This is a genomic window from Desulfobulbaceae bacterium DB1 (assembly GCA_001914235.1).
Lineage (GTDB): Bacteria > Desulfobacterota > Desulfobulbia > Desulfobulbales > SURF-16 > DB1.
Genome location: MQUF01000005.1, coordinates 115,344 through 230,686 on the forward strand (window position 1 = coordinate 115,344; position 115,343 = coordinate 230,686).

Sequence of the window (115,343 nt, forward strand, 5' to 3'; positions counted from 1 at the left end):
AGGACTCAATTGAAACGCTGCTTGGCAAATACCAGGATGGGAAATGCCTCAACGCCTTGCCACATCTCAAGCAGGAAAACATCAATATAGACGATTTGCATTCTTTTCTGGTGCGCATTCTGACGGACAACCCTTCAGTGCTGTCAACCGGAGGCCAACCACTCAAGACTGACTTGAAACGCGCCATTAGAATTTACGACTGGTTGAAATACCACCCGTAAAAAACAAAAGAGCCCCAGCTGCAAGCAAGCAGTAACTGCTTACCTCGCTGGGACCCTTTTAGGTACAACCGGCACTCATGTCGGTTGGCAAACAGTAACTGTTCACACCGGTCATGGCACCACATTCTTGTCTAAGAGAATGACATGAAAGAGACAGAAATTCAAGTTCTATGTTGCAATTTTGCTGTTGGAAAAATCTGTGTAGCCCACATTCCCCGCGATTGGTTCCTGCCCATGCTGGTGAACGGCCAGGTCGCGGTGCGGAAATTGCGGAAGGAATATGAGAAATATTGGCGGGGTAACAGCTAAAAATGCTGAAGCCGCCCCAAGGGACGGCTTCGTTACTCCTTCCACGCATGGTAGATGAGGTATTTGTAATATCGACTTGATATACCTAAAAGTCAAGAATTTTGTTTTCCAGGGTGAGGGAAGCTTGACAACGAACAACCTCCTGAGCCATATAGATAGGTTTTGTGCGGGGTGCAACGTGATTGCCGCGCCTCCGCTCCGATGACCAATAAACGTCAATCAAGCGGGCAGGGAAGCGTGTGCTGCGCGAGGGTTTTTCCGCGGTCTCCCTCCGTTGCTCCGCCGGGATGAGGAAAAGATGAAAAACAAAGGATTTGCAATATGCGCCTGTTGCTGCCTTCTTCTTTCGTGGGGCGGATTATGCCGTGCCATGGAGGTGTCGGAGAACGGGAAAAACGAAATTTCGGCAAAGCATCCTGCGGAAGAACCTGCCATGGCGGCCATTCCCTCCGCGGAAAAAGATCAGGCTGTGGCCGGCACGGAGGAGATTCCGGTCGTCATTCCCCCGACGGAACCGGAGATGGCGGCGATCCCGGGGAAATAAGGTGAAAACGCTTGATGGCCGGCGCAACAGCGCATGGTGCGCGCGTCTCACGGGTGCAAGCGGCTGGTGCGGTTCAGCCGGGGGGAGATTGTTTTCAGCCAAAAAAACAGTATGCCTTTCGTGACGTTTGGTTATTGCCCGCCGTTCAATTTGTTTGTCCAGGATTCCTGCAGGGCTGCAAGGGCGTCGTAGTTTGTCAGGTCAAGATGGATCGGGGTGACGGAGATGAAGCCGCGTTCCATTTCGTACGAATCGGTCCCCGGGCCTCTTTCCCGTGAAGGGCTGCCCCCGCCGATCCAGAAACAGGGCCGTCCCCATGGGTCGACAAGTTCCTGCACCGCGTTTTCGTACATCCGCCGTCCCTGGCGGGTGATTTTCATGGAGCTGATTTGCGCCGCTTCCAGGTTGGGCACGTTAATATTGAGGTAACAGTCTTCGGGGAGACGGCTGGCCAGAATCAGCCGCGTTATTCTCGCCGCGCACGTCACTGCCGTGGCGAAATGATAAGGAGGATCGCCGGAAATGGAGACGGCAATGGACGGCACGCCGCGGATGGTTCCCTCCTTTGCCGCGGATACGGTGCCGGAATAACTGATGTCATGGCCCAGGTTCGCCCCATCGTTGATGCCGGAGATGATCAGGTCCGGCTTGGCGGGCAGGATTTTTTCAACGGCAAGGGTGATGCAGTCCGCCGGGGTGCCGTTCACCGCAAAGATGTTCTGTTCCACTTCCTTCACCTTGAGCGGGCGGTGCAGGGAAAGGGAGTGACTGACCGCGCTGTTGTCCCGGTCCGGGGCGACAATGACCGCCCGGTAGAGTTCGCCCATGCCCTGATAGAGCAAGCGCAGTCCCGGCGCATGGACCCCGTCGTCGTTGGTGAGAAGAAGCAGGGGGCGGCTGTCAGCCGGCATAGCGTTCTTCCTCCCGGTAATAGTCGGTGAAGCCGACGATGTCTTTGAGCCCGGCAAAATCGATATGCGCGGGATAGTCGCCCTGCTTGAGGGTTTGCAATGCGTGCTGAATGGCCGAAATCGTCGAGCTGATCAGGGTGAGGGGGTAGGCGGCGATTTTGAATCCCATTGCCGCAAGTTCGACGGGGAAAAGCATGGGGGTTTTGCCGTGCTGGAGCATGTTGGCCATTTTGTGGCCGGGGATTTCCCGGCAGAAAAGCTTCATCTCCTCAACGGACTCCGGGGCCTCAAGAAAAATGATGTCTGCGCCCAGGTCGGCAAAACCCCGGCAGCGGGAGAGCGCTTCGTCCATGCCGTGGGTGGTGCGGGCATCGGTGCGGGCCATGATGAGGATGTCCGCCCCCTCTTCCCTGGCATCCACCGCAGCCCGGATTCGGGCAAAGGCCTCTTTTCTTTCCACCACCATTTTCCCCTTGGTGTGGCCACACCGTTTCGGCATCAGCTGGTCTTCGATCATGGCGCAGGCAAAGCCCGCCGCCGCATAGCCCGAGATGGTTCTCTTGACGTTCACGGCATTGCCATAGCCGGTGTCGGCGTCACCGATGACCGGGATGCTGACTCTGCCGCAGATGGTGCGGCCCGCATCGACCATCTCGCCGTAGGAGATGAGTCCGGTGTCCGGCAGTCCGAGACGCGCGGCGCTGACGGCAAAACCGCTCATGAAGGTAAGAGGGAAGCCGGCCTGTTCTATCAGCAGGGCGGAAAGGGCGTCATAGCAGCAGGGCATGAGGAGAAATTCGTCCCCGGCCAGCAGTTTCTCAAGTTTTTCCCGTGGCGACGACATGACACGCAACTCCTGTCTTCGGGTTTTTACTTACGGCAGGGCAATTCTTTTGTCCGGCCGGATATCCTTGTTCGCCTTGAAAAGCAGGACACTGCGGCCGATGACCTGCACCAGCGCGGCGCCTGTCTTGGCGGCAAGGGCTTCGGCCGCTTCGTGCCGCTCCAGGGAGGCGGTATTCTGAATTTTGACCTTGATCAGTTCATGGGAGGCAAGCACCGCCTTGACCGCGTCAAGGACCTCTTTGGTCATGCCGTGCTGACCCACCATGGCCACTGGAACCAGATGGTGGCCCAGGGAGCGGAGGTAGCGAATCTGTTTGCTGGAAAGCGTTTTTTGTTTGGTGGTCATGGTTTTGCCAGATTGGATAAAATTTCAACACCGGCGACCCATACGCCGATGACTGCGCCCAAGGTGGGCAGCGTAAAGGCCAGAAAAACCCTGAGCAGCTTGTTGCCCCACCACCTGCGGATTTTCGACATGTCTCCCAGCACGGTTTCGAACTCGTGCACTTGGGGCGGCTGCATCATGACCTGGACAAAGGCCGTGACATGGCCGACGCCGACAACCGGTGAGAGAGTGGTGATGGGCGCCGCGGCAAAGGCGGCAAGAATGGTAACGGGATGGCTCATGCAGATAAGGGCGCCCAGGGCGGCTGGCAGACCGGTGGCCAAAATCCAGTAGAGCATGTTTTCCCCGGCCACGGCCATTCCTTTGCTGTAGCCGATGAAACCGATGGCGCCGATGATGGTCGCCGGAATGAGCCAGCCCGACACTTTCCAGAGCGGCGAAACCGGTGGAATGGTGTTGATCTCCTCCATTTGGCGGCTGCGGTCTTCCAGCAGGGCCTTTTTGATCCCGCTGATGTGGCCGGCGCCGACCACGGCAACGATTCTGCCCCCCTTGGCCCGTTTGATCTTTTCGGCGAGAAAGGTATCCCGTTCGTCGATGAGTACGGTTTTCAGTTCCGGCAAGGCCCGGCCGAGCTCGGCCAGGAGCTCGGAGAGGACATCGGTTTCCTTCAGTTCGTTTAATTTTTCCTCGGTTATTTCCGTTTCTTCAAAAAGCGAGGCCGCAAGGCTTGCCACCAGATATCCCTTTTTGAAAAAAGAGGTGCATTTCCAGGCCCGGCGCATGGTGACTCGCACATCCCGGTCGCAGAGGGAAAGGGGAATATTGAGGGCCTGGGCGGTATTGGCCGCTTCCAGCAGTTCCGAGCCCGGCATGACGCCGAGCTGGTCTCCCAGTTTCTTTTGGTAGGAGGCCAGCACCAGATTGATCAGCAGGGTGCTGAGCTGCTTGTTCTTGATGATCTGTTTCAGGTCAAGGGACCGCCACCGTTTTTTTTCCGACAGGGATTCGTATCTTTTGGCGTCCAGTTCCACGCAGACGCAATCCGGCTTTTCCCGTTCGATGACCTGATGGACCAGGTCAACGGATTTACGCGAAACATGGGCGGTGCCGACCAGGATGAAGCGGCGGCCGTCATGGTCGACGATGTGAACGTCTCCGGAGTCTAAATGGGTTATGTCAGACATAAGGTCTATCGCGGAAGTAAAAAAGCAGAAACGGTAATGGACCGTTCCTGCTCCATGAATTAAAACAAAATTTTAATCATGCATCAAAAAACAATTTCAGAAAATAGTCAACCTAATTCCATCCGGGCACTAGAACTTGTAGCGGAACCCCATGGTCAGCACATGGGCGCCGCCGTCCTCAAAGGTGCCGTTGATTCGGGGATTGGCGTCTGCCGCGTCGATTTTTCTGCTTTTCTTGTAATCATAGAGATAGGCGCCGCCCACCTCCATGTCGGCATTGAGCTGATACCTGGCGCCCAGGGAGTAGATCAGGGCGTCGGAATCGGGCAGCTCAAAGCCCAGGGTGTCATCCGGCACCGGGGTTTCATCATAAGCGAATCCCACCATGGCGGTGAGCTGGTCGGAGCATTTATGGGTGACGCCGATGCGGTAGGCGTTGGAATTGTTCCAATCCTTGTCAATGGAATTGTCAAAGGCGCCCGTCAGAACCACATTGGCTATGGGGTTCGCGCTCAAGGTTCCGTCGTAGTCGAAATCAAGCTGGTCATATTTCGACCAGTAGGTTTTGTCCCAGGTTAGCTCCACCGTGGTGCGGTCAAAGGTATAGGCGGTGCTCAGCGTCAGCACCGCAGGCGTCACCACGTCCAGGGTGACGTCGCCGTTGTAGGTATTGTTGCCGGGAAAATTGGTGGAGAGATCGGCGTCGCCGCTCAGGCTCTGGACCACCTTGGAGCGATAGGTGGCGGCAATGGCCCACTGCGGTATCGGTTTCACCGTCATGGCCAGGTTGTAGCCGAGATCGGTGGAGTCGCCGTCCATGTCGCGGCGCAGGTCATAGCCGGAAAGTGTGTCGTTGCTTTTGACTTTGTTGTTGGTGGTGTGCAGGATGCGGGCGCCGGCCGCCAGGGAGAAACGATCGCAGAAGGTGTAGGAAATGGAGGGATTGGCCTCGAAAACGTTCAGGGTGAATTCCTCGGCAAATGTTTTCGGATATGCCTCATCCCACCGTTTTGACAGGCCGTAGGGCACGACAAAGGAGAAGCCGAAGCGGAAATTGTTTCTTTCCGGCGAGACCAGGTGGAACATGGGAACAAAAAGGTTCTCTGTTTTTGATGAACCATCCAGTGCGCTGTTGTTGGCGTCGTTATAGTCGATATGCGGCAGATTGATGTAGCTGACGCTGGCCTCAAGCTGCCAGCGGTCCTCCTGCCAGCCCATGTTGGCCGGATTGTAATAGGCGGTGTCTGCTCCCTCGGTATGGGCGATGTAGGCGTTGCTCAGGGCAACCGAGTTGATGGATTGCTCCGGAATGCGGTAGCCGGAAGCAGAGGCGCTGGCCGCGCTTGCAATCCCCAGGGCTGTCAGCAGTGCGATTTTCTTTTTCATTTCTTCGTCCTTTTCTCGTCTAATGTCCTTCGGTGTAAAGATAGCGTTTGATCTTGTGGGTCGCCGTCTTGATAAAAGGTTCCTGCCGTTCAATTATTTTGTGTATTTTTGAATAGGACGCCAGCTGGCTGTTGACGTTTTGCTGTATTTCCTTGAGCAGCTGCTCGATATATTCCCTTTTCTGCTGTTGGTTCTTGTTTTTCGTTTTCTGGTCGATCAGATCGTAATCCAGATAAACCCGTGCTTCCAGGTAGTCGTGATTTTCCACCACCAGGGACTCGATGACATGCATGAAGGAGTTTATTTTTTCTTCAATGGCCTCGGGATAAATATTTTCCCCGTTGCTGAGGACAATGACGCTCTTGGAGCGGCCCATGATGTGGACGTTGCCGAATTGGTCGAAGCGGCCGAGATCGCCGGTGGCAAGCCACCCTGAGGAGTCAATGGTCTGGGCGGTCAGTTCCGGATGATTGGCATAGCCCTGCATGACATTGGGGCCCCGGGCCATGATCTCGCCGATGCCGGTTGCCGGCTCCGGCTGTGCGATCCGGATTTCCACCCCCGGTACCGGTTTGCCGGTGCAACCGATCACCAGGGAGGGATCCTGGAAAGGGCCGGCGGCAAGAAGCGGCGAGGTTTCGGTGAGGCCGTAGCCGATCAGATAAGGGAATCGGGACTCTTTCAGGAAATTTTCCGTTTCGTGGTTGATGGCCGCTCCGCCGATGGCGATGAGCTGAAGATTGCCGCCGAAGAAATCGAGCAGCTTTCTGCCGATTTTTCGGTATATCTTCTGCCGCAGGGCGGGAATCTTCGTGGCGAGCTTGAGCAGGGGGCTTTGGTCGATTGCGCTCATTACCCTTTTTTTGTAAATTTTCTCCATGATCATCGGCACCATGCAGATGGCGGAAGGTTTTTCCTTCCGGCAGATGCGTTGCAGGGTTGTCGGCGTGGGGGCCTTGCCGGCGTAGACAATGCGGCAGCCGTTCAGCAGGGGCAGGAGAAACCCGATGGTGAATTCATAGGTGTGGGACATGGGCAGAATGGAAAGAAATGTCCAGTCGGGCATGATTTTGAGCAGTTGGTTGGCGGAATTGACATTGGCGTACAGGTTGCCGTGGCTGAGCATGACCGCTTTTGAATGGCCCGATGTGCCGGAAGTATAGATGACGGCGCAAATATCTTCGGAGGAAATTGTGGAAGGCTTGGCCGCATCCTCCAGTTTTTTCGGGGGCAACTGGGCCGCCTTGGCGATAAAGGAGGAAAATGTCTCTATCTGCCCCAGGTGTTTTTCCGGCGGACTGTCGTCCAGCATGATGATGGAGCTGATTTTGTGGCTGCCAAGTTCATAGATTTTTTCTATCTGTCGCTGGGTCGTGAAGAGGATTTTGGCCTTGGCGTCGGTGAGGATGTGGCGCACGTCCGACTCGGGAAAGTCAGGCAGGATGGGCACGGCGATTGCTCCGAGCCGGATAGTGCCGAGATAGGCGATAGCCCAGGCCGGTGAGTTTTCTCCGAGAATGGCCACCTTGTCCTTTTTGCGGATCCCGGCTTCTTTCAGTTGCGCGGCCACCCGGGTGATCCGGTCAAAAAGCTCGGCATAGGTGAGAGGTTGCTGAAAGGCGAGACTGAGAGCCGGCCGCCCGGCAAAAAGCGCGCAGCTCTTTTCAACGAGGGCATTCAAGGTCTTATCGGACAGTGCGTTGTTGTCGGACATATCGGTTTGCATATTTGCAGACAAACGTATTTTTTGTGATGTTGAATTTTTGTGTTTTTAACTAAAAATTCTGAAAAGAAACAAGCAATTTTGTCAGTCAGGGCTTTATTATTTCCCCGGTGCAAATAAAATGAACAAAATAGGTCTGCAGGTGTTCCATACAATGTGGTATAATGTCGGTTGTGTCGACGTGGGAAAAACTTTACAGGAGGCTCATATGAAAAGGTTGATGGTCAGTGCCGTGGTGCTGTTTGCGGGTTTTGCGATCGGCACGGCAACCGGTCATGCAGGCCAGCTGAAAAGATTGGATCAGACCACCCAGACCTGCCGTATTCTTGGGGCAGACAGCATGTGGTGGGGCAAGGGGGCGAAAATCTTTCAGAATAACTGCAAAACATGCCATGTCAGGGACAATGACAAGGGCGCGCCGTTTCTTCATTCCGAATCAAAAAGTCCGGAGGCCTGGAACCGGGTTTTTTACAAAAAATATCCGGCCTGCGCCAAGGATGGATCGTGGGGCAATCTGGCATTAAACGATCAGCTTTTACTCAACGACTATCTCTACCGTAACGGCGCCAATACCTACGACCCGAATAACGCCGCCTCGTGCGGCTGATAAGGCCTTTTTCCCCGGTCCGGGGAATTTTTAAAGCCTTTCAAAATGCCAGCTGACCGGTTGGCCGTGCCGATACGGCATCCAGCCGTGAAAAACGGTTGGATCGTCATCAAAAACCAGCGGCAGAAAGTAGCGGTCGCCGGGCCACATGGGCAGGGTGTGCAGCAGTTCGACAGGTTGCCAGCTCAGTGTGCCTTCCTTGTTGTCGGCAAAGGGTGTTCCGCTGAAGCGGTCGATGCGGAAGATAAATCCCAGCCAGTCCTCGCCGTTTTTGCCGAAGCTTGTCCAGCTGATGGTGCCCCGCAGGGTTATGGCGACGCATTCTATCCCCGCCTCCTCCCTGATTTCCCGACGCATGCAGCCGACCACATCTTCATCTGCCCGCATTTTGCCGCCAAGTCCGTTGTATTTGCCGAGATGCGGATCGTCTTTCCGGGCATTGCGATGGACCAGCAGGGTTTGCTTGCGGTCCGGGGAAAGGACAAAGCCCAGGGTGGCGACGATGGGGGAGTATGTTTTGCTCATTTTTTCGTGGTTTTTTGCCGGGGTTTTCGTTATCGGGTTGTTCGCAAGGATGGGCCTTGTTTAGCATTTGTTTGCGCTTGGTGCAAGGGAGCCCAAAAAAAAGACAAAAAAAGTTTACATCCGTGCGTGATGACAATATTCTGTGGTAGAATTAATAATGCTGCAATGAAGTTGCCGGCTCCTGCCGCGGATCGAATATGGAGCGGCTTTTTTTGAGTTTGCTCCCGAGGAGATTTGTCATATGGGCAAGGCGGAAGTTTTTGTCAATCAGGAAAACATGGCTCTTTTTCATTGTCCGCATTGCGGCAGGATGAAGCATGTTTCCGTGCTCCAGTTTAAAGATAAGAAACATTCCCTGCAGGTAAAATGTGCCTGCAAGGAAACTTTTAAGGTTGATCTTAATTTTCGTAAAAAATATCGAAAAACCACTGATCTTGACGGTACTTATTGTAAAGTGCCGGTTGATGAGGGCCTTTTTGCGGGCAAAAACAAACCAAACTGCAAGATTGTCAATATTTCCATGGGGGGCATCGGCTTGCGACTCGGCCACGTTCATTCCTTAAAGCTCGGGGATGAATTGCTGGTTGATTTTACCCTGGATGACAAGAAAGAATCGCATGTCCAGCGGAAAGTTCTTGTTCGCCATGTCGGGGAAAACGGCTACATCGGCTGCGAATTTTCCGATAGCGATCAGCCTGTTTACGAAAAAACCATTGGTTTTTATTTGATGCCGTAAGTGCGGACGGCGTCGCCGAAATTTTGATCGACTGCGCCGGTGTGAGTCTCTGGAACTCGGCGGACCTTTATGCTGTCGCGGCCTTGATCCTGATTCTTCCGTCAAGAGTACGCCATGTCCTCAACCGCCATACGCGCCGAACTCAAATCCGCCCGCAGCCGGGCAATTGTTTCCGTTGTTCTCAATATCTTCCTGATGGTGATCAAGGGAATTGCCGGTGTCAAGGCGGACAGCTCCGCCCTGCTTGGCGATGCCATTCATTCCGGTACCGATGTTTTTGCCGCCGCCGCCGCCTTTCTCGGTCTCTGGCTGGCCGGCCGGGAGCATCCTTCTTTCCCCTACGGACTTTATAAGGCGGAAACCATTGCCACTCTTGTTTCGGCCGTGGCGGTTCTTGTCGCGGGCTATGAGATCGCCAGACAGGCCCTGGTCGGTCCTGAACGACTGCCCGATGTGGCGATTGCCTTGCCGGTGACCGTTTTCTGCCTGGCTGCGGCCCTGATTTTCGGTTTTGTGCAGATGCGGGCCGGCGAAAGACTCAATTCTCCCGCCTTGAAGGCTGATGCCCGCGACTACCTGGCGGACAGTCTTTCCACCGCGGTTGTTCTGGTCGGCCTGGTGGCCACGAGCCTGGGATGGCCTCTTGACCGCTGGGCCGCCGCCGCTGTTTCTCTTTTCGTCTTCCGTTCCGGCGGAGGACTTCTGCTGATGGCGGTCAAGGATCTGCTCGACGGGGCGATCGACCGCGAAACGGAACGGGAAATCATTCAGATGGTGGAAGCCTATCCTCGGGTGACCAGGGTGAGGAAATGTCTCAGCCGCACTGCCGGCGGTCGTTTTATCGTCGATATGGACGTCATCATGCACACTCCTTCCCATAAGCTGGCGGGTCAGCTTGCCGACCGTTTGGAAGAGGATATCCCTGCCCGTTTTCCCCGGGTGATCATGGCGCGGGTCCGGCCTCATTACTCCAGTGGCGAGGTGGTGAAACGGGTTGTGCCGGTGACCGGTCCCGGCGGGGAGTTGTCCGGCCATCTCGGATCGGCGGCATGGTTTCTTCTGGAAACGATCGATAAAAAGTCGGGAAAGATCATCCGGGAATACGTGGAAAATCCCTATGCCAAAGAAAAGAAGAAAAAAGGACTGCTTGTCGGCAGGTGGCTGCTTTCCTTGAAGCCTGACCTGCTGGCCGTGCCCGAGAGTGCGGGAAAAGACGGGGTGGCGGTGGTTCTTTTGCGCGAGGCCGGGGTTGAAATCGTTCCGGCGACAAATGATAATTTCAAAACAGAAGAAGCATCCCTGTCCCGGCAGGGCGACTGAAAATCCCTGCCCTTTTGTCGGCCTGCAATAAAATACACGGTGAGACGGCAGGGGAAATATGCTAAATTGGCCTCATTGTCGTGGAAGAGTGACGGATTCATTTTTTTAGATTTGCAAGGATAGAGCTATCGTATGGTGAAGATCAGGGTGCCCTTTTTGTTGGCCGTGATGATGTTTGTTTTGTGGGTAGATGCCCGGTCAACGGTGTCTGCGGCAGCCGGCAATTCTTTTCCGGTCTATGACGCCATGAGGGCCAATGTCGCCTTTTGGAAAACAGTGTACGCCAAGTACCCTACCAGTAATGGGCTGATCCATGATAACCGTGACCTGTCCATCATTTATGAAGTGATTGATCTTGAACCGCGGGATCGCGGCGGCGCTGAAAAAAGAAATACGGCGCGGGTCGATGGCGCCAAGGCGAAATACAAGAAGATTCTGCTTTCCCTGGCCGCCGGGGGTGTCGCGCGAACAAGCGAGGAAAAGAGAGTGCTGGCTCTTTTTGGTGCAAAACCCTCCGCAAGCAGGCTGCGCGCAGCTGCGGATGCGGTTCGTTTTCAGCTTTGCCTGAAGGACCATTTTGCCGAGGGTGTGGTCCGTTCCGGGGCCTATCTTGACGAGATCAAGAAGATATTCAGAAGCTACGGCCTGCCCGAAGAGCTGGCCTATCTGCCCCATGTGGAATCTTCCTTTAATTACAAGGCCTATTCAAAATCCGGCGCCGCCGGAATCTGGCAGTTTACCCGGGATACGGGCAAGCGCTTCATGACCATTGATTACACGCTGGACGAAAGGCGTGATCCCATCCGGGCAACCCATGCCGCCGCCCGATTCCTGAAAGGTAATTATGAGCGGCTCGGCAGCTGGCCCCTGGCCCTCACCGCCTATAATCACGGTACTACCGGCATGGTGCGCGCCAAGAATGCCATGGGCAACTATGAAAACATATTCAGAAAATATGAAGGCAGCCGTTTCGGCTTTGCCTCCCGTAATTTTTATTCGGAATTTATCGCCGCGGTTGATGTGGCCAAAAATTATAAAAAACATTTCGGCAACATCAAGCTGGACGATCCGGTGTCCCATTATGAGGTGGCCCTGTCCAATTATGCCCCGGTGAAAGACCTTTCCCGGCACTTTAAGGTGGATCTGGCGACATTGCGTGAGCTGAATCCCGCCCTGCGGCCGCCTGTGTTCGAAGGACGGAAACATGTTCCCAAGGGCTACAGGCTGCGCCTGCCCGGTAAAAAAGATCCAGCCGTCCAGGTGGCCTCTGCCGTGCCCAGGGACATTCTGGTCGACCAGCAGAAGCCGAGCCGTTTTTATCGGGTACGCAAGGGTGACACCGTCGGCACGGTGGCGCGAAGGCACGGGGTGAAAATGGAGGATCTGGTTGCCGCCAATGACCTTGATTCCCGCAAGATGATTGTTGTCGGTCAGAATCTGCGTATTCCTTCCAGGGAAGAAAAGATAGTGCCCCTCGCCAAAACCGCGGCAACCGGCGGTCCGGCGGAGTTGACCGCCAGACCGTTGAAGATTGCGATGAAAGGGGCAAAAGAGCTACCCCGGCGTACCGCAAGTCAGGCACCCCCTGCGGCCGTTGCCCCGGCGGAGTTGACCGCGGGGCCTTTGAAGGTTGCGCTGAAAGGAGCAAAAGCAGAAGGGCCTCCCGCCGTTACTGCCTCTGTTCCGGCGGAAGCGGTGATCACTCCGCGGACCGCGCGGCAGATGGCGGACGATGAATTTCCGATTATTCAGGCGTCGGCCGTGAAAAAGGCGATTTCCGCGTCGAAGCGGGTGGCGGAAACCGAGGAGGACGGCGCGGCGAATGTTGCCTCTGATCCAGCCGCGGAAACGGTACTTGCCGAGGAAACCCGTCAGCTGGAACGGCAGGCGACCCTTGCCTTGCTGCCCCAGGGGGATCTTGACAGTGTCGCGGTGAACCCCAGGGTTGTCACCGGCAATCTGGAGGTCGAGGTCGGCAGCAGAAAAAACGGTCGCGCCATGACCGGCACCATCAAGGTTGAAGCGGGAGAAACCATCGGTCATTATGCGGGCTGGTTAAAGGTGCCGACCGGAAAAATTCTCCGCGCCAACGGTCTGCGATCAGCGAGTTCCATCAAGCTTGGCCAGCAGTTGAAAATTTCCTTTGACAAGGTTGCGGTGGAAGAGTTCGAACAAAATCGCTATGAATACCATAAGGAGATCGAAGAAGATTTCTTTGCCGTCTATAAGATTGAAGGCGCCCGGCTTTACCGGATCAAGGCTGGCGATAATATCTGGAAACTCTGCGCGGATGAATTCGACCTGCCCGCCTGGCTTGTGCGCAAATATAACACTGCCCATGATTTCAACAATCTCAAGCTTGATGACCAACTGGTCATCCCCGTGGTGAGTAAGGTTGAAGAGGGATGACGTTGAAACCACCTGAAATAAAATATCGAAAGGATTATTGTCCGCCGCCGTATCTGATTGACGAGGTGGATCTCTTTTTTGCCTTAGGAGACCAGCATACCCTTGTAACCTCGCGCCTGCATTGCCGACGCAACGTGGCGGACGGACGGCAAGATTCTCCCCTGGTCCTGGACGGGGAGGAGCTTGAGCTGATCTCCGTCTTCCTTGACAACAAACAGCTTGGGCCGGATGATTACCTGCTGGAAAAGGAATCGCTTACCATTTTGCAGCCGCCGGCAGCATTCATCCTGGAGATCACCACCCTGATTCGCCCCCCGGAGAACACCTCGCTGGAGGGGCTCTATCAGTCAAGCGGCAACTTCTGTACCCAGTGTGAAGCCCAGGGGTTCAGGAAAATCACCTATTTTCTCGACCGTCCGGATGTGATGAGCCGCTATACCACCACCATTGAGGCGGATCATGCCGTTCCGGTGCTGCTGGCCAACGGCAACCTGGTGGAAAAAGGCGAAGCCGGTCCGGGTCGCCACTATGCCAAATGGCATGACCCCTTTCCCAAGCCCTGTTACCTCTTTGCCCTGGTGGGGGGCAATCTCGTCCGCAAAGAAGACATCTTTACCACGGGCTCGGGCCGCGATGTTGCTTTGCATATCTACGTGCAAAGTCACAACAGCGATAAGTGCGACCATGCCATGCAGTCGCTCAAAAAGGCCATGCGGTGGGATGAGCAGGTTTTTGGCCTGGAATATGATCTTGATCTCTATATGATCGTGGCGGTGGATGATTTCAATATGGGCGCCATGGAAAACAAGGGGCTCAATGTCTTTAATTCCAAATATGTGCTGGCCCGACCGGACACCGCCACTGATGAGGATTACGCCGGCATCGAAGGAGTAATCGCCCATGAATATTTTCATAACTGGACCGGCAATCGGATCACCTGTCGCGACTGGTTTCAGCTCAGTTTGAAAGAAGGGCTGACCGTTTTCCGTGATCAGTTGTTTTCCGCCGACATGACCTCCGGCGCGGTGAAGCGACTGCACGACGTGACCATGCTGCGCAATTTCCAGTTCATCGAGGACGGCGGCCCCATGGCCCATCCGGTCCGGCCCGATTCCTATATCGAGATCAATAATTTCTATACGGTGACGGTCTATGAAAAAGGGGCCGAACTGATCCGCATGATGCACACCCTGCTGGGGGCTGAAGGGTTCCGGCGGGGCATGGATCTTTATTTCGCGCGGCATGACGGTCAGGCGGTGACCTGTGATGATTTTGTCCGCGCCATGGAGGATGGCGGACCCATTGATCTGGGTCTGTTTCGCAACTGGTACGGCCAGGCCGGCACGCCGGAGGTATGGGCTGCTTCATCCTATGATCCGCAAGGAAAAAAATACAGTATCCAGATGCGGCAGAGCTGTCCGCCCACCCCGGGTCAGCATGACAAACCTCCTTTTCATATTCCCGTGGCAGTGGGTTTGCTGGACGGCAAGGGAAACGACATCCCGCTTTTTTGTGGTGAGCGACGCGGTACTTCCCTGGTGCTTGATCTGACCGAAAAGGAGCAAACCTTTGTCTTTGAAAACGTTCCGGAAAAGCCGGTACCCTCCCTGCTGCGCGGCTTCAGTGCCCCGGTCAAGCTCCATTACGACTACTCCGAAGAAGAACTGGGTTTCCTGCTGGCCCACGATGCCGATTCATTCTGTCGTTGGGAGGCGGGACAGCGCTTGGCCTGCCATGTGCTGCTCGGCCTGATCGATGATATCGGAAAAGGAAAGAAACTCCGCCTTGCCGGCAATTTTATCACGGTGTTCAGCGACCTTCTCGCCCAGGCGGGGAAAGTCGATCCGGCCTTTCTTGCCCAGCTTCTCGTTCTGCCGTCGGAAAAATATCTGGGTGAACAGCTTGCGGTAATCGATGTGGATGCGATCCACCAGGCCCGGCTTTTTACCCGCCGCACCCTTGCCCGGCACCTGAAAGAACTTTTCAGCGATGTCTACCGGAACTTCAGCAGTACTTCCCCCTACCGTTATGACCAGCAGAGCGCCGGGCGGCGAAGCCTGAAAAATGTCGCCCTTGCCTATCTCATGCAGCTCGATGATCCGGAGGTGATGAATCAGTGCCTGCGCCAGTTCGAGCAGGCCGATAACATGACCGATGTGCTGGCCGCCCTGCAAAGCATTGTGCATAACCCGGATTGCCCGGAAAGAAAGAGTGTGCTCGTTTCTTTTTACGGTCAGTGGCAGAAGGACACCCTGGTGCTGGACAAGTGGTTTTCCCTGCAGGCCACCGCCCCTCTGCCTGAAACCTTGTCCGAGGTCATGTGGCTGATGCGCCATCCCGCCTTTTCCATGAAAAATCCAAACAAGGTGCGTTCGCTCATCGGCGCCTTCTGTTCGGCCAACCAGCTTTGTTTTCATGATAAAAGCGGCGCAGGATACATTTTTCTGACGGACCGGGTGCTGGAGTTAAACAGCGTCAATCCCCAGATCGCCGCCCGGCTGCTGAATCCGCTCAGTCGCTGGCGCCGCTTTGATGAAGCGCGGCAGGGGTTGATGCGGGCCGAGCTCGAGCGCATTCTGGCTGCCGGGAATTTGTCCAAGGATGTGTACGAGGTGGCTGCAAAGAGCCTGCATGCGGCCTGATGATCGACAACAAAGAGGAAAGCATGGATATTTCAAAAACAATAGCAGCAATGAAACGGAACCCTGAATTTGCCGAAAACGTCGGCATGGTTCTGGTCCATAACGGCGTGGTGCGCTCTTGGTCAAGGCGAGACAAACAAACTGTTTCGTATCTTGAGGTGACGCCCGATCAGGAAAAAATTGAGGAGATCAGGCGGGAATTTCTGGGCCGGCAGGGTATATTTGATATCGTCATCGAGGCCGGGTCAGGCCGCTTCCAGCCCGGCGATGATCTGCTTTTCATCGTGGTGGCCGGAGACCTGCGGGAAAACGTCAAGCCGGTGCTGGCCGATCTGCTCGATCGGATCAAGGCGGAGGCTATTTCCAAAAAAGAAGTTGTCTCTGCTTGAAAAAGTGCGGACATTAGGGTAGAAAGGTCCGTTGCCGATTGGCCGGGCGGTTTTTTTCCGCTGACTGCCGAAAGAACGGCTGAGTTTCGATGATAATCAATTTTTTTGTTCTGCTTGGAGTTGAATTATGTATACCGCATCTGATTTACGCAAGGGCCTGAAGGTTGAAATAGACGGTGAACCTTATATCGTCACGGATTTTCAGTTTTCCAAGCCCGGCAAGGGCCAGGCCCTGTATCGCACCCGCCTGAAAAACATGGTCACCGGCAATGCCTTTGAAAAAACCTTCCGTTCCAATGACAAGTTTCAGAAGGCGCCGCTGGAGGAGCGCACCATGCAGTATCTCTATTCCCAGGGTGATGAGTTTCACTTTATGGATAACAAGAGCTATGAACAGCTGGCCATCACCAGGGAGCAGCTGGGAGACAGCATCAATTTCATGATTGACAACATGGACGTCGACATTCTCCTGTTTAAGGAGCGACCCATCGGCGTCACGTTGCCGAACTTCGTCAATCTCAAGGTGGTGCGGGCCGACCCTTGGGCCAAGGGGGACACCAGCGGCACCGACACGAAGCCCGTTACCGTGGAAACGGGCTATACTCTGCAGGTTCCTCCCTTTGTTGAAGAAGGCGATGTGCTGCAGATCGATACCCGCACCGGGGAGTATATCACCAGGGTCAAGGACTAAGCAGCTGTCCGGCGGTGCGCTATCTCGCTGCAAGGGCCGCAATCCTGCGGGCCGTCCGTGCTTTTTTTGTCGAACAGGGGTATCTCGAAGTGGAGACCCCTGTTCGACTTCCCGCAATTATTCCTGAACGTTACATCGAACCTGAAGAGTCATCCGGCTGGTTTCTCCAGACGTCGCCCGAACTCTGCATGAAGCGGCTGCTTGCCGCCGGCCACGGAAAGATTTTCCAGATCTGTAAATGTTTTCGCCGCAGCGAACGCGGCAGCCTGCATCTGCCGGAATTCACCATGCTCGAATGGTACCGCGCAGGCGGTGATTACCGTGATCTGATGGCCGAATGCGCCGCCATGCTTTGTTTTGTTGCCGCTCATCTTGATTTCCCCCTGCCGCCGTCGACTCGTTTGCTCGTCAACGAAAGGGATTGGGAGCATCTGACCGTTGCCCGGGCTTTTGCTCTCCATGCGCCCGTTTCCCTGGAGGAAGCCCTGCGCCGCGATATTTTCGACGAGATTCTGGTCCAGTACATCGAACCTCATCTCGGCAGGGAAAAACCGACCTTTCTCCATGATTATCCGGCCCAACTGGGGGCCCTTGCCTGCCTGAAAAAAGACGACCCATCTCTGGCTGAACGTTTTGAATTGTATATTCATGGTATTGAACTGGCCAACGGCTTTTCCGAGTTGACCGACGCCGTCGAACAGCAGCAGCGCTTTGTCAAGGAGCAAGCTCTTATTGTTCTGCAAGGGCGTCATCCGGGACCGATGCCGGAGAAGTTTCTTGCCGATCTGCCGGCGATTGAATCGGCAGCGGGCATCGCCTTGGGCGTTGACCGCCTGGTCATGCTGCTGTGCGGTGCGACAAGCATTGATGAAGTTGTTTGTTTTTCGCCGGAAACCCTTTAGCGGTGCTGATTGTCCACCCCGTCCCTTCCCCTTGTCTTTTTGCTAATAGTAATTATATTGTAATCAAGCGTTGGTAAGTGAATCATTAAAAATGATGAGCAGGAGGTGGCTTATGCATAGCAATAAGGAATTGTGTGAAAAAATCAGAGAGGTTTTCCCGGAAATCGGGGCGTGCGGCATTGATCTGAATGTCGAATATGATTCTGAAAACAGGGCGTGGCTGGTTGATTTGAAAAAGGAGGATCATCACCTGAAGACGTTTCTGGAAATCCCCGATGCGGAAAAATGCATGGAGGGAAAGCAGTGCATCTCCCTTGGTCTGCAGATTGCCCAGTTACGAAATAATCTTGGTCTTATCCATTAGTTGCCTGGTGTTGCAATAATGTTGTGCAGAGGCAAACGCGTCGTCGTTTGCCTCTTGTTTTTTTGGTTCGGTCACGCCCGGTTTTCCGGCAAGGAAAAAGATGCAGCGGGAAAAAAGTTGACTCGTTTCATGATAACCTGGTTTATTTGCGCTATAATTCCCGGAGAATAAAACAGGCCGTTGGGGAAAAAGATCCGTTTGCCTGGCCGGAACGGCAAAAGACGGCGTGGCGGAAAAAGAAGAAAGAGCCGTCTTGTTGCGGAACGACTCCTGGGTAAATCCATTTGCAGGATGTGAAAATCATGATTGAGTTTGTGCAGCAGTTTCATCCCGTCATGCAGGCGCTGCTGGCGACGCTTTTCACCTGGCTGATGACCGGGGCGGGGGCGGCCCTTGTTTTTGTTGCCAAAAGGGTCAACGCCAAAATGCTGGATTCCATGCTTGGTTTTGCCGCCGGGGTTATGATCGCCGCAAGTTTCTGGTCCCTGCTGGCACCCGGCATCGAAATGGCGGAGAATCTGGGCAACATTGCCTGGCTGACCGCAGCTGTCGGGTTTCTCGGCGGCGGCATTTTCATGCGGCTTATCGACAAGTTCCTCCCCCATCTCCATCCCGGCCTTGCCATGTCGGAAAGTGAAGGCATCAAAACCTCCTGGCAGCGCAGCACCCTGCTGGTGCTGGCCATCACCCTGCACAATATCCCCGAGGGCATGGCAGTGGGCGTTGCATTCGGGGCCGCGGCCGCGGGGCTTCCCTCCGCCACCATCGGCGCGGCCATTGCCCTTGCCATCGGTATCGGCCTGCAGAATTTCCCAGAGGGCGCGGCGGTTTCACTTCCTTTGCGACGGGAGGGGATGGGCCGCTGGAAGAGCTTTCTCATGGGGCAGTATTCCGGCATGGTGGAGCCGGTGGCCGGTGTGCTGGGCGCCTATTTTGTCCTGCAGATGCAGTCCATCCTGCCCTATGCCCTTTGTTTTGCCGCCGGTGCCATGATTTTTGTCGTGGTGGAAGAACTGATCCCCGAATCACAAAGCAATCACAAGAATATTGATATCGTCACCATGGCCACCCTGACCGGCTTCACGGTCATGATGGTGCTTGATGTGGCGCTGGGGTAACCGGCGTTTGTTTGAAAATATCGGAGCCGTTGCCGCCAAATTCGCGAGTTGTCGGGCGGAACGGATTGCGGTAGCGTGAAAATACCCCTCAGCGGCTTTGCGGCAGGGAAAGCCGCGACTGGTCGCGCACGGTTGAGCTCCGGGAAATCGTGCGCGACCAGAGGCGAGAGGCGCGAACCCTTTGCCAAAGGATGATACATGAGAGATCAATATGATAAAAAAGAAGGGTATTGCCGCATGCTGGGGCATGTTCTTCCCTTCCATTATTGCCGAACCATGAATGAAGGACTGCCATGCGGCAAAATCCTTGACTGCTGGTTCGCGAGATTGCCCATCAGGGAATTTGTCGACACGCATTATTCCGATGAAGAGCGGGAGCGTATTTTTCAACCGCCGAAAGCAAAAATGGTGTCTCTCGTCGAGATAATAGAAAATGCGCGAAAACAAGCGGCAAAAGGCGAGCCGGAGAAGTAGCACGACTGCACGGGCTGGTTCTTGGCGCGGAAATTTCCCTGCCGGTTTTTTGTTTGTCAGGGCTGCCCGGTTCTTGCCGTTTCGTCGGCGCTGCCTTTTTTAATGGCGTCCAGTGTTTCTTCCATATTCATCCATTCCTCGACGGAGGAGGCGAAGCCGGGCACATCCCTGAAGGCCTGCAGCCGTTGCAGCAAAAATTTCTTTTCTTCAAAAGAGATCCGTGCTTCGGAGAATTTGAACAAGGAGAAATAAAGAAAATTTCCTTTCTCGTCAAAACGAAAAAAAGGTCCATGTCGTTTGACTGTTGCGGGAAGTTTCGGCAACCGGGAAAAAATCTTTGCCGCCTCCTTGAGGCTGCTTGGGGGAAATGATGCCTTTGCGATCAGAATCATGGTGCTTCTCTTTTTAGCCTGTTAAAAAAAAGACAAAAAGCAGTGATGGACCTGCTTGCATTGCATCGTCTTCCTATTCCACCTGGATAAGCTGGAAGGCCCCGGTCTGGGGGATGCCGCCCTGGGTCTGCCGCGCCCCTTCCACTACCGCCAGCACGTCGCCCTTTGCCAGAAATCCCTTTTGCATTGCTTCCTCCTGGGCCCGCATGACGGTTTGGTCCCGGCTGAGGTTTTCCCTGATAATGATCGGCGAGATGTTTTTGTAGATGCAGGAGTGACGCGCCACATGGACCGAATTCGTCACCAGCAGGGTGGGCTTTGAACGGTTCCATTTGGACAAATGGCGGTAGATTTCTCCTTTCAGGTCAAGCACCATGATAACCGAAGCGTCCCCGAGGCTTGCCGCCGCCACCAGGGCGGGATTGAATCCCTTGTGAGCGCGCAGCAGTTCACACTGTTCCTCGACAGGTTCCGTATACCGCTCCTCTTCGTTGACGATCGACGCCATGGTGCGCACCACGTTTACCGGATCGACGCCAACGGCTGTTTCCCCGGACAGCATCACCGCATCGGTCCCATCCCGCACGGCGACACTGACATCGGTCACTTCCGCCCGGGTGGGACGGTGATTCATGGTCATGCTGTCAAGCATCTGGGTTGCGGTGATCACCGGGATATTGGCCTGCCAGCAGCGTTTGATGATCTCTCGCTGGATTCTGGGAACCCGTGAGGCGGGCAGCTCGACGCCGAGGTCTCCCCTGGCAATCATGATGGCATCGCTGACCGCGATAATCTCCCCGATGTTTTCCACCGCTTCGGGCTTTTCGATCTTGGCAACCACTCGGATCTGTCGTTTGCCCCGGCTGATCAGCTCTTTTACTTCGAGGATCTCCCGGGCGGAACGGACAAAGGAAAGGGCGACAAAATCAACGGAGTGTTCCATGCCCCAGGAAAGATCCCGTTTGTCTTTTTCCGTGACGCTGGGCAAAGACAGGGGGGTGGCGGGCAGGTTGATTCCTTTGCTTGATTTCAGCATACCGCCGACAACCACCCGGCAGACAACCTCGCTTTTTCCTTCCTTTTCAACCGCAAGCTCGATGAGTCCGTCATCGAGCAATATCGGATCACCGGTTCGAAGATCATCAAGAATCTCCGGAACAATGGTGGAAAACCGCTGCGCAGTTCCTTGGACGGCTTCTGCCTGGATAATCACCGTTGATCCGCTTGCCAGTTTGACAGCGCCGTTTTCCATGGGACCGGTCCTTATTTTCGGGCCGCACAGATCCATGAGAACGGCAATGGGGCGCGACCATTCTTCTTCCGCGGCGCGCACCGCAAGCAACCGTCGTTCATGCTCCTCATGGGTGCCGTGGGAGAAGTTGAGGCGGGCAATGTCCATGCCGGCCAGTACCATTCTGCCCAGTGTGTCGGGCGACTCGGACGCCGGACCCAGGGTGCAGACGATGCGGGCCAGCTTGCGCACCTTTTCATTTGAGTGAATTTTCACCCTGTCGAGAAGCTCTTCGAGTTTGGCGGGCTTAACCGGCTTGGGGAGAAAGCCGATTACATTGGCAAAATTGCTCAGCCTTCCCCGTACCATCTTTTCTTCAAGGCTGGAAGAAATGACAATGATCGGACATTGGGGGGCGATAACCAGCATTGCCTCCATGAATTTGAAGCCGTCCCATTTCGGCATGACGACATCGGAAATAACCAGATCGTAATGGCGGAACGTTGCCTTGTGAAATCCCTGCTGGCCGTTTTCAACCGCCTCCACCGTGTGTCCCATCGTGGCGAGTTGGGCCGTCAGCAAGGTGCTGATGACCGGAGAGTCTTCCAGAAGTAATATGTGCATGACCTTATGACCTTATGACCTGTTCGGCATCCGTTAAAAAAAACGTGTTTCCCTACCTGGGATCATACAGGATAAAAGACGTCATGTGAAATGTAAAGAAGGGGCGCACCGACGAATCATCGCAACCGGTGCGGACCCCATTTATTTTTTGACAGGAAACAAGGGGATAAGTACAATCAAGTGCGGAATCAACGTTTTTATCACCCCTATCCCGTATTTTGCGAAAAGGGCTGTTGCGACGAGGGCGCGGCAACCTCTTCCCCTGCGGAACGAAAAGCACTCCTCATCCGGAGCTGGTAATGAAATTAACTCCTGTTGTTTCATGGTGTTGGATCTGTTTGCTGACCGTGCTCACGCTCTCCGCCTGCGGCGTTGAGGAAAAGGCGGTGCCGGTTCTGCGCATCGGTCACAGTCCCCAGGATCATCACGCCCCACTTTATATAGCTGCCGTGAATGGCGATTATTTCAGGGAGCATGGCGGCATCTGGCTGAAAGAAAAGGTCCATCGCCGGGAGTATGAGCTTTTTGACCAGGGCAGGCTGCTGGCAAAAATGGTGATTGATGCAAGTACCGGCGGCGAGGAGATGATTCGGCGGCTTGTCGAGGAACAGTATGATATGACCCTGGGCGGGGTGCCGGCCATGCTGCATTTTATTGATCAGGGAAGTCCCATCAGAATCGTGGCGCCGATCATGGCCGATGGGGCGGGACTCGTGCTTCGTCCGGATATGGAGGTGAGCGACTGGGATGAGTTCGTTGCTTTTGTTCGGAGCAGTGAGGCGCCGGTCAAAATAGGTTACAAAATTGCCGTATCGGTGCAGAGTCTGATCTTGGAGCAGGCCCTGCGGGAAGCGGGACTCGCCTTTACCCATGATGCGGGGGATACCGCGGCCGGGGTGTTGCTGGTGAATCTCTATGGGGAAGAAAATCTGCTGCCCGCCCTGAAAAACGGTCTGGTGGACGGCATTGTTGCCAATCAGCCGTTTCTTGCCCTGGCCGAGGAGCAGGGAATCGGCAAAGTGGCTGCCATGCAGGGTGATCTGCCGCCCATCGGCAAATGGCGGGGCATTCCCTGCTGCGCCCTGGCGGCGGCCGACAGTTATGCCGGCGAGCATCCGCGGGTAGTGGAGGCCATGATTACCCTCATGCTGCGCGCCACTCGGTTTATCAACGATTTTCCGGACAAAAGCGCCGTGCAGATCGCCCGCTGGATTGAAATCGACCCGGGGGTCGAAAAAAAATCCCTGTCCACCATCAGCTATCTCACCGAGTACAATGAGGAATGGGAACAGGGGATCAAATACTGGGTTGAGGCGATGATTGCCGGCGGTATCCTGAACGCGCGGGTGAAGGACGCGTACGACCAGGATCATCTTTCCGGCCTGATTTATGGACCTCTTTCCGAAAAGGCGGGCGACAAGAAGTGAAATTGCGCATAACCATATCCAAAAAAATATTTTTGCTTTTTGCCTCTTTTACGCTGCTGACCGTTGTACTGGCGGCCACGGTTTTCACCGGACTCAATGGTCTGCGCCGGACAGGCCGCGAGATGCGGTTGGTGCAGGATTTTAAACTGCAGATCACCGAACTTTCGTCATTTCAGATCGGCAAGAAAGAGGAGCTCAAATCTCCCGACCGCGCCCGTTTTGAGACGGAATTCTCCAGGGCAGGCGAACTGCTGGAGCAGATGCAAGGCCGGGAAAAGGATGCAAGCCCTTTGTCGAAGAAACAAATCAGTCGCGTCCGGGAACATCTGACTTATTATCGCCGGGCCTTTGAGGAGCTTTTTGAAAAATACAAACAGGACCTCATTCTGCAAGGGAAACAAGAAGAGCTTATCGAAACGTTTTACGGGAGGGTAAACGGGCTGCCCGTTGAGCAGGGGTTTGCATTGTATAAAATAATTCACTCCTTGCCGGTTGTCTTTGAAAACGTCAGCCGACAGCCGGACGGCGTGAATATCGGAGCCTTGAAAACGGCGCGGCGGGATGTGGCCGGGATTACCACAGATCCGGAGATAATGAAGATGTATGACTCCCTGGTCGCCAACATCGAAGCTTTATATCTTAATGTTCTCGGTATCAGGGACAGGGAGGATTTTCTCAGCGATACGGCACGACAATTTTTTGATTTCGCCTCAAAAAGTGTTGCCGATCTCGCGCGTGAAAACGGAAAAAAACAGGAAAAATTGAGACGGAGCATTATCGGGATATGCCTTGCCGCGATTGTGCTTACTTTGATTTTCTGGTGGGAAGTCAGCCGTTATTTCCAGGCCTTTCTGAAACGGCAGAAGTCCGCCATCGAGGCCATTGAAAAGGCGGATTACGACTATGATCTCGGCCCGGATATCCCCCATGACGAGCTAGTACCATGTAACCTTAATTAGTTCGCATTTATTGTCCGTGGTGATATACTGATGGCATCCAACATAAGGAGGCCATCATGTCACCGAGATACAGAGTTACTTTGACCAAAGAGGAACGCAGCGAGCTTGAGGCATTGACGAAAAGGGGGAGAATCGAGGCCAGGCGATTCAGACACGCCCGTGCTTTGCTTCTATGTGACGCCGGTCCAGAAGGTTTGGCATGGAAAGTCGCTGATGTAGCTGATGCCCTGGGGGTAACCAGCCGCTCAATTGAACACCTGAAGAAGCGCTTTGTCGAAGAAGGACTCGAGGCTGCTTTGGAGCGCAAGCCAAGCGAGAAGCCGCCAAGAGAGGTTATCTTTGACGGGGCATTTGAGGCACGATTGATTGCGTTGGCGTGTTCCGAAGCACCGGAAGGACGCCAGCGATGGACAGTCAGGCTACTTGCGGAAAAAGCAGTTGAATTGGGTTTTGCTGATAAGGTTTCGCACATGACAGTGCAGCGGGCATTAAAAAAAATGAACTTCAACCTCACCGCAAGAAATACTGGAAAATCCCGCCGAAAGGTAACGCAGCCTTTGTAGCGGCGATGGAAGATGTTTTGGAAGTGTACCATTTCCCATATGATCCTGAGTATCCAGTGGTTTGTATGGACGAATCTTCCAAACAGCTGATTGGTGAAGTTCGAGAGCCAATACCAGGAAAACCAGGCCAAACGCGGTGCATCGACGATGAATACGTCAGAAATGGCGTGGCAGAAATATTTATGGAAGTTGAACCGCTGACCGGTCGGCGCCATGTAGCGGTCACGGAACGGCGAACCCGTAAAGATTGGGCGGCACAGATCAAGCAAATGCTGGATGAGCGTTATCCTCATGCTTGCAAGGTTCGTCTGGTTATGGACAATTTGAACACGCATAATATCGCCTCACTCTATGAAGCCTTCGAACCCCAAGAGGCGAGGCGGTTGGCGGAAAGACTCGAAATTCATTACACACCCAAGCACGGAAGCTGGCTCAACATGGCGGAAATCGAACTCAGTGTTCTCAAGGGACAGTGTCTTGATCGCCGGATACCAGAAATGGCGGTCATGCAGGCCCATGTTGCTGCCTGGGAAAAAGCGAGAAACAATAGCGCGAAGAAAATTGTTTGGCAGTTCAAAACATCGGATGCTCGTATAAAGCTCCAACATCTGTATCCGAAAATATAAAAGTTACTTAGTACTAGGCGATCTGGCCAGGTTCATGAAGGGACTGGCCGCAACCATGAAAAACAACATGGAGAAGCTCAAAAATTCGGAAAAAGAGGTGCGTATCGCCAAGGAAGAGTGGGAAAGGACCTTTGACGCCATCGGCGACATCGTCACCCTCCAGGACACTGATATGCGCATTACCCGGGCCAATAAGGCGACTTTCGAAATTTTCGGCCTCCGGCCGGAAGCGGCAATCGGCAAAAAATGTCATGAACTTTTCCGCGGCATCAATGATTGCTGCCCCGGCTGTCCGGTTCCCGAGACATTGGCGGGGTTCACGTCCTATACCGCCGAAATTGTCCATGACGCCCTCGGTAAAACCTTTCTCGTTTCCGCCTCGCCGGTTGTCAATGCGTCCGGAGAACTGCAGCGTATTGTGCATTTCGCCAAGGACATAACGGAGTTCAAGAAGCTGGAAATGCAGTTCCTGCAGGCGCAGAAGATGGAGGCCATCGGCCGGCTTTCCAGCGGGGTCGCCCATGATTTCAACAATATTTTGAGCTCCATCCTGGGCTACAGCGAACTGGCCCTGCTGCGCAAGGCCGATGATCCCGGCTGGCGGGATGATGTGGAGGTGATCAGGCGCTCCGGAGAAAAGGCCGCCGCCCTAATCCGTCAGCTTCTTGCCTTCAGCCGAAGAAAGCAGCTTGATATCCGCAGCGTCAATATCAGTGAAACCGTTATTTCCCTTTATAAAATGCTGCTGCGCATGATCGGCGAGGATGTCGTTCTTGATCTGCAGCCTGCCGACGAGGTAAGTATTATCAAGGCTGATCCCGGTCAGATTGAGCAGGTGATCATGAATCTCGCCGTCAATGCCAGGGATGCCATGCCCTCGGGCGGACGAATGACGATCCGCACCGGGAATGTCATGGTGGACAAGCAGTATGCCAGATCCCAGGTGGATATGGCACCCGGCCCTTATGTCATGCTGGCGGTATCCGACAATGGCCATGGCATGGATCGCGAGGTCCGGGAGCACATCTTTGAGCCCTTTTTTACCACCAAGCAGTCCGGCAAGGGAACCGGTCTCGGCCTGGCAACGGTTTACAGTATCGTCAAGCAGCACAAGGGGTTTATCGACGTGTACAGCGAACCGGACAAGGGAACAACCTTCAAGCTCTATTTCCCGGCCACGGGGGAAACCGCTGTTCAACTGGAGCATGAAAAGGATGGCGAAAGTCCCAGATACGGCAATGAGACCATCCTGGTGGTGGACGACGAATCGATTATCAGGCAGATTGTCGTGGACAGCCTGGAGCCTTTCGGCTACACCCTGCTCGGCGCCGCCTGCGGCGAGGAGGCTTTGCGAGTGGCGGACAGTTATCCCGGGCATATTGATCTGCTGCTCACCGACATCATCATGCCCGGAATGGATGGCAGTAGTCTTGCCGCCAAGCTTTTGGAAAAACGACCGGATATCAAGCTGTTGTTCATGTCAGGCTACCTTGACGTCAAGGCCGACAGCAGCGGCCTGGTCGACAGTGAACGAAATTTTCTGTCCAAGCCGGTCATGCCCTCCACCCTGATGCGAAAGCTGCGTGAAACGCTGCGTTAGGTGGGCATCATGATTGCAAATTGCGCCGCATCCATGCCCTGCCGTCTTTTTTATCTTCGTCTGCTGTTCCTGTTCCTGGTTTTCCGGCCGGTCAGTGTCGAGGCGAAAACGCCGTTTTCCTTTTATGCGGATCACCGTGCGCCGGCCTGGACGGTTGTGGTTTGCCTGGCCGGTCTGACACTGGTTGTTGTCGCGCTTTTCCGGAACATCAACCGGCGTAAAAAAGTCGAAAGAGAGCTTGTCCTTGCCCGGGAAACGCTTGAAGTGAAAGTGCGGGAACAGGCCGAGGAAATTAACCGCCGGCTTGATGCCAGCAGGAAGGAAATTGAGGCGCTGCTGGATAATTCGCCGGTGGCAATCATCTATACCGACACGCGCCGAGTTATCAGGCGGGTAAATCCCGAGCTGGCACGTTTAAGCGGTTACCTGCCTGAAGAAATGATAGGCCGGTCATCGCGGAATATCTTTACCTGTCAGGAACAATTTGATGCCTTCGGCGAGCTGGCCTACCCCATTATCATGGAAGGCGGAATGTATGAAACGGAACAGCTGTTCTGCCGGAAAGACGGCACGAAAATGCTGTGCCGGGTCAAGGGGCGTTCCGTGGTCAAGGATGACGTCACCCGGGGGGTTATCTGGATCATAGAAGACATCACCAGAAGCAGGGAGGAGGAGCGCGAAAAGCTTCTTCTCACGCAACAGCTGGAACAGATGCAACGCTATAAAAGTTTAAACGTCATGGCAGGCGCGGTTGCCCATCACTTTAATAACATCATGATGGCGGTTCCAGGCCAATTTGGAGCTCACCGAGCGGCAGTTGCCGGTTTCCTCCAAGGAAAGAAAAATGGTGGGTCAGGCCCTGAAAGCGGCTCAGCGGGCCGGCAGTATTTCTTCGTCCATGCTGACTTACGTGGGGCGTCATCAGCCGGACAAGCGAATGGGTGACCTTTCTCTGCTGGCAAGGGAGACTGCGGCAACGCTGGACATCAACTCCGGCACCCGTATCGCCATGCGGCTGCAGCTTGACGATGATCCGGCAATCTGCGCCTTTGATCCAGGGCAGATGCGACAGGTGCTGCTTAATCTGCTGGTCAATGCGGAAGAGGCGATCGGCGCATCACCCGGACTCATAACAATTGCTACCGGGCGTTCCCGGGAGGAAATGGTTGGTCTGCCGACACCCTTTCGCGAGAGGAATCTCGGCCGAGGACAATATGTTTACTGTGAGATCTCCGACAGCGGCTGCGGCATGAAGCAGGAAACCATCACCCGGATATTTGATCCGTTTTTCAGCACAAAACTGACCGGTCGGGGCTTGGGCCTTGCCGTGGTGGTGGGTATTGTCAAGGCCCACGACGGCGCCTTGACGGTAAAGAGTATGCCGGGGCAGGGAACAACCATCCGGATTCTCCTGCCTGATCCTGAAAAAGACAAGGAAGCGAAAGAGGATGGCGAGGGCATCGCAGCCCTCGCTTCCGCGCCTCTTACTCGCTTTTGAAAAATGCGTTGGCATTTGCCCCGCAGACCGGGCATTTCTCCGGCGCCTCTTTTTCGTGGGTATGACCGCATACCTTGCAGATGTAGTAGTCGTATGCCTCACCTGCGGCCTGCAGATTTTCCAAGGCCTTGCGGTACAAGGCGGCATGCTCTTTTTCCACTTCATTGGCATACTGAAAGGAGCGGAGTGCGGCTTTATTGCCCTCTTCCTCGGCCTCTTTGATCATTGCCGGGTACATGTTTTTGAATTCATGAGTTTCTCCGTCAATCGCCGTTTGCAGATTTTCCTCGGTGGAGCCGATGCCTTTCATCGCCCGGAGATGGGCATGGGCATGAATCGTTTCGGCCGCGGCTGCGGCCCGAAAAAGTTTTGCCGCCTGGCTGTGCCCTTCCTTGTCTGCTTTTTCGGCAAAGGCCAGATATTTTCTGTTGGCCTGGGATTCGCCGGCAAAAGCTTCCTGAAGGTTTTTTTTGGTTTTGCTCATGGTTTTTCTCCTTTGTCTTCTTCTGCGTAAAGAGTGGCTGGTTCATTGCCGATAATTATCATAACGATAGCGAATTATTGCCGAACCTTCCAGCAATTTTGACATATTGTCTTTGCTTCTGTATACAATAAATGGAGGAACGTTTCTCCTGGCGGGTTTGGTAGCGAAGGCAACAAAAAAAACAGCGAGACCCCATGAACGACAATCAGCCCCAGAGTGAGGGAATAGATTTTCTCCTTGTCGGAGTGAATCAGGAAACCCTTGACCGTGACGTCGCCGTTTTGCAGCAGGCGGGACATACCGATATTTGCACCGTTCATTCCGGTGTGGAGGCGAGAAATGTGCTCAAGCGCGGGCAAGTCCATTTTGTCATCACCGAAATGAACTTGCCCGCCATGAACGGCCTGGAGCTTCTGCGGCTTATCCGCCGCACTCCCGGTTTGTCCGATCTGCCCGTGCTGATGACCTCGGACAGCCGCAATAAGGAGGTGGTGCTTTATGCGGTTGACGAAATGGTTGACGGTTATCTGGCCACTCCCTATACGGGCGATGATCTGCTGAAGGCCATTCACGGCATCGTGGCGCGCAGAAAGAATGCGTCTCTGCATCAACAGATGGTCCGAAAGGCGCGGAGGTTGGTGCTGGCGAAAAATTATGACAAGGCAATCACCATTTCCAAGGAGGTGCTGGCCCGGGATATGAACAACAGTGACGCGCTTTTTGTGCTCAGCGAGGCCTATTTTCACCTGCAGCAGCCCGATCGTTCCCGGCAGTTTCTGGAGATGTATCTCGGAAAACAACCATCAAGCAGCAAGGGAACACATCTCCTCAGCAAGGTCTGCCGGCTTGACGGGTCGCATGGTGATGCCTTCACCCTGCTTCTCAAGGCCCATAAGGAGAATCCTCTCAATATCGATCTTGCCATTGATTTGGGTAAATTTTATCTGGATATGGAGATGGAGGAGAATGCCCAGCAGATCTTCAACCAAATATTGGCTTCCGAACCGACAGACCTCAATTTGATCAAGATCGGCAAGGCCTTCCTGAAAAAAAACAGGGTGACGGATGCCGCCCTGTATCTGCAAAAAACGGTCGATCCCTTGCCGGAAACAGCCTTTGTCTTCGCGCAATTTGCCGAAATGCTGCAGAAAAAAGGCAATCTTGCGGAAAGCGCCGTTCAGTATGAAAAATGTCTGCAACTGGTACCTGACCATCCCGAATACCTGTTCCGGCTGGGCGAGCTGTACCTGGTCTTGGGGGAATTGGACAAGGCAAGGTTGCTTTGTCTGGAATGGCTGAAAAGACAGCCGGAAGCGGAAGAGGCGAAAAAGCTGTTTGCCCTTGCCTTTCACGGGCAGCAATAGGTTGCCGGCTTTGCGGAATCAGCAGCCTCACGCATCGGTCCGGGAAATATGATCGAAACCGCGGTTGTTGCGCTGGCGACATTTTTTGCGACAATCGGCCCTATTGATGTTGCCGCCATGTTTGCCGTCCTGACAGGGAATGTCGCGCAGTATGAAAGGCAGGCCATGGCCCTCCGGGGCACCTTGATTGCCTCCGTCATTCTCGTTGTTTTTGCCCTGCTGGGGGACGAGCTGCTGGCCGGTTTCGGCATTTCCCTGGCAGCGCTGCGAACATCCGGCGGCATCCTGCTGCTGCTGATCGGCATTGAAATGGTTTTTGCCCGTTCGTCCGGGGCCACCACGGCAACAACCGAGGAAACCCACGAGGCGGAGGGTAAAAATGATATTTCCGTCTTTCCCCTTGCCACCCCGCTGATTGCCGGGCCCGGCGCCATCGGCGCCTCGATTCTGCTGATGGCCAATGTCCGGGGTGACATTATCCTCCAGGGAATCGTCCTGCTTTCCCTGCTGACGATTCTGCTGGTCACCTATCTTTCCCTTCTCGGCGCAACAAAGCTCATGCGGCTGCTTGGCGTCACCGGCATGCGAGTGGTCAGCCGGGTTTTCGGCGTTCTCCTCTGCGCCCTGGCGGTGCAGTTCATCTTTGACGGCATCCGGCAGAGCGGACTGCTTTCAGGTTAACGCCACGTTTCTTGCCCAGGTTGCATTCTTCCCGTCGGCCGTAAAGGATCGACGCCGCAAAAACGGTCAGGGTGGCGACGTGCATGCCGCCGAAGGAGGGGAGGATTATGGCGATGCTTACCCCTTTTCAGCCAATGCTGACAGTTTTTTCTGGATCATCTGCAGGTCATGCCATGTCCCCTTTTTCAGTTCCGGGTTCTTCAGCAGCAGTGAAGGATGAAAGATCGGCATCAGGAGGATGCCGTTTACCATATGGAATTTTCCGCGCAGGGTGAGGAGCGGGGCGCTGGTCTTGAGGATCGCCTGGCCGGCAAGGTCCCCCAGGGTGCAGATGAGCCTCGGTTTGATCAATTCAATCTGGCGCCACAGCAGGGGCAGGCAGGCGGAGGCCTGTTCGCTGGTTGCCTGTCGTTCACCTGGTGTGCATTTGATAATGTTGGTCAAAAAGACGTCGTTGAGGCTGAGATTGATTGCCCCCAGCATTTTGATCAGCAGTTCCCTGGCGTCGCCGCTGATCGCCTGATGACTGTCTGTTTCGTCATGAGTCCGGGGTCCGTTGACAATGCAGAGAGGGGGCGCGGTTTCCCTGCCTTCACCGAAAAACACCGGCCCGCCTGCCGCGGCAGGCGGGCATTGATGACAGCCGGCTAATTCCCGTTTCAGCTCTTCGACGGTGACTGTGGGTGGCGATGATTGCGGGACAACGACTGTTTGCTGTTTCCGGCGTTTTGGCTTTGCTTGAGAGGGGAAGGTGATCGGCGGGTCTGGGGTGAGAAAGCCTTTTATTCCCTCGGAGAGAGGATAATCAAGGCCGCAGTGGCGGTGAAAGTTGAGCAGTCTGCGGGTATCCCGCAGCAGTTTTTCCAGGCCTGGTTCATCCTTCATGGAGATTTTCCCGCCAGCTTTGCAGGCTTTGCAGGGCGCGTTCCGCCCGCAGTCGGCCTCGCATTTTTTTTGCAACCTTGCGTTTTCCCTCCGTGGGCAGCTCGGGGAAGAGGCCGAAGTTGATGTTGGATGGCTGGAAATGGCGTGAATCTGTTTCCGTGAGGTGATGGATCAGGGCGCCCAGGGCCGTGTCGGCCGGGGGCTGAAGCGGTTCTTTGCCGCTCAGGAGCCGAGCTGCATTGATGCCGGCCAGCAGACCCATGGCAGTTGATTCCACATAGCCTTCAACCCCGGTTATCTGTCCGGCCAGCAGGATGTCGTGCCGTTTTTTCAGCTGCAGGGAAGGCGCAAGCACCTCGGGGGCGCAGACAAAGGTGTTGCGATGGATACTGCCCAGTCGTTCAAATTCGGCGTTTTCCATGCCGGGAATCAAGCGGAAGACCCTTTTCTGCTCCGGGTAGGTGAGTTTGGTTTGAAAGCCGACCATGTTGTAATGGGAGGCCTCGAGATTCTCTTTTCTCAGCTGCACCACCGCGTACGGATCACGGCCGGTACGCGGATCAGGCAGACCCACCGGCTTCATGGGGCCGAAACGCAGGGTGTCATCGCCCCGTTCGAGCATCACCTCAATGGGGAGACATCCTTCAAAATATTTTTTTTCCTCAAAGGGTTTCAGTTCAACCTTGTCCGCCTCGGCCAGGGCGGCAATAAATGTTCGGTACTGGTCCTTGTCAAAGGGACAGTTGAGATAGTCGCCCGGACCCTCATCGTAGCGTGATGCCTGATAAATGACGGTTCGGTCAAGGGAGTCGGCAACGACGATCGGGGCAATGGCATCATAAAAAGAAAGATGGTTGCCGGTAATTTCTTGCAGAGAGCGGGCCAGGGAGTCCGAAGTGAGGGGGCCGGTGGCAAGGATGGTCAGATTGCCGGTGGTGGAGGCGGGCGGCAATTCGGTGATTTCCTCGCGGCAAACGGCAATTGCCGGTTGCGAAGCCAATTTTTCGGTAATAAAGGACGCAAAGCGGGCGCGATCAACGGCCAGGGCTCTGCCGGCCGGCACCCTGGTCTCGGCGGCAGCTGCCATGACCAGGGAGTCGAAGCCGCGCATTTCCTCTTTCAGCAAACCCACCGCGGAAAAAGGATCATTGGAGCGGAAGGAGTTGCTGCAGACAAGTTCTGCAAGATCCGGAGAGGAGTGGGCCGGACTGAAGCGCTGGGGCTTCATGTCGTAGAGCATGACCCTGCAGCCGCGTTTTGCCGCCTGCCAGGCTGCTTCGCAACCGGCCAGTCCTCCCCCGATAATGGTCAAAACCTGGTCAGACATCAGATGCCCAGCACTTTCTTGATGCCGTCCACCACCACATCGCTGGAGGTGCCGGTAATGGTTGTGAGCAGGCCTTCTTTTTCATAAAAACCTGCCAGGGGCGCGGTTTTTTCGTTGTAGGTGTCAAGGCGGTGGGCAATGGCTTCCTGGGTTTCGTCAGCCCGCTGAATGACCGCGGCGCCGCATTTGTCGCAGATCCCTTCTTTCTTGGGAGGATTGCTTTTGACGTTGTAGATGGCCTGGCATGCGGCATTTTCACAGGTGCGACGGGTGCAGAGGCGATCAAAGATGACGTTGCGGGGCACGTCAATGGCAACCACCTTGTCCAGTTTGATGGAGAGTTTGTTGAGCAGTCCTTTCAATGCCTCGGCCTGGGGAATGGTGCGGGGGAAGCCGTCAAGCAGAAAGCCTTTCCGGCAGTCGGGCTCCTGCAGTCTTTTTTCCATGATGCCCATGATCAGGGAGTCGGGCACGAGATCGCCGCGTTTCATGTAGCCTTCCGCCTCCTTGCCGAGTTCGGTGCCCGCCTGGACCGCACCGCGCAGAATGTCGCCGGTGGAGATCTGGACGGAGCCGTCGATTTTGGTCAGCATTTTTGCCACAGTGCCTTTACCGGCGCCTGGCGCGCCGAGCAGGATAAGTTTCATGGATTTTCCTCCTATGTTTGTGAATGGTTATTTTAAATAGCTGGAAAGCCGATGTCGAAAAACTACATATTATACACGATTTTCATTGATAAGACAGTTAAAAGAGTCTTGGGAGAAAAACGGGAAAATAAAAAAATGGATCTGTTGCGGCGGGCATAAAAAAACCGGCGCTGGGGGACGCCGGTTTTTTCAACAACAAAGGAGAGAAAAAGAAGAAGAGTGAAAAAGGTATCTATTTAATGTGTCTTTTAGTTGCCTTTTATTAGTAAGATTCTCTTGGAGTAAAAATGTTCCGGAAAAAATGAGTCAACAGATGAATAAAAAAAGCCGGCAGGCGGCGAGGCGCACAAAAGCCCGCACAGCTGACTTATTTCCCGCCGCGAACGCAGCGAACAAAGTAATTGTTTGTCTTGAAGTTGGAGCTGACGTTACCATTGCTGAAATTGACGCTCCACGAATTTTCGGCCATGGAGGCGCTGGTGGACGAGGAGCGATACAAGGTCGAGTCGGTGCCGGGGAAGGCCACGCTGTCGATGGCTGGATCATAACGGCTGTCATCGGTGATGGACTGCAGCTCCCTGATGTTCGGCAGGCGCCAGTCTTCGTAACCGGCCAGGGCCAGGGTTTCGCAGTAGTCGATGGCGGCGTCCCAGTTGCGCAGTACCTCGTCATCCTCCTGTTGCCACATCAGGCGGGTCAGGTTGTCGGTAACAGTGCCGTTGCCGTTGACTGTAAAGTTTGCAGCCCGGCAGGGAGAGGTAAGCAGCAACAGGCAGGAAAATGCAAGTATTGCGGAAATACCCCATGTGCCGGTAGCGGAAATTCCACATTTTTTTATCATATTTTGCATAAGATGTCTTCCTCTTGTTTTTTTCACGATACGTTCCGTTTTTCTGCCGGGACAATATCCACCCCTGATGCCGGGTTGCCGGGAGGCGCGAGGTGGGAAAACAGCTTACAGGTCATCGCGAACACACCGGACATAATAGCTGTTTGACTTCAGGTTGTTGTAAATGTATCCATTGCCGAAGTAAACGCTCATTGCCGAGTCGGGATTCTCTGCATTGGATGAAGATGTCCAGTAGTTGGACGGCTTCGTGCCCGGGAAAGTTGTACTGTCGATGGCCGGAGCCTGTCGGCCATAATCAATGATACTTATCAGTTCTTTGCGGGTTGGCAGGCGCCAGTCCGTGTAGCCCCCGGTTGCCAGTTCCTTGCAGACACCGGATAAATCCGGGTTATGATTTTCGTCAAGGACACCGGCCGCTTCGTACCAGTTGTGTAATGCGTCATCATCGTTCTGCTGCCACATGAGGCCGGTGTTGTTGTCCGTAACGGTGCCATCGCTGTTGTCGGTGTAGGAAAGGGGATTGATGGAGTAACTGCCGTCATCGCCGAACTTGCTGGAATAGGATTTTTTCTGGCCGGAGTCAGGCAGTCGATAGATAAAAGGCTCTTTGATAAGGCAGCCGTTCTTGCCTTTGCGCCAGGTGCTGTCTTTGAGTCCGGCCTTGACCGCTCGCAGCCGGTAATAATAGGTCGTATCTTTTTGCCGATTTGTAATTTTCTTTTGTCGGGCGGTGCCTGAATAGACAATGGTCGCGTTGGTAAATTTGTTGTTCGTTGCTTCTTCCAGGATGTAGGTAACGCGCGCGGTGCGGGATGGCACCCACTTTACGTAGTAGGTCCCGTCCGCATCGGTAGCGGGGATGGTGACGTTGCCGGGAGCAGCCGCCTTTGCCGAACCCGGCACGGCACAGCCGTAATTGCCGGTAACCCAGCGGCTGGGAGTGAAGCCGGACTTTGCAGCCCGCACCCGATAATAATAGGTCCTGTTTTTTTTGTTGCCGGTAATTTTTTTCCGTAAAGCGGTTCCTGAGTAAATGATGCGTTTGTTTGCGCTGAAGGTTGGGTTTGTTGCCTCCTCAAGGATGTATTTGGAGCCGGCACGGGGGGATGATGTCCATTTTATAATGTAGGATCCGTCGGCATCGGCAACAGGAATGGTAAGGGCGCCGGGAGGAGGGACAGACGCCGCGGCGCATATTCCGGGAAATACTACGAGCAGCATGATAAAAAAAATAATGCCGGAATTTATTCTCATACTTGGTTTTCCTCCAATTTTTCCTGCGGCGATCCCGGTGGTTGGTCTTTTGTCAAAGAAACCGGGATGCTATGCCGATCCTCTCTTTCATGTAAGAGCCGCATGCATACTATTGTCGGGCATACTCTGTATAAGCAAAAATCCTGCCATTGGGTCGGCTGGAATTCATTGTCGGCATATCTAAAGTATACTGTACGTTCCGGGAAATGGAAAGCTCCTTGTAAGGGAGCGGATTTGTCGTGTGTGGCCGGTCGGATGGCGAGAGGATGCGTTGATGTGTTTGAAAAAAAAAAGCCGGTGCTGGGAGGAGCACCGGCTTTTTTCCCCGTTACCGGGAACCTGAGAGAAAAATGAAGAAAGGAGAAAAGAAGAGGTAACAGCTTATTTGCCTGTTCTTTTATATTATAAGAGGCCGCCATATGGAAAAGGTTCCATAAAAAAAATAAAAACTTTTGTGCTTGCCGGTAAATTTTTTTCGGGCCTCGCTGTTTCTCAAAAAAAACAGAAGCGGATGGCTCGACAAGGACTTTTTATTTCTCCTCTCCCCAGTAGAGCCGGTCCAAACCGGTAAAGAGGGCAATGCGTGATTTTTCGAATTGCGCCATCAACTGGCCGGCTTCGTCTTTTTTTCCCTGGTGGGTCAAGGTTGCGATTTTCATTGCAAGGGCATGCACCTCCTGGTGGCTTTTTTCCACCGCAGCGAAAACAGGGGAAGCTTTCAGCGAGCTGCCCTCGGCGGAAAGCCATTTGCCGAAGGCGCAGCCCTGGTGATCCGGCACATCCACCGGGTTGAGGGAGGCGCCCCGATGAAGAACCCCTTCAAGCCTGGTTTTCCAGGCCAGATGCGCGGCCTTGACCTGACCGATGTCAAAGGCCTCGGCGCCGATGTCGAATTGACTGGTCTGTTCCTGCAGATCGGTTGCCAGTATTTTCAGGTTCTCAGAGTCGGCATGGACTTCCGCCGCCTGATCCGATGTTTTTCCCGCCCCTTCGCTTATATGTCTGGTGTCAACGGCAACACGTTGCAAATTGTTTGATGTTTCACGGAGCATCGGGGCGATTTTTTCATTGATTGAGCCTGCAAGCCCCTGAACCGTGGTTGAGACATTGCCGGCGGCGGAGGCGGTGTCGGCCACGGTCTGGGCGATTTCGTTTACCGTGGCCGACTGCTCTTCCACCGCTGCCGCGATGGAGTAGTTGATTTCGTTGACATTTTTGTTCATGTCCGAGATTCCGCGGATGGCGGTGACCACTGAGGAGGTGTGGGACTGCACGTCTTTCACGCTTTTTATAATATGAACGGTTGCCTCCGCAGTCTGGCGGGCCAGTTCTTTCACTTCGTTGGCGACCACGGCAAATCCTTTGCCCGCTTCACCCGCCCTGGCCGCTTCGATGGTTGCGTTCAAGGCGAGCAGTTTAATCTGTTCGGTGATCTCGGTGATCACGTCGACAACTTTGCCGATCTTGCCGGCCGCCTGGTCAAGTTCCGTTATCTTGTCACCGGACTGTTCACTCTGGTCCATGGCGAGGCGGGCAATTTCCGAAGCCTTGGCGCAATGCTGGGAAACCTCCTGGATGGAGCTGGTCATTTCCTCGATTGCCGCGGCCACACTGTTGACATTGTCGGACATTACCGCCGCATTGGTCGAAATTGTTGTTGTTTCGTGGGCAAGGGAATCAATCACCGAGGAGACTTCCGCAAGGCGTGTGGCGGCCTGGTCGGTTGTGACGGCCACATCTTTGGCCTGAAGCTTCAAGATATCCGTGTCTTTCATCATCTCGGAGGAAGTTGCCACCGTGCCGGCCGTTGCATACTCGACAATCCGGCTGTCCTGACGGGTGCGGCCCATGGTGAGGCGGAAAGAACGGATTGTGGCGTCCAGCACCTTGCCGGTTGCGCTCAGTTCATCATTGCCGCTGATGCCTGATTGGACGGAAACGTTCATTTTTTCAAGTGCGCCGATTACTTTATTTATTTTGCTCATCCTGTCTCGGAACAGATTCAGGGTGAGCCCCGTGAAAACAAGGAAGAGGATGGCTGAGGCGATGCCCAGGATCTGCAGGAGGAGCAATGTTCGCACTCGTTGTTCCGACTGATCCTGCATCATAACGACCGCCTTGTCCATTTCGACAAGCAGCGGCAGATTGTTGGCAAGAATCCAGTCGATATTTTTTCCGGATTTGTCGGGTGCGGTGATTTCCTCCTGGAGCCGAACGGCAAAAGCTTTCCAGAGCTGTTGTACTTTGTCCAGTTGTTGTCGTATTATTCCCTGGGCCGGAGGGCACTCCCTGTATTCGGTCTGGGACAGATTGGTGCCCAGGGGGGCCTTGCCGCCGTCCACAAGGGCCGTCAAGGTGAGGTCGAAAACTTTGATGGTATTTGCGACTCCTGCTGTGTCTGAACCGCCGCCAGCCAGTGACTTGCTGTGCAGATCAAGAATCTCCTTGCTCATTTTCTGGCTCAGCATTCTCTGGCGGCCGGCCAGATTGACAAGGAGGCCGTCATCTTTTTGCTGGCCGGTGACCACCCAGGTTGCCGCAAACATGCCGAGTATGATTGCCGTGAGTCCAATGGTCGAGAGGGTCAAGCGTTGAATGATGGTCATGCAAGTCCTTTGGGTAAAATTTAAGAACAGGGAAAAGGGAAAATTTCAGTTTCGATCCGCAATCGATGTCTGGATTTTATCTTACAGGAGGATTTTTTACGAAGTCAAGGAGGGAATCGGCGTTTTAGATCTGCAGCAGAAGCAGGTTGAGCAGGCCGATCAGGAAGCCGAGCAGGCCGCCGAAAAGGTTAATGTATTTGAACTGTTCCTGCATGATACTCATCAGCAGCGCCTCAAGGCGCAGCAGGTCAAGGGAGTCCACTTTCCTGGCCACGATTTTCTTGATGTTGAGGGAGTCGACCAGGCCGGGTACCTCCCGCACGAGAATATCGCCCACCTGTTGCTGGATATATTCGGCAAAAGAGAGCTGCACGTCCTTGGGGAGGAGGTCGGCCGGTCGGCCGATGGGTTTGGCCAGCAGTTTCTTTTCCACCAGCTCGATCACGAGGTCGTTGAGAAGCTGTTTGATCTTGCTTGATCGGAAGAGTTTGATAACTTCGGCTGACGTCCATTTGCCGCCATGGTCAACCGCGTCAGGACCGAAGATGTCTTCGATGATTGTTGCCACCGGTCGTTCAGACTGGGAGAAAAAGGCCTGGCGCAGAAGATTGGTCACTGAAGTCGCCGTGGCCGGGCGGGCAACGAGGTCGCTGATCCTGCCGCTGAATTCATGGGAAATTTGATCAATTTTCACTCTGTCAATGTCGGAAAGCAGGGTGGAAAGAGGTTTGGTCAGAAATTCATCGGCCTTGTCCCGCAGCATCCTGGCCGTTTCTTCCCGAATGGATTCATCTGCCAGCCACGTGCCGATTTCTGCTCCCTTTTCCTCAAGATATTCCCCGACCTTGTTGCGGATGGTTTCAGGCTTGATGAAGCTTGCCATCATGGCGGCGAGAGGTCCGAGGGAGCTGGTGAAACTGCCGATGGCCCGGCTGATGGTTTCAGCGATTTTTGCCTGCATGGCCGGCTCCTGCAGCATGGCAGCGACCTTTTCCAGCAGACCGGGAGCTTCCTGTTCCAGCTGGTCAAGGAATAAGTGGGTAATTTCCGGGGGGACGATATCGTTCAGCGAGCGGTTTTCGTGCAGGGTGGAATCGATTTTGTCCTTCACCTGGCAAGCGATCCAGTCCTTGACATCCTGACCGGCCAGGATGTCCTGCACCGTTTTTTCCAGAAACAGGTAAAAGTGGTCCTGGTTTTCCCTGGGAAAGAGGTCGCTGAATTTTTTTTCAAGGATCCCTGCCAGCTGGTTGTTGACCGCCTTGTCAATGGTGCGGGCGAAGTCCGGGCTGTCAAGGTAGGCATGCATGTGGGAGATGAACCGCAGCCGGATGATCTTGACGCTTGCCTGAAAATAGGATTGGAATCGTTCCGGAATGACGGTCGTGATCGGCCCCAGATCCTTTTGCAGCAGCGAGGTCACCCGGTCGGCGATAAGTTCATGCAGTTTCTGCTGGAAACGGTCGCCGGCGATGGCCCGGCTCACGTCCTGGCTGGTCAGCAGATGTTCGCCCACCATCTCGCCTATGTTGCGGGCCAGCTGATGCCTTTTCGACGGAATGACGCCGGGGGTCATCGGCACCCGGATACCGGCTATTTTCCAGGGGCGCAGGGGGCGAAAAAGCATTTTGATGGCCACATAATTGGTCATGTAGCCGATGAATGCCCCCAGCAGGGGCGGGGCGGATAGTTGCAGCAGCGTATTCATTGTTTGTCTTATTTGTCCGACTGGTCTAATCGGTCTTGCTGGTTTGACTGCTTGGGCAGGTCAGACAGGTGGGGCGATCAGACCAGATTTTTCATGATTTGATCATCTTGCCCAAGGTGTCATCCACCGCCAACGACTGTTTCATGGAGGAGCGGAGGAATTCTTCCGTAAGGTATTTTTTGTTTTGCTCGATGAAATCGCAGAGCTCTTTGATTTGTTTTTTTTCCGACATTTCAATCAGCGTGAGGATGTTTTCGGCAAAACTTTTGACGATTTTTCTGCCGTCACCGCTGGTGGACATGATTTCCGCGTAGGTTCGGGGGTTCTGGTTATGCACCCTGGCCATGGAAAGGATGCCATACAGCGAGGTGAGGGTTGAATGGGCGGCGATGTCGGCGGTGTTGATGCTGTTGTCCGCAAGCGCCCTGGCCAGAGCCACCGAGATGGTGGTGGGCAGCTTCTGTCCGACCCCCATCAAGAGGTCATGGCTGTTCGGTGTGTCATGGCAGATGGCGGCCCCGTGTTTATATAAAAAGGCCTCAAATTCGCTGCACAAGGCGCCGCTGCGGGAGGTGCGCACCACCGAGGCGTTCTTGTCCTTCATGGTTGCGGCGGCGGGTCCCCACAGGTTATGAACCAGCATCAGTTCAACCCCTTGGCTGGTATGGGCCAGGGCTGTGTTCAACGTCTTTTCCGCCTCGCCGGCCAGCAGGATAAGCGCCTGGCCGTCTCGCAGGAATGGGCCGTATTTTTCTATTGTTTCCGGAGTGTTGCTTATCGGCACACAGATCAGGACCACATCCGCGTCAACAATCATCTGTTCCGGCTGCAGCGGGGTCGAGCGGCCGGTGAGCAGTGTTTTGTAACCTTCATGCTCCAGCTTGTCGGCAAACCATTTGCTCATGTCGCCGGTACCGATGAAGCCGAAGGTTTTGATGCGCTTCACTCGCATGTCGACCCGGGGATAGCTGCCAAGAATCTTGATGGAGTCGCTTTCCTGGATGACCTGCTTTTCAATGCTTTCCAGGGCGGCGGCAACCGGGGTGTCGTCCCGGTGCCCCTCCGCTTCGATGTAAATCTGCAGTTTCTGGGTGCGGGCGTCGGATTCCGCCCGCATATCGAGAATATTGATGCCGCGTCGGGTGAATTCGCCTAAGGTGTCATAGAGCATGCCGACCCTGTCTTTCAGGGGAACGGTGATGAGCGAGGTGGCATCATAGCCGGTACGGGCCGCTGGTTTGTGGCCCAGCAAGGCGAAACGGGTTTTGTTGTGGGAGACGATTTCCCGTTCCCTGATGACAAGCCCCTGGTCGAGAAGCAGTTTTTCCGCCTCAATGACCCCCCGGTCGGTGATGTTTTTCTCTTTGATTTCGGCGATGGCCTTTTCCAGGTCTGTCACGCTGAGCAGGGAGATGTCCGGGTAGACTCTGGCAAAATGGTCTTCGCACTGGCGCAGAACCATTTTGGTGCCGAGCAATACTTTCAGCTCCTGTTCGCTGTTCAACGAGCCGAGGGAAAGATGGATGGGCAGAACAATGTTGTCGACCCAGTAGCTGTCGGTCAGCTTTTCCATGATCTGAAAAGAGCGGACGATACCGCCGATTCTGCTGTTGTAGACGGGCAGCAGCAGAAAATCGGTCTTTTTCGTTGTGAAGTCTTCAACCGCCGGATTAACATGGGAGTAGCCGGCGATTTCACTGTCAGGAGAAAATGAACGGGCCGCCAGCCAGGCATGGGAACCGCGGGGGCCGATAATTGCTATGGTACTTTTTCTTTTCATGGGAGAGGTGTCGTTTTGTCGGCTCGCATTGAACAAAAAAAATCGGATCATAAAACTTTCCATTTATCCTTTTTCCCGCATCCTTTCAATGGGAAATACGAAATGCACTTTGCCGGCAGGGTATTTTTTTTGAGAAGACAGGAGTCAGGAGTCAGGAGCCGGAATAACTGCATTTTTTTCTTCTGGCTTCTGTCTTCCGGCTCCTCTGGGCTAACCAACTGCGAAAATAAAATGCGATCATGCACAACCGATCCGGAACAGTAGACGAATATATAACATCCCTCAAGGCCTCTCCCCGTTTCGGCCCACAGGTGGTGCACCATGAGCGCATTGCCGCCAGTGCGGCATCTCACTCCGTTCTGGCACCTGCTTTTGCCGCGCCGCTGCGCAAAGCCCTTATCGAGCTGGGGATCGAGGCTCTTTACAGCCATCAGGTCCAGGCCATGGAGAAGATCAGGCAGGGCAGGGATATTCTTGTCGCGACACCCACTGCCAGCGGCAAGAGTCTGATATTCAACCTGCCGGTCTGTGAAAAAATTCTGGAAAATGCCGCAACCACCGCCCTTTATCTCTTTCCCCTGAAGGCGCTGGCCCAGGATCAACTGCGCTCCGTTCAGGAGCTGATCAGGTCGATGCAGCTGGAAAAACCGATGAGCGCCGCGGTGTATGACGGCGACACCTCCGTTTACCGGCGCGGCAGGATGCGGGAGAATCCCCCCAATATCCTGATCTCCAACCCGGACATGCTGCATCTCTCCATGCTCCCTTACCACGGCAGCTGGTCGTCCTTTTGGAAAAATCTGCGTTTCGTGGTGCTGGATGAAGCGCACACCTACCGCGGTGTTTTCGGCAGCCATGTGGCCTGGGTGATCAGACGGCTGCAGCGTATCTGCCGGTTGCATGGCGCGGATCCACGGTTTCTGCTTTTTTCCGCCACCGTGGGCAACCCGGAAACGCTCGGCAATGATCTGCTGGGCCGTCCGGTGGAGTTGATCGGCACGACCGGAGCGCCCAGAGGCAATCAGCATTTTATTCTGTTTGATCCCTTGGAAGGGGCTGCCTCGACGGCAAGCCAGATGCTCGAGGCAGCGCTGAAGCGTGGATTAAGGGCCATCGTTTATACCCAGTCACGTAAAATGACCGAGCTGGTCGCCGGCTGGACCCAGTCACGCCTCGGGCCGTTGCGGCAAAAGCTTGCCGCCTATCGGGCCGGGTTCCTGCCGGAGGATAGGCGGGAAATCGAGGCGCGGCTGGCCGACGGTGAGTTGCTGGGCGTTGTTTCCACCAGCGCCCTTGAGCTCGGCATTGACATAGGAAATCTTGATATCTGCATTCTGGTCGGCTATCCCGGCTCCATCATGTCGACCTGGCAACGGGGTGGCCGGGTAGGTCGACGGCAGCGTGATTCCCTCGTTCTTCTCCTTGCCCAGGAGGATGCCCTGGATCAGTATTTCATGCGCCATCCCCGGGATTTTTTCGAGCGTCCGGTGGAGGATGCGGTGTTGAATCCCTTTAATCAGGTCATTATGCGGCGTCATCTCGTCTGTGCCGCCGCCGAGGTTCCTTTGAGCAGAAATGAGCCGCTTCTTGCCGTGGCCCAGTGTCTGCGGGAGGCGGAGGATCTTACCGGATCAGGGGAGCTTCTGTTAAACGCCGCGGGTGATACCTGGTTCACCAACCGCAAATATCCCCAGCGTGAGGTTGATCTGCGCGGCAGCGGCAAGAATTACACCATCAGAAGAAGCAGTGATCATGAACTGATCGGCGAAATCGATGAGCATCGTTGCTTCAAGGAGTGTCATCCCGGCGCCGTATATCTTCACATGGGTGTCACCTGGCTGGTTGAGCGCCTTGATCTTGACGCCCGCCTGATTCTGGTTCGGCAGGCACGGCTCAACTATTTCACCCGGGCGATGTCAACCAAGGAAACGGAAATTCTCGATGTGCATGAGAATGTGCAACTGGGCAATATCAGGGCATCCCTTGGTTTCCTGCGAGTCACCGATCAGGTCACCGGTTTCCAGCGGAAACTGCTCCGGGGCCAGAAGACCATCGGCACTGAATATCTTGATTTGCCTCCCCAGGTTTTTGAAACGGAAGGCCTGTGGTTCGAGGTGCCGCTTTCACTGCAGCACAAGCTGGAAAAGCGGGAGATGCACTTCATGGGCGGCATTCACGCCGTGGAGCACGCCGCCATCGGGGTTTTTCCTCTGCTGGTGCTGTGCGACCGTAATGACGTGGGCGGTATTTCCTACCCCTTTCACCCCCAGCTGCAGGTTTCGGCAATATTCATCTATGATGGGTATGCCGGCGGGGTGGGACTGGCCCGCCAGGTTTTTCAACGCATCAGGGAGCTGCTGCAGGTGAGCCGTAAGACAATCATCGATTGTTCCTGCCAGGCCGGATGCCCGAGCTGTGTTCATTCACCGAAATGCGGTTCCGGCAACAGGCCGATTGACAAGGCGGCAGCTCTTGCGGTGCTGGACGGCCTGCTGGAAGAATCGGTTGTCGCAGGACATGCCGCTGCTTTCGTGGATCAAAAGGAGAAAAACAGGAAGATGGTCGTGCCGGCATCGACCGGGATCAGGCGTGAGCTGCCCAGGCGATACGGGGTTTTTGATGTGGAGACCAAGCGTTCGGCCGACGAAGTGGGGGGCTGGCACCGGGCGGAGAAGATGGGGGTCAGCGTGGCCGTGGTTTATGACGGAGAAAAGGGTGATTTTTTTGTCTACCGCGAGGAGCAGATGGCTGAGCTGATCGCGCATTTGCGCGGGCTTGATCTGGTGGTGGGATTTAACAACAAACGTTTTGACTACCGCGTCCTGTCTGCCTACACGGACTTTGACCTTGCTCGGCTTCCCTCCCTGGACATCCTTGAAGAGGTGAAAAACAGGCTCGGTTACCGGCTCAGTCTGGAGCGTCTGGCGGAAAAAACCCTGGGCATCAAAAAAAGCGGCAGCGGGTTGCTGGCCCTGCAGTGGTATAAGGAGGGCCGCTTTGACAAGATAATCGACTATTGCCGCAAGGATGTCGAGATCACCCGAGATCTGCTGCTTTTCGGTGTCTGCAGCGGATACCTGCTTTTTCAGAACAAGGCCGGCCACACGGTGCGCTGCCCGGTAGAGTTTGGCTGTGCGGTTGCAAATGGATAATTGACAATGAATGCGGAAACAACAACTTTCCGCCAATTATCAATTATCAATTATCAATTATCCATTGCTCATTCTCAAGTGCCGTTTACGGCCAGACCAGTGATTTGTGGATCCAGCCCGTGGTGCCGTCGGTATGACTGACCTGCAGCCATTCGCCTTCGGTTTTGGTGGGGGCAAAGACGACGCCGTAGAGGGCCGAGGCGACGACTTCATAGTTTTCGCCGGGGCCTACCCGGATGTTGGCTTTTTTTACCTTGATGATAACGGTTTTTTTGTCGCTCAAGAGTGAATCGAAAATCCAGCCGCTATCGCCTTCAAAATCTTCGATTTTTGCCCATTTGTCCTTGCGCTGCAAGACTTTGAGTGGAAAATCCTTGAAAACTTCCCAGTACACCTCTTCGTTGGTGCCGGGACCGGAACGGATATTGGCACCGTCCTTGTTTACGCTGACATATTCAGCGGCGGATACCGGTGCTGCAAGGAAAAAGGAAAACAAGGATATCCCGAGGCATGTGGCAAGGTGCCTGAATATTGTCTTTTTTGTTTTTTTCATCAGTTTGAATCTCCAAAATACAGAATTGATGGCGTTACGGAATTGCCGACTGCTGCGTTACGTTTTGTAAATTAGCATTATCGGGGCGTCAAGTCAAATTGAAAGCCGATTTATTGCACCGAGATAAATCAGAAATTCCTTGTTCCCTTTGGGGCCGAGGATGGGCGACTCTATCACCCCATGGGAAGCGAGTTGGAGCGAGGCGGCAAAACGGCTGATTTCTTCAACCACCTCGGCATGCAGTTCCTGGTTTCGGACCACACCGCCCTTGCCGACCTTGCCCTTGCCCACCTCGAATTGCGGCTTGATCAGGGCGATGACGGCATGGTTGCTTTTCAGCAGGGGGAGTATCGGCGGCAGCAGCAGCTTGAGTGAAATAAAGCTTGCGTCAATCACCGCAAGATCAAGTAATTCCGGGATGTCGCCGGGTTGCAGATGCCGGGCATTGGTCCGTTCCATGACCACCACCCGGGAGTCCTGCCTGAGTTTCCAGTCAAGTTGTCCGTAGCCGACGTCCACGGCGTATACCCTGGCTGCGCCGGCCTGCAGCAGGCAGTCGGTGAAGCCACCGGTGGAGGCGCCGATGTCCGCGCAGACGAGTCCTGTCGGATCAAGGGCGAAAAATTCCAGGGCCCGGGCCAGCTTCAACCCTCCCCGGCTGACGTAGGGGCATTTTTCCTTGAGATCAATGGTCGCATCGTCGCCAACCAGCGTTCCGGCCTTGTCGACCATCCGGCCGTTGACCAGGACCTGTCCCGCTCCGATAAGAGCCTGGGCCTTGTGGCGGCTTTCCGCAAGATTGCGCAGCAGGAGCAGTTTGTCGAGGCGAAGCTTCATATTGGTCCTATTGGTCTAACTGGTCCTATTAGTCTGACTGGTCCTACTCGTCGGACCAGCCAGACCAGCCAGACCAGTCGGACTAGTCAGACCAGTTGGACCAGTCGGACCAGTCGTGCTAATCCGCCTTCCTGATCAGTTCGCAGAGTTCGTCCGCCATGGTGTCGATGGTGTCCATGTTTTTCCCTTCCAGCATCACGCGCACAACCGGTTCGGTGCCGGAAAGCCTGACCAGGATGCGGCCGTCACTGCCCAGTTTTTTTTCCATGCGTTGCGTCGTTTCCTTGAATTTCGGCACCAGGTCAAGGTCGATTCGTTTGGATGTTCTGACGTTTTTCAAGACCTGGGGGAATGTTTCCATGATGGAAGCCAGTTCGGAAATCGGTTTGCGCCGTTTGATCATGATGGCAAGCAGTTGCAGGGCGGCGAGGATGCCGTCGCCGGTGGTGTTGTGTTCAAGAAAGATCAGGTGTCCGGACTGCTCCCCTCCGAAAGAGTAATTGTGCTGGCGCATCATTTCCACCACGTACCGGTCTCCCACCTGGGCGCGGACCATTTTGCCGCCCATGTTTTCCATGGCCATTTCCAGCCCCATATTGCTCATGACGGTGGCAACCAGGGTTTTTTTCTTCAGTTTCTTGCGGCTGAGGAGATCGGCGGCGCAGATGGCCATGATGTGGTCGCCGTCGACAATGTTACCCTTTTCATCGGCAACGATGACCCGATCGCCGTCGCCGTCCAGGGCAATCCCCATGTCCGCTCCCAGTTTTTTGACCTGATCGGCCATGAGGCGTGGGTGAAGCGCGCCGCATTCGTGATTGATGTTTTTGCCGTCCGGTTCCACCCCGATTTTTGTCACCTTGGCGCCCAGCTCTTCAAAAACATGGGGGGCGACACCGTATGTCGCGCCGTTTGCGCAGTCGAGGACGATGTGGAATCCATCCAGGGTGTAATTGCGTGGAAAGGTATTCTTGAGAAAAACAATGTACCGGCCCCGGGCGTCCTCGATGCGCGCCGCTTTGCCGACCTCATCCGCCACCGGACGCAGGGCCGCCATTTTCTGGGAAAAAATGAGATCCTCGATGTCCGCCTCCCGCTCGTCGGGCAGCTTGAAGCCGTCACCGGAAAATATCTTGATGCCGTTGTCCTGAAAGGGATTGTGCGAGGCGGAAATGACAACCCCGGCATCGGCGCGCATACTGGTGGTGATAAAGGCAATGCCCGGTGTGGGCAGTGGGCCGCACAGCAGGACATCCACCCCCATGGAGCAGATTCCGGCGGCCAGGGCATTTTCCAGCATGTAGCAGGAAAGCCGGGTGTCCTTGCCGATGACAATGCGATGGCCATGCTTGAAATCCTTCACCTGAAAGGCAATGCCGCGGCCGATCTGCATGGCGATTTCAGTGGTCATGGGATAGGTGTTGGCGACGCCACGCACCCCGTCGGTGCCAAATAGTCTTCTCATAATGTTATTCCTTTCACGGCGACGTAAAACGTCTTTTCCCGTGATTATTGGTCGATGCCGTTTTTTTCTTCCTTGATATCCGCAAGAGCTGTTTCCGGACTGATGGCGATGACTTCAATGTCCTCGGCCGGGGTGACTTCAACCGTCAACTTATGGGTGCCGGCGGGAAGTTCAACTCCGATGATGCGGGCGCGAAACAATGTTTTCAGGTCTTTGGTCTTGCGCGCCGTTGTGTAGGGAATAAGCGCCGTGACCGCGACCGTTTCAGGGGTCAGGGTATATGTCTTCTTGCCGCTGAGCAGCAACCTGATTGGAATGCCCTTGACCGTTTTTTTCTCCTTTTTTTCCTGAATAATGATGGTTGCGTTGACAATCGGGTCGCCGACCAGATCGCGGATGGGATCCGCAAGCTCCAGGGCAACCGCGCTGGTCGTCGATTCGGTCAGGTGAGAAATGTCGATGGGCAGGGTGGCGATGGAGTCACACTGCTCCACCACAATCTGCGGCCCTGTCACCGGAATTGCCGGCGGATCGATAGTAATGGAGACCAGTTCGTAGCCTGCTGGTGGCTGTCCCTTGGCCGTGGCCAGCACAGGAATATCTTTTTTTATCAGTTTGTCAAGTTGCAGGATGATATCGGTCGGTTTAACGCGCAGCAGGCGAACACCCCGGGGCAGGGAAATGGAATCTTCCGTGTTCTGGAAAGCCCTGGTGCCGGGCTTGGCCCTGGAAAGGTCGATGGGGCGGTAAATACGTTCCTCGTCGAGGTTGCGAATAAGGCCCCTGGGGCCGTTTACCGTGATTTCCAGCTCATTCTTGAACTGATTGGAAATGGTCAGGTCGGCAGGCAGGTTGAGAATCTCCACCGGGATGTTAATGGTCTTGTCGATTTTATCTTCGCCGACCACAAAATACCAAAGAAAAAGGGCAAAGAAAAAAGAGATAAGTTTGAGTACCCAGTTTTTCGGCCAGGGCCGGTTGAACCATTGTTTTATTTTCTTTGAAGCCAGGTTTTCCATTTGGTTGTGTCGAATTCCTTGGGAGTAAGAATTCCCTCAAGGCGGCTGCGCAAAGAGGGAATGTCGAGGCCGCTGGTTATACCGCCGTGCAGAACGAGGGAGATCTGACGGGTTTCCTCGGAAACCACCACCACCACGGCATCCGTTTCCTCGGAGATGCCGATGGCCGCCCGGTGACGGGTGCCGAGTTTTTTGCTGATATACGGGTTTTTGGTCAACGGCAACACGGAGCAGGCGGTGAGGATTCTGTTCTTGTGGATAATAACCCCGCCGTCATGAAGCGGCGAGGAGGTGTGAAAGAGGCTGACCAGCAGTTCCATGGACAGTCTGGCGTCGATAATGTGGGACGATTCGATGTAGTCTTTCAGTCCGGTTTCCCGTTCAATGACGATGAGGGCGCCGGTCTTCCGGTCGGAAAGATATTTGGCGGCATGGACGATTTCGTCGATGGACTGAACGGTTTCTTCCGTCATCTTGCTGAATGGTGTTTGTCCCACCTCGGTCAGAGCGCGCCTGATGTCCCTTTGGAAAACGATAATGATGATCAGGAAAATGGAACTGAGGAAGGTGCCCAGCAGCCAGTAGAGGGTCATGAGCTCAAGCTCGCGGGCGCCGAAATAGACAACGATCAGGACGCCGATGCCGATCAGCATCTGTGCGGCCCGTGTTCCCTTGATTATCAGGATGATGCGGTAGATAATGTAGGAAACAAGCAGGATGTCGACAACATCCTGCCATCGGAGTGATTTGAGCGCTTCAAGCATGAACTTTTAATTTTTCTCCTGGCGGCATTTTTAAAAGTCGGGATTTTTTGTTTCCATTCATTAAATATATATATGATATTAACGAATTATGCGAGGCTGGAAAGGGTTTTTCGACTTTTTTTGGAAAAAAAAGAAAGGAGATGTTGGTGCTTGACATCGGCAGGAAAGTAATTTATATAAATTCTTTTCTAATTTGAAACAGTTTCGCCTTTTTATTGATACGGTAAAGAGGCTGAGAGTTTTACGGCATTTTGCAACAAGAGGAGAACTATTTTGGCTAATCATAAATCAGCAAGCAAAAGAAATCGGCAGAGTCTTCTCAGTCGGGCGCGCAACAGGTCAAACCGCAGCATGGTGAAAACCGCAATCAAAGCGGTGGATGCGGCTATTGCTCAGGAGTCTGTCGATCAGGCCCAGGCAGCCTTAAGGGCTGCTATTCCGGTCATCCAGAAAGCCGCGTCCAAGGGAACTCTGCACAAGCAGAATGCCTCACGCAAGGTTTCTCGTTTGACCAAAAGAGTAAACAGCTTTATCGCCGCCGCTTCCGCTGCGTAGGAGTTCCGCTGTCCCCTGTCGTGACAGGGGGTGTGAACAATGACAGAGCCGAATCTTTTTTTGTCTTTATCTGGAGTGAAGAAATATGCCATGGGCGCCTATGCGGTTCCCATGGCTTTTTTTTTGCCGGGAAGCGGGAAACCGTTCCCGGCCTGGAGGCTTGACTTAAATTATGCATAAGCCGGAGTTGGGCGATTTTATAAAACTGGCGGACAAGGCGCGGCTTATTCCCGTCTGTCGGGAGATTGTTGCTGATCTGGACACGCCGTTGACGGTTTTTGCCAAAGTCGCGGGGGATGAGTCCCATGCTTTTCTGCTGGAAAGTCTCGAGGGCGGAGAAAAATGGGGGCGTTATTCCTTTATCGGACTTGATCCTCTCCTGACCTTTGAAAGTCGGGGGAACAGGATCGTCATCCAGCGTGACGGCCGGATTGAAGAAAGCACCGGAGATCCTCTTGCTGAGCTCAAGGCGGTGCTTGCCTCTTTTCAGGCCTGTCGGGAAAGCGATTTCCTGCCCCGGTTTTTCGGCGGCGCGGTCGGTTATCTCGGGTATGACATGGTCCGCTTCATGGAGAAACTGCCGGAAATAAATCCGCCGCTGGCGGAGTTTCCGGACAGCTCCTTCATGGTTCCCCGTATAGTGCTCATTTATGACAATCTGAAGCAGACCCTGACCGTGGTCAACTGTGTTGTCCTGGAAGATGGTCAGGGACTGGAAGAGCTGTATGTCAAGGCATGCCGGCAGATCGACGCCATGATAAATCGACTGCGGCGCAGGCCTCTTCCCTATGATGTGGTTGACGGCGACCAAACCGGGCATCGGCACCGTTTTTCCTCCAACATGAGTGAAGAGTCGTTCAAGGCCATGGTGAAACGTGCCAAGGAATATATCATGGCAGGCGACATCATTCAGGTGGTGCTTTCCCAGCGTTTTCACAGCCGGACCTACCTGCCGCCCTTCATGCTCTACCGGGCGTTGCGCCATATCAACCCGAGTCCCTATCTTTTTTATCTGAAGCTGGGCAAAAACATCCAGATCGGTTCATCGCCGGAAATCCTGGTGCGGCTGGAGGAAGAGAAGATCGAGGTGCGGCCCATTGCCGGCACCAGGCCGCGGGGGAAAACACGGGAAGAGGATCTTGCCCTGGAAAAAGAACTGCTGGCCGACCCGAAAGAAAGGGCCGAGCATCTGATGCTGGTGGACCTCGGACGCAATGACGTGGGACGGGTAGCGGAATACGGAACGGTGGAAACCCATGATCTGCTGGTCATTGAGCGATACAGCCATGTCATGCACATTGTTTCCGGGGTACGCGGGCAACTGGCGGCCGGCAAGGATCAGTTTGATGTGGTGCGGGCCTGTTTCCCGGCCGGCACGGTCAGCGGTGCTCCCAAGATCCGGGCCATGGAGATCATTGAGGAGCTTGAACCGGAACGGCGGGGGCCCTATGCCGGTGCCGTGGGTTACTTCGGGTTTTCCGGCAACATGGATTTCTGTATCACCATCCGCACCTTCGTTATGCAGGATGATAATCTCTGGGTGCAGGCCGGGGCCGGAATCGTGGCGGATTCAGATCCGGAAATGGAATATCAGGAGACGCTGAACAAGTCTCGTGGACTCAGGCGGGCCGTGGAACTGGCGGAAAAAGGATTTTAGCGGACATGATCGTCATTATCGATAATTACGACTCTTTTACTTATAATATCGTCCAGACCATCGGTGGATTCGGGGAAAAACTCCAGGTTTTCCGCAATGATGAAGTGGATATTTCCTTTATTGAAAAAATCAGGCCGGATCGGCTGCTGATTTCACCCGGACCCTGTGACCCTGCCCAGGCCGGCATTTCCATTGCCGCCATCCGCCATTTTGCCGGGGTTATCCCGGTGCTTGGAGTCTGTCTCGGCCATCAGTCCATCGGCGAGGCATTCGGTGGCCGGACGGTGCGGGCCGGCCGCGTCATGCATGGGAAAACCAGCGCCATTCATCACGACGGCAAGGGAGTTTTCACCAATCTTCCCAATCCTTTTGACGGCATGCGCTACCATTCGCTGGTGGTCGGCGATGAGTCCTTTCCGGATTGTCTGATCAAAACCGCCCGGACGGATCAGGGCGAACTGATGGGGGTGCGTCACAAAACCCTGATGGTGGAGGGGGTTCAGTTTCATCCTGAGTCCATCATGACCCCGGATGGTGTCCAGCTCTTGCGAAATTTCGTCAGCCCGGATTACGAAAAGATGTATTTTGCCTAGTTTTTTTGCCTCCTCGCGAAACGAGGACTCCCACCTGGTGGGAAATCTAATTAAAATGAGCTGCAGGAGTCATATATGATCAGGGAAGCCATTGCCAAGGTTGTAGAAGGGATTGATCTTGCCGAGGAGGAAATGGTCGGTGTCATGCACGAGATCATGGGCGGCGAATCAACCCCGGCCCAGATAGCCTCCTTTATAACCGCGCTGCGGATGAAAGGTGAAACCATTGATGAAATTGCCGGAGCTGCCCTGGTCATGCGGGAGAAAGCGACCCGGGTTGACGGAGCGGACAAGGGCGACATTCTGGTCGATACGGTCGGCACCGGCGGCGACTTGTCCGGCACCTTCAATGTGTCGACAACGTCGTCTTTTGTGGTGGCGGGTGCCGGGGTCGCGGTGGCCAAGCACGGCAATCGTTCCGTGTCCAGTCATTGCGGCAGCGCCGATGTGCTGGAAGCCCTTGGCGTCAATTTGAATCTCAGCGCGCCGCAGATCGGCGCCTGCATCCGTCAGGTCGGTATCGGCTTCATGTTCGCCCCCATGCTGCATGGATCGATGAAACATGCCATCGGTCCCCGCCGGGAAATCGGCATCAGGACGGTTTTTAATGTGCTGGGGCCGTTGACCAATCCGGCCAATGCCAATGTCTATGTGCTGGGTGTCTATACCCCGACTTTGATTGAGAAGCTTGCCAATGTGCTGGCCCGGTTTTCCGTCCTTCGGGCCCTGGTGGTCTGCGGCGCGGGGAACATCGACGAGATCACCATCACCGGCGAAACCGCGGTGGCCGACCTCCATAACGGCAAGGTGACGACGTATACCATCAAACCCGAAGACGTGGGTTTAAAGCGCGCGACCCTGCAAGAGATCAAGGGCGGCAGGACGGCTGAGGCTTCGGCCGAACAGTTGCGTTCGGTTTTGCGGGGTGAAGCCGGACCGCGGCTTGACATGGTCCTGATGAACAGCGGCGCGGCTTTGATGGCGGCCGGGAAAGCATCTGATCTTCATTCCGGAGTTGCACTGGCCCGCGAGACCATTATGTCGGGGGCTGCCATGGCAAAGCTTGAGGCTTTGATAAAATTTTGCCGGGATGCGGGGTGATCCTTGATTTTAGATACCATTGTCGAAGAAAAACTGCGTGAGGTGAGTCGTTTGCTGGCTTCCGGACTCGGCGAACCGATTGAGGAAGTTGCGCCGCCCCGGGGATTCCGGCAAGCCCTTATCGATTTTGCGGGAGTCGCCCTTATTGCCGAAGCCAAAAAAGCCTCGCCGTCCAAGGGGGTCATCTGCCCGGATTTTGACCCGGTGCGCATTGCCCGGGAGTATGAAGCGGGCGGGGCTCAGGCCATTTCTGTGCTTACCGACGAAAAATTTTTCCAGGGCAGTCTTTCCTATATTCCTCAAGTGCGGCAGGCAGTGCAGCTGCCGGTGCTGCGCAAGGATTTTATCATCCATGAGGCACAGATCACCCAGGCGCGAAAATTCGGCGCCGATGCCGTTTTGCTCATCGCCGCTATTCTGGATAAAAACCGGATGGCGGATTTTCTCGCTCAGAGCCGGGAGCTGGGCATGGACGTTCTCGTTGAGGTGCATGACGAGGCGGATCTGGAAAAGGCCCTGGCGGTTGACAGTCCGCTCATCGGCATCAACAACCGCAACCTCAGGGATTTTTCCATGGATCTGGAGACAACCTTCCGGCTGAAGAAGTTGATTCCGGATTCCATCCCCGTGGTCAGCGAATCAGGTATTCGCACGGTGGAAGACATCGGGCGCCTGGCGGCTGCAGGCGTGGCTGCCGTGCTGGTTGGCGAGACATTGATGCGCGCGGGCGGTCGTGAACTTGCGGTACATGAACTGATGGGGCGTTAAACTGATCCGTTTTCAGTTGCCGGTTCGACATTTTGCCTATTTTTTGATTTTTTTGAGGAGGATGAATGAGATCCAGAACACGGATCAAGATTTGCGGCATGACGGATGGAAACGATGTGCGTCATGCCGTTGACGCGGGTGTCGATGCCCTGGGATTTATTTTTGTCCCGGACAGTCCACGATACATCAACCCGGAGCCGGCCAGGGAAATAATCAGCCGCCTGCCTCCTTTTGTTGATGCAGTGGGGGTTTTCATGAATGAGGAGGCTGCCCGTGTCCAGGAAATCGTCCAGTATTGCGGGTTAACCATGCTGCAGCTTCACGGCGTCGAAACTCCGGAGTATTGCCGTCAGTTTCAGCTGCGGGTGGTCAAGGCCTTTCAGGTGCACCCCGAGCTGAGCGCGGAAAATTTCAAACCATACGAAGACGCGGTTTCCGCTTTCCTGCTTGATACCTACCATAAAACCCGGGGCGGCGGCACGGGGCAGGTTTTCGACTGGGCACGCCTCAAGGAGCTGCAGCTTGCGAAACCGGTGATACTGGCAGGGGGAATTGGTCCGGACAATGTCGTTCGGGCTATTTCCGAAGTCCGGCCTTTTGCCGTGGATGTCAATTCCGCTGTTGAAAAGGAACCGGGCAGGAAGAGCGCTGAGCTGGTTACCCGGCTCATGGCGGCGGTCGCCTCCTGTTGTCAGGTTTGACAGGGGGAAAATCGTATCTCGCATTCCCGCAGTTGGCTGGTTGTTTAAAAAAAAGAGGCCGTAAAGAACATCATGGTTCTTTGCGGCCTCAGCTTTTTCCCGAATTGCTTACTGCGGGGGAATGACGAGTTATTTTTGCGGTTCGATCACCACAAAACGGGTGTGTTTGTCCCGTTTAGCGCGTAACAGGATGCTGCTGTTCTTTTCAAGATTCGCCATTGCCTGGTTATATTCGTCAACAGTCTTGACGACCTTGCGGTTTACCTCAAGAATCAAGTCGCCCGGCTGCAGGCCGACTTGCTCCGCGGCTGATCCCGGTTCCACATTGGCGATGACGACTCCCCCTTTTTCCTTGATGTTAAAGGAGCGCGCCAGTTCCGGGGTCAGTTCCTGCACCGTCAGGCCAAGCACGGAGGTTGACTGTTCCCCTGCAAGTGCCGTCTCCTCGTCAAGTTTGGCGATGGTCACCGTGACTTCTTTCTTTTTGCCGTTACGGATAAGGGCGACCGCAGCCTTTTCCCCAACCGGAGTCTGGGCCACAAGGTTCGGCAGCATGCTCATCTCAAGAATTTCTTTGCCGTTGTATTCGACAATGATATCACCCGCCTCAATGCCGGCCTTTGCCGCCGGACTATCCGGTGTGACTTCGCCGACCAGCGCGCCGATCGGTCTGTCGAGGCCGAATTTCTGGGCAAGATCCTGATTGACGTTCTGGATCATGACGCCCAGCCAGCCTCGGACAACCTTGCCTGTTTCCTTCAATTGCTCCACCACGTTTTTTGCCATGTTGACGGGAATGGCAAAGCCGATGCCGATGTTGCCGCCGCTGCGGCTGTAGATCGCCGTGTTGATGCCGACCATCTCGCCGTCCATGTTGAAAAGCGGCCCGCCGGAATTGCCTGGATTGATGGAGGCGTCGGTCTGGATGAAGTTTTCATAGGCGCCGCTGCCCAGGGTTCTGCCCTTGCCGCTGACAATGCCTGCGGTAACGGTCTGCTCAAAGCCGAATGGATTGCCGATGGCCAGCACCCAATCGCCCACTTTCAGCAGTTCGGAGTCGCCGAACACGACATAGGGTAACGCGCCTTTCGGCTCGATCTTGATCAGGGCCACGTCGGTTTTAGGGTCACGACCGATTATTTTTGCTTCATACTCTTCATGATTGGCAAAGCGCACATTGATTTCATCCGCTTCATCAATAACATGGTTGTTGGTGACGATATAGCCGTCAGCCGAAATAATTACACCTGAACCGAGACTGGTCCGCTTCTGCGGCACGGCCTGACCGTGATAGCCGTTGCCGTTGGGGCCGGGCTGCTCAAAAAATTTTTTGAAAAGTTCCGGCACGGCCGGATGATCAGGGAAAGGGAGGTACGTCATGGGGGGTGATTTGACGGTCTGGGTGGTGTAGATGTTGACGACCGTGTCGCCGTATTTTTCCACCAGCGGGGCAAAGGTGTCCGGACGGCCGGCGAATGCCGGCAGGGTCAGGAAGAAAATTGATGCACTGATGAGAAGTGCCATCAGTGAATGTGTTTTGCCGTGTCTTTGCATTGCAGTCATTCCTTATGGTGAATTGTGAAAAATGGTGGTTGCTGCTTAATTAAGGGTCACCGCCACGGTCAGGAAGCGTTTGGGAGAGATGTAGCGGCTGTCTCTGGCGTAGGCGGGAGTAAATGACGACGTTTTCTGGCAGCAGATGCGGCGGAGTTGATCAAAGTTGCCGGCCGGAACGGAAAGTAACACGGTATTCTGGTTATAGATATCCGCCTGCCAGTCGGGGGATTGCATGATCTGCCGCATCACAGCCAATTGTTCGGCCGGATCACTCGCGTGGATGGAAATCAGCAGATCCGGTTGAATGGCGGGCTTCTGGTGATAGCGGGAAAGGGAAAGCAGAGGCCTGTCAATATAGGAATGCGTATGGCCGCCGGTTGAGACGAAATCCACCGCGGTCGGGGCCTTTTTTTCCGTCTGCCTGGGGACCATGGCATACTGGGGAAAGGCTGTGGCGTCGTCTTCCTCATACTCGGACAGCTGGGGAACGCCTGGGTAAAAATCCTGATGTCCTGTTTTTTCCGGCATGTTCTTGGCCAGCAGGGAGGGGGGCGGTGAATCCGGAGTGCTGACCTCCGCCCGTGAGGATGCGTCGGGCTGGGGAGTTGTCGTGCCCGGCTGTCCGGAAAAGGGCATGATCTGGAGCAAGGAGGCGCAGGCAAAACCGATGACGAGCATGGCGAAAGCGGTAGGAATCGCTACTTTTCTTTCCGTTGCCCCTGCCAGCCATTCCTTGATTTTTTCCGAAAAAGATCGGCTTTCGAGTTTGCCGTGAATGCCGGCGAGAAATCCGGGGGGGACTTTTGCCGTCGGCATCTGGTGAAGAATGGAGAGGGTGGCCTTGAAAGCCTGCCATTCCCGATTGCAATGACTGCATGAGCGCAGATGAGATTCAAGTGCCGTCCTTTGGTCCGAGGCAATTTCTCCATCATAATAGAAAGAGAATAAATTTTGACAATCATCGCATTTCATAAGCAGACTCATAAATCGTTATAGATTTTTTTCAAACGGTCCTTCAGCGAAGACCTGGCCCTGTTAAGTTTTGATTTTACCGTGCCCAGCGGGATGTCCAGAATGGCGCTGATCTCTTCATATGCCAGTTCCTGCAAATCACGCAAAATAAGAATTTCTTTTTCCGCCTCGCCCATGGCATCAATGGCTGATCGAACAATCCTGATAGTGTTTTCCTGCTGAAGCGTTTTTTCCGGTCCTTCATCTCCGACAATCTGAATAAACGTCTCTTCGTCGTCGAGCGAGATGTTGCTGAAATACCCCCTGCGCGACAGTTTTTTGTAACGGTTGCGGCAATGGTTAATGGCTATCTGATACAGCCATGATGTAAATTTGTTCCGCTCCCGCAGGTTGCCGAGAGACTTATATACCGTGACGAAAATATCCTGGGCCAGGTCATTTGCCTCTTCAGGACTTTTGACGTAATTCAACGCAAGATTGTAGACCTTTGTCTGATAAAGCAGAACCAGGCGATTAAAGGCCTGTTTGTCGCCTGCAAGAAAAGCCTGGACCAGCTGTTCGGTTTCTGATTGCAGCTCTTCATTTCCCATGGAACACCCGGCATCCTAACCTGGTCAGCAGGTGTTTCCCGTCTGCAAATATGACTGCCTCAGATGGTGGTGCCCCGGCGACAGCGTCGAATTTTTTCAGTGTTCCGTCTTTGGGTGTTAGACAGAATGATATGTGAAAAGGTTCCATGTTTTTACCTGAAATCGTATTTCTCCGGAGATCCCCGGCCGGCGCCAAAGAAAAAAAACATGCACTCCGTGCTTGAATCTTTCCCGTGTGTCCCGCCTATTCGGTCATCCGGCAAAGTGAAATTTGCAGCCAAACGTGACCCGTTTGCCGGCCCGCCGCTGAAATTGTCTTATATTGTAGTCATCAAATGGATAACATACAATGGAAACGATTTTTTTTGCAAATAGCTTGTCGGCTCTCTCCTTCTTCTTCCCGAAAAAAACGAACGAAACAGCATATTCCGGCAAAAAAAAGGACGACGCAATCATTCCTTCCGCTGTTGCCTTTTTGTTGCCGCCGTTGTATGTGATATCGAAATGGACCGGAATGATCGAGATCATCAGCGTGTCTCGCCCCTTTTTTCACAAGGCTTTTTTCAACATGGCAGGTATATGGAAAAAATAGTAGAAGAACTGCACAGGATTTTTCGTTTAAAAGAGACCACCGAAGAAGGTGATATTGTCATTATCGTTGCGGAAAAACCGCAGACCTTGACTTACGCGCTGGTCACCGGCTTTGAGCGGGACAGTGCGAAACGGGACGAGTGGTGGCATGTGAGCATGCAGCTGCTGACGGTGCCGCCGCAGAAGGTCGTATGGACGCTGAGGACGGCGCAATTCACCGGCAAGGATATTTTTACCATGGGTGGTGAAAAAAGGTACATCAAGGCAGTGGATTTCACCAAGCCGAACAGCGATCCGAAAAAAGAAAAAAAAACCGCCCCGAAGAAGAAAAAAACAGTGCTCCGGGTCGTCAAATAATCATGGAAATCCGGCAAAGGGAGATGGTAATCGCCAACCGGTTCGGCCTGCATGGCAGGACATCGGCCATACTGGTGGAAACGGCCAGGAAATTCGAGGCGGAAATCAAGCTGGTCAAGGATGACATGGAGGCCGATTGCAAGAGTATTCTTGATGTGATGTCCATGGCCTGTACCAAGGGGACGCCGGTTTCCATCAAGGCGAGCGGACCGGATGCGGAAGAGGCGCTTGCCGCCCTGGCCGGACTCATAGCCGAAGGATTCGGCGAGCAATGAACGGGGCCGGGCGCGAGGACAAGACGGCGGAGTTTTTCGGCATCGGAGTCTCGCCGGGAATCGTCATCGGCCGGGCTTTGCTTGCCCGATGCGGGGGTGCCGTCCAGAAGCGGGAAATAGGAGGTGCCGAGGTTCCGCAGGAACAGCAGCGTTTCCGTGAGGCCGTTGCCCGAGCGGAAGAAAAGCTGCTCCGGCTGCGGGATCATATTTCCGCTGTTCTCGCCGACTACGGTGCCATCATTGACAGCCATCTTCTCATGCTGCGGGACAGATTTCTTTATGAGCGGACGCTGGAAATCATCGACAAGGAAAGGGCGAACGCCGAGTGGGCTCTGGAAAAGGCCCTTGCCCACGTGGAAAAGCTTTTCGCCCGCATGGATGATGCCTATATCAGGGCCCGCTTTGATGATGTGCGCCATGCGGTTGAGGGAATATTTGCCGAACTGTCCGGAACGGAAAAGCTGCCTGCCCTGAACGGCGGAAAAGTGGTTCTTGTTGCCCGGGATTTTTCCCCGGAGGATATTCTGCACATGCGCGGAAACAGCGTTGGTTTCCTTGCCGCCATGGGCGGGGAAACGTCTCACGCCGCCATTGTGGCGCGCACCTTGGGAATACCCGCAGTGGTCGGGGTCAAGGATATTGCCGCCGGGGTTCATGATGGTGATCTGCTTATTCTGGATGGTTCCACCGGCCGTGTTTTCATCAATCCCTCCGTTGATCTGATATCCCGTTATCAGGAACGGCAGAGTCATCTCCGGCGTTACAGTCTTGAGGCGGCGGGCCATGCTCATCTGCGTTCCGAAACCGTTGACGGCATGCGGGTAAACGTTGAGGCGAACCTGGAAAGCGGTGACGAAATCAGTCAGGCTTTTCAGTGTGGCGCCGCCGGTGTCGGACTGTTCCGAAGTGAATATCTCTATCTGGCGGCAGACCATCTCCCTGATGAGGAAACCCTTTTGGACGCGTATCGCGATTTGCTGTCGCTGGCCGCGCCGTTTCCGGTGACGATCAGAACCCTTGATGTCGGGGGCGACAAGCTGTTTGTCGGGCAGGGAAAAGGAGCGGCCGTGAAACGATGCAAGGCTGGCGAGAGATGCCGGGAGGCAAACCCGGCCCTCGGACTGCGGGCTATCCGCTATTCACTGCGGGAGCCGGCCATTTTTACCACCCAGCTCAGGGCGCTGCTCAGGGCAAGCACCGCTGGGAATCTTCGCATTCTTTTCCCCATGATATCCTCGTACTGTGAACTGATACAGGTAAAGGAAATTATTGCACGATTGCGGGAGGATTTGCGAGGGCAGGGCATCCCTTTTGATGAGAATGTCAAGTTCGGCATTATGGTGGAGGTGCCGAGTGCGGTGGCGGTGGCGGATACCCTGGCGCGGGAGGTTGATTTCTTCAGTATCGGCACCAATGATCTTATCCAGTATGCCCTGGCCATTGACCGGGGCAATGAGCAGGTTGCCCACATGTACGAGCCTCTGCACCCGGCGGTGCTGCGGATGATCAGCCACGTTGTGCAATCCGGTCACCGGGGCGGTATCGAGGTCGGCATCTGCGGCGAGATGGCCGGACAGGAAAAGTATCTTCCCGTGCTGCTTGGGCTGGGGCTGGATTCCTTCAGCATGCACCCCCCGGCCATACCTTTTATAAAAAAAATGATCCGTAAAAGCCGGTCGGACGAGGTGGAAGAGCTGGCGGCACAATTGCTGGCAAGCTCCTCCTCCATCGAAGCGAGAAAGTGTTTGCAACGTTATCTTGCCGATCATCATCCTGAGCTGGTGAAGGACAATGCTGGGGGCGAGTAAACCTGATGAACTCGTAAAAAAAAATGAAATTTTAACGCAGAGAGACAAACTCACAAAGAAATTACTTCTTGAAACAATATGTTTTCTTTGTTGCTTCGTGTCTCTGCGTTACGAAAATGACTTTTTACGAATTCATTAAACTCAATTTTTTCTGTTTTTTTTCAAGGCCGTCCATGACGCATTTGGCTGAAAGAAAGATTATTGAACAGATCGCGCGGCAGCAGCGAACATCCGACCGGCTTGTCAAGGGCATCGGCGATGACTGCGCCGTTGTTGCCGGAGCGGACGGAATTGTTGACCTGTGGACCATGGACACGCTGATCGAGTCGGTGCATTTTGATTTGTCCTGGCATCCCCCGCAATTGCTGGGACGAAAGGCGGTGAGTGTCAACGTGAGCGATATTGCCGCCATGGGCGGGACACCACGTTTCGCCCTTTTTGCCCTGGGCCTGCCCTCCGCCTGTACCAAGGAGGTTGTCGACCGGTTGTTGGATGGTGTTTTTACTGCCCTCTCCGACTATGACGTGGTGCTGGCGGGTGGGGACACCGTTTTCTCCCCGGAGCGAATCATGCTGACCATTACCATCTGCGGTGAAATGGCCGGAAAAGACGTCTGTTATCGGGATAGCGCCTTGCCGGGTGACGAGGTGTGGGTGAGTGGCCATCTCGGCAATGCCGCTTGCGGTCTGGAACTGTGTCGACGGCACATGCAGCATGACCATCGCTACGTCCAGCTGGTGAACGCCCATTGTGATCCCGTTCCACAGGTTGTCTTGGGCCGGCTGTTGGCCGGCAGCGGGCTCATCCATGCCATGATGGATCTTTCCGACGGTCTGGCCACGGATCTTGCCCATGTGTGCAAGGCAAGTAATGTCGGCGCGGAGATTGAAGCGGATCAGGTGCCGCTGGCAGCCCCCCTGATCACGGCTGCGGAGTCCCTCGGGGTTGCCGCGCTTGATTTCGCCCTGTCCGGCGGTGAAGATTATCAGCTTGTCTTTACCGTGCCCGGCGAAAACAGGGCAGCCCTGGAGAAATTGTGCGCGCAGCATGGCCGGCCGATTTTCCGGCTGGGAAAAATTGTCGACGGCACCAAGGTTTTCCTCCACCAGGACGGGCAGAGACGGGACATCACCTTCAGCGGCTATGAACACCGGTTTTAAAATTCATTCCCCCTTTGCCCCGGCCGGCGACCAGCCGAAGGCCATTGACGACCTGAGCCGGGGCATTGCGCGGGGAGAACGGGAGCAGGTTCTGCTGGGGGTAACCGGTTCCGGCAAGACCTTTACCATGGCCCATGTCATTGCCCGCACCCAGCGGCCGGCCCTGGTCATGGCCCCCAACAAGACCCTGGCCGCCCAGCTCTTTGCCGAGTTCAAGGATCTTTTCCCGGAAAACGCGGTGGAATATTTTGTCAGCTACTATGACTATTATCAGCCCGAGGCCTATATCCCGCAATCCGACACCTATATTGAAAAAGATTCCTCCATCAACGACGCCATCGACAAAATGCGTCATTCCGCCACCCGTTCACTGCTGACCCGCCGGGATGTGGTCATTGTTGCCAGTGTTTCCTGCATATACGGGCTCGGTTCGCCGGACGAATACAAGAACATGCATCTCTTCCTGAAACGGGGGGAAGATTATCCGCTGCAGGAAATTCAGCGGCGGCTGGTCTACATGCTCTATGAACGCAACGATTATTCCTTTCATCGCGGCACCTTCCGGGTGCGGGGCGATGTCATGGAAATTTTTCCCGCCTATGAGGAGGACAGCGCCCTGCGGGTGGAATTTTTCGGTGATACCATCGAGGCGATCTCCCTGGTGGACCCGTTGCGGGGCAGGGTGATGGGGGTCATGGAAGAGGTGACGGTTTTTCCGGGCAGCCACTTTGTCACCTCAAAAGAGGTGCTGGCCCGGGCCATGGAAACCATCAAGGGCGAACTGAGGGAACGGCTCGCTTTTTTTGAAAAGGAACGGCGGCTGGTGGAGGCGCAGCGTCTGGAGCAGCGAACCATGTTTGATCTGGAGATGATCGGCGAACTCGGCTACTGCAACGGCATTGAAAACTACAGTCGGCATCTGACCGGCAGGCAGCCCGGAGAAGCGCCGCCCACCCTGCTCGATTATTTTCCCCCGGATTTTATCCTTTTTGCCGATGAAAGCCATATCACTATTCCTCAGATCGGCGGCATGTACCGGGGGGACAGGTCACGCAAGCAGACCCTGGTGGAATTCGGTTTCCGCTTGCCTTCCGCCCTGGACAACCGCCCCCTGCAGTTCGATGAATTCGACCGTCGCATCAACCAGGCGATCTACGTCTCCGCCACCCCCGGCAATTTTGAACAGGAACGGGCCCGCGGCAAAGTGGTGGAGCAGATCATCAGGCCCACCGGACTGCTTGATCCCGTCATTGAGGTGCGGCCCGCCGACAGCCAGGTTGATGATCTGCTTGAAGAGATCCGTCGGCGCGAATCCCGCGGTGAGGCTGTGCTTGTCACCACCCTGACCAAGCGGATGGCGGAAGACCTGACTGATTATTACGAAAAACTGGGAGTCAGGGTGCGCTATCTCCACTCCGACATCAAGACCCTGGAGCGCATTGAGCTGCTGCGGGAACTGCGTCAGGGAGAATTCAACGTTCTGATCGGCATCAACCTGCTGCGGGAGGGGCTTGATATTCCGGAAGTGTCGCTGGTTGCCGTGCTTGATGCGGACAGGGAAGGATTTTTGCGCAGTGATCGTTCCCTGATTCAGACCTGTGGGCGGGCGGCCAGAAATGCCGAAGGCATGGTGATTCTCTATGCCGACAAGGTGACCGGCTCCATGCAGCGCACCATTGATGAAACAAACAGGAGAAGGGTGCTGCAGCGGGAGTTTAACCTGCGGCACGGCATCACGCCGACAACCGTGCGCTCCTCCATCAAGAACGCGATGGAAACCATTTATGAGGGTACCCCTGCCGCTCCTCCGCAGCAGGCTGCTGAAAACCGAGAGGAGTTTGTCAGCCTCAAGGAGCTGCGGAACCGCATCAAAAAACTGGAAAAAGAGATGATGGCCAAGGCCAGGGATCTGGCCTTTGAAGAGGCTGCCGACATCAGGGATCAAATTACGCTTTTGAAGGAACAGGAATTAGAATGGCTGTAAAGGGCGGGAATCAGGAGTCAGGGGACAGGCATGGAAAAGCGGGGCTTTTCCGTCGCTTTTGCCTGTGGGCTGCGCCGCTGCTGTTTCGTATCGTTTCATTTGCGTTGTTTGCCACCTGCCGGGTGACCCGGCACGGCCATGAACATTTCCGTCACCTGATTGCGGGCAACAAACCATTTATTGTCTCCTTCTGGCACTACGGGGTTATTTATATTGTCCACCATGCCCGTCATGTGCCCTTCGTGGCCATGGTCAGTGCCAGCAAGGACGGCGAATATATTGCCCGGATTCTTGAAGGCAAGGGGTTTTCCACGGTGCGGGGGTCGCGCAACAAAGGGGCCATCGGCGCGATGAAAGGCTTGATGCGGGAGATGAGAAACGGCAAAACGGTGGTTCTGGTGGCGGACGGCTCGCAGGGTCCGGCCCGCAAGGCCCAGGCCGGCACGATCCTGCTGGCATCGAGGACGGGTGCGCCGATTCTGCCGGTGGGCTGGGCGGCATCACGCTATAAAAGTTTCCGCAGCTGGGACCGGACCGCCATCCCCTTGCCCTTTTCCCGGGTGGCTCTCTGTTACGGCAGACCTTTTTTCGTTCCGCTGGAGCTGGACAACGCCGGCCTGGAAGAATACCGGCTCAAGCTCGAACGGGCGCTGGATGATATTTATGAAAAATCATGGGAAGAGTTTGGCAGGAAGGAACATTAGAAAATGCCTGAATGTATAAGTGCACTAAAGTGCCTAAAGTTATGGGTTTTTTATGATGGGAAAAACTTTTTACTTTAGGCACTTTAAATTTTAGCGCACTTTGACTTTTTTTTAATCAAGCTGTTTCATGATGGATTCAAGCACTTCCTTGATACCGGCCGAGCCGTCCACGGAAATAACCTTGGGTCCGTTAATGCCCTTGAAATAATTGACCGCGGCCATGGTACCGGTGTTGGTGTCATAGTAGATGTTGTGGCGTTTGCCGATGGCTTCTTCATCCTGGTCGTCGGCTCGGGTGCTCAGTTCGCCGCCGCAGACGCGGCAAACCAGCCTGCCGTCTTTCTCAACCGGCTTGATCGCATCGAAAGCGATGTGGTTGGGATGATTGTTGTCGTTGGCGCACAAACGGCGGCCCATGATACGTTCTTTGGCGATCTGACGGTCAAGCATGATCTCTATGACGTAATTCAGATCAATGCCCGCATCCTTCAATGCCTTGGCCAGGGTTTCCGCCTGCACCTTGTTGCGGGGAAACCCGTCAAGCAGCCAGCCTTTTTTGCAGTCATCTTCTTTCAGCCGGTCAAGGATCATCGGAATGGTGATGTTGTCGGGAACCAGATCACCGCGGTCAATATATTCCTTGGCTTTTTTGCCCAGTTCCGTGCCGCCTTTGATGTTTTTTCTGAAGATTGCACCGGACTCGATGTGGGGAATTTTGTATTTTTCTTGAACTTTGGCACCCTGTGTGCCTTTTCCGCTGCCGTTGGGCCCGAAAATTAAGATGTTCATCTCGTCTCTCCTTGATTTAAAAAGTTTGATGGTGAAACAACATTGCTTAATTTAACGTAACATGATGTAATTGCAGTATTTTATAATATATGGCAGATCACTATAGCTCAAGATGGAAAACTCCGCCATAAAAAATGAATAGATGTTCATTCGGCTGCGGGATTAAGCGGGGTGGGCGGGGTGGAGTGCGCCGGGATATACCGGGCAGGAGGCATTCGGCAACAAGGAGGCTTATTGTTCTTTTGGGCTGTGCAGGCAACAGAACTCCGACACCAGGAGCTTGCGGTCGGCAAGGGTCATGCGGAAATAAAAGGGACTCAACATGAGAATTCTGATAGCTTCCTGGCGGGTCATGATGGTTTTTGCCTCTCGTTGTTTATCTTTCCATACACTTTTCTTTATGCTAAATTCATCGGCTGGTTGCGGGAAAAACTTTACTGAATGTGAAAATAATTTCAAGGCAATGCCGTTATGACAAGAGCGATTTTTCTTCCCTTTCCATGTGCGAGCCCCTGCCATGCATAAATCCGTTACGGCAGGGCTTCTTCTTGTGCTCATTCTTCTTTTCGGCACCTTTGGCTATATGCTGCTGGAAAACAGCAGTTTTGTTGATGGCCTGTATATGACGTTGATCACTATCACCACGGTGGGTTATGGAGAGGTGGTTCATCTCAGTCCCCAGGGGCGGGTTTTCACCATGGTGCTCATCTTGATCGGGGTCGGTTTTGTCATGCTGGTTTTCACCAATATCACCGAGGCGGTGGTTGAAGGGAGAATCCAGGCTGTTTACGGGAGATTGAACATGAAGAAAAAGGTATCGGAATTGACGAATCATTATATCATCTGCGGATTCGGGCGTATCGGCCAGGTTATTGCCAAGTTGATGAAGGACGGCGGCAAACCTTTTGTCGTTATTGAAAATGATCCGGCGGTTGTCGCAAGACTTTCGGAGCTCGGCTATCTTTTTCTTGAAGGTCAGGCGTCAAATGACGATATGCTTCTTAAGGCGGGCGTTAAAAAGGCGAAAGGGCTCATCGCCGTCGTCTCTTCCGACGCAGACAATGTGTACATCGTTCTTTCCGCCAGGGGACTGAATTCCGAGTTGTATATCATGGCGCGTTCAAGCGGAATTGAAGGGGTTGAAACGAAGCTTCTCCGGGCCGGCGCCAATAAGGTTCTTTCGCCCTATTACATCGGCGCAACCAGGATGGCGCATCATGTTCTGCGTCCGACGGTGACCGATTTTATCGATCTGACCGTGCACGGCGGGGCGCTTGGCCTCCGTCTCGAGGAGTTACTGGTATCGGTCAAGGGGCAACTGGTCAATAAAACCCTGCTTGATTCCAATATTCGTAAAGATTTTGATCTCATCGTCGTGGCCATTAAGCGGAGCGGCGGTGAAATGCAGTTTAATCCGAACCTGGGCACCATAATTCTCGGTGGCGATACCTTGGTTGTGCTCGGTGAATATGAAAAAATCAAGCAGTTGGAAAAGATAATTTAATTGTTTTGCTACATTGTGCTAAATTATTAAAGGCGTTGTGCCGGGAAAGTGCCTCTTATTCCTCTTCCGTTTGCCGTTATCTTGATTTTGGCGGACGGAAACAGCTAAAATTGATCGAATAATGGAAGACCTGTCAAAAAAACCGGTCAAAATCTGCAATGACCGTTTTCTGCTCAAGCTGACCAAGGACAAATTGAAGGCTTTCCTGCAGCTTGTCGATGATGAGTATTCCTTTGACGATGTGCCGTTTGATGACATTTTGAAGGAAGTGCGGGAACGCGGGGTTGTTTTCGGCTTTGTGTCGAAGCTGCCGCCCGCACGGGAGGGAAAAACCGTTGTGGCCGGCGGCAAAGAAGTTGTTCCCGGTGAAAACGCCAAAATAAAACCGGTGGTGAAGCCATCCATCATCAGCCAACTGCGGTCGAAGATGATGGGCAAGGACAGGGTCGATTTTCGTGAACTCGGCAACATTGTCAATGTGGCGGCAGGCTCGCTGCTGTTGAAAAAAATACCCGCCACCGCCGGTGTTCCCGGTCAAAACGTGCTGGGGGAGGAGATTGTCCCCAAACCAGGCAAGGATGTTGCGATCAAATGCGGGCCCGGTGTGGAGCTGAGCGAAGACGGTCTCAATGTGACCGCGACCATCGACGGCAAGTTTGTCATGGCTGACGGCAAGCCCGCGGTGTATGCCGAACATGTTGTCGCAAGCGATGTGGACATGACTGTAGGAAACATTGCCTTTTGCGGCACCCGTCTTGAAATAACCGGGGAAGTGTTGCCCGGTTTCAAGATTAAGTGCAAGGGAGATGTGGTGGTCGGCAAGGGCGTGAACAATGCCCAGATTCTTGCCGGCGGTAATATCAAAATAAGCGGAGGGGTGATTGGCCTTGATGCCGAGGTGCGGGCCAAGGGGAATATCACCATTGATTTCTGCGAGAATTTCGGCGAGATCGAGGCGCGGGGAAGCCTGACCGTGAACAATTTTGTCGTTCAGGGCCGGGTCAAAACCGGTGGTAATATGACCGTGTTGCAGGGCAAAGGCGTGGTTATCGGCGGCAAATACATCCTCGGCGGCAGCTTGCATGTGAAAGAACTGGGCTCGGAGGCGGAGGTGGTGACGGAAGTTATTGTCGGCCTGCGGCCTGAGCTGGAAAAAAGGAAACGACAGATTGAGGCGGCAAAGGCCTATTGGCCGAACCGGATGAATGAGGTTCTTAAGAACATCAGCGCCCTCAATGAGATGAAAAAGGCGGAAGGCAAGGATTTCGGCGGCGAAAAGGCTAATATTCTCGCGGAACTCAATAAGATGATGCCTGAAGTCATGGAGAAAAATAACCAGCTGACCGAAATGGAGACGCAGCTCGACCGCGATCTCGAACAGGCCGCCACTGAATCCATCTATGTTTATGGTACCTTGTATCCCGGTGTGTCGGTCACCATCGGCAAGACCGTCCGGGTTCTCGATAAACGGGAAAATCAGGTGGTGGTCGAATTGCAGAAGAGTACGATGCAGATTTACGTTCGCGGCATGACTCCCGAAGAAAAAGAAATGGCCCCTCGATAAAAACGAACTGTATCGGGCAATACCGGAAAGCCTGAGTCGGGGCCGGTTTTTAAGGGATGAGAGCCAGCATCTCCCGCACCGCCTGGTCAAGTCCGACAAATATCGCCCTGGCCATGATCGCATGGCCGATGCTCAGTTCTTCGATTTTTCCCAGCCGTGCAATCCGGGCCGTGTTGAGGTAATTGAGTCCGTGGCCGGCATTGATTCGCAGTCCGGCCGCATGGGCCTCATCCACTGCAGCGGCAATCATGGCAAATTCCCTGTTTGCCTCTTCTTCCGTTATTGCGTCGCTGTAGCGGCCGGTATGGATCTCGACAAAGGCGGCCCCTGCTTTTTTTGCCGCAATAATCTGGGCGGAATCAGGATCGATGAAGAGGCTGACCGGTATCGACGCATTCGTCATGCGATCGATGACTTTGGTCAGGTGTTCCTGTTGGCCTGCCACGTCAAGACCTCCTTCGGTGGTCAGTTCGGCTCTTTTTTCCGGGACCAGGGTCACCATGTCCGGTTTCACCTGGAGGGCAATGGCGATGATTTCCTCGGCCGCGCCCATTTCCAGATTCAACTTGGTTTTTACCGTCTCGCGCAGGATTTTTACATCCCGGTCCTGGATGTGGCGTCGGTCTTCGCGCAGGTGGACGACAATGCCTGCCGCCCCGGCAAGTTCACAGATGCCGGCGGCCAGCACCGGGTCTGGTTCGGTGATTCCTCTGGCCTGTCTCAGGGTGGCAACGTGGTCGACATTGATTGCTAGTTTTGCCATTTCCTTTTCTTCTCCAAGTGCAAAAATAAATTTGTAAAATCGTTAATCGTTGAGTCGTCCTGATTCTGGAAGGTTGTAAGCCGGGCATGCATCAACGGTGCACCTCATCATTCTCCAAGCGGTGTCATTCCGCGGCCTGGCACTGCCAGCAAATCAAGAAATTTTTTTTCCATGGCGCGCATGCCGGCTTCTTCTTCCTCCCCCTGTTCGTGGTCAAAGCCCAGGAGATGGACATAGCCGTGCACCAAGAGGACGGCCAGATAATCGTCGAGGCTCCTGCCCGTTTCCGTCGCTTCCCGTTCCGCCGTGTCAAGTGAAATGACGATATCGCCAAGCAGCCGCGGCATTCCGTTCTCCTCTTCATCATCAGGGTCCAGCATGGGGAAGGAGAGGACATTGGTGGGCGTATGTTTCCCGCGGTAGGAGGAATTTAATTCGGTCATTCTGCGGTCGTCAACCAGCAGAATGCTCAGTTCATAGTCGTTCCTTCCCGTGTGCGCAAGCAGCGTTTCCGCTGTTTTTTCCATTTGCCGCAATGAACAGGAGAGCTGATCAATTTCTGTTGTCACCAGAACGGGCATGGCCTTTGTCCTTGTTTGAGTGACCCTTGCCCGCCTTCTCGTAGGCCCGGATGATCTGCTGCACCAGGGGATGGCGCACCACGTCGACATCGGTGAAATAGCTGAAGGAGATGCCTTTGACTTTCTGGAGTATTCGTGCCGCATGGATAAGGCCGGAGCCGCGTTCATGAGGCAGGTCGATCTGGGTGATATCCCCGGTGATGACCGCTTTTGAACTGAAGCCGAGACGGGTCAGAAACATTTTCATTTGTTCAGGGGTGGTGTTCTGGGCTTCGTCAAGGATGACGAAGGCGTTGTTCAAGGTTCTGCCGCGCATGAAGGCCAGGGGGGCGATTTCTATGATTTCCCGTTCGATCAGATCCTTGGCCTTTTCCCGGCCCAGCATGTCATTTAAGGCGTCATGGAGAGGGCGAAGATAGGGATTGATCTTTTCCACCAGATCCCCGGGCAGAAAACCGAGATTTTCACCCGCCTCGACCGCCGGTCGAGTGAGGATAATCGATTTGACCTGATCCGCGCTGTAGGCGGCAATGGCCATGGCCACCGCCAGATATGTTTTTCCGGTACCGGCCGGGCCGATGCCGAAGGCAATGTCGTTGTTGCGAATGGCCTCGATATAGAGCTTCTGGTTGATGCTTTTGGGGGAAACAATCCGCTGTTTGGCCGTGATGTAGACCTGGTCCAGAAATATTTCCTTGAGATTGGCCCGGGGAGAGCGCTCCATGATCCGCAGGGCATAGGCAACATCGGCGGGATAGACCGGGTAGCCGGTAACGATCAGGTCATAGAGCTGGTTTAATGTGGTGGCGGTGGCGGCAACTGCATGGTCAAGGCCCGATATGGTCAGGGTTGTTCCCCGGGCCTTGACCGTGACGCCCGCCGACTTTTCAATGGCCTGCAGATTCCGGTTCAGGTCGCCGTAAAGCAGGCGGGCTGCTTCATTGTCGGCAAACGACAACTCCAGCTGCGCTGCTGTCTTTGCCATGTGCCGTTATTTCCCTGCCTTAATTTTGGCCAGCTCTTCATCGATCATCTTTTGCAGGCCGGCGACGCTTCTGTCCTTGGCCGTTCTGCCGTTGACAAAAAGCGAAGGGGTGCCTTTGACGCCGATCCCGACACCTTCCTGCTGGTCCTTGCCGATGATGGCCATGGATTGCGGATCAGCCATGTCTTTATTGAACTGTTCCATGTTCAGCTGAAGCGATGTGGCGATTTCCTGAAATTTCTGGGGACTGAGCTGCTGCATATTTTGAAAAAGAGAATCGTGATACTGCCAGAATTTGCCCTGCTTGTGGGCGGCGACAGCGGCAATGGCCGCCGGGGTGGCCTCCTTGTGACCACGCAGGGGGAAATGCTTGTAGGCGATTTTCACGGTATCCGGGTTCTTGACGAGAATCTCTTCAAAAACGGGAGCCAGGCGGGCGCAGTAGGGGCACTGGAAATCACTGAAAACAACCAGGGTGACAGGTGCATTCGGGGCGCCGAGGAAGGGGGCACCGGTGGTGTCGATTTTGACGATGAAGGAATAGCTTATCTCCTGAACCTGTCCGCTGGTGTCACTGCTTAAGAAGATTTTGTCCTCCAGGTTGGCCAGGTCAAGACCGGAAACGGCTATCCGGTTGAAAGCAGGATCAACGGCAATACTGCCTTGGAGCTGCCCGTCATTGGCGTAAATGTTCACCATCCCCTTGCTGAGGACAAAGACGTATTTGCCGTTCAGGGAACTGGCCAGATCAAGAGGGGTGGTGCCTGACTTAAAAGATGCGGTGGATTCCCAGTCAACCTCGGCGCGGGCAGGCAGGGCGGCCGTAAGCAAAGCGAGAAGCGTGAAGAGAAAAAAAGATTGTAATCGCATAACACCTCCTAAAATGAATTTAACAGGGGGAAAAGCAAGACATAATGGGGATAATTGTTCATGATATTCTAATAATTTTCAACTGTTATTTTGAAACCGCTTAAAAAAGAAGAGCGTGGAGTTCAGCCTTTTTCGCGCCTGGCTGCAACTCGGGCCAGCAAGACGGCGAGGTGAAGCACCTCCTTGTCTTGTCCACTGCTGCCTGTGCCCTGACGTAATTGGAGAAGGCAGCCGCTGCAGGTAGTGACAATTTGCTTGGCGGATAGTTTCATGAAATTTGCCATGGCGCCGGAGAGGATTTTTTGCGAAAGATCAGGGTGTGCCAGGTGAAAGAGGCCTCCCTGTCCGCAGCAGTGAGGGCCGGCGGCCGCTTCCATCGGTTTTGTCCCTGTAAGTTGTCGGATGAGCTCCCTGGGCTGAGTCAGGATTTTGTCCGGGCCGAAGCGGAGGTGGCACGGATCGTGGTAAAAAATTGCGGACCGGCTGCCGGTTGGACCGGCGGGCTTCTTTTCCGGCAGGCGTTCGGTGTATTTCAGGAAAAAGGAGGAAAATTCCTCTAGCCTGCCGGCAAAGTCCGCGGCCTTGCCGGCCCAGTGGTTGTCATCCTCCAGGAGCTTTGGATAGGAGCGTAAGTGGCTGTAGCAGGAGGCGCAGGAGGTGAGAATGGGCAGGGAGTGATCGGCAAAAGCAGCGATATTTTTTCGCGCCAGTTCTCGGGCCTCCTCGATTTTTCCCGAGGAAAAAGAAGCAAGTCCGCAGCAGTGCTGCTCTTCGGGGGCAAGCAGGCTGCTGCCGGCAAATTTTTGGGTAAGAAACCCGGTGGCGGCGTGGATATCCGGGTTAAGATAGCGGGCCAGGCAGCCGCTGAAGTAGCTGACGGTGGGCGGAGATGAATCGCACCTTGCCGGGGTGGGGAATGGTTCGCCGCGTTCCGGGAACGCATCGTCGCCGAGCAGGAACAGTTTATGCCGCAGGCCGCTTGTCGAGGGCAGGAGGCCGGCAAGATTTTTGCCGAGTCGTGAAATTTTTTCCAGCAGAAGCGGCGATGCCAGCGTTTTTCTGGCAAGAAGCTTTTCCGCATAATGACACTGGGCATACGCGGGAATTTCATCCCGGGCCTGGATGATGAGGGAAAGCGTGTCGATGTTGCGTGGGCAGGCATCGCTGCAGGCGCCGCAAAGAAGGCAGGCGGAGAAGATTGAGCCGTAAGCGGCGGAGCGGGGAGAGGCAAGCCGGCTCAAGAGATGCAGCCGGCCCCTGGCGGTCAGAGATTCCCGCCCCGTCACCTGGTAAACAGGGCAAACCGAGGTGCATGCCCCGCATTTGGCGCATGATTCGGCAAGGCGGGCAATCTCATTTCGGTCGGCTTTCATCGCAATTGTGTGTGGCCGCGGCAGGCGTCAGAAAAAGGAATTGGTATCTTGATTCAATTTTTTCGACTCCTGACTGGCTTGCCGACAGTTTGATTGCGATGAAAGCTCTTTTGGGGCGATACGTGAGCCAACGGGAAACGTTGACTTGACTATTTCTGCCACAGAAGATAGGCCTTGATAAACGGATCGAGATTGCCGTCCATCACCGCGTCGACATTGCCGCTTTCCTGGCCGGTACGATGATCCTTGATCAGTCGGTAAGGTTGCATGACATAGGATCTGATCTGGCTGCCCCAGGCAATTTCCTTCTTCTCGCCGCCCAGGTCTTCCCGTTGCTCCTGTTGCAGGGACTTCTCCCTTTCGTAGAGCCGCGCCTTGAGCATTTTCATCGCCGTGTCCTTGTTGCGGTGCTGGGATCGCTCATTCTGGCACTGAACAACGATGTTGGTCGGCAGATGGGTGATGCGGATGGCGGAGCTTGTCTTGTTGACATGCTGGCCGCCGGCGCCGCTTGCCCGGTAAGTGTCGATGCGCAGATCCTTTTCATTGATTTCCACTTCGATGGTGTCGTCAAGTTCCGGGAAGATGAACACCGAGGCAAAAGAGGTGTGCCGCCTGCCGCCCGCATCAAAAGGAGAAATGCGCACCAGGCGGTGGATGCCCATCTCCGAACGCAGATAGCCGTATGCGTAGCGGCCTTTGACCATGATGGTAACGCTTTTTACCCCCGCCTCATCGCCGGACTGCAGATCAAGAATGTCGGTGGTGAAACCTTTCTGCTCGGCCCAGCGCAGATACATGCGCAGGAGGATATCGGTCCAGTCCTGTGCCTCGGTCCCGCCGGCGCCTGCATGAATGGTGAGCATGGCGTTGTTCTCGTCGTGCTCGCCGGTGAACATGCATTCCAGTTCAAAGGCGGACATTTTGTCGTCAAGAAGGTCAAGGGTCTGGGTCGCCTCCTTCTCGGTTTCCGCGTCTTTTTCGTCAATGGCGAGCTCAAGCAGAATTTCGGCGTCTTCCATCATCTGATGCAGATCTTCCCATCCTTCAATGGGATACTGCAGTTTACCTATTTCCTGCTGGATTTTCCTGGCCTTGGGGATGTCATTCCAGAAATCGGGATGAGCGCTCAGCGCCTCGAGTTCTTCGAGCTTTTCTCTTTTGTCGGCTAATTCAAAGATGCTCCTTTAAGGCGAGCAGCCTTGTTTGAATTTCGTAAAGTTGCTGTTTCAGTTCTGCTGACATATCTTTTCTTTTTATACGGAATGATGAGTAAGGAATGGATTTATAAAAACCGCACTGAATCTTTTCATATACACGAAAATTGAAAATGCGCCAAGAAAAACTCCGCCTGCTGGTGGGACGGATTGCGTTCAGGAAAGCGGAGTCGTTTTTCGCCCTTTGCGTATCAGGATTGCCAGGGGAATCAACAGAAATAGGCAAAGAACGGGGAAAAGGTGGCCGGTGCGGGTGAAGAACGCCGGCTGCATCAGCAGGGGGAGGTCGGCGCTTTCTTTTGCGGCAACAAAAAGCGGGGTCTGTCCGCTGATCCGGCCGGCGGGGTCGATAAAGCAGCTGATTCCCGTATTGGCGGCTCGTGCCAGGCTGCGGCGATTTTCCACGGCACGCAGCACTGCCATGGACAGGTGCTGAATGGAGGCGCTTGATCGGCCGAACCATGCGTCATTGGTGATGTTGACCAGCAGGTTTGCCCCGCCTTGCACCGTCCGGCGGGCAAGATCGGGAAAGATTGATTCAAAACAGATGAGGATGCCGAGGCGGGCATTGCCGTCAACAAGGGGCTCGGCGCTGCGGCCCCGGGAAAAATTGCCCACTGTCTGAACCACCGGGCCGGGCAACGGCAGGACGTCGCTCAAAGGGATATATTCGCCGAAGGGAACAAGATGCTGTTTGAAATAAATGGAGCGCGACGCGTCCGGGCGGATCAGCATGGCGCTGTTGTAAAATTCTTTCGTGCCGTCGCTGTCAACAAAATAGGGGGCGCCGGCGAGCAGCGAAAAGTCATGGCTGAACACGGTGCGGTTCAGCAGTTCGGGAAAGAGGTGACTCGTCGGGGGATAGAAGGGCATGGCGGTTTCCGGCCAGATGACCAGCCGGGACTTGTGCCGCTTCGCCTCCTCGACGCTCAAGTTGATATAGTGTTCAACCGTGTCTTGCTGGTTTTCCGGCAGCCACTTCTGGTTCTGATCAATATTGCCCTGGACTACCGTTACCTGATGCCGCGGGGCGGTTGCCATGTCGGCCGTGATATTTTCGAGCCGGAGCGATGAATAAAAAAAGGCCGCGCCAAGCAAGGCAAAAGCGCTGCCGCACTGAAGGAGGGTTTTGCCGCGCCATGCGCGTTTCTTTGGCGTCGGCAAAAGAAGCGTTGCGAGGAGGCAGTTGGTCAGGACAAGGAGAAAGGTGATGCCGTGGTGCCCGGCCAGATCGGCTGTTTGGATCAAGAGGCTGTTGGAGAACTGGGTGTATCCCGCATCCTGCCATGGAAAGCCGCTGAATAGAAAACCACGGACGTAATCAAGGGCCACCCAGAGCAGCGGGCCGATCCAGACCGGTGCGGTTGTCCGCATGGACCAGCTGAGACCGGCGCAGAAAAAAGCGAGATACAGACTCATGTAGGCGGCAAGCAGGATCAGGGCGATGGCGCAGAGCCACCAGGGCAGGTTGCCGTAGGTGGAAAGCGAGATGACGACCCAGTAGAGCATGAGGAGATAGTAGAGGAGTCCGGCCGTAAAACCGAACAGGGCGGCCTGCCGCGGTAAAATCCCCGAACAGCCGATTATCAGTGGGATCAGGGCGAACCAGGCCAGCGCTGAAAAACCCGGACCCGGAGAGGCAAGCCAAAGCAGCATCGCACTCATGATAAAAAACGGCAAACGTCTATATGCTTCCGGGAGGGGAGACTGCCGCCCGTAAAATGGTATCGATGTCATCTGTTTCGGAGGTCTGTTGTCGGATGAAATTTCGGCTCGCGCGATCAGCCGTTGTTTTTCTCTATCTTGACACTTCTGATGCGCCGCTTGCTGGCGGAAAGCACGGTAAAGGTGAGCGGGCCGAAGGTGGTCTGCTCGCCGTTTTCCGGAATGCGGTCGAGCTGGTTGATGATAAAGCCGCCCACCGATTCATAGGTCCCTTCCGGGAATTCGAGGTCAAAGAATTCCTCGATTTTTTCAATGTCGACCTTGGCGGAGGTGATAACGGTCGTGTCATTGACAACCTGCCATTCCTCGATCTGCATGTCGGTTTCATCGGCAATTTCGCCGACGATTTCTTCCAGGATGTCTTCCATGGTCACCAGGCCGCGGATGCCGCCGAACTCGTCGGTGACAAAGGCCATGTGGCGTTTCTGGGTCTGGAAGTCGAGCAGCAGGGAAACGATTTTGTCTTCCTCCTTGACAAAAACCGGAGGATTGAGCATTTCGCGGATGGAGGGCAGGCCGTTTTCCGTCGAGCAGGTGAGCAGTTGCTTGGCATGAAGAAAGCCGATGATGTTGTCCGGGCTTTGTTCATAGATGGGAATGCGGCTGTACCCCTTGCTTTTGATGAGCTTGATGATGTCGCAGGCCGAGGCGGTTACCGGCGCGCTGACGATATCGGTCGCCGGGGTCATGATTTCCCTGGTGAAGGTGCCGCGGAATTCGAAGATGGAGCTGATCATCTGACCTTCGTGGCTGGAGATGAGCCCCTGTTCTTCACCTTCTTCGATCAGTTCCTGGATTTCCTGCTCCAGGTCTTCGGCGGTGTCGGGTTGGGTGGTGAGTCGTGAAAATTGGAGAAGTCGACGAAGCAGGGACTGGTTCGATTCAGCAGGAGGTTGATCTTTGTCCATTGGTATGTTTCATAAGTTTTTTGGATCTGTGGTTGGCAATTTCGCAAGAACGCTCATTTTCCTTACTGGCTAAGGGAAAAGGCCATTTATGTCAAGAAAAAAAATTGACGGGCCGAAGCGAAATATGTATAAGCATTTTTCTTTGAGTAGGCATCCGAAATAAAAAAGAGTATAATACACCAACAATCTGTTCTGAGAAGAGAATATATTCGTTTCCCAATACATTAAGCGGGTTAAGAGATTTGTCAAACATTCGCTTGCTGCCTAGAATAAAATCAACAACTGAATGACGGACGTGCATAATCTCCATACCGGCCATACCGGTTCAGGTTCATAGTTTGAAAGAAAAAGTTCTTATAGCCAACAGGGGTGAGATCGCCATCAGGATTGCCAGGGCCTGTCAGGACCTGGGACTTGACTTTGTCGTGATCTATACCGAAGCGGACAAGGCCTCCGAGCATGTCAATCCCTATATTCAGGAGGTCGGACCCTCCAAGCGCGCCTGGCGCGTGGCAAGTTATACCGATCCCAATGACATTCTCTCCGTTGCCGATCATACGGGTTGTACCGCCATTCATCCCGGGTACGGTTTTTTTTCCGAGGATTTCCGTTTTGCCAGAAGGGTGACCATCCGCGAACGGCCTCTTACCTTTATCGGTCCCAAATGGGACGTCATCCGCGATCTCGGCGACAAAATAAATACCAAGCGGGTGGCCAACCGCCTCGGCATTCCCACTATTCCCGGCACGGATGGGCCGATCTACAACGAAATGGAAGCGGAGGATATCGCCGCTCGACTTCTTGATGATCAACGGGCCCAGAAAATCAAGAATCCGTCCATTCTGGTCAAGGCCGCTGCCGGCGGCGGCGGTATGGGTATTGAAGAGGTGACCCGCATCGATGAATTCAGGCGAACGTACCGCCAGGTACAGAATTACGCCAAACGCCAGTTCGGTGACAGCGGCGTGCTGATTGAACAGCGTCTGCGGGATTACAATCACCTGGAAGTTCAGCTGGTTTGCAGCCGGCATGGGGAAAGGATTCATTTCGGCACCAGGAACTGTACCATTCAGAGCACCGGACGACAGAAACGGCTGGAGGCGGCGCCCGGTTTTGACGACGGCTGCTTTGCATACGAGTTCAATGCAAAAGATGTCCTTGACAAAATCGTTCATTATTCGTTAAAGCTTGCCGCCCATGTGCGCTACGACAATGTCGGCACCTGGGAATGGATTGTCTCCCGCGGCGGCCAGCCGTACCTGCTCGAGGTCAATACCCGCATTCAGGTGGAGAATGACGTTTCCGCCCGCATCAGCTTCATCGACAAGAAACAGCCCAATCTGATCCGGGAGCAGATTCGTCTCGCCCTGGGCGCCCGGATCGGCTACAACCAGAAGAAAGTTGAGTTCGGCGGGGCCAGTATCGAATTCAGGATTGTGGCGGAGGATACCCGTCGCGGTTTCGCCCCCTGGATAGGAACCATTTCCAGGTTTGAATTTCCCCGTCATGAATGGGCCGATGTCTATACCCACGTGCCTTTTGACCGCCCCTATGTCATCCCGAGTGATTATGACCCCAACCTGGCGCTGGCCATTGTCTGGGGGGATTCATTCGATGAGGCCAAGGAGCGGGGCCGGAAGTTTCTCAATGAGGTATTCATCGAAGGGAAAAACGGGGCGGGAGATCCGATTCTGACCAATCTCGCCTATCTTAAAGATAATATAGATAATTTATTGACATTTTAATGGAAGACTTACGAAAACGCCTTCTCAAATGTGCGGAACGCATTACCTATCTGATCCAGATCAGGGATGGCATGGAATGGGGCAACCTGGCCGGTCTGCAGGAGAAGCTTGAAAATATCAAAAACTCATTCTACGACGTTGCCGAGGATGAGCTGCAGAAGCAGGTGCGGACTCTGGAGGAAAGCATCTCCTTTCTTGAGCAGCGGTGCGAGGAAAATCTTTCCCCCATGGAAAGGGTGCGTATTGTCCGCAGTCCGCTCCGTTTCACCCTGCAGGATATTCTTGAAAATGTCTATGACGATTTCACCGAACTGGGAGGCGAGGACGAGGCAAGTATTGATCCCTCCATGGTGGCGGCCAAGGCGACTATTGTCCGCCGGGTAAAAAACAGGAATTTCACCCAGCAGGTCATGGTCATCGGCCAGGAAAAGGGGCATGGCGAGGAATACCGCAACGGCGGTTCCTGTATGCCCTGGGGCAATGAAAAGGCGCTGCGGTTCATGCAGGTTGCCCAGACGGAAGGGATCCCCATTCATTTTTATATTTTCACCCCCGGATCATTTCCAGTGGAGGACTATCCCGGCGCGGGCCAGCAGATTGCAAGGAACCTTTACGCCATGACCAAGCTGCGAGTGCCGATGATTTCTGTGATTTCCGAAGGTGGTTCCGGCGGCGCCGAGGCAATCGGCCTCTCTGATTACCGCATGATGTTTTCTCATGGTTATTACTCGGTTATCTCGCCGGAAGGCGCGGCCGCCATCGAGGGCAAGGTCAAGGAAGGCGACAAGGCTCCTCCGGAACTGGTTGAAGCCTGCGCCAAGCGCCTCAGGATCACGGCCGCGGATAATTTTAAACTGGCGACCATCGACCGCATCATCGATGAGCCGCTCCTGGGGGCCAAACGGGATGATTTCGCCTTTTTTAAAAGGGTGAAATTCGAAATGATCCGGGCAACGGATGAAGTTGTCCTGAAAACCAAAAGTCTGCGCGCCTTCCGTGCCTATGAGTTGAAACTGAAAAAACATGAGGAGATCAATCCCGAAGATCATCTCATTGATGTGTCCTGGGATCTTAATGAGGATGAGGTAAAGCGCCTGCTGCATCTTCGTTCCCGCAAGTACCGGGAAATGGCCCTGGGCGGGTTCCGCGAGAAATCAACCCCTTTCGCCGACTTTTTTCATAATGTGAAAAAGGGGACCAGCAAGCTCTATTACAGCTTCCGTTATGATATTCTGCGCAGTCAGCACAAGCAGGTCAAGCAGGTGATCAAGGATGTTTCCGGCGAGGGTTCGGTGCTGCTCAAGCAGGTTTCCGCTCCCATTGCCGCCGCCTATGACTTTATTGCCAGCAAACAGAACGGCAGACTGTCCAGGGTTCCTGTTGCCGGCCAGCAGAGCGTCGCCCTTGAATTCGGCGACATCTATACCAGCCCGCTGGCCAATGAAGACAGGACCGTCACCTGCCCCAATGCCGCGAAGTACGGCTGCAAGGATCTCTGGGTTCCTGACCTCTATGGTGAATTCTGCGGCGTCTGTGAAACATGCGGGCACCATTTTCCTCTCGAATATCAGTGGTATTTGAAGCATTTGTTTGAGAGGGACTCCATCAAGGAGTTTAATGGGGATATTGCCTCCGGGAATCCGCTGGCCTCTCCCGGATTTGAGCAGCGCATTGATGCCGCCAGGAAAAAAACTGGCCGGCGGAGCGCCATCATCACCTTTGAGGCCAAGGTCATGGACGTTGATGTGGTGGTCGCCATGTTGTACAGCGACTTCCGTAACGGCACGGTGGGCTCGGCCGAGGGCGAAAAATTCGTGCGGGCCTGTGAACTGGCCAAGCTGAAGCGCAGACCGTTGCTTGCCTATGTCCATACAACCGGCGGCATCCGTATTCAGGAAGGAACCCTGGGAGTGGTGCAGATGCCCAAGTGTACCATGGCGGTGAGGGAGTATGTGGATTCCGGCGGTCTTTATATCGTTGTTTATGACAATAACTCCTATGCCGGACCGGTGGCGAGCTTTCTGGGATGCTCGTATTATCAGTTTGCCATCCGTTCCTGCCGCATCGGCTTTGCCGGCCCGCGGGTTATCCGCGATACAACCGGCGATGATATCCCGCCCGGCTATCACAGCGCCAAGAATGCCCTGAAGCGAGGGCATGTGCATGGGCTCTGGGACAGAAGGGAGTTCAGACGCAACCTGCATAAGGCGCTTCTGACCATGGGCGGCAGAAATTTGTATTACCGTTAGTCTCACTGGTCTCGTTAGTCTTACTGGTCTTATTAGTCCGACCAGTGAGACCAGTGAGACCAGTGAGACCAGTAAGACGAGCGAGACGAGAAAATGCTGGAAGATGAAATAGATTACGATGAAGTGTTGCGGGTATACCGTTCCGATCCCTATGGGTATGTGGATATTTGCGCGTCCCATACCGGCCAGGTTCGCTTTCATGTGAAGCTGGGCGACAAGGTCGAGGGCACCACCGGCAAATGGCATCATATACCCGGCACCAAGCTTTGCGTTCTCACCCGCGAACGGAACAACAAGCCGATTCTCTCCACGTCCAACGGGGTTGTTTCCTTTATCCGGGATGATCTCGAAGGACAGTTCGTCGAGGCAGGTGAAAAGGTCCTTACCATCAAACACCCTTTGAAGAAACGGGAAATTATTGAGCAGATTCTCCGCAAGGTTTTGCTGCCCTTTGTCGCACCGGAAAGGGCCAAATACTTTTTCGCCATGGAGATACAGGCCAGGATTGAAAAGTTCGGCCAGCGATCCGTTTCCGTCAAACCGGGTGACGAACTCTTTACCATGTCCCTGATGAAACGTGATACCCCGGTCTATTACCAGGGAACCCCGGGCATCATTCATTCCGTTTATTTTCAGCCCGGTGTTTCGCTTGAACAGGGTGAACCTCTGGTCGGCATCTGTCCGCCGGAAAAGCTTCCTCTCATTGAAAAAATCATCACCCGCGTCAAGGCGGAATGGGAGTAGGTATCAATTGATGCTGAATAATTGGCAATTGAAAATTGAAATCCGCTGATCATCCACAGTCCCCGTTTCCCACTCCTGCTGCTGTTCACAGCTATATCACCACCCACGAAATTCCCGCCCGCTGCCGTCACCTGCCGGAAAACGAGGTGCGCGCCGTTTTCCGCTACGGAGCCATCGTCGGCTCGCTCATACACCCATTCCCCCGTCTGGACCGGGGGATGGATGAGGCCCGCCGCATCATTGACGGTTATGAAAAACAGCGGCGTTCCTTCCCGAGCGGCATGGTGATCCTGGCTGAAACCCTGACCGGCGGCAAGGGGCGTTTCCAGCGATACTGGCATGCGCCGCCGGGCGGGGTCTGGATGACCATGGTCCTGGTCAACACCCTGCTGCCCGAGATTTCCCGGCTGCTGCCGCTGGCCGCCGGCGTCGCCTGTTGTGAAACCATGAGGAATTTCGGGCTTGATGCCCATATAAAATGGGTGAATGATGTCCATGTCGGCGGCAGAAAGGCGGCGGGCATTTTGCTGGAAACGTTTTACGGCAAGGAGTTCGGGGAGGAGTACATTCTGATCGGCGCCGGCCTGAATGTCAATAACCGTCATTTCCCGCCGGAACTGGAAAACATGGCTGTTTCCATGGCAAGGCTCCTCGGTCGCGAACTTGATCTGCAACTTTTGATTACCGATCTGTTGGCGAAATTTGCCTGGAATATCGGGCTGCTCTGCCGCCGGGAGGAACACCTGCTCGCCGAGGGGGAGTTGTTGCCGGCAATGGCGGGGTCGCCTCTGCTTGATCGGTGGCGCAGTCTCAGTGATTCCATCGGGCGCCGGGTGCTTTTCGGCTATGATGTGCAGCTGCGGCCCCAGTTTGAAGCGCGGGTGGTCGGCATTGATGATGATGGCGGTCTTCGATTGCGCACCCTGGAGGATGATGTCGAGGTCACCGAATATGGCGGAGAGATCGTTTATCTTGATTGATCGCGGATTATTGATTTCGGCTTGCGGGTTGGAAAAATGACAGCCGGCGCGTGCCCTCGGGTTTCCGTCATCATCCCCACTTGGAACCGGGCACGATTGCTCGGCAAGGCCGTTGATTCGGTGTTGTCCCAGTCGCTGTCTGATTTTGAACTGATTGTCGTCGATGACGGCTCAACCGACGATACCCCGCGCCTGCTCGCCGGCTATGGCGCCGCACTGCGGGTGATTCGCCGGGAAAATCGGGGACCGTCCGCAGCGCGCAATACGGGTATCAGTGCGTCTTCCGCGCCGTTTGTTGCCTTTCTCGACTCGGATGACCGATTCGTGCCGGAGAAACTTGCCATCCAGGTCGCGGCCATGGAGGCCCGCCCCGACCTGCTCATCTCCCATACCGACGAGATCTGGTACCGGCGGGGTGAGCTGCTCAATCAAAAGAAAAAACATGCCAGGCCGGAAGGACTTATTTTTGCCCAATGCCTTCCTCTCTGTGTGGTCGGGATGTCCACCGTCATGGTGCGTCGGGAGTTTTTCGATACCGTCGGTTTGTTTGACGAGGAACTGCCCTGTTGCGAGGACTACGATCTGTGGCTGCGGGCCGCCGTCACCCTGCCTTTTCTCAAGATCGGCGAACCGCTCACCGTGAAGCACGGGGGGCGGCCTGATCAGGTGTCCGTCCAGTACCGGATGGGCATGGACCGGTTCCGCATCCGGGCCATTGTCAAGGTGCTGCACAATCCTCAATTGACCGAAGCCCAACGAGGCCTCGCCCGCCAGGAACTGATTCACAAATGCCGTATCTACGGCAACGGCTGCATCAAGCACAACAGACCGGAGGAGGGCCGTTTTTATCTTGATCTGGCGGAATCGTACCGGTTATAAACCGTCCAGGCAAGGCCGGGCAGCAGGAAAAGCAGGGCGAGACGCACCGCCACCACCCTGGGGTTCACCCCATTGTCCAGCGCCGCGCCGGTAAAATAGGTGGAACAGCTTAAAATCAGATAGACGCCCGACGCGACAAAGAAGCTGACGGCAATTGGGCGCGACATGGCGTGATTGTTTTCTCCGAAATGCCCGACAATGAAAAGGTTATTTTCGAACGGCTCCTAAATGGTTGAATGGTTGAGAAGGCCATGGTAACAATAGAACGTGAACAGAGCAACACCTCAAGCGAGTCCTGATGAACTATTTAACCTCTATCCCAGTCAATTCACTACCTAGCGGGGGAAAAAATGAATAAACCTCTCGGCATAACCGTTATCCGGCATATCGTTGACAGTCAGCGTCTGCACCCTGAGGCAACCGGTGATCTTTCCGGACTCTTGAATGAGCTGATCGTTGCCGGCAAGACCATTTCCGCCGAAGTCAACATGGCAGGGCTGGCCGACGTGCTCGGCATGTCCGGCAAGATCAATATCCAGGGGGAAAAGGTCCAGAAACTTGATGAATTCGCCAATAACACCATCAAGAAAAGAATGGCGCGCAGCGGCTATCTCTGCGTGATGACTTCCGAGGAAGAAGAGGATATCATTCCCGTGGATGACGGCTATGAAGGGAAATATACCCTGGCCTTTGATCCCCTGGACGGCTCCACCAATATCGATGTCAATGTTAATATCGGCACCATTTTTTCCGTGCACCGGCGGCGTTCAAGCGGCGGCCAGGGCGGCAGGGAGGATCTGCTGCAGAAGGGGCGGGACCAGGTGGCGGCCGGTTACATTCTTTACGGTTCCAGCACCATGATGGTTTTCACCACCGGCGAAGGGGTGCAGGGATTTACCCTTGACCCCAGCGTCGGTGAATTCTACCTCTCCCACCCGGATATCCGGACGCCTCCGCGCAGCAAGTATCTCAGTGTCAATGAAGGAAACAGCAAATATTGGCCGGAGAACGTACGGCGCTACATTGACTCGCTTAAAGAAGAAGACAAGGAAAAAAAGCGGCCCTACAGCTGTCGCTACATCGGTTCCCTGGTGGCCGACTTTCACCGCAATCTCATCTCCGGCGGCATCTTCGCCTATCCCAGGGACAGCAAAGATTCGAAAAAGCCTTACGGCAAGCTGCGACTGCTTTATGAAGCAGCCCCCTTTGCCATGCTTATCGAGCAGGCCGGCGGCCGCGCCATCACCGATGACGGCATCAACATTCTTGATATCGAACCCACTGATCTGCACCAGCGGGTGCCGTTGATTATCGGCAGCAAGCTCGATGTCGATGAGGCGGAGGCGTTTTTGAAAGGATAGCTGGAAAACGTCCGGCAAGGCAAAAGAGGAAGGGCGGGGGAAGCTGGAACCCGCTGATCAGCATGTCCGGGGAACAGGCAGGTGTACCGTGAACGTCGTCCCCTTGCCCTCCTCGCTTTCCAGGGAAATTTCTCCTTTGTGCCTGCCGATGATCTCCCGGACGATGCTCAGCCCCAGGCCGGTGCCCAGCCCATCTTTTTTGGTGGTGAAGAACGGTTCGAATATCTTTTCCCTGAGTGGTGGCGCGATGCCGCAACCGGTATCGCTGATCGCGACGGACAGATGGTCGTTTCCCCGGAAGGTGCGGATGGTTATCGTGCCCCGGCCTTCTATGGCGTGCGCGGCATTGACCAGCAGGTTGACGAATACCTGGCCTATCTGGTTCGGGTAACAGCTGATCAGGGGGATGTCGCCGTATTCCTTTTTCACATCAGCCTTGTACTTCAATTCATTCCAGGCCACGGTGAGCGCGTTTTCCAGGCAATCGTTAATGTTGACGTTGCCGCAGCAGTCCTGTCCTTTCCGGCTGAACGACTTCAACCCTGCAACGATTCTACTTATTTTTTCCACCCCTTCAAGGCTGTCTGCAATGACTTCCCTGCTGTCTTCCAGGAGAAAATCAATTTTGAGTCTTTTCTTTTCCAGCAGCAGCGCGGCGCGTTGTTCTTCCGGCAGCAACGGGAGGCAGTCAGTGAAAAGCCGGTGGTATTCATTGATGCGTCCCAGATATTTCGACAGCGTGCCGAGGTTGCTGCCGATGTAACCGGTGGGGTTGTTGATTTCATGCGCCACCCCGGCGGCAAGATGGCCGATGGTGGCAAGTCTTTCCTGATGAAGCAGTTGTTCCTGGGAGGATTTGAGCTCTTTGCAGGCCCGTTCGAGATTCTCGGTTCGTTCCCGCACCTGCTGTTCCAGTGAATCTCGGTATACGCTGTTTTTTCTTTCAAGTTCCATGCGGCGCAGTGCGTGTTCCACATAAATCAGCAACTCGTTTTTTTCAAAGGGCTTTATCAGATAGCCGTGGATGCCCAGTTCCATCGCCTTTTTGGCAAGATGCGGATCATCGATACCCGTAATCATGATGACAGCGGTATTTTTGTCTTTTTCGCGCAGTCTTTGCAGGACTTCCAACCCAGACATTTCCGGCATGACGATGTCCAGCAGAATCAGGGGAACATGCTGCGCGTCAAAAAGAGCAAGGGCCTCGTTGCCGCTGCCGGCGGTTAAAGAGCGATATCCCGCTCCCTCAAGCCAGCGGCAGGCGATATTGCGGAGCGGCTGGTCGTCATCGACAACCAGAATTGTCGTGTTGGTGAGCATGGACAGCCTTATTGGGGTTTTATTACCAGGGAAGTTCAGTCGTTTTGCTGCACTGTCCCCTTTAATCCGTCATTCCATCCGGGCGGCTTGCGCACTGCCGTTCCGCTGCCGTGCAGGTGCCCCATGGCGGAAAGTATTTTTCGCCATGGGGTGACGAACTGTTATAAAATAAAATATTACCACATTCATGCAGCAATTGTGGTATCTTTTTTTTATGGGGAACGACAAAAAAATGCCGAGCATCCTGTAATTCCTCATTATGAGTATGACATGTCGTAGTATGCCGCCGAAAAGAGAGTTCTCGCGAATGGAGATTTTGAAAAAAAATAACCTGAAGGGGAATAACAGTTCATTTCCCGGCCGAAAGAAATTTATTGTTGTGGTGGTCTGCGGTTTTCTGTTGCCGGCCCTGCTCAGCGGCGGGATTTATCTGCTGCTGCATGCAAACGAAATGAGGCGGCAACGTGCGGACCTGCAGTATCGGGCCTCGGTTGTCACCGGGAATCTTGAGCATGTCCTGGAGCATTGCCTCCACACCTTCCGTTTTTTGGAGGGTTGGCGTGGCGTGACGGATCATTTCGGCTCCCTTCATTTTAATGATTTTCTGCGGCCTTTTCTGGCGCGGAATTGTTTTCTCGATGGCCTGGCGTGGGCGCCAAGGGTTCCCGGGCCGGAAAGAGAGGGCTTTGAACAGCGCCTGCGGCGGGAAGCATTTCCCGGGGATCAGATTAAGGAGTTGGACAAAACGGGCAATTTCCGGCGGGCCGGGGAACGGGCGGAATATTTCCCGGTCTTTTTTCTGACGCCCTATACCGGCCGAGAGGCGGCAGTGGGCTTTGATCTGGCCTCGGAGCCGGTCCGGCGCGAGGCCCTGGCGAAAGCACGGGAAACGGGCAAGATCGTGGCGAGCGGCGCCATCCGGCATGTGCTGGAGAGAGGGGATCAACGGGCATTTCTGCTCTTCTCCCCGCTGTACCTGGATGAAAATCCGGCAGACGGCAAGCCCCAGGCAGAGAGGATCGAGGGTTTTTTTCTGGGAGTTTTCCGGGCCGGAGACCTGCTGGCCCATGTGTTGAACAAGGCCACCCATTCCGATCTCAGTATTTTTCTCTATGATGTCACGGACCCCGGCCGGCCGCGGCTTCTCGCCTCGGATCGTTGCGGTCATTGCCCGGCTGATGTTCCCCCGGACCCGTCCCTCGATTTCTTCCGGGACCGGATGCGGATCAGCCATGAAATCGAGGTGGGAACCAGGACATGGCGCGTCATGTATTTGCCGTGTGGGAATTTTATGGCGGCCCGGCAAAGTCTCTTTGTCTGGCTGGTGCCGGGAGGCGTTTTTTTGTTCGGTTCGTTGCTGGTTGGCCATGTCGTGCTGTTGCGGGGGAAAAATGACAGGATCGCCACCCATGTCGCGGCCCTGACCAGAACGGAAAAGGACCTGCGCTGTCTGCAGGAGGAGTTGCAGCGGATTTTTGATTCAGCCCCTTTTTTTCTCGCTTCTCTTGATAAAGATATGCGGGTATTACGCTTGAATCGGGCCATGGAGCGGCTCGTCGGTCTTGACAGCGAAACGGCGCGCGGCGGATACTGTTACGACCTCTGGGGGCAGTACGCCGATGACGGGGCAAGGAAGGGAAAGGAGCGGATCTGTGATGTCTGCAAGGCAAGAGACGCCTTGATTGACGGGGAAAACCACACCTATCTCCGGCTGCTGCCGGGGGACCGGTTTATCGAGGTGGTCACCGCGCCGGTCCGCGACGAACAGGGGGAGATCATCGGCGCCCTGGAGGTGGGCTACGATGTGAGCGAACGGGAAAGGACGGCGCGGGCGCTCAGGGAAAGCGAGGCCAACTACCGTACCCTTTTTGAAAACTCGCCCTGCGTCATCGCCGTAGCGGATTTTTCCGGCATCAAGGATTATCTCGGCGTCCTGCCCGGAAAGGCCGTCGCCGATTATGAAGGGTTTTTCAGGGAGAATCCCGGCGAGATTAATGCCTGTCTGTCCCGGCTGGCCATTTCCGAGGTCAACCAGGCCGCCCTGCAGATGTTCGGGGCCGCCGCCCGGCAGGAAATGATCGACGGACTTTCCCTGATCATCGGTCCCAAAACCCCGGCCATGACCGTCGCGGCGCTCGCCGCCATCGGCGGCGGCCACACCTCTTTTGAACAGGAAATCATCCTCAATCACCTCTCCGGCACCGAACTTTACGGCATCATGCGCTGGAACGTGGTGCCCGGTTTTGAAGAAAACTATCAACGGGTCATCATCTCCTACAATGACATCACGGCTCGCAAGCTGGCGGAAAGCCGCCTTGCCCAAAAAAAGACGAGGCTGCGGCATCTTTCACGCCGCCTGGTCGAGATGGAGGAGGACAACAGGAAGCAGATCGCCCGTGAACTGCATGACAAGTTGGGCCAGCAGCTCACCGCCCTGAACATCAATCTCAGTATTCTGGAAAAAAGTGGTCTGCTTGCCCCCGATTCTTCCCTGGCCACGCGTTTGTCCGACTCCATCACTCTGCTTGAGGAAATGACCGGGCAGGTGCGGGACATCATGGCGGAGCTTCGGCCGCCGATACTGGATGATTATGGTCTCGGCGCGGCCCTGCGCTGGTATGGCGAACTTTTTTCGCGGAGAACAGGGATTGATGTGAAGGTATTTGTTCAGGATCTGCCGCGATTTCCCATAGTGATGGAAATGGCTCTTTTTCGGGTCGCGCAGGAGTCCCTGACCAATGTCGCGAAATATTCAGAGGCAAAAGAGGTGGAAATTCATTGCCATGTCGCCGGGAAAATTCTTCTGCTGGAGATAACGGACAACGGCAGGGGGGTTGTTGCATCGGATGTCGATGAGAACAACGGGGGCGGCATGGGGATCATATCCATGCGAGAGCGGATGAAAGCCGTCGGCGGCAGCTTGCGGTTTGATTCCAGGCCGGGACGCGGTGTCAGTGTCCTGGCTGAGGTGAAGTTATGAAGGTGCGTATCGCTATTGTGGATGATCATGCCATTGTCCGCGAGGGACTGCGCCGTCTTCTTGCCGATGTGGCTGGATTTGAAGTGGCGGCCGAGGCGGCAAGCGGTCTTGCCGCCCTGGGCATGGCCGAGAAACACCAGCCCGACGTGATCGTCATGGACATCTCCATGCCGGATTTGAACGGCATCGAGGCCACCCGCGAGATCATGCGGCGTTTCCCAAGGATAGGGGTGGTGATCCTCTCCGTCCACGCGACCTGTGAGCATGTATTTCAGGCCCTGTCCGCCGGCGCTCGCGGTTACGTGCTGAAGGAGTCCGTCGGCCGGGAGCTGGTTGACGCCATCCGGGCCGCTTACTGCAATATACCGTATCTGAGCGATAAAATAGACACAAACGTCCTTTCCGAAATTGTCCGCTCCGGGAGAAGGTCGCCGTTGGAACAGCTGAGCTGCCGGGAGCGGCAGGTTCTGCATCTTGTCGTGAACGGCGCTTCCAGCGCGGTCATCGCCGAAAAGCTCGCCCTGTCCCCCAAGACGGTCGAAACCTACCGGAGCCGTATCATGCAGAAGCTCGGCGTCCGGGACATCACCGCCCTGGTCAAGTTCGCCATCCGGCACGGCGTCATCAGCGTCGAATAGGCGGCAGGCCGGGGCCGGGAACCCTTTCTCGACAGGACAGCCGGCAGGGGTATGCCGACTATTGCCTTTGCGCCGTTGTGTTGAGGTTTTATGTTTTTTTACGAAACCGTCAAGGTTTCCCGACAGACAGGAGAACTGCCCTTATTGTAAAATACAAGGAAATAAAATGGGAAGAAACAACAAGAAGGGAAAGTCTCCATGGCAAAATCTTTTTTCTCCCGGCTTTCGGGCATCATCTCAATCCAGTTTTTCGGACTCGCCTCGCTTCTGCTGGTGACCCTGCTGGTCGATATCCGGCATAACAGAGAAGGTACCCGCGACATGGCCGTGTCCGTGGCGAGGACCACCGCCGGCGAAGAGTTGCTGTTTCGTAATTATTTCTGCGACACCGCCCTGTATCGCAAGGTCACCGATGCCGTCATCCCGGATCCCGGCCCGGCGTCCTTTCGGGACCGGGAAATCCGCGCCGTTGACGGCGCAATCTGCACCCTGGTCGAGCCCCTGCGTCTGCTGGCGGATGTGCATCAGGCGGCCTCCGGCGAAACGCTTATTCAAGCGGCCATCAAGACCTTGCAGCCGCGGGACGCGGGCGAGACCCCTGACTCCTGGGAAAAGAAGGCCCTGGCGGCCCTCCAGGCCGGGCAAAGCGAGGTGAGCGAGTTTGTTGAGCAGGAGGGCGCCCCGTCCTTGCGCTTCATGATCCCGGTCCATGTCACCCATGGCTGCATTTTACGCCGGCCCGACCTGAACCTGAAAGAAGGCGACCTGCTGGGCGGCGTCAGCGTGCTGGTGCCCATGGCCCTGTTCGAGGAGGGCTGGGCCGTGCATGACCGCTCCGCCTTCATTGCCCACGGCCTTCTCCTGCTGCTCGGCATGACCTGCATCGGCTGGACTTCTGTGCTGCTGCGCCGGCGTGATACGGCCCTGCATGAGTCCAGTCGGCAAATCAGGAAGTCGAGGGACGAACTTGACAAGACCTTTGACGCCATCGGCGACATCATCACCATCCAGAATGACGACATGCGCATCACCCGGATCAACCGGGCGGGTTGCGCGGCCTTCGGCGGCAGCGAGCAGGATATTGTCGGCAAATACTGCTACGAGGTGTTCCGGGGGATCATGAGCCCCTGCCCGGGCTGCCCGGAGCTGCAGGCCTTTGCCGAAAAACGGATCCACTCCGCCGTCATCGAGCATGAAAATCTTCGCAGATCCTTCGCCGTTTCCGCGGCGCCCATTGTCGGCGACAACGGCGAGGTGGTGGGGCTCGTCCACTGCGCCAAGGACATCACGGAAAATCTGAGCCTTGAGCGGCAGCTGCGCCAGGCGCAGAAGATGGAGGCCATCGGCACCCTGGCCGGCGGCATCGCCCATGACTTCAACAATATCCTCAGCGGCATTCTCGGTTTCACCGAACTGGCCCGTGCCCAGCTGCCGCCGGAATCGCCCGTGGTCGGGGATCTGACCCAGGTTCTCCAGGGTTGCGGCCGGGCGCGGGAATTGGTCCGGCAGATTCTCACTTTCAGCCGCAGGAGCGAGCAGGAGTACCATCCTCTCCAGGCCCAGAGCGTCGTCAAGGAGGCGCTCAAGCTGCTGCGCTCCGGTATTCCCGCCAATATTGAGATGCGCCAGAGGATTGACGAGAGCTGCGGCCAGATCATTGCCGATCCTTCCCATATTCACCAGATGGTGATGAATCTCTGCACCAACGCCTATCACGCCATGCGGGACAAAGGCGGGGTGCTGGAGGTCGCCCTTGATCCGGTTGAACTGACGGACGTGGACGTGCAGAGTAAAATCGTCCTTGCCCCCGGCCCCTACCTGCGTTTCACGGTGAGCGACACCGGCACCGGCATGGAAACGACTGTGCTGGAGAGAATCTTCGAGCCGTATTTCACCACCAAGGGCAAGGGCGAGGGGACCGGTCTCGGCCTTGCCGTGGTGCACGGCATTGTCGAGGGGATCGGCGGCACCATCACCGTTTACAGCGAGGTGGGCCGCGGCACAACCTTTCATGTCTATCTGCCGGTGGTGGAGGTCGACCGTTCTTCGGGCGTCGAGGCGGCCGGCCCCGTCCAGATCCCCTTCGGCACTGAACGGATTCTGCTTGTCGACGACGAGGAGGCCGTGATCATGGTTGAAAAAAGAATCCTGGCGAGCCTTGGCTACCAGGTGATTTCCTTCACCGATTGCGCCGGAGCTCGCGATGCCTTTCTTTCCGCGCCGCAAAACTTTGATCTGCTGCTTACGGATATGTATATGCCCGGCATGACCGGAGAGGACCTGGTCGCGGCAGTCAGAGAGATACGCGCCGATCTGCCGGTGCTCATGTGCACCGGATTCAGCGAGAGAATGACCGAAGAGCGGGCGCGGGAACTGGGGATCGGCAGGCTGATGATGAAGCCGCTGACCTTCATTGAGTTGGCCCGAGCGGTGCGAGCCGTGCTTGACGGGAAAGACGGGAATAACGGGGCCGCGGGCAGCCTGGAGGAAAGATAAAACAATGACCAGCCGCACTGGACCGTCATGCGTTTTTTTGCAAATTTACCAAGGGTGAAAAATTCCCGCCTTTTTGTATTTGAAGACGCTGATTCGGGACTTGCTGACAATCATTCAAAGGAGCGGTAGTGCTGATGACGATTCCTTTTCTTTTGCCGTCGATTCTGGTCGGTGTCGGTGCGGTTTTTCTCGCTGCATCGATCTTCCTGAATGTTAAGAATAAGGACGTCCCGCCGGATCTCCTGAAGAAATGGAAAACGCTCTCCGGCCTGATGGTTTTCTTTCTCGCGGGTTATGTGGTTTTTTTGGTGCTGTTGCTGTCAAATCGTCTTTCCGGGCTTGAGTATCTCACCAGTGCTGTTTTTTTTGGCGGAGCTTTTTTTGTCCTGCTGGTTATCCGTCTTACCAGCGAGACCATCCGGCGCATCAATGCCGCAAAAGCTCTTCTGCTTGAACGAAATGAGAAGTTGCAGGAAGAAAACAGGGCGAGGCTGGCGGTTGAAGATGAATTGCAGAAGGCCAATGAATTTTTGGAGGAACGGGTCAGGCTGAGAACCAGAGAGCTGTTTGCGGTCAATGAACAATTGCAGCGGGAAATTACCGGTCGGAAAAAAATCGAGCAGCAGATTACAATGTCTCATGCCGAACTGGATCAGATTTTCAATACCTCGGCGGACGGCATGCGGGTGGTTGACCGAAATTTCACCATTGTCAGAGCCAACCGGGTATTTCAGAAGATGGTGGGATTGGGAGAAAAGGATATTGTCGGACGGAAATGTTTTGAAATTTTCACCGGCGAACAATGCCATACGGAAAACTGCTCTCTGTCCCTGGTCTTCGCCTCAAGGGAGCGGATTGAATACGAGGTGGAAAAAACGCGGTCGGACGGCACGAGATTGTATTGTATCGTCACGGCCACCCCATTTCTTTCTCCGGAGGGGGACTTTCTCGGGATTGTCGAGGATTACCGCGACATCAGCGACCGCAAGGAGGCCGAGGAAAAACTCGTTGACGCCAACCGGCAGCTGCGGGAAAGGAATAGTGAACTTGAACAGGCCCATGGTGAACTGAAAGCGGCCCAGTCCCTGATGCTGCAGCGGGAAAAAATGGCATCCATCGGCCAGCTGGCGGCGGGGGTGGCGCACGAGATCAACAACCCGGTGGGCTTTGTCGCCAGTAATCTCGCCACCCTGGCCAGATATACCGGTAACTTGCTGGACTATATAAATTTTTTAACCCGGGAACTGCGAGATGATCGTGCGGAGTTTGCCTTGGAGCAACGGGAAAAATTCAAGATAGACTATATCATGGAGGATGTGAGGGATTTAATCAGGGAATCCCTGGACGGGGTCGAACGGGTCAACAAAATTGTCCAGGGGTTGAAAGGGTTTTCCAGGGTTGACGAAGCGGAACGGCAGCCGGCCGATATCAACCAGTGTCTTGACGAAACCATCAATATCATCGGCAATGAGCTGAAGTACAAAGCGAATGTGCACAAACGGTATGGCGAACTGCCCCTGACCATTTGCCATCCCCGTCAACTCAATCAGGTTTTCCTGAACTTTCTGATCAACGCCTGCCAGGCGATCGACAAAAAAGGTGACATAACAATTTCAACGCAGGAGGATAACGGCTGGATTTTTGTTTCCATTGCCGACACCGGCTGCGGAATTGCGCCGGAAAACCTTGCCCGAATATTCGAGCCGTTTTTCACCACCAAGGAAGTGGGCCAAGGAACCGGCCTCGGCCTCAGTATCTCCTACGACATCATCAAAAAACATGGAGGGGATATCATGGTGGACAGTGAGCCGGGGAAAGGAACGGCCTTTACCATTAAAATTCCCGTTGTCGCCAAGTGATCCATTCCTCAAGCGCCGGGGGTTTTCAGTTGGATTCCGTGGGAAACATTTCTTCATCCTCCGTCGCCGCATGGAACCGATATGAACCGCCACCCGTATTTTTGACGTCATACATGGCAATGTCGGCAAATCGTATCATGGTTTCGACATCCTGCGCGTCATCGGGACAGATGGCTATGCCGATGCTGGCGTTAATCCGCTCTTCCCGCCCGGCAACCTCAAGAGGCTGACGCAGCAACCGGAGTATCTTGTGCACGATCAATTCCGCGTCATGGCGGTCCGTAAGTTCCGGCAAAAGCAGGAGAAACTCGTCACCGCCCATGCGGGCAACGGTATCGCTTTTGCGTACCGCATCCCGGAGGACTTGCCCGATATTGACGAGCAGTTCGTCTCCCGCGCCATGACCCAGTGTGTCGTTGATTTTTTTGAAACCGTCGAGGTCGATCAGCAATACCGCGAGTTTGTTTTTGTTCCGTTGCGTATGGGCGATTTCCATCTCCATCCGGATATGGAAGAGTGTCCGGTTCGGCAGATTGGTCAATGCGTCGTGGGTCGCCATGTGGCTTAATTTCTGTTCCGCCCTTTTGCGCTTGGTGATATCGATGCTGTACTCGATCATTTCGACGATATTGCCGTTTTTGTCGAAAATAGGGGAGGCGAAAATCTCGACATACACCGGCTTGCCATTGTCGTCGTAATGGATGTGCTCGACAACCGCGGACTTTTTTGTTTTTTGAATTATTTCAAGCGGACAACGATGCTCCTTGCCGCTGCAGGGAGTGTTCCTCCTGTGGGTCAGGGCATGGCAGGTCTGGTTTTCTTTTTTTCGACCTCGTAAGGCCGCCTTGTTGGCCACCTTGATTGCGTAATTTGTGGCGTTAATGACATAAAAGGGATGGGGAAGGGAATCGAGAATCGTGTCGAGAATTTCGCATTTCAGAAAAACCTGGTCACGCAGCTTTTCCAGTGTCTCCATCTCCTGTTTGTAAGACTCAATTTCCTTTTTTAGTCTTTCGATTTGTTCTTTTTCGTTCGTCATCGCTCTTGTTTAACATTCTAAATTAATTTTCAAAGATGAACTTGTCGGCTTGCCGCAACCTGGAGAATGGATTGTCGCCGGCAAGCAGCAGAGCTGCCGGGGAAACTTCCGCTGGTCGTTTACCCATCATCGACAATATTATATGGAAATGTGACACAAAAATGTTTTGTTGTCTGTCGGGAAAGTTTGACAATTGTTGGAAAAAATGGGTGCAACCCTCGAATTTTGATGGTTCCGTAAAAACTAAAAAACAACCACAGAGGCCGCAGAGCACACAGAGATAACCGCTTGTAATTTAAAAGATTTTCTCTGTGCTCTCTGTGCGCTCTGTGGTGAAGAAAGACTTTTTACGAGACCATCAATTTTGCCGGGAAAAAAACCTCAACCGCGGCCGTGCAGCGTTTCAGTTGCGCACTATCTGCTGATTACGCAGGCGGAAAAGTGATGGCCCCATGTCTGCGGGAATTACAAGCTTTTTATCGCCGATGTGGATTTCGCTGCCGGCGTAAATTTTTTCCGTTACTTGGATGCGGGCGTTGGCCAGGGCTTCTTCCGTCCCGGCACGCATGGCGGTGATATGTTCCTGGAGAGTTTTCTGGTGCTTGATCAATTTGTTGAGGTTCGTCAGCAGCAGGATGATTTTTTCTCTTTTTCCGGCGGGCAATCCGACCAGCATGGACTTGATGACCTTTGCATCAAAGACGTCAAAGGGCAGGGAATGGGAAATTTTTGCTATATTTTCACCGCATAACAGCTTTTGCTCATCAAGTTTCCGCAATTGGGCGGTCATTGCCGGATCGGTGCGCACGGCCACAACGGTCGAGGAAGTGCCGGGGCTGCCGATAACGCTTAATTGTATTCCCCGGGATGAGCAGATCATTCCGCCGACCGCGCTGCCGCTTCTGCTGCTTTGATCCTTGAGCACCGTGATGGAACCGTTGGCTATGAGCATGGCGTTGAAAAGATAACTTTTTATCAGCACATCTCCCTTGGCTATCACTTCCGCATCCTGGATAAAACCGGCACTAATGCTTCCGTGTGCCACAACCCTGGTGTTGCCGCCTAAAATTCCTTTTCCCACGGTCAGGTCGCCCTGGGCGACGATCGTGGCGCCGTTTTCAACTGAATCCATGACGGCGATGTTCCCTTCCGCCTTCACCGAAAACCCGCTCAACACCGATCCCTTGACGAGGAGATCCGTTTTGATGTCGATATTGCCGCTGTTGTAGTCGATATTGCCGCTGATTTCGTATATGTCGGCAACGGAAAGGGTGCCCGCGGCAAATTTGACATTGCCGTTTCTTGCGGCGAAATATAAAATGCGTTCCGCTGTTTTCTCTGTTTTGACTCCCTGTCCCACGGTAACAGGTTTGTCGGCCCCTGGGGTCGCCTTGATTTTTTTGCCGAAAAGGGTGCAGCCATCCTCGCCCTTGGTGGCCGGATTTTTTTCCGCAATGAGCGATCCAGCCGGCATGCTGACCACGGCATTACGCTCGCGCAAATCAATGGAGCCGTTTCCCCGGATTTTCCCTGCTTTTTTCTCCGCATCGACAAAAATGGTAAACACGGCATGTTTGCCGTTAAGCGGCTGGACGGTTTCCGCCAGTTTGACCACCCGCGGCATGGAAAGACCGGCCGCCATGCGGTTCGTCATTTTTTCCAGGGCGCTTGCATTGATGCACCTTTCATCAATGCCCTTCAAAAGAAGAACATGCTTTAATTCCGCAATGGTCGGATACCTGACCGGGGGCATCTGCGGCAGAAAGATATAATGGGCGGCCTGCCGGTCGGGGCTGATCCAGACAGGCGGCACAAGGGAAACCGTATTGTTGTCGATACAAAGATAACCGTAGAGGGTGGATTCATACCCTGATTTTTTTTCATTGAACTGCACGTACTCGCCTGCGTCCGCCAAGGGGGCTTCGGGGCATTCCAGTGTTTGGCCGAAGAGATCCTTTCCTGGGGTGGCCTCGGGGAATTTGAGGACTTTCAGGAAAATTTCTCCGGGGCTGACCGCCTTGACCTGAATACCCGCCCCCTGGATGGTCGGCAGGTCCGGCGCGGTGACAAGAGATTTCAGCAGAGCGAAATCGAGTTTCAGCCCGTTCGGCAGAGAGGGGACAACTGATGGCGCCGTCGCAGGTTGCGTGGCAAAGGAAAACATGCAGGCATTTTTCCATTGGGGCGGGGTGCCGCGGGCGATAATGACTTTGTTTCCGGTCGGAAGCCGTGATAACCGTTCGGCTTTTTTTATTGCTGCCGGGTCAATCCCGTGAACTATGCCGAATTTCCGCAGGGCGAGGTCGATGCGCTCGACCGAAACAGGATCACCTCCTTCATTGATCATAAGCGTCAGGGTCATGTGATCCGCGGAAAGAAACAGTTGCTTGCCCTGCCATCCCTTGATGTTTCGGAATGGGTTTTCCGGAGAGGAGAGCAGGTCCGTTCCCGCGTCCATCCGGATTCGCTCCACGGAAGAATCGCCGCCGGGCTTGACTCCTTCTTTTTCCGGAAGTTCCGTTTGCTCCAATGCTTGCAGATAGGAGTCTTCCAGGGAATCAAAGGATTTTATCTTTGAATTTTTCACGTCATGCCCAAAAGGAATTCGATCTGTCGGGAAATAGAAAGAGCTTCATCGTCACAATGCCGATAAAACTTCATCAAGCGATGTTTCAATAGTGACGAAATTTTCCTGGAATCGACAATCATGGATGCCGATGGCTGCCTGTCCGGCAAAACCCGCAAGGGCCTGCAGATCCTGTTCGTCGAGGAGGGCACTTTTCTTTTGGATAACCAGGACTCCGAATATTTTGTTCCGCCGGGAAACGGGAACCACGGCAAACCCCCTGTCCGCATCATTCGCCAGGATTGTCGGTGCGCCGATGTCGATCACCTGACGGATGGCCGCCTCAAGCGATTGCTTTGTGTCCGAAAGGGTGTTTTTTTCAAACCCATGGGATGCGGTGGAAGAAAGGCCGACGGAGGTTTCGTTGTCCAGCGGGATAAAGGCGGCCCCATCGACCCCGACCGCTTCCACGATAATAGGGAGAATGGTCTGCAGCAGCTCATCCAGGGGATGAATCTGCTGCAGATATTGCTGTATCCGGTCTCGGGCTTCCAGTGTCCGAACCAGTTTTCGCAGTTCGATGGTTCTTTCCTCAACCTTGCGTTCAAGGGCGGCATTCAGTTCAGCCAGATCCTTGTTCTTTTTTTCCAGTTCAAGAGAAAGCAGCCGATTTTGCTCGGCCAGCTCGAACCGGGAAATTGCGTTTTTGATGGTGAGTTTCAGGTCGTCATCGTTCCAGGGTTTCGAGATATAACGATAGACCTCGCCCAGGTTGACGGCGTCGACTGCGGCGTTGATATCCGCATAACCGGTCAGCACCATGCGGATGGAGTCCGGTAGAATTTTTTTTGCTTGTGCCAGAAATTCCGCGCCGCTCATTCCCGGCATTCGCTGGTCGGAAACGATAACCGTCGGTTTTTCTCCCGCCCACAGGAGATTCAAGGCTTCCTTGCCGCTTTCCGCTGTGATGATGTGGTATTCTTCATCAAAGAAAATGCGGCTCAGTGCCTTGAGAATGCTTTTTTCGTCATCAACAAAAAGGATGGTATGGGTGGTTCGTGCACTCATATGCGAACTCCGGTACGGATTGATCTCAAAAATACAGACGAAAACGGTTCGGTAAAATATTCAGGAGCGTTTTTGCCTGTTTCATGGAAGAGACCGGGATGCCGGACTCTCTTCCGACGGGACCAGCAGGGCAATTTTCCCCCGTTGTCCCGTTGTAGCTTTTATCTCCACGCCATTGACAAGGTAGAGCCGGCCGTTTATTACAAAACGATCTGATATGGGGCCTGCCGCCGTGATGGAATGAATGAAAACACGGACATTTTCCGGCAAGGATGAAGTCATTTGTTTTCCTATCAATGATTGTCCGTTGTTGCCGAAAAGTTCATCGGAAATTCTGTTGCTTTGGACAATGAGACCATCGGGGTCGACGCCCAGTACCGCGGCGGGCAATGAATGCAAGACATTCTGGGCAAACTCCAGCACTTTGTTTTGAAAAAGTATGTCATCGGTTCTTTCCTGGACAATCTTTTCCAGGTTCAGGTTGATCTGGGAAAGTTCCTCATTCGTATCCTGCAGCTCCCGGGTCAGTATTTCATTCTGCCGGTTGAGAAAATAGACCTCCAGCGCCTTTTCGATGGTTACCTTCAGTTCATCGTCATTCCAGGGTTTCGGGATGAATTTATAGACCTGCCCCTCATTGATGGCGGAAACAATGGATGCGGTGTCCGCATAGCCGGAAAGAATGATGCGGATTATTTTCGGCCATTTTTCACAGACCTCTTTCAGAAACTCGACCCCGTTCATGCCGGGCATGCGGTAATCAGAGAGAATAAGTTGGATGGAGGGTTCTTTTTTCAGCAGTTCAAGCCCCTCCTCACCCGTAACCGCGGTCAGTATTTCGTAATTCTCGTCAATGAACAGCCGTTTGAGCGAGCGCAGGACATTGGCTTCGTCGTCAACGCAGAGAATTTTGATCGGTTTTTCAGCCGCCATCTGTTGCTTCCATGTTCCATCCCTCCAGCAGGATGGAGTAATTTTTTTTGATTGCCATGGACATGTTCCTGAGTTTATCACGGCTGATGTTCAGAGATTCCCATATCACCTTGGGGATTTCTTCCCGCACGGGGTTTGTGCTCTTTCCCAGGGAAAGGGCCTTGGCCAGTTGATTGGCGAGAAAAAGGGCGGCGATGAGATCTTTCAGATGCGGGTCAAGCTTCTTTTTCTTCAGATCTGGTTCATGATGGTATTTTACGGCCTGGATGATTGTATCCGGAAATTTCCAGTGGTCCATCAGCAAGACGCCGAGTTTCTGGTGTGTTGTGCCGATCACCTGTAACTCGGCTTCATTCTCCGGGATGCTCTGCTCATCCATGAGCTGGAGAATTTTTTCATATTCCCGCGGCGCGGCGTTAATGATGATGATTTTGCCGATGTCATGCAGGATGCCGAAGAGAAAGGCTTCATCGGCAAGTTTTACGTCAATGTTTTCGATGAGCATTTTGGCCGCAACCGCGCAACCAAGGCTGTGCTGCCATAATCCTTCAAAATCGATGAGCGAATCGTTCTTTTTTTTGTACAGTGCGTAAATGGAGACGCTCATGGCAAGGTTTTTTACTGTGTTGAAGCCGAGAACCATGGCCGCCTTATTAAGGGTAGTTACCTTTTTTTGCAGACCGTAGAAGGCTGAATTGGCAAGGCGTAATACCTTGGCCGCCAGTGCCGTGTCCTCGATGATGATTTCCCCCAGCAGTTTTGCCGTCAACGCCTCGTTGTGCATCTCCTGGTTGATGCGGGCGGCAACCATGGGAAGGGTGGGGAGGTCATCCGTCTGACTTATCAGCTTCTCAAAATTCATTGCGTATTTTTTCCGAATCCTTTGCCGGCGGGAGCCTGATGGTAAAGGTTGTTCCCTTGCCGACTTCACTTTCCACGCTTATGTTTCCATGGTGTTTCTTTATGATATCGTAGGTAATGCTCATTCCCAGGCCCGTGCCCTTCCCCGCCTCCTTGGTGGTGAAAAACGGTTCAAAGATACGCTGCAGGTCCTTTTGGGCAATGCCGCAGCCTGTATCGGCGATTGAAACCAGCACAGCGTCTTTTTCATGCCATGTTCTGATGCGTATCTTTCCGCTTTTTTCAATGGCCTGGCCCGCATTGATCAGGATATTCATAAAAACCTGGTTGAGTTGTTGCGCCGAGCCCCTGATCAGCGGCAGGTCTGCGTAATCCTTGGTTACGGTAGCCTTGTATTTCAGCTCATTGTTGACAATGTTCAAGGTGATATCAATGCAGTCGTTGATATTGATTTCCGATAGTTCATTGCTGTCCAGCCGGGAAAAACTTTTCAGGTTTTGCACAATAATCTTGACCCGTTTGGCGCCGTCCAGGGATTCTTCAATTAAAGCAGGAATATCGGCAAGAAGAAAATCAATTTTCATTTTTTTTCTTTCATCCTGCAGCTCCGGGATATCCTTTCCCCTGGTCAGATCAGCAAGGAGTCTGTCCTGGATGTTGACGAACTCGTTGATTTTGCTCATATATTTGGCAAGCGAGGAAAGATTGCTGGTGATAAAACCCATGGGATTGTTTATTTCATGGGCAACTCCCGCGGCCAGTTGCCCGATGGAGGCCATTTTTTCCTGCTGGACGATCTGGGACTGGGTTTGTTTCAGTTCGGAAATTGCCTTTTTCAGCCTGCTGTTGGCCTCCTGTAAGAGCTTCCGTTCATGGTGAAGGGAAATTTCAAGTTCTTTTCTGGCCGTGATATCCCGCATTGTATGAACGGCGCGCACCACTTTCCCTGATTTGTCCTTTACCGGCGAAATGGCCACCTCCACATAGGAACTCTTGCCGTGTTTGTCGAAATGAATATGTTCGGATGTCGCGTGATTGCCGGTCCGGACTGCCTCAGCCAACGGGCAGATATCATTTGGTTCATTACAAGGGGTGCTGCGATGATGTATTATTGCAAAGCAGGTCTTGCCGATTATCTCATTTTCGCCCAGACCGGTTTCCTGTAAAAAGGCCTTGTTGGCGCTGACGATGGTATAATCGTGGGGATCGATAATGATGATGGATTCGTGAATGGCGTCAAGGATGATTCTCGGGAGCTCATTGAGGCGGTTGATTTCATCCTGGAGATTTTTCTTTTCGACGATTGTTTGCAGCTTGGCAAGTACTTCTTCCATTTTCAGCGGTTTCTGGAAAAAAGCTTCCGCGCCGTGATGCAGGGCATCAAGCGCGGAATCCACGGAGGGATCTCCCGTCATGACAATACAGAGGAGTTCGGGGTGGATTTTCTTTAAATCACGGATCAGTTCAGTTCCCCATGTGTCCGGCAGATTGACATCAATGAGGGCGATATCCGGTTTATGGGTCCCAACAAACGCAACAGCCTCGGCGCCGCAATCGGCAAGGGAGACATTATATCCATGATAGGTGAATATCTGTTGGGTGACATCACGTATGTATTCATCATCATCGATAATCAGCAGATGGCTTTTATGCTGCATGGCGGAGACTCGCATGGATGATCAGATGGATGCTGCTTGAGGGGTCGGCTTCGCCCTTCGTTCTTTTGCCTCTTCGTTTCCGGAATCAAAAATCCCGGAAATCGTCCTCGTCAAAAGGGATGACGTGTTCCGGTGATTTGCCGTGAGCCGTTTTTCGGACAGGGCCGGCGGCTGCCTTGGTCGCAGGCAGCTGTTTGATTTTCTTGTCCTCCACGGGCAAGTCTTCCCGTTTGCGGGATGGAGTTTGCCGGATCGGCGTCGGTTTCGCGGGTGTTGTTTTTTCTTTTGCGCCGCTGACCATCCTTTCCAGGTCAGACACCACCTCGTTCAGGGCCGCCGCCTGGGAGGAGAGCTCCTCGGCGGCAGAGGCCGCCTGCTCGGCCACTCCGGCATTGGACTGGGTCACTTTGTCGATTTCGTTGACCGCCTTGTTGACCTGCTCGATGCCCTGTGCCTGCTCGGCGGAGGCGGTGGCGATCTCGCTGATCAGATTACTCACCTTTTGCGAGGATCCGGCGGCGACGCCGAAGGCTTCAGTTGTTTCCTGCAGCAGCGTTTCGCCATTGCTCACCTTTGTCACCGTTGCATCAATAAGCCGGGAGGTGTCCTTGGCCGAGGCCGCTGCCCGCATGGCAAGGCTTCGCACCTCATCGGCCACCACGGCAAAGCCCGCTCCCGCCTGACCGGCCCGGGCCGCCTCCACCGCCGCATTCAGGGCCAGCAGGTTGGTCTGGAAGGCGATTTCGTCAATGGTTTTGACGATTTTCTGGGTTTCGGCGCTGGCCGTGGAAATTTCTTCCATGGAAAGAGTCAGTTTTTTCATGGAATCATCCGCGGTCTTGATGGCTGCGCCGGTTTCCCGCATGAGTGCGTCCGCCTGTCTGGTGTTGTCCGCGTTCTGCCGGGTGAGGGAGGACATCTCCTCAAGCGATGAGGATGTTTCTTCCAGGGTGGCCGCCTGTTCCGATGTCCCTTCGGCCAGACCGTGGCTTGCCCCGGCGATCTGGTTCGAGGCGGCATCAACTTCGCCGGCGCTTTGGGCCAGTTGGCTGACCATGGAGGTAAGCAGGTTGATCAGTGCGCGGGAGGTGAAAAAGGCGATGAGAATGCCGACCAGCAGGGTTGCCGCGCCAAGGATGATTCCTTGGAGCTGGATGTATCTCGCGGCAGCCAGCAACTCCTTGTCGGTCATGATATTTTTTTGGGTTTCCGTTTGGATGTCTTTCAACAGGGCCTGTACTTTTTTCAGGGCAGGGGTGGTCTGGTAGGCAAAGACGTCGTTCGCCTCTTCCATCCCCTGCAGGGCATGCTCCGCCTCGCTGCGCAGTTCCTGCAGTTTCCGGATCGTGATATGCAGGTTGGGCAAGGTCTCCTCATGGAATATCCGGCCGGCGGCAGCCACATCACCAGCCGCCAGGGCGTCCTTGATATGGGCGGCTGATCCATGCATGACATTATGGGAAACAGCGATGGAGTCCCAGGCCTTCCTGAAGTCGTCACCGCCGTTTTCATAAGCGCTTTTTCCCTGGGAGGAAGCCATGAATTTGCCCAGCAGGCACTGGCTCGGGTCGGTTTGTACATTGTCCAGGACGGTACTGCCTGTAATGATGCCCGCGCTGATACGGTTGGCCCAGGCATGATGGGCCGCCTCAACCTCGATGATCCGCACCGGCAGGGTGACGTCAGCCTGGCGAAAGACCTTTCCTATTTGCACGGCGGATTCATGCAGGAGATAGTGGGGTTTTTCAAGATTCTTGAAAAGAGGGGCAAGGCCGGGGATCATTCTTTCCGCCTCTTTGCGCTCCTCGCCGTAAAGCCATTTGCCGAGGTCGCATTTATGGTCGTCCGTTTCCACGTCAAGGGTCGTGATTTCCGCGTCATTGAGCAGGGCGCCGACCTTGGCCACCCAGTTGAGATGATCAACCTCTTTCTGGATCAGTGTGTTGGTCAGGTAATTGCCGTCAATGAGGTTGTCGGCATCAAGAACCAGACGGCCGACACCGAAGTAGTTGAGAATTCCGAAGACGACGAGAAGCAGAAGAATGACGGAATAACCGATTACAATTTTTTTACCGATGGTCAGGTCTTTCCATTTCATTCTTTTGCTCCATGATGTGAGAAATTCTTTTTTTCTAACCGCTTTTTTGCGCTTTCCCGGTAAATAGCGGGGTTTTGTCTTCGCCTATGAAGGATACCCCGCCATGCCTGGAAAGATTGTATAATCGCAATAAGAAGGAGTCAAGGCGTCATTCGCGCTTGGTCGCCATCTTCTCCCAGCTGTCGCGCAGGGTGACGATGCGGTTGAACACCTTTTTCCCGGGCAGGGAGTCAACCGGGTCGAGGCAGAAATAGCCCATTCTTTCAAACTGAAAGCGTTCATCGGCTGTTGCCCCGGCAAGTCCCGGTTCGATTTTGGCATTTGGCAGGATTTCCAGGGAGTTCGGGTTGAGATGATCCTTGAAATTCTTTTCCTTGTCTTCTTCCGGATTTTCCACATTGAAAAGGCGGTCATAGATCCGCACCTCGGCGGGGATGGCATGGCGGGCGGACACCCAGTGCAGGGTTCCCTTGACCTTGCGTCCGTCCGGGGCCGAGCCGCCGCGGCTGGCGGGATCATAGCTGCAGTGCAGTTCCGTCACCAGGCCGCTTTCATCCTTGATGACCTTGTCGCAGGTGATGAGATAGGCGGCACGCAGCCGTACTTCCCGCCCAGGAGCCAGGCGGAAGAATTTTTTCGGCGGCTCTTCCATGAAATCATCCTGTTCAATATGGATTTCCCGGCAGAAGGGTATTTTTCTGCCGCCCATCGATTCATTCTGGGGATGATTGGCGATTTCAAGTTCCTCTTCCCGGTCTTCCGGATAATTGGTGATGATTACCTTCAAGGGACGCAGCACCGCCATGGCCCGGGGGGCATTGTTGTTCAAGTCGTCACGGATGGCGTTTTCCAGCACACCCATGTCCACCCGGCTTTCCCGCTTGGCCATACCGATGGTGTCGCAAAAAGCACGGATGGCGGCCGGGGTGTAGCCCCGACGCCTGAGTCCGGAGATGGTCAGCATGCGCGGGTCATCCCAGCCGCTGACATATTTCTCATTGACCAGCTGCAGCAGTTTGCGCTTGCTCATCACCGTATAGGTGAGGTTGAGTCTGGCGAACTCGATCTGCCGGGGGTGGCAGGGGGTCTGCAGGGTGTCAAGCACCCAGTCGTAGAGGGGACGGTGATCCTCGAACTCCAGGGTGCAGAGGGAGTGGGTGATCCCCTCGATGGCATCGGACAGGCAATGGGTGTAATCGTACATGGGGTAGATGCACCACTTGTCGCCGGTGCGGTGATGATGGGCATGAAGGATGCGGTAGATGACCGGATCCCGCATATTGATGTTCCCTGAAGTCATATCGATTTTCGCCCGCAGCACATGCGTGCCGTCGGCAAATTCTCCGGCCCGCATGCGGGCAAAAAGATCGAGATTTTCCGACACGCTCCGGTTGCGATAAGGGCTGTCCTTGCCCGGTTCGGTGAGTGTTCCCCGGTGCTGTCTCATCTCTTCGGCGGACAGGCTGCAGACATAGGCCCTGCCCATTTTGATCAGCTCCACCGCATAGTCGTAGAGCCGATCAAAATAGTCGGAGGCAAAAAAGAGTTTGTCGCCCCAGTCAAAGCCGAGCCAGCGCACGTCTTTTTGTATTGCTTCCACATAGGCGGCCTCTTCCTTGGAGGGATTGGTGTCATCAAAGCGCATGTGGCAGACGCCGTTGTTTTCCAGGGCAACGCCGAAGTTGAGACAGATGGATTTTGCGTGGCCGATATGGAGAAAACCGTTCGGTTCCGGCGGGAAACGGGTTGTCACCCGGCCCTCGTGTTTGTTGCTTGCGACATCCTCGGCAATGATGGTCCGGATGAAATCCATTGATTTCGGATTGTGGATTGCGGATGGCGGATTATTGTTTTCAGTATGCATGGTCATCTCTCACCAGATGTGATTTGGCGAATTTTTGATTCGAGATTGCGGATGTTGACTGCATTTAAAAATGATGAGTCCGTAAAAAATCTTTTTTTACCACTGAGAGCACAGAGTGCGCAGAGAAAATATTTTAAATTACAGTATGTTACCTCTGCGTGCTCCGTGGTCTCTGTGGTTGATTTTCAGTTTTTACGAAATCATCAAAAATATTTTCCCGCATCCTTCAGTCTTTTCACCACCGTCTCCCGGCCCAGGTGGACAAAAAGTTCGAACATGCTCGGCCCCTTGACCAGACCGGTGATGGCAGCCCGGGCGCCGTTAATCGGAATGCCTGGTTTGACTCCGACCTCTTCGGCAAACTTCCGGGCCGCCTCTTCCACGCTGTCATGGTCGAATACCGGCAGGGCGGCAAGGCGATCGGCCAGCATGGGCAGCCACTCTTTCAGTTGCGGTGTTTTGCGCAGGTTTTTTTCCAGGGCCTGGGGCTCGATGTCAAAGTCGTCGGCGAAATAGGCGCGGCCCAGGGTGGTGAAATCCTTCAGGGTGTGGAAACGGTCCCGGATCATGTCAACCGTTTTCAGGTACCACTCTTTCCGTTCGCCGTCAAAAGCGTCATTCCATATGCCCGCTGCTTGCAGCTCTTTTTTGACCATCAGCCCGATTTCCCCAACCGGCATGGCGCGCAGATAGTGGGCATTGATGTTGATCGCCTTGGGGTCGGTGAAAAATTTCGGGTCATCCTTGCGATAATTGAAGATGGCATGGGATTTGTTGATCCGTTCCAGGCTGAAGGCCTCGATCAGCTCTTCTTTGGTGAATATCTCCCGGTCATCGCCCGGCGACCAGCCGAGCAGCACCAGAAAGTTGACCAGCGCCCAGGGGATAAACCCTTTTTCCCGGTAATACTGCACGGCGACGATCTCGCCGTGGCTCCTTTTGGAGATTTTCGCCTTGTTGAGATCCAGGGTGAGCGGCATGTGGGCAAAAATCGGCAAAGGAGCGCCCAGCGCCTCATAGAGAAGGACCTGGCGCAGGGTGTTGGTCAGGTGATCCTGGCCGCGAATGACATGGGTAATCCGGTCGCGGATATCATCCACCACATTGCAGTGCAGGTAAAGCGGCTTGCCGTTGGAACGGACGATGACGAAATCCTCTATCTCTGCATATTTCTTTTCAATGCGGCCCAGCACCTTGTCGTCATAGCCGACCATGCCGTCGCGCCGTGGTACCTTGAAACGGATGACAGAGGGAATACCGGCCGCCTCTTTTTCCGCAACCTGCTCCGGAGTGAGGTTCCTGCAGGTGCCGTCGTAGCCCACTTCCAGTTTGGCGGCCATGGCGGCTTCCCTTTTAGCGTCGAGATCTTCCTTGGCGCAGAAGCATTTGTAGGCCTGGTCGCCGGCGAGCAGTTTCTGCGCCGCTGCGATGTGGTCGGATGTGAAGTCGGTTTGGAAATAGGGGCCCTCGTCCCAGTCGATGCCGAGCCAGGTCAGACCATCCAGGATGCCGTCGATGGACTCCTTGGTGGATCGTTCGGCATCGGTATCCTCAATGCGCAAGATCAATTTGCCGTTATGCTTCCTGGCATAGAGCCAGTTGAGGATAGCGGTGCGGGCGCCGCCGATATGCAGATAACCGGTGGGGCTCGGTGGAAAACGGACGCGGACTTCGCTCATGGTTTGTTTCCTTATTATTGTTCAACAGTTGCTGGATTTCTTTTGCTGGAATCGTTCCTTTCGGCAAGTTTATCAAACGTCGACGAAAAAAGACATACTATAACGACAAGGCCCGGCACTGTCAAAAAATGTTTGTGCGGGCAACGAGTGCTGTGATAGCATTTTCAAGCGCCTTTCATCTGCTGGAAAGGTGCTTGCCGTACAGTAATCGCGTATTTATTCCGCCGGGGAGGAATGGTATGAAGCTTGACAGGATACGACTGCAATCCGTCGGGAAGATATTGTTGCTTAATTTGCTTGTTTCCATGCTTGCCGCCTGCGATGCGCCCCCTGCCGAACCTGTTAAAATAGGCTTGTCCATTAATCTGAGCGGCAGGGGCGGCATGGCCGGAGAGCACATTCGCGACGGGGCAATGCTTGCCGTGCGGCAAGTCAATGAAAGCAACGGCATCAACGGCAGGCAGCTGCAACTGCTGGTGCGGGATGATGAAAACAGTGATGAAGGAATCAGAAAGGCGGACCAGGGCCTCATTGATGCAGGGGTCGTGGCGATCATCGGCCATGGTTTTTCGGAAAACACCCTGAAAGCCTATCCCATTGTAATCTCACAAAATGTCCTGTTGTTCACCGGCTATACCGCCACCAATCAGTTGAGCGGCAGGGATGATCTCTTTTTCCGTACTTCCGTGGACTGTGTTCTTTACGGGAAAAAAACAGCGGCTCTTTTCCAGCGCGACGGCATCCGTTCAGCGGCGGTACTGATGGACATGGCCAATTCCGGCTTTGCCACCGATTACGTCGAGCAGCTCAGAACTCATTTTGACGGGACCATTGTCGAGGTAAGGTTTGATTCCAAGCAAAGTATTGACTGGCAGGCAATAACCGATGAACTGCTTGTCTCCGCGCCTGACGCCGTTCTCCTGCTTACCGAGGTGAGCATGACCGGTGTCGCCGCCCGGAAATTGAAAGCAAGGGATTATTCCGGCAGGCTGGTAAGTACGATCTGGGCCCAGGCCCCCGGATTGCTCGATTACGGCGGCAAGGCGGTGGAAAGCATGTCGATCGTCACTTTCATCCGCGATGATAATGACAGCCCGGAATTTCAGGCCTTTGCCGCCCGACTGGAAAAGGAATTCAAACGGCCGGCCTCCGCCCGCTCGGCAAGGGGCTATGAACTGGTGACGATTCTGGCCGATGCCTTGAGGCGCTGCAATCCCTTGACGGTTCAGGAATTAAAGAAACAGCTCCCTGTCGGAAAATATCATACCCTCATGGGTGAGGTGGAGTTTGACCCTTACGGCGACGTGATCCGCCCTGTTTACGAGGTGGTTGTGGAAAACGGTGTTTTCCGGACAAAAGGGGAGATCTAATTGCAGACGCGTCCCCTGGCGCAGCGGATCAGGCATATCCTGATCCTTGTTTCTTCAGCCTTCAGCCCTCAGCCCTCAGCCTTTATGAGCCCTCAGCCTACCTACCTGGACAGTTACGATATTTTTTTCCGTAATTCCGCAAATCCGTCAACCGGCAACTCTCTAGCCGCCGAATCCCAGCTCTTTCAAGAATCGTTCATCCCTTGACCAGTCTTCCTGCACTTTGACAAAAAGTTTCAAGACCACATTGATGCCGAGCAGGTCCCGCAGTTCAAGGCGAGCGGACTGGCCGATCTTTTTCAGCATGGAACCCTGTTTGCCGATGATGATGCCTTTCTGTGATTTTCTTTCCACATAGATCGTGGCATCGATGGTGATTTTTTTTTCTTCCTCCCGGAAGCTGTCAACCATGACGGCGCAGGAGTAGGGGATTTCCTGGGTGGTGTTGAGAAAGATCTTTTCCCGGATGATTTCCGCGGCAATGAATCGTTCGGTGGCGTCGGTGGGGATGTCTTCCGGATACAGACGCGGCCCCTCGGGCAGCAATCGGAGCAGTTCCCGCAGCAGGAGATCGGTGCCGTCCTGTTTCAAGGCGGAGATGGGAATCATGGCACTGAAAGGATAGAGGCTCCGGTAGGCGTCGAGAATCGGCAGCAGCGCCGGGGGTTCCACCAGGTCGACCTTGTTGATGAGCAGAATTGCCGGTTTCCCGACGTTTTTCAGGTGGTCGGCGGCCACGCTGATTTTGCTCGGAACGGGAAAGGAAGTGTCGATCATGAAAACAATGACATCCACCTCGGCCAGGCTGTCGACCGCGATACGCACCATCTCCAGATTCAAGGGGCTGCGCGCCGCATGGATGCCGGGAGTGTCGATCATGACGATTTGAAAGTCATCACCATTGACAATGCCGAGAATTTTGTTTCTTGTGGTTTGTGGTTTCGGGGAAACAATGGAAATTTTCTGGCCGAGAAGCGCATTGAGCAGGGTTGATTTCCCCACATTGGGAGGACCGACCAGGGCAACGACACCCGATTTAACTTGCTTTTCTTCCGGTAAATCCATTAAGGTCTCCTGTTTTGGTTGTATGCCGCCTGCGTCGTTATAATGGAACTGTTCAGGCTCATGATGCTGTAGCCTGAAGACTCTTGATAAAAGAGGCCGTAACTGTCCAGGTGTTTCGGCGAAAGGCTGATGGAAAGGCGTCACTAAATATGCAGTCATGCGGTACAGTCAGCCCTATGGTCTTCAGTCTCTCACCGAAACACCTGAGTAGTTACTGTTTTTGCACGACGGCTTAATGAATCAGCGTATCCAGCGAGTGATATCACATTGCAGGGAAAAATCATAGAATATGTTGAGCAGGGCCGGTTTTTCTGCGCGCTGGTGCTCCAGGAGCAGAACAAGCGGCTGCGCATCATGAATCAGAACGGCCGCGAAATGAACATGCCCATGGCCAGGGTGCTCCATGAGTCGCGGGACAGGCATCCCCTGACCCTCACCCGGGAGGAGACCATGCGCTTGTTGCAGGAAATCGCCGACAGACGAGCCGCTTTGTCCCGGGATATCGGGCTTGAGGAAATCTGGCTCCTGGCGGTTGAAGAGGAGAATTCGGCTTTCAGCCCTCTTTTCCTGACGGAACTCTGTTTCGGCGGTGAAGCCGGCGATGATCAGACGGCCGCCTTTCTGCGGGCGGTTTTCGCTGATCGTTTTTTCTTTAAATTCCGTGACAATGCCATTCAGGTTCACTCCGCCGAGGTGGTTGAGCAGCTGCGTGAAAGGGCGGAAAAAGAGCGGATCCATGAGGAGATGATGGAAATCGGAGGCCGGGTGATCCAGGCAATCATGGCCGGGGAACGGCCGCCTGAGTGGCAGGAGCGGGACAGGTGTCTGGAAATCATCAAGGAGTTCTATCTCTACGGCTCTGAGGCCCGGGAAGCTGATCTGGCCCGTGATCTTCTGAAAAAAGGGGGACTTTCCCGGCCCCATGATCCCTATTTCCTGCTGGTCAAGGCGGGTATCTGGCAACCGGATGAAAATATCCCCCTGCTCCGGCAGGAGGTGCCGGTGGTCTTTGCGGATGATGTTCTGTCCCGGGCCAATCTGCTGGCCGAGCCTGATGAGGTGTCCCTGCTCGACGGAAAGCGCCGGGATTTCCGTCATCTGCCCCTGCTTACCATTGATGGTGAATTCACCAGGGACTTTGATGATGCCCTGCATGTGGAAAGAAAAGAGGATGGGTATCTGGTGGGGATTCACATTTCCGATGTCAGCGAATTTGTCCGACCGGGGGATGTGTTGTGTGAATCCGCCCGGGCACGGGGGACGTCGCTTTATTTCCCGGACCAGCAGATACCCATGCTGCCGAAATCATTGTCCGAAGGGGCATGCAGCCTGATTGAGGGCAGAAGCAGGCCGGCGCTTAGTTTTCTTGTTCATTTAAGCGGAGCGGGGGATGTGCTGGATTTCAAACTGGTCCGCAGCGTGGTGCGGGTCAAGCGGCGTATCACCTATCGGCAGGCGGAGGATCTGCTGGCCGAAGGCAATGATGAAGAACTGCGGCTTTTAAACGGCCTGGGGAACAGTCTGCAGAAAAAACGGCTGGACAACGGTGCTCTGATCATCCCCATTCCCGATGTGGTGATCAATATCGGAATAGACGGCCGGGTGCGGGTGAGGCTCGAGGACGTTGATTCCCAGGCCCGTACCCTGGTTGCCGAATTCATGGTGCTGGCCAATATGCTGGCGGCCCAGTATCTGGCCGATCGGCAGATACCCGGCCTGTACCGGAGTCAGGAAGCGCCGCGGCAGCGGCTCGGTTCCGGAATCCAGAAGGATCTTTTTGTCAATTTCCGGCAGCGACGTCATCTTGCCCGCGGATTGCTGTCGATTGATCCGAAGCCGCACAGCGGGGTGGGCACCGCCCAGTACACCACGGTGACATCTCCCATCCGGCGCATGCTTGATCTGGTCATGCAGCAGCAGTTAACCCATGTGCTGGAGGGCAAGGGGCCGCTCTACACCCTCGGCGACTGCCGGGATCTGGCTGCTTCGATTCTTGCCGCCCAGGCGCGGGCCAACCAGGTGCGGCAGCTCCGCAATCGCTACTGGCTCTTTAAGTATCTGGCCACCGAGGTGGGGGTGGGCAACAGGATGGATGCCCTGGTGCTGGAGATTCAGCCGCGCCGCGTGCAGGTGCTGTTGACCGATATCCTGCTTGAGGGTGATCTGCCCGCCAATCAGGGACCACGGGTGAGCCCGGGGGACAGGATCAGCGTCATGCTGGCCAAGGTCAATGCCCTGGACAACAGTTTCCAGCTGGAATGGTGATTCGATTGGGGATTTTGGATTGCGGAATTGATCGGCAAAAAATATTGACCCATTCTATCTCGCCGACAATGAAATCATTACCGCTACCGCCGGTAATGGAATCACTGCCGGCCAACCCATGGAGCAGGTCGTTGCCCGCCCCGCCGTCGATACTGAGATTGGGAGGGGTATCACCGGTCAGATAGAACTCATCATAACTGGGGAGAAAATAGTCGTCTGTTAGATCGCCGCTCACGCTCCCACTGAAAACATAGTGGCCTTCCCAGTGGTCCTCCACGTACACGCTTATTACTGTGGAGTTATCATTCCCGTCTGTGCCGGTCAGGACCCGGTCCGCCGACACCGCATCAAAGAGGGTGATGCCGAAATCGCCATTTTCAAAATCCGCGGCGCTGGTCTGGTTGGCAAAGGTGATGCTGTCCATGCCGTTCAACAGCGTTCAATGCTTTCAATTGCCTCCAGGATGTCAAGCAAAGAGATCTCTGTCGCGTCTCACAGGACAACAATCTCTTTCAGTATCCGTTCTCGCATGCGCGGACGCAGGCTGGTTTCGCTGACAACATCCACAGGTGATGTGCTATGGCAAGAAATGATGGGCGTCAAGGGTGGAAAACAATTGCGGTAGTGAGCAAATAAAATGTCCGGTTTTTATGATCACCGTGGAGGTGCGCATGAAACGTATATTGCAAGACCTGTCTCTTGATTTTTTTTACGGCTCTCTGCGCTGGATGGCCGTTATCCTGGTCAGATGTTTTTTGTCATAGGAAAAAATCTCGCTGACCTGATGACGCTGCATTGTTGCCACAATATAGCCGTCGATGAAATCAATGTTCTGAGCCATGTAATATTCGATGGCCTTTTCCACCAGGGTGGCGTTAATGACCTCAATGCCCGGAGTGGCGAGGATGGCCTTGATCATCGGCCCGATGGCGCTGTTTTCCAGTTTGTAGAACGATTCGAGAACCCAGACCACCTCGGCGAGAACCAGCTCGGTGGTCAGCAGCCGCTCTTTGCCGCCGGCAGCCGACTCCAGGAGCTTTTCCACCCTGTCCGCCTTGGCTGGGTCATCATTGGTGAGATAGCGGATAAAGACATTGGCATCGAGGAATTTCGCCTTCATGACATCTCATCAATGGCGCGGCGGCCCACCGCCTCCTTGGCGGCCTGCCGTTCCTGGTCAGGGGCTCCGCTGCCGGCCACTGAACCGCGAAAATCCCGGAGTGTCTTTACCGGCACCAGGATAATTCTGTCCCCTTCCATGAGAAAATCAACCCTGTCGTTCGGGTGGATTCCATATTTGTTTCTGATTGATACCGGAATCGTGACTTGGCCTTTTGTGGTTACCGTTGAAATCATTTTCTACCCTCCTGTCTGATTGCCTGCTTTTAGGATATGGTAAGAAATGATTGGCGTCAAGGGTGAAAATCAATTGAGGTGGGGTCTTGAAAAGTCAGTCTGCGCAATCTCGCTACCACAATCTCGGTACAATCTCGGGGGCACCATATTTATTTCTACTTCTTTTGCAGGAAGTCGTCAGACGAAGATGTCTGCTTGTGTAAGAATGGCCAGGAGTGTGCCTTCCGGCATGTCTCCGAAACGGGACTATCGTGCCTGCGCGGATGCTTGTTTCCGGTAACCGGAGAAGAATATGGGGCAGACCACGGTTTTAAGAATTTCGCGTAAAAGTGGTCTGCCCCCTATTGTTCCATATCGTCTGGGATTGCTGAATGGGGATTTGAAGGCAGGGGATTTGTTTTAAACTCAATCCGCAATCCGATATCCGCAATCCCAAATCAATCATAAATAATCGACGTATACTGCTCCAGGATGGCGCTGGTTTTCTCGTCAAGCTCGGAGGCCACTTCATGCACCTGGTATTCCTGCCCGCATGATTTGCATTTCAGCCGCACCCGGCGGCACATGCGCTTGACTTCGAGTTCCCCGTCGCATTTGCGGCATTTCATAACTGCTCACCCGGCCATCAGTTCGTCTTTGGTGAATACGGACTCAAGTTTGTAGCCGTTTGCC

General features: G+C 54.4%; 103 protein-coding genes and 1 pseudogene (2 of these 104 cut by a window edge). 49 read left to right on the forward strand and 55 right to left on the reverse strand.

Annotated elements, in window-relative coordinates:
* Positions 1-221 carry the 3' end of a hypothetical protein gene (locus BM485_06025; protein OKY75890.1) on the forward strand. It extends 1,351 nt beyond the left edge of the window, so the window shows 221 of its 1,572 coding nt (coding positions 1,352-1,572); its start codon lies beyond the left edge, outside the window; it ends in the stop codon at positions 219-221.
* A 607-nt stretch (positions 222-828) separates the two neighbouring features.
* Positions 829-1,074 carry a hypothetical protein gene (locus BM485_06030; protein OKY75891.1) on the forward strand — a complete coding sequence of 82 codons (246 nt, stop codon included), beginning with the start codon at positions 829-831 and terminating at the stop codon, positions 1,072-1,074.
* Positions 1,075-1,205: 131 nt separating this feature from the next.
* Here BM485_06030 and BM485_06035 read toward each other — a convergent pair whose 3' ends face one another.
* From BM485_06035 to BM485_06060, 6 genes are all read right to left on the reverse strand, one after another.
* The gene (locus BM485_06035; protein OKY75892.1) at positions 1,206-1,985 is read right to left on the reverse strand and encodes a 5'/3'-nucleotidase SurE; all 780 of its coding nucleotides are present in this window, start codon (positions 1,983-1,985) and stop codon (positions 1,206-1,208) included.
* Positions 1,975-2,829, reverse strand: coding sequence for a carboxyvinyl-carboxyphosphonate phosphorylmutase (locus tag BM485_06040; protein ID OKY75893.1), 855 nt, complete (start codon positions 2,827-2,829; stop codon positions 1,975-1,977). Before BM485_06040 ends, BM485_06035 begins: the two co-directional genes overlap by 11 nt.
* Before the next feature lie 30 nt (positions 2,830-2,859).
* The gene (locus BM485_06045) at positions 2,860-3,177 is read right to left on the reverse strand and encodes a hypothetical protein (protein ID OKY75894.1); all 318 of its coding nucleotides are present in this window, start codon (positions 3,175-3,177) and stop codon (positions 2,860-2,862) included.
* The gene (locus tag BM485_06050) at positions 3,174-4,364 is read right to left on the reverse strand and encodes a conjugal transfer protein TraB (GenBank protein ID OKY75895.1); all 1,191 of its coding nucleotides are present in this window, start codon (positions 4,362-4,364) and stop codon (positions 3,174-3,176) included. The genes BM485_06045 and BM485_06050 overlap by 4 nt, the downstream gene beginning before the upstream one ends.
* A 129-nt stretch (positions 4,365-4,493) precedes the next feature.
* The gene (locus BM485_06055; GenBank protein ID OKY75896.1) at positions 4,494-5,750 is read right to left on the reverse strand and encodes a hypothetical protein; all 1,257 of its coding nucleotides are present in this window, start codon (positions 5,748-5,750) and stop codon (positions 4,494-4,496) included.
* A 19-nt stretch (positions 5,751-5,769) separates the two neighbouring features.
* On the reverse strand, positions 5,770-7,464 hold the full coding sequence (locus BM485_06060) for a long-chain fatty acid--CoA ligase (GenBank protein OKY75897.1): 1,695 nt from the start codon (positions 7,462-7,464) through the stop codon (positions 5,770-5,772).
* A gap of 217 nt (positions 7,465-7,681) precedes the next feature.
* Here BM485_06060 and BM485_06065 point away from each other — a divergent pair, with 217 nt between their 5' ends.
* Positions 7,682-8,080, forward strand: coding sequence for a hypothetical protein (locus BM485_06065; GenBank protein ID OKY75898.1), 399 nt, complete (start codon positions 7,682-7,684; stop codon positions 8,078-8,080).
* Positions 8,081-8,110: 30 nt separating this feature from the next.
* Here BM485_06065 and BM485_06070 read toward each other — a convergent pair whose 3' ends face one another.
* Complete coding sequence (locus BM485_06070; protein ID OKY75899.1) at positions 8,111-8,605, reverse strand: 7,8-dihydro-8-oxoguanine triphosphatase; 495 nt, start codon at positions 8,603-8,605, stop codon at positions 8,111-8,113.
* 241 nt (positions 8,606-8,846) lie between these two features.
* On the opposite strand from BM485_06070, the gene BM485_06075 reads away from it, so the two are divergent.
* From BM485_06075 to BM485_06110, 8 genes are all read left to right on the forward strand, one after another.
* On the forward strand, positions 8,847-9,341 hold the full coding sequence (locus BM485_06075) for a hypothetical protein (protein ID OKY75900.1): 495 nt from the start codon (positions 8,847-8,849) through the stop codon (positions 9,339-9,341).
* 114 nt (positions 9,342-9,455) lie between these two features.
* Positions 9,456-10,661, forward strand: a complete 1,206-nt coding sequence (locus tag BM485_06080) for a cation diffusion facilitator family transporter (GenBank protein ID OKY75901.1) — start codon at positions 9,456-9,458, stop codon at positions 10,659-10,661.
* Positions 10,662-10,802: 141 nt separating this feature from the next.
* Positions 10,803-13,070: a hypothetical protein gene (locus tag BM485_06085; protein ID OKY76002.1), complete on the forward strand. Its 2,268-nt coding sequence runs from the start codon at positions 10,803-10,805 to the stop codon at positions 13,068-13,070.
* The gene (locus tag BM485_06090; GenBank protein OKY75902.1) at positions 13,067-15,712 is read left to right on the forward strand and encodes an aminopeptidase N; all 2,646 of its coding nucleotides are present in this window, start codon (positions 13,067-13,069) and stop codon (positions 15,710-15,712) included. Before BM485_06085 ends, BM485_06090 begins: the two co-directional genes overlap by 4 nt.
* A gap of 23 nt (positions 15,713-15,735) precedes the next feature.
* Positions 15,736-16,101, forward strand: coding sequence for a molybdenum cofactor biosynthesis protein (locus BM485_06095; GenBank protein OKY76003.1), 366 nt, complete (start codon positions 15,736-15,738; stop codon positions 16,099-16,101).
* 127 nt (positions 16,102-16,228) lie between these two features.
* Positions 16,229-16,792, forward strand: a complete 564-nt coding sequence (locus BM485_06100) for an elongation factor P (protein ID OKY75903.1) — start codon at positions 16,229-16,231, stop codon at positions 16,790-16,792.
* Between the two features lie 14 nt (positions 16,793-16,806).
* On the forward strand, positions 16,807-17,694 hold the full coding sequence (locus tag BM485_06105) for an EF-P lysine aminoacylase GenX (protein ID OKY75904.1): 888 nt from the start codon (positions 16,807-16,809) through the stop codon (positions 17,692-17,694).
* A gap of 112 nt (positions 17,695-17,806) precedes the next feature.
* Entirely contained in the window at positions 17,807-18,058 is a 252-nt protein-coding gene (locus BM485_06110) for a hypothetical protein (GenBank protein OKY75905.1), read from the forward strand.
* Between the two features lie 71 nt (positions 18,059-18,129).
* On the opposite strand, the gene BM485_06115 is transcribed toward BM485_06110, so the two are convergent.
* A complete protein-coding gene (locus BM485_06115) occupies positions 18,130-18,342 on the reverse strand; it encodes a hypothetical protein (GenBank protein OKY75906.1) in 213 nt (70 codons plus the stop codon).
* A gap of 18 nt (positions 18,343-18,360) precedes the next feature.
* On the opposite strand from BM485_06115, the gene BM485_06120 reads away from it, so the two are divergent.
* Complete coding sequence (locus BM485_06120; GenBank protein OKY76004.1) at positions 18,361-19,176, forward strand: ZIP family metal transporter; 816 nt, start codon at positions 18,361-18,363, stop codon at positions 19,174-19,176.
* A 198-nt stretch (positions 19,177-19,374) separates the two neighbouring features.
* Positions 19,375-19,650 carry a hypothetical protein gene (locus tag BM485_06125; protein OKY75907.1) on the forward strand — a complete coding sequence of 92 codons (276 nt, stop codon included), beginning with the start codon at positions 19,375-19,377 and terminating at the stop codon, positions 19,648-19,650.
* Positions 19,651-19,706: 56 nt separating this feature from the next.
* Here the strand turns inward: BM485_06125 and BM485_06130 are convergent, their stop codons facing one another.
* Together BM485_06130 and BM485_06135 are read right to left on the reverse strand one after the other, a co-directional pair.
* Positions 19,707-20,042 (reverse strand): hypothetical protein, encoded by a 336-nt coding sequence (locus BM485_06130; protein OKY75908.1) that lies wholly within the window; start codon positions 20,040-20,042, stop codon positions 19,707-19,709.
* Positions 20,043-20,115: 73 nt separating this feature from the next.
* The gene (locus BM485_06135; GenBank protein OKY75909.1) at positions 20,116-21,897 is read right to left on the reverse strand and encodes a pyruvate kinase; all 1,782 of its coding nucleotides are present in this window, start codon (positions 21,895-21,897) and stop codon (positions 20,116-20,118) included.
* A gap of 299 nt (positions 21,898-22,196) precedes the next feature.
* Here BM485_06135 and BM485_06140 point away from each other — a divergent pair, with 299 nt between their 5' ends.
* The 7 genes from BM485_06140 to BM485_06170 are packed head-to-tail and all read left to right on the forward strand — an operon-like array spanning position 22,197 to position 28,570.
* On the forward strand, positions 22,197-23,324 hold the full coding sequence (locus BM485_06140; GenBank protein OKY75910.1) for a hypothetical protein: 1,128 nt from the start codon (positions 22,197-22,199) through the stop codon (positions 23,322-23,324).
* Entirely contained in the window at positions 23,321-24,283 is a 963-nt protein-coding gene (locus BM485_06145; protein OKY75911.1) for a hypothetical protein, read from the forward strand. The genes BM485_06140 and BM485_06145 overlap by 4 nt, the downstream gene beginning before the upstream one ends.
* A gap of 56 nt (positions 24,284-24,339) precedes the next feature.
* Positions 24,340-24,846, forward strand: coding sequence for an IS630 family transposase (locus BM485_06150; GenBank protein OKY75912.1), 507 nt, complete (start codon positions 24,340-24,342; stop codon positions 24,844-24,846).
* A gap of 5 nt (positions 24,847-24,851) precedes the next feature.
* Positions 24,852-25,472: an IS630 family transposase gene (locus BM485_06155; protein ID OKY75913.1), complete on the forward strand. Its 621-nt coding sequence runs from the start codon at positions 24,852-24,854 to the stop codon at positions 25,470-25,472.
* Positions 25,473-25,506: 34 nt separating this feature from the next.
* Complete coding sequence (locus tag BM485_06160) at positions 25,507-27,072, forward strand: hypothetical protein (protein OKY75914.1); 1,566 nt, start codon at positions 25,507-25,509, stop codon at positions 27,070-27,072.
* Positions 27,073-28,017, forward strand: a complete 945-nt coding sequence (locus tag BM485_06165; protein ID OKY75915.1) for a hypothetical protein — start codon at positions 27,073-27,075, stop codon at positions 28,015-28,017.
* Positions 28,010-28,570 carry a hypothetical protein gene (locus BM485_06170; GenBank protein ID OKY75916.1) on the forward strand — a complete coding sequence of 187 codons (561 nt, stop codon included), beginning with the start codon at positions 28,010-28,012 and terminating at the stop codon, positions 28,568-28,570. The genes BM485_06165 and BM485_06170 overlap by 8 nt, the downstream gene beginning before the upstream one ends.
* Here the strand turns inward: BM485_06170 and BM485_06175 are convergent.
* Entirely contained in the window at positions 28,557-29,054 is a 498-nt protein-coding gene (locus BM485_06175) for a rubrerythrin (protein ID OKY75917.1), read from the reverse strand. The genes BM485_06170 and BM485_06175 overlap by 14 nt on opposite strands.
* A 194-nt stretch (positions 29,055-29,248) precedes the next feature.
* Here BM485_06175 and BM485_06180 point away from each other — a divergent pair, with 194 nt between their 5' ends.
* Together BM485_06180 and BM485_06185 are read left to right on the forward strand one after the other, a co-directional pair.
* Positions 29,249-30,418, forward strand: coding sequence for a hypothetical protein (locus BM485_06180; protein ID OKY75918.1), 1,170 nt, complete (start codon positions 29,249-29,251; stop codon positions 30,416-30,418).
* A 48-nt stretch (positions 30,419-30,466) separates the two neighbouring features.
* On the forward strand, positions 30,467-31,099 hold the full coding sequence (locus BM485_06185) for an antibiotic resistance protein MarC (protein OKY75919.1): 633 nt from the start codon (positions 30,467-30,469) through the stop codon (positions 31,097-31,099).
* Positions 31,100-31,216: 117 nt separating this feature from the next.
* Here the strand turns inward: BM485_06185 and BM485_06190 are convergent, their stop codons facing one another.
* The 9 genes from BM485_06190 to BM485_06230 all read right to left on the reverse strand — a co-directional run bounded on the left by BM485_06190 (position 31,217) and on the right by BM485_06230 (position 42,401).
* Positions 31,217-31,984, reverse strand: coding sequence for a hypothetical protein (locus BM485_06190; protein ID OKY75920.1), 768 nt, complete (start codon positions 31,982-31,984; stop codon positions 31,217-31,219).
* Positions 31,974-33,311, reverse strand: a complete 1,338-nt coding sequence (locus BM485_06195; protein OKY75921.1) for a methylenetetrahydrofolate--tRNA-(uracil(54)-C(5))-methyltransferase (FADH(2)-oxidizing) TrmFO — start codon at positions 33,309-33,311, stop codon at positions 31,974-31,976. The genes BM485_06190 and BM485_06195 overlap by 11 nt, the downstream gene beginning before the upstream one ends.
* Positions 33,311-33,958: an adenylate kinase gene (locus tag BM485_06200; GenBank protein ID OKY75922.1), complete on the reverse strand. Its 648-nt coding sequence runs from the start codon at positions 33,956-33,958 to the stop codon at positions 33,311-33,313. The genes BM485_06195 and BM485_06200 overlap by 1 nt, the downstream gene beginning before the upstream one ends.
* A gap of 367 nt (positions 33,959-34,325) precedes the next feature.
* On the reverse strand, positions 34,326-34,808 hold the full coding sequence (locus BM485_06205; GenBank protein OKY75923.1) for a hypothetical protein: 483 nt from the start codon (positions 34,806-34,808) through the stop codon (positions 34,326-34,328).
* A 105-nt stretch (positions 34,809-34,913) separates the two neighbouring features.
* Positions 34,914-36,062 carry a hypothetical protein gene (locus BM485_06210; protein OKY75924.1) on the reverse strand — a complete coding sequence of 383 codons (1,149 nt, stop codon included), beginning with the start codon at positions 36,060-36,062 and terminating at the stop codon, positions 34,914-34,916.
* A 530-nt stretch (positions 36,063-36,592) separates the two neighbouring features.
* Positions 36,593-38,668, reverse strand: a complete 2,076-nt coding sequence (locus BM485_06215) for a hypothetical protein (protein ID OKY75925.1) — start codon at positions 38,666-38,668, stop codon at positions 36,593-36,595.
* A 124-nt stretch (positions 38,669-38,792) separates the two neighbouring features.
* Positions 38,793-40,376 carry a hypothetical protein gene (locus BM485_06220; protein ID OKY75926.1) on the reverse strand — a complete coding sequence of 528 codons (1,584 nt, stop codon included), beginning with the start codon at positions 40,374-40,376 and terminating at the stop codon, positions 38,793-38,795.
* Positions 40,377-40,467: 91 nt separating this feature from the next.
* Positions 40,468-42,156, reverse strand: a complete 1,689-nt coding sequence (locus BM485_06225; GenBank protein OKY76005.1) for a prephenate dehydratase — start codon at positions 42,154-42,156, stop codon at positions 40,468-40,470.
* A gap of 47 nt (positions 42,157-42,203) precedes the next feature.
* Positions 42,204-42,401 (reverse strand): hypothetical protein, encoded by a 198-nt coding sequence (locus BM485_06230; protein ID OKY75927.1) that lies wholly within the window; start codon positions 42,399-42,401, stop codon positions 42,204-42,206.
* Here BM485_06230 and BM485_06235 point away from each other — a divergent pair.
* On the forward strand, positions 42,396-45,308 hold the full coding sequence (locus BM485_06235) for a DEAD/DEAH box helicase (GenBank protein ID OKY75928.1): 2,913 nt from the start codon (positions 42,396-42,398) through the stop codon (positions 45,306-45,308). The two genes, BM485_06230 and BM485_06235, sit on opposite strands and share 6 nt — an antisense overlap.
* Before the next feature lie 85 nt (positions 45,309-45,393).
* On the opposite strand, the gene BM485_06240 is transcribed toward BM485_06235, so the two are convergent.
* From BM485_06240 to BM485_06260, 5 genes are all read right to left on the reverse strand, one after another.
* Positions 45,394-45,861 carry a peptide-binding protein gene (locus BM485_06240; protein OKY75929.1) on the reverse strand — a complete coding sequence of 156 codons (468 nt, stop codon included), beginning with the start codon at positions 45,859-45,861 and terminating at the stop codon, positions 45,394-45,396.
* Positions 45,862-45,954: 93 nt separating this feature from the next.
* The gene (locus BM485_06245) at positions 45,955-46,698 is read right to left on the reverse strand and encodes a TlyA family rRNA (cytidine-2'-O)-methyltransferase (protein OKY75930.1); all 744 of its coding nucleotides are present in this window, start codon (positions 46,696-46,698) and stop codon (positions 45,955-45,957) included.
* Between the two features lie 118 nt (positions 46,699-46,816).
* Positions 46,817-48,163 carry a phosphoglucosamine mutase gene (locus BM485_06250; GenBank protein OKY75931.1) on the reverse strand — a complete coding sequence of 449 codons (1,347 nt, stop codon included), beginning with the start codon at positions 48,161-48,163 and terminating at the stop codon, positions 46,817-46,819.
* Positions 48,164-48,207: 44 nt separating this feature from the next.
* Complete coding sequence (locus BM485_06255; protein OKY75932.1) at positions 48,208-49,182, reverse strand: hypothetical protein; 975 nt, start codon at positions 49,180-49,182, stop codon at positions 48,208-48,210.
* Positions 49,155-49,946 (reverse strand): TIGR00159 family protein, encoded by a 792-nt coding sequence (locus BM485_06260; GenBank protein OKY75933.1) that lies wholly within the window; start codon positions 49,944-49,946, stop codon positions 49,155-49,157. The genes BM485_06255 and BM485_06260 overlap by 28 nt, the downstream gene beginning before the upstream one ends.
* Positions 49,947-50,219: 273 nt before the next feature.
* On the opposite strand from BM485_06260, the gene BM485_06265 reads away from it, so the two are divergent.
* The 6 genes from BM485_06265 to BM485_06290 all read left to right on the forward strand — a co-directional run bounded on the left by BM485_06265 (position 50,220) and on the right by BM485_06290 (position 55,321).
* A complete protein-coding gene (locus BM485_06265) occupies positions 50,220-50,501 on the forward strand; it encodes a 30S ribosomal protein S20 (GenBank protein OKY75934.1) in 282 nt (93 codons plus the stop codon).
* A 172-nt stretch (positions 50,502-50,673) separates the two neighbouring features.
* A complete protein-coding gene (locus tag BM485_06270; GenBank protein OKY75935.1) occupies positions 50,674-52,158 on the forward strand; it encodes an anthranilate synthase component I in 1,485 nt (494 codons plus the stop codon).
* Positions 52,159-52,163: 5 nt separating this feature from the next.
* Complete coding sequence (locus BM485_06275) at positions 52,164-52,751, forward strand: anthranilate/aminodeoxychorismate synthase component II (GenBank protein ID OKY75936.1); 588 nt, start codon at positions 52,164-52,166, stop codon at positions 52,749-52,751.
* Between the two features lie 75 nt (positions 52,752-52,826).
* Entirely contained in the window at positions 52,827-53,852 is a 1,026-nt protein-coding gene (locus BM485_06280) for an anthranilate phosphoribosyltransferase (protein ID OKY75937.1), read from the forward strand.
* A 3-nt stretch (positions 53,853-53,855) separates the two neighbouring features.
* Complete coding sequence (locus tag BM485_06285; protein ID OKY75938.1) at positions 53,856-54,620, forward strand: indole-3-glycerol phosphate synthase; 765 nt, start codon at positions 53,856-53,858, stop codon at positions 54,618-54,620.
* Between the two features lie 65 nt (positions 54,621-54,685).
* Positions 54,686-55,321, forward strand: coding sequence for an N-(5'-phosphoribosyl)anthranilate isomerase (locus BM485_06290; protein OKY75939.1), 636 nt, complete (start codon positions 54,686-54,688; stop codon positions 55,319-55,321).
* A gap of 129 nt (positions 55,322-55,450) precedes the next feature.
* Here BM485_06290 and BM485_06295 read toward each other — a convergent pair whose 3' ends face one another.
* From BM485_06295 to BM485_06310, 4 genes are all read right to left on the reverse strand, one after another.
* Complete coding sequence (locus tag BM485_06295; GenBank protein ID OKY75940.1) at positions 55,451-56,884, reverse strand: peptidase S1; 1,434 nt, start codon at positions 56,882-56,884, stop codon at positions 55,451-55,453.
* Positions 56,885-56,920: 36 nt separating this feature from the next.
* The gene (locus BM485_06300) at positions 56,921-57,862 is read right to left on the reverse strand and encodes a hypothetical protein (protein OKY75941.1); all 942 of its coding nucleotides are present in this window, start codon (positions 57,860-57,862) and stop codon (positions 56,921-56,923) included.
* Positions 57,859-58,440 carry a hypothetical protein gene (locus BM485_06305; GenBank protein ID OKY75942.1) on the reverse strand — a complete coding sequence of 194 codons (582 nt, stop codon included), beginning with the start codon at positions 58,438-58,440 and terminating at the stop codon, positions 57,859-57,861. The genes BM485_06300 and BM485_06305 overlap by 4 nt, the downstream gene beginning before the upstream one ends.
* A gap of 252 nt (positions 58,441-58,692) precedes the next feature.
* Positions 58,693-58,968: a hypothetical protein gene (locus tag BM485_06310; GenBank protein ID OKY75943.1), complete on the reverse strand. Its 276-nt coding sequence runs from the start codon at positions 58,966-58,968 to the stop codon at positions 58,693-58,695.
* 51 nt (positions 58,969-59,019) lie between these two features.
* On the opposite strand from BM485_06310, the gene BM485_06315 reads away from it, so the two are divergent.
* The 6 genes from BM485_06315 (at position 59,020) to BM485_06340 (ending at position 65,319) form a co-directional block, all read left to right on the forward strand.
* Positions 59,020-59,388 carry a hypothetical protein gene (locus tag BM485_06315; protein ID OKY75944.1) on the forward strand — a complete coding sequence of 123 codons (369 nt, stop codon included), beginning with the start codon at positions 59,020-59,022 and terminating at the stop codon, positions 59,386-59,388.
* Between the two features lie 2 nt (positions 59,389-59,390).
* Positions 59,391-59,663, forward strand: a complete 273-nt coding sequence (locus BM485_06320) for a hypothetical protein (protein OKY75945.1) — start codon at positions 59,391-59,393, stop codon at positions 59,661-59,663.
* Positions 59,660-61,471, forward strand: a complete 1,812-nt coding sequence (locus BM485_06325; GenBank protein ID OKY75946.1) for a phosphoenolpyruvate--protein phosphotransferase — start codon at positions 59,660-59,662, stop codon at positions 61,469-61,471. The genes BM485_06320 and BM485_06325 overlap by 4 nt, the downstream gene beginning before the upstream one ends.
* 68 nt (positions 61,472-61,539) lie before the next feature.
* Complete coding sequence (locus BM485_06330; protein OKY75947.1) at positions 61,540-62,631, forward strand: thiamine-phosphate kinase; 1,092 nt, start codon at positions 61,540-61,542, stop codon at positions 62,629-62,631.
* Positions 62,615-64,615, forward strand: coding sequence for an excinuclease ABC subunit B (locus tag BM485_06335; protein OKY75948.1), 2,001 nt, complete (start codon positions 62,615-62,617; stop codon positions 64,613-64,615). Before BM485_06330 ends, BM485_06335 begins: the two co-directional genes overlap by 17 nt.
* Positions 64,606-65,319, forward strand: a complete 714-nt coding sequence (locus BM485_06340; protein ID OKY75949.1) for a hypothetical protein — start codon at positions 64,606-64,608, stop codon at positions 65,317-65,319. Before BM485_06335 ends, BM485_06340 begins: the two co-directional genes overlap by 10 nt.
* A gap of 111 nt (positions 65,320-65,430) precedes the next feature.
* Here the strand turns inward: BM485_06340 and BM485_06345 are convergent, their stop codons facing one another.
* Together BM485_06345 and BM485_06350 are read right to left on the reverse strand one after the other, a co-directional pair.
* Positions 65,431-66,108, reverse strand: coding sequence for an adenylate kinase (locus BM485_06345; protein OKY75950.1), 678 nt, complete (start codon positions 66,106-66,108; stop codon positions 65,431-65,433).
* 231 nt (positions 66,109-66,339) lie between these two features.
* Entirely contained in the window at positions 66,340-66,627 is a 288-nt protein-coding gene (locus tag BM485_06350) for a hypothetical protein (GenBank protein OKY75951.1), read from the reverse strand.
* Here BM485_06350 and BM485_06355 point away from each other — a divergent pair.
* Both BM485_06355 and BM485_06360 read left to right on the forward strand, forming a co-directional pair.
* On the forward strand, positions 66,626-67,612 hold the full coding sequence (locus BM485_06355; GenBank protein ID OKY75952.1) for a potassium transporter TrkA: 987 nt from the start codon (positions 66,626-66,628) through the stop codon (positions 67,610-67,612). The two genes, BM485_06350 and BM485_06355, sit on opposite strands and share 2 nt — an antisense overlap.
* A 121-nt stretch (positions 67,613-67,733) precedes the next feature.
* Positions 67,734-69,176, forward strand: coding sequence for a hypothetical protein (locus tag BM485_06360; protein ID OKY75953.1), 1,443 nt, complete (start codon positions 67,734-67,736; stop codon positions 69,174-69,176).
* A 49-nt stretch (positions 69,177-69,225) separates the two neighbouring features.
* On the opposite strand, the gene BM485_06365 is transcribed toward BM485_06360, so the two are convergent.
* From BM485_06365 to BM485_06400, 8 genes are all read right to left on the reverse strand, one after another.
* Positions 69,226-69,939, reverse strand: a complete 714-nt coding sequence (locus BM485_06365; protein OKY75954.1) for a pyridoxine 5'-phosphate synthase — start codon at positions 69,937-69,939, stop codon at positions 69,226-69,228.
* Positions 69,940-70,046: 107 nt separating this feature from the next.
* Positions 70,047-70,466 carry an rRNA maturation RNase YbeY gene (locus tag BM485_06370; protein OKY76006.1) on the reverse strand — a complete coding sequence of 140 codons (420 nt, stop codon included), beginning with the start codon at positions 70,464-70,466 and terminating at the stop codon, positions 70,047-70,049.
* A 25-nt stretch (positions 70,467-70,491) separates the two neighbouring features.
* Positions 70,492-71,505 carry a phosphate starvation-inducible protein PhoH gene (locus BM485_06375; protein OKY75955.1) on the reverse strand — a complete coding sequence of 338 codons (1,014 nt, stop codon included), beginning with the start codon at positions 71,503-71,505 and terminating at the stop codon, positions 70,492-70,494.
* Positions 71,506-71,511: 6 nt separating this feature from the next.
* Positions 71,512-72,375 carry a hypothetical protein gene (locus tag BM485_06380; protein OKY75956.1) on the reverse strand — a complete coding sequence of 288 codons (864 nt, stop codon included), beginning with the start codon at positions 72,373-72,375 and terminating at the stop codon, positions 71,512-71,514.
* A gap of 122 nt (positions 72,376-72,497) precedes the next feature.
* Entirely contained in the window at positions 72,498-73,748 is a 1,251-nt protein-coding gene (locus BM485_06385) for a hypothetical protein (protein OKY75957.1), read from the reverse strand.
* 149 nt (positions 73,749-73,897) lie between these two features.
* Complete coding sequence (locus BM485_06390) at positions 73,898-74,929, reverse strand: peptide chain release factor 2 (protein ID OKY75958.1); 1,032 nt, start codon at positions 74,927-74,929, stop codon at positions 73,898-73,900.
* 192 nt (positions 74,930-75,121) lie between these two features.
* Positions 75,122-76,630, reverse strand: coding sequence for an apolipoprotein N-acyltransferase (locus BM485_06395; protein ID OKY75959.1), 1,509 nt, complete (start codon positions 76,628-76,630; stop codon positions 75,122-75,124).
* 116 nt (positions 76,631-76,746) lie between these two features.
* Positions 76,747-77,598, reverse strand: coding sequence for a hypothetical protein (locus BM485_06400; protein OKY75960.1), 852 nt, complete (start codon positions 77,596-77,598; stop codon positions 76,747-76,749).
* A 338-nt stretch (positions 77,599-77,936) separates the two neighbouring features.
* Here BM485_06400 and BM485_06405 point away from each other — a divergent pair, with 338 nt between their 5' ends.
* From BM485_06405 to BM485_06425, 5 genes are all read left to right on the forward strand, one after another.
* Positions 77,937-79,343, forward strand: coding sequence for an acetyl-CoA carboxylase biotin carboxylase subunit (locus tag BM485_06405; GenBank protein ID OKY75961.1), 1,407 nt, complete (start codon positions 77,937-77,939; stop codon positions 79,341-79,343).
* Positions 79,343-81,592 (forward strand): acetyl-CoA carboxylase carboxyl transferase subunit alpha/beta, encoded by a 2,250-nt coding sequence (locus BM485_06410; GenBank protein OKY75962.1) that lies wholly within the window; start codon positions 79,343-79,345, stop codon positions 81,590-81,592. Before BM485_06405 ends, BM485_06410 begins: the two co-directional genes overlap by 1 nt.
* 93 nt (positions 81,593-81,685) lie before the next feature.
* Entirely contained in the window at positions 81,686-82,336 is a 651-nt protein-coding gene (locus BM485_06415) for a hypothetical protein (protein OKY75963.1), read from the forward strand.
* A 146-nt stretch (positions 82,337-82,482) separates the two neighbouring features.
* On the forward strand, positions 82,483-83,316 hold the full coding sequence (locus tag BM485_06420) for a biotin--[acetyl-CoA-carboxylase] ligase (GenBank protein ID OKY75964.1): 834 nt from the start codon (positions 82,483-82,485) through the stop codon (positions 83,314-83,316).
* 36 nt (positions 83,317-83,352) lie between these two features.
* Complete coding sequence (locus tag BM485_06425; protein OKY75965.1) at positions 83,353-84,195, forward strand: glycosyl transferase family A; 843 nt, start codon at positions 83,353-83,355, stop codon at positions 84,193-84,195.
* On the opposite strand, the gene BM485_06430 is transcribed toward BM485_06425, so the two are convergent.
* On the reverse strand, positions 84,162-84,362 hold the full coding sequence (locus BM485_06430; protein OKY75966.1) for a hypothetical protein: 201 nt from the start codon (positions 84,360-84,362) through the stop codon (positions 84,162-84,164). The genes BM485_06425 and BM485_06430 overlap by 34 nt on opposite strands.
* Positions 84,363-84,545: 183 nt before the next feature.
* On the opposite strand from BM485_06430, the gene BM485_06435 reads away from it, so the two are divergent.
* Positions 84,546-85,556: a fructose-bisphosphatase gene (locus BM485_06435; protein ID OKY75967.1), complete on the forward strand. Its 1,011-nt coding sequence runs from the start codon at positions 84,546-84,548 to the stop codon at positions 85,554-85,556.
* Between the two features lie 57 nt (positions 85,557-85,613).
* Here BM485_06435 and BM485_06440 read toward each other — a convergent pair whose 3' ends face one another.
* Positions 85,614-86,876, reverse strand: a complete 1,263-nt coding sequence (locus BM485_06440) for a hypothetical protein (protein ID OKY75968.1) — start codon at positions 86,874-86,876, stop codon at positions 85,614-85,616.
* A 307-nt stretch (positions 86,877-87,183) separates the two neighbouring features.
* Between BM485_06440 and BM485_06445 the strand changes: the two genes are divergently transcribed.
* From BM485_06445 to BM485_06460, 4 genes are all read left to right on the forward strand, one after another.
* Complete coding sequence (locus tag BM485_06445) at positions 87,184-89,856, forward strand: hypothetical protein (GenBank protein OKY75969.1); 2,673 nt, start codon at positions 87,184-87,186, stop codon at positions 89,854-89,856.
* Positions 89,853-90,494, forward strand: coding sequence for a DNA-binding response regulator (locus tag BM485_06450; protein OKY75970.1), 642 nt, complete (start codon positions 89,853-89,855; stop codon positions 90,492-90,494). The genes BM485_06445 and BM485_06450 overlap by 4 nt, the downstream gene beginning before the upstream one ends.
* A 198-nt stretch (positions 90,495-90,692) precedes the next feature.
* The gene (locus tag BM485_06455; GenBank protein OKY75971.1) at positions 90,693-92,990 is read left to right on the forward strand and encodes a hypothetical protein; all 2,298 of its coding nucleotides are present in this window, start codon (positions 90,693-90,695) and stop codon (positions 92,988-92,990) included.
* Positions 92,991-93,118: 128 nt separating this feature from the next.
* Positions 93,119-94,849 (forward strand): hypothetical protein, encoded by a 1,731-nt coding sequence (locus BM485_06460; GenBank protein ID OKY75972.1) that lies wholly within the window; start codon positions 93,119-93,121, stop codon positions 94,847-94,849.
* A gap of 25 nt (positions 94,850-94,874) precedes the next feature.
* Here the strand turns inward: BM485_06460 and BM485_06465 are convergent, their stop codons facing one another.
* The 9 genes from BM485_06465 to BM485_06505 form a co-directional block, all read right to left on the reverse strand.
* The gene (locus tag BM485_06465) at positions 94,875-95,888 is read right to left on the reverse strand and encodes a hypothetical protein (GenBank protein OKY75973.1); all 1,014 of its coding nucleotides are present in this window, start codon (positions 95,886-95,888) and stop codon (positions 94,875-94,877) included.
* Between the two features lie 403 nt (positions 95,889-96,291).
* Positions 96,292-98,475: a hypothetical protein gene (locus BM485_06470; GenBank protein ID OKY75974.1), complete on the reverse strand. Its 2,184-nt coding sequence runs from the start codon at positions 98,473-98,475 to the stop codon at positions 96,292-96,294.
* Between the two features lie 51 nt (positions 98,476-98,526).
* On the reverse strand, positions 98,527-99,522 hold the full coding sequence (locus BM485_06475) for a hypothetical protein (GenBank protein ID OKY75975.1): 996 nt from the start codon (positions 99,520-99,522) through the stop codon (positions 98,527-98,529).
* A gap of 81 nt (positions 99,523-99,603) precedes the next feature.
* The gene (locus BM485_06480; GenBank protein OKY75976.1) at positions 99,604-100,455 is read right to left on the reverse strand and encodes a hypothetical protein; all 852 of its coding nucleotides are present in this window, start codon (positions 100,453-100,455) and stop codon (positions 99,604-99,606) included.
* On the reverse strand, positions 100,445-101,317 hold the full coding sequence (locus tag BM485_06485) for a hypothetical protein (protein ID OKY75977.1): 873 nt from the start codon (positions 101,315-101,317) through the stop codon (positions 100,445-100,447). The genes BM485_06480 and BM485_06485 overlap by 11 nt, the downstream gene beginning before the upstream one ends.
* Positions 101,307-102,974, reverse strand: a complete 1,668-nt coding sequence (locus BM485_06490; protein OKY75978.1) for a hypothetical protein — start codon at positions 102,972-102,974, stop codon at positions 101,307-101,309. Before BM485_06490 ends, BM485_06485 begins: the two co-directional genes overlap by 11 nt.
* 85 nt (positions 102,975-103,059) lie before the next feature.
* Positions 103,060-105,072, reverse strand: coding sequence for a hypothetical protein (locus tag BM485_06495; GenBank protein ID OKY75979.1), 2,013 nt, complete (start codon positions 105,070-105,072; stop codon positions 103,060-103,062).
* 148 nt (positions 105,073-105,220) lie between these two features.
* On the reverse strand, positions 105,221-106,936 hold the full coding sequence (locus tag BM485_06500) for a glutamine--tRNA ligase (GenBank protein ID OKY76007.1): 1,716 nt from the start codon (positions 106,934-106,936) through the stop codon (positions 105,221-105,223).
* Between the two features lie 203 nt (positions 106,937-107,139).
* Positions 107,140-108,615, reverse strand: a complete 1,476-nt coding sequence (locus BM485_06505; protein ID OKY75980.1) for a glutamate--tRNA ligase — start codon at positions 108,613-108,615, stop codon at positions 107,140-107,142.
* A gap of 239 nt (positions 108,616-108,854) precedes the next feature.
* Here BM485_06505 and BM485_06510 point away from each other — a divergent pair, with 239 nt between their 5' ends.
* The gene (locus BM485_06510) at positions 108,855-109,985 is read left to right on the forward strand and encodes a hypothetical protein (GenBank protein ID OKY75981.1); all 1,131 of its coding nucleotides are present in this window, start codon (positions 108,855-108,857) and stop codon (positions 109,983-109,985) included.
* A gap of 162 nt (positions 109,986-110,147) precedes the next feature.
* Here BM485_06510 and BM485_06515 read toward each other — a convergent pair whose 3' ends face one another.
* Entirely contained in the window at positions 110,148-111,050 is a 903-nt protein-coding gene (locus tag BM485_06515; protein ID OKY75982.1) for a GTPase Era, read from the reverse strand.
* 261 nt (positions 111,051-111,311) lie between these two features.
* On the opposite strand from BM485_06515, the gene BM485_06520 reads away from it, so the two are divergent.
* Positions 111,312-113,315, forward strand: coding sequence for a hypothetical protein (locus BM485_06520; GenBank protein OKY75983.1), 2,004 nt, complete (start codon positions 111,312-111,314; stop codon positions 113,313-113,315).
* Here the strand turns inward: BM485_06520 and BM485_06525 are convergent.
* The 4 genes and pseudogenes from BM485_06525 to BM485_06540 form a co-directional block, all read right to left on the reverse strand.
* Entirely contained in the window at positions 113,278-113,739 is a 462-nt protein-coding gene (locus tag BM485_06525; GenBank protein OKY75984.1) for a hypothetical protein, read from the reverse strand. The genes BM485_06520 and BM485_06525 overlap by 38 nt on opposite strands.
* 285 nt (positions 113,740-114,024) lie before the next feature.
* Positions 114,025-114,435, reverse strand: coding sequence for a hypothetical protein (locus BM485_06530; protein OKY75985.1), 411 nt, complete (start codon positions 114,433-114,435; stop codon positions 114,025-114,027).
* Positions 114,436-114,548: 113 nt separating this feature from the next.
* Positions 114,549-114,671 (reverse strand): annotated as a pseudogene (locus tag BM485_06535) (AbrB family transcriptional regulator).
* A 614-nt stretch (positions 114,672-115,285) separates the two neighbouring features.
* A protein-coding gene (locus BM485_06540) for an orotate phosphoribosyltransferase (protein OKY76008.1) crosses the window boundary here: on the reverse strand, positions 115,286-115,343 show its 3' portion. Its footprint extends 497 nt past the window's final position; only the last 58 of its 555 coding nucleotides appear in the window; the start codon falls outside the window, past its right edge; the stop codon is at positions 115,286-115,288.

What these genes read in the sequence shown, in the direction of transcription:
- BM485_06290 (OKY75939.1), top strand. Translation starts at nt 54,686, where the DNA reads ATGAGATCCAGAACACGGATCAAGATTTGCGGCATGACGGATGGAAAC.
- BM485_06210 (OKY75924.1), bottom strand. Translation starts at nt 36,062, where the DNA reads ATGAGAATAAATTCCGGCATTATTTTTTTTATCATGCTGCTCGTAGTA.
- BM485_06525 (OKY75984.1), bottom strand. Translation starts at nt 113,739, where the DNA reads ATGGACAGCATCACCTTTGCCAACCAGACCAGCGCCGCGGATTTTGAA.
- BM485_06040 (OKY75893.1), bottom strand. Translation starts at nt 2,829, where the DNA reads ATGTCGTCGCCACGGGAAAAACTTGAGAAACTGCTGGCCGGGGACGAA.
- BM485_06100 (OKY75903.1), top strand. Translation starts at nt 16,229, where the DNA reads ATGTATACCGCATCTGATTTACGCAAGGGCCTGAAGGTTGAAATAGAC.
- BM485_06500 (OKY76007.1), bottom strand. Translation starts at nt 106,936, where the DNA reads ATGCATACTGAAAACAATAATCCGCCATCCGCAATCCACAATCCGAAA.
- BM485_06215 (OKY75925.1), bottom strand. Translation starts at nt 38,668, where the DNA reads ATGACCATCATTCAACGCTTGACCCTCTCGACCATTGGACTCACGGCA.
- BM485_06485 (OKY75977.1), bottom strand. Translation starts at nt 101,317, where the DNA reads ATGAATTTTGAGAAGCTGATAAGTCAGACGGATGACCTCCCCACCCTT.
- BM485_06340 (OKY75949.1), top strand. Translation starts at nt 64,606, where the DNA reads ATGGCTGTAAAGGGCGGGAATCAGGAGTCAGGGGACAGGCATGGAAAA.
- BM485_06345 (OKY75950.1), bottom strand. Translation starts at nt 66,108, where the DNA reads ATGAACATCTTAATTTTCGGGCCCAACGGCAGCGGAAAAGGCACACAG.
- BM485_06065 (OKY75898.1), top strand. Translation starts at nt 7,682, where the DNA reads ATGAAAAGGTTGATGGTCAGTGCCGTGGTGCTGTTTGCGGGTTTTGCG.
- BM485_06355 (OKY75952.1), top strand. Translation starts at nt 66,626, where the DNA reads ATGCATAAATCCGTTACGGCAGGGCTTCTTCTTGTGCTCATTCTTCTT.
- BM485_06505 (OKY75980.1), bottom strand. Translation starts at nt 108,615, where the DNA reads ATGAGCGAAGTCCGCGTCCGTTTTCCACCGAGCCCCACCGGTTATCTG.
- BM485_06360 (OKY75953.1), top strand. Translation starts at nt 67,734, where the DNA reads ATGGAAGACCTGTCAAAAAAACCGGTCAAAATCTGCAATGACCGTTTT.
- BM485_06415 (OKY75963.1), top strand. Translation starts at nt 81,686, where the DNA reads ATGCTGGAAGATGAAATAGATTACGATGAAGTGTTGCGGGTATACCGT.
- BM485_06305 (OKY75942.1), bottom strand. Translation starts at nt 58,440, where the DNA reads ATGGGAAATGAAGAGCTGCAATCAGAAACCGAACAGCTGGTCCAGGCT.
- BM485_06045 (OKY75894.1), bottom strand. Translation starts at nt 3,177, where the DNA reads ATGACCACCAAACAAAAAACGCTTTCCAGCAAACAGATTCGCTACCTC.
- BM485_06385 (OKY75957.1), bottom strand. Translation starts at nt 73,748, where the DNA reads ATGAAAGCCGACCGAAATGAGATTGCCCGCCTTGCCGAATCATGCGCC.
- BM485_06320 (OKY75945.1), top strand. Translation starts at nt 59,391, where the DNA reads ATGGAAATCCGGCAAAGGGAGATGGTAATCGCCAACCGGTTCGGCCTG.
- BM485_06080 (OKY75901.1), top strand. Translation starts at nt 9,456, where the DNA reads ATGTCCTCAACCGCCATACGCGCCGAACTCAAATCCGCCCGCAGCCGG.
- BM485_06175 (OKY75917.1), bottom strand. Translation starts at nt 29,054, where the DNA reads ATGAGCAAAACCAAAAAAAACCTTCAGGAAGCTTTTGCCGGCGAATCC.
- BM485_06365 (OKY75954.1), bottom strand. Translation starts at nt 69,939, where the DNA reads ATGGCAAAACTAGCAATCAATGTCGACCACGTTGCCACCCTGAGACAG.
- BM485_06375 (OKY75955.1), bottom strand. Translation starts at nt 71,505, where the DNA reads ATGGCAAAGACAGCAGCGCAGCTGGAGTTGTCGTTTGCCGACAATGAA.
- BM485_06090 (OKY75902.1), top strand. Translation starts at nt 13,067, where the DNA reads ATGACGTTGAAACCACCTGAAATAAAATATCGAAAGGATTATTGTCCG.
- BM485_06370 (OKY76006.1), bottom strand. Translation starts at nt 70,466, where the DNA reads ATGGAAAAAACAGCGGAAACGCTGCTTGCGCACACGGGAAGGAACGAC.
- BM485_06245 (OKY75930.1), bottom strand. Translation starts at nt 46,698, where the DNA reads ATGAAGCTTCGCCTCGACAAACTGCTCCTGCTGCGCAATCTTGCGGAA.
- BM485_06295 (OKY75940.1), bottom strand. Translation starts at nt 56,884, where the DNA reads ATGACTGCAATGCAAAGACACGGCAAAACACATTCACTGATGGCACTT.
- BM485_06310 (OKY75943.1), bottom strand. Translation starts at nt 58,968, where the DNA reads ATGATCTCGATCATTCCGGTCCATTTCGATATCACATACAACGGCGGC.
- BM485_06255 (OKY75932.1), bottom strand. Translation starts at nt 49,182, where the DNA reads ATGGAAAACCTGGCTTCAAAGAAAATAAAACAATGGTTCAACCGGCCC.
- BM485_06200 (OKY75922.1), bottom strand. Translation starts at nt 33,958, where the DNA reads ATGAAACTTATCCTGCTCGGCGCGCCAGGCGCCGGTAAAGGCACTGTG.
- BM485_06300 (OKY75941.1), bottom strand. Translation starts at nt 57,862, where the DNA reads ATGAGTCTGCTTATGAAATGCGATGATTGTCAAAATTTATTCTCTTTC.
- BM485_06275 (OKY75936.1), top strand. Translation starts at nt 52,164, where the DNA reads ATGATCGTCATTATCGATAATTACGACTCTTTTACTTATAATATCGTC.
- BM485_06515 (OKY75982.1), bottom strand. Translation starts at nt 111,050, where the DNA reads ATGGATTTACCGGAAGAAAAGCAAGTTAAATCGGGTGTCGTTGCCCTG.
- BM485_06270 (OKY75935.1), top strand. Translation starts at nt 50,674, where the DNA reads ATGCATAAGCCGGAGTTGGGCGATTTTATAAAACTGGCGGACAAGGCG.
- BM485_06155 (OKY75913.1), top strand. Translation starts at nt 24,852, where the DNA reads ATGGAAGATGTTTTGGAAGTGTACCATTTCCCATATGATCCTGAGTAT.
- BM485_06140 (OKY75910.1), top strand. Translation starts at nt 22,197, where the DNA reads ATGAAATTAACTCCTGTTGTTTCATGGTGTTGGATCTGTTTGCTGACC.
- BM485_06185 (OKY75919.1), top strand. Translation starts at nt 30,467, where the DNA reads ATGATCGAAACCGCGGTTGTTGCGCTGGCGACATTTTTTGCGACAATC.
- BM485_06240 (OKY75929.1), bottom strand. Translation starts at nt 45,861, where the DNA reads ATGAAAAAAACAAAAAAGACAATATTCAGGCACCTTGCCACATGCCTC.
- BM485_06150 (OKY75912.1), top strand. Translation starts at nt 24,340, where the DNA reads ATGTCACCGAGATACAGAGTTACTTTGACCAAAGAGGAACGCAGCGAG.
- BM485_06315 (OKY75944.1), top strand. Translation starts at nt 59,020, where the DNA reads ATGGAAAAAATAGTAGAAGAACTGCACAGGATTTTTCGTTTAAAAGAG.
- BM485_06180 (OKY75918.1), top strand. Translation starts at nt 29,249, where the DNA reads ATGAACGACAATCAGCCCCAGAGTGAGGGAATAGATTTTCTCCTTGTC.
- BM485_06125 (OKY75907.1), top strand. Translation starts at nt 19,375, where the DNA reads ATGAGAGATCAATATGATAAAAAAGAAGGGTATTGCCGCATGCTGGGG.
- BM485_06445 (OKY75969.1), top strand. Translation starts at nt 87,184, where the DNA reads ATGGAGATTTTGAAAAAAAATAACCTGAAGGGGAATAACAGTTCATTT.
- BM485_06115 (OKY75906.1), bottom strand. Translation starts at nt 18,342, where the DNA reads ATGGATTTACCCAGGAGTCGTTCCGCAACAAGACGGCTCTTTCTTCTT.
- BM485_06205 (OKY75923.1), bottom strand. Translation starts at nt 34,808, where the DNA reads ATGCAAAATATGATAAAAAAATGTGGAATTTCCGCTACCGGCACATGG.
- BM485_06450 (OKY75970.1), top strand. Translation starts at nt 89,853, where the DNA reads ATGAAGGTGCGTATCGCTATTGTGGATGATCATGCCATTGTCCGCGAG.
- BM485_06480 (OKY75976.1), bottom strand. Translation starts at nt 100,455, where the DNA reads ATGGCGGCTGAAAAACCGATCAAAATTCTCTGCGTTGACGACGAAGCC.
- BM485_06195 (OKY75921.1), bottom strand. Translation starts at nt 33,311, where the DNA reads ATGTCTGACCAGGTTTTGACCATTATCGGGGGAGGACTGGCCGGTTGC.
- BM485_06440 (OKY75968.1), bottom strand. Translation starts at nt 86,876, where the DNA reads ATGCTCACCAACACGACAATTCTGGTTGTCGATGACGACCAGCCGCTC.
- BM485_06055 (OKY75896.1), bottom strand. Translation starts at nt 5,750, where the DNA reads ATGAAAAAGAAAATCGCACTGCTGACAGCCCTGGGGATTGCAAGCGCG.
- BM485_06410 (OKY75962.1), top strand. Translation starts at nt 79,343, where the DNA reads ATGGAAGACTTACGAAAACGCCTTCTCAAATGTGCGGAACGCATTACC.
- BM485_06380 (OKY75956.1), bottom strand. Translation starts at nt 72,375, where the DNA reads ATGCGATTACAATCTTTTTTTCTCTTCACGCTTCTCGCTTTGCTTACG.
- BM485_06160 (OKY75914.1), top strand. Translation starts at nt 25,507, where the DNA reads ATGAAGGGACTGGCCGCAACCATGAAAAACAACATGGAGAAGCTCAAA.
- BM485_06325 (OKY75946.1), top strand. Translation starts at nt 59,660, where the DNA reads ATGAACGGGGCCGGGCGCGAGGACAAGACGGCGGAGTTTTTCGGCATC.
- BM485_06070 (OKY75899.1), bottom strand. Translation starts at nt 8,605, where the DNA reads ATGAGCAAAACATACTCCCCCATCGTCGCCACCCTGGGCTTTGTCCTT.
- BM485_06170 (OKY75916.1), top strand. Translation starts at nt 28,010, where the DNA reads ATGGGTGACCTTTCTCTGCTGGCAAGGGAGACTGCGGCAACGCTGGAC.
- BM485_06190 (OKY75920.1), bottom strand. Translation starts at nt 31,984, where the DNA reads ATGAAGGATGAACCAGGCCTGGAAAAACTGCTGCGGGATACCCGCAGA.
- BM485_06455 (OKY75971.1), top strand. Translation starts at nt 90,693, where the DNA reads ATGGCAAAATCTTTTTTCTCCCGGCTTTCGGGCATCATCTCAATCCAG.
- BM485_06260 (OKY75933.1), bottom strand. Translation starts at nt 49,946, where the DNA reads ATGCTTGAAGCGCTCAAATCACTCCGATGGCAGGATGTTGTCGACATC.
- BM485_06280 (OKY75937.1), top strand. Translation starts at nt 52,827, where the DNA reads ATGATCAGGGAAGCCATTGCCAAGGTTGTAGAAGGGATTGATCTTGCC.
- BM485_06475 (OKY75975.1), bottom strand. Translation starts at nt 99,522, where the DNA reads ATGAGTGCACGAACCACCCATACCATCCTTTTTGTTGATGACGAAAAA.
- BM485_06060 (OKY75897.1), bottom strand. Translation starts at nt 7,464, where the DNA reads ATGTCCGACAACAACGCACTGTCCGATAAGACCTTGAATGCCCTCGTT.
- BM485_06395 (OKY75959.1), bottom strand. Translation starts at nt 76,630, where the DNA reads ATGAGTGCGATGCTGCTTTGGCTTGCCTCTCCGGGTCCGGGTTTTTCA.
- BM485_06130 (OKY75908.1), bottom strand. Translation starts at nt 20,042, where the DNA reads ATGATTCTGATCGCAAAGGCATCATTTCCCCCAAGCAGCCTCAAGGAG.
- BM485_06510 (OKY75981.1), top strand. Translation starts at nt 108,855, where the DNA reads ATGAAGCTTGACAGGATACGACTGCAATCCGTCGGGAAGATATTGTTG.
- BM485_06425 (OKY75965.1), top strand. Translation starts at nt 83,353, where the DNA reads ATGACAGCCGGCGCGTGCCCTCGGGTTTCCGTCATCATCCCCACTTGG.
- BM485_06435 (OKY75967.1), top strand. Translation starts at nt 84,546, where the DNA reads ATGAATAAACCTCTCGGCATAACCGTTATCCGGCATATCGTTGACAGT.
- BM485_06120 (OKY76004.1), top strand. Translation starts at nt 18,361, where the DNA reads ATGATTGAGTTTGTGCAGCAGTTTCATCCCGTCATGCAGGCGCTGCTG.
- BM485_06075 (OKY75900.1), top strand. Translation starts at nt 8,847, where the DNA reads ATGGGCAAGGCGGAAGTTTTTGTCAATCAGGAAAACATGGCTCTTTTT.
- BM485_06530 (OKY75985.1), bottom strand. Translation starts at nt 114,435, where the DNA reads ATGAAGGCGAAATTCCTCGATGCCAATGTCTTTATCCGCTATCTCACC.
- BM485_06495 (OKY75979.1), bottom strand. Translation starts at nt 105,072, where the DNA reads ATGAAATGGAAAGACCTGACCATCGGTAAAAAAATTGTAATCGGTTAT.
- BM485_06095 (OKY76003.1), top strand. Translation starts at nt 15,736, where the DNA reads ATGGATATTTCAAAAACAATAGCAGCAATGAAACGGAACCCTGAATTT.
- BM485_06400 (OKY75960.1), bottom strand. Translation starts at nt 77,598, where the DNA reads ATGGACAAAGATCAACCTCCTGCTGAATCGAACCAGTCCCTGCTTCGT.
- BM485_06350 (OKY75951.1), bottom strand. Translation starts at nt 66,627, where the DNA reads ATGGCAGGGGCTCGCACATGGAAAGGGAAGAAAAATCGCTCTTGTCAT.
- BM485_06465 (OKY75973.1), bottom strand. Translation starts at nt 95,888, where the DNA reads ATGACGAACGAAAAAGAACAAATCGAAAGACTAAAAAAGGAAATTGAG.
- BM485_06030 (OKY75891.1), top strand. Translation starts at nt 829, where the DNA reads ATGAAAAACAAAGGATTTGCAATATGCGCCTGTTGCTGCCTTCTTCTT.
- BM485_06490 (OKY75978.1), bottom strand. Translation starts at nt 102,974, where the DNA reads ATGCAGCATAAAAGCCATCTGCTGATTATCGATGATGATGAATACATA.
- BM485_06220 (OKY75926.1), bottom strand. Translation starts at nt 40,376, where the DNA reads ATGAATACGCTGCTGCAACTATCCGCCCCGCCCCTGCTGGGGGCATTC.
- BM485_06250 (OKY75931.1), bottom strand. Translation starts at nt 48,163, where the DNA reads ATGAGAAGACTATTTGGCACCGACGGGGTGCGTGGCGTCGCCAACACC.
- BM485_06225 (OKY76005.1), bottom strand. Translation starts at nt 42,156, where the DNA reads ATGAAAAGAAAAAGTACCATAGCAATTATCGGCCCCCGCGGTTCCCAT.
- BM485_06135 (OKY75909.1), bottom strand. Translation starts at nt 21,897, where the DNA reads ATGCACATATTACTTCTGGAAGACTCTCCGGTCATCAGCACCTTGCTG.
- BM485_06335 (OKY75948.1), top strand. Translation starts at nt 62,615, where the DNA reads ATGAACACCGGTTTTAAAATTCATTCCCCCTTTGCCCCGGCCGGCGAC.
- BM485_06035 (OKY75892.1), bottom strand. Translation starts at nt 1,985, where the DNA reads ATGCCGGCTGACAGCCGCCCCCTGCTTCTTCTCACCAACGACGACGGG.
- BM485_06235 (OKY75928.1), top strand. Translation starts at nt 42,396, where the DNA reads ATGCACAACCGATCCGGAACAGTAGACGAATATATAACATCCCTCAAG.
- BM485_06050 (OKY75895.1), bottom strand. Translation starts at nt 4,364, where the DNA reads ATGTCTGACATAACCCATTTAGACTCCGGAGACGTTCACATCGTCGAC.
- BM485_06430 (OKY75966.1), bottom strand. Translation starts at nt 84,362, where the DNA reads ATGTCGCGCCCAATTGCCGTCAGCTTCTTTGTCGCGTCGGGCGTCTAT.
- BM485_06110 (OKY75905.1), top strand. Translation starts at nt 17,807, where the DNA reads ATGCATAGCAATAAGGAATTGTGTGAAAAAATCAGAGAGGTTTTCCCG.